Origin of the sequence: Streptomyces aureus (genome assembly GCF_000725495.1) — a bacterium.
GTDB lineage: Bacteria > Actinomycetota > Actinomycetes > Streptomycetales > Streptomycetaceae > Streptomyces > Streptomyces aureus_B.
In genome coordinates this window covers 143,958-255,926 of sequence record NZ_KL647039.1, presented here as the reverse complement: position 1 = coordinate 255,926, position 111,969 = coordinate 143,958, and the positions used below count along the sequence as shown (strand labels likewise).

Genomic DNA, 111,969 nt, shown 5'->3' with positions numbered 1-111,969 from the left:
GCCTCGGTGCCGCTGTGAAGAAGCGCGAGGACACCCACAAGATGGCCGAGTCCAACAAGGCCTTCGCGCACTACCGCTGGTAGTCGCTACCCCCATCGAGACCGAGAGAAGACTGAAGCCTCATGGCTACCACTTCACTTGACCTGGCCAGGGTCCGCAACATCGGGATCATGGCCCACATCGACGCGGGCAAGACGACCACCACCGAGCGGATCCTCTTCTACACCGGCGTCAGCTACAAGATCGGTGAAGTCCACGACGGCGCTGCCACCATGGACTGGATGGAGCAGGAGCAGGAGCGTGGCATCACGATCACCTCTGCTGCCACCACCTGTCACTGGCCCCTCGAGGACAACGACTACACGATCAACATCATCGACACCCCCGGGCACGTCGACTTCACGGTCGAGGTGGAGCGTTCGCTCCGCGTCCTCGACGGTGCCGTCACGGTGTTCGACGGTGTCGCGGGTGTCGAGCCGCAGTCCGAGACGGTGTGGCGTCAGGCCGACCGTTACGGTGTGCCGCGCATCTGCTTCGTGAACAAGCTGGACCGTACCGGCGCCGAGTTCCACCGCTGCGTGGACATGATCGAGAACCGCCTGGGCGCGGTCCCGATCGTCATGCAGCTCCCGATCGGTGCCGAGATGGACTTCCAGGGCGTTGTGGACCTCGTCCGCATGAAGGCGCTCGTGTGGTCCGCCGAGGCGGCCAAGGGCGAGATGTACGACGTCGTCGACATCCCGGCCACGCACACCGAGGCTGCCGAGGAGTACCGCGGCAAGCTGGTCGAGACCGTCGCCGAGCACGACGACGAGATCATGGAGCTGTTCCTGGAGGGCCAGGAGCCCACCGAGGAGCAGCTGTACGCCGCGATCCGTCGCATCACCATCGCGTCCGGCAAGTCCAAGGACGTCACGGTCACCCCCGTGTTCTGTGGCACCGCGTTCAAGAACAAGGGCGTTCAGCCCCTGCTCGACGCGGTCGTGCGCTACCTGCCGACTCCGATCGACGTCGAGGCCATCGAGGGCCACGACGTGAAGGACCCGGAGCTGGTCGTCAAGCGCAAGCCGTCCGACGACGAGCCGCTCTCCGCCCTCGCGTTCAAGATCATGAGCGACCCGCACCTGGGCAAGCTCACCTTCGTCCGGGTCTACTCGGGCCGTCTCGAGGCGGGCAGCGCTGTGCTGAACTCCGTCAAGGGCAAGAAGGAGCGCATCGGCAAGATCTACCGCATGCACGCGAACAAGCGTGAGGAGATCGAGTCGGTGGGCGCCGGCGACATCGTCGCCGTCATGGGCCTGAAGCAGACCACCACCGGTGAGACGCTGTCCGACGACAAGAACCCGGTGATCCTGGAGTCCATGGACTTCCCGGCGCCGGTCATTCAGGTCGCCATCGAGCCCAAGTCCAAGGGTGACCAGGAGAAGCTGGGTGTCGCCATCCAGCGTCTCGCGGAGGAGGACCCCTCCTTCCAGGTCCACTCGGACGAGGAGACCGGCCAGACCATCATCGGTGGTATGGGCGAGCTGCACCTCGAGGTGCTGGTCGACCGTATGCGCCGTGAGTTCAAGGTCGAGGCCAACGTCGGCAAGCCGCAGGTCGCGTACCGCGAGACGATCCGTCAGGCCGTCGAGCGTCTCGACTACACGCACAAGAAGCAGACCGGTGGTACCGGTCAGTTCGCCAAGGTGCAGATCGCGATCGAGCCGATCGAGGGCGGCGACGCCTCGTACGAGTTCGTGAACAAGGTCACCGGTGGCCGCATCCCGAAGGAGTACATCCCTTCGGTCGACGCGGGTGCGCAGGAAGCCATGCAGTTCGGCATCCTGGCCGGCTACGAGATGACGGGCGTCCGCGTCATTCTTCTCGACGGTGGTTACCACGAGGTCGACTCCTCCGAGCTCGCCTTCAAGATCGCCGGTTCGCAGGCCTTCAAGGAGGCCGCGCGCAAGGCCAAGCCCGTGCTCCTCGAGCCGATGATGGCCGTCGAGGTCACCACGCCCGAGGACTACATGGGCGAGGTCATCGGCGACATCAACTCCCGCCGTGGCCAGATCCAGGCCATGGAGGAGCGCATGGGCGCCCGGATCGTCAAGGGTCTGGTCCCGCTCTCGGAGATGTTCGGCTACGTCGGAGACCTCCGCAGCAAGACGTCGGGTCGCGCAAGCTACTCGATGCAGTTCGACTCCTACGCCGAGGTTCCGCGGAACGTCGCCGAGGAGATCATCGCGAAGGCCAAGGGCGAGTAACACAGCTCGTTTACACGCTTTAGGCTTGACACCGACCGCCGGGGTTTCACCGGTAAGGGACAACCCCGGCGGACGGCACCCCAGCAAAGATCACCTGGCGCCGATGAGTAAGGCGTACAGAACCACTCCGTAGGAGGACCCCAGTGGCGAAGGCGAAGTTCGAGCGGACTAAGCCGCACGTCAACATCGGCACCATCGGTCACATCGACCACGGTAAGACGACCCTCACGGCCGCCATTACCAAGGTGCTGCACGACGCGTACCCGGACCTGAACGAGGCCTCGGCCTTCGACCAGATCGACAAGGCTCCTGAGGAGCGCCAGCGCGGTATCACGATCTCGATCGCGCACGTCGAGTACCAGACGGAGGGCCGTCACTACGCCCACGTCGACTGCCCCGGTCACGCGGACTACATCAAGAACATGATCACGGGTGCGGCGCAGATGGACGGCGCCATCCTCGTTGTCGCCGCCACCGACGGCCCGATGCCGCAGACCAAGGAGCACGTGCTCCTGGCCCGCCAGGTCGGCGTTCCGTACATCGTCGTCGCCCTGAACAAGGCCGACATGGTGGACGACGAGGAGATCCTGGAGCTCGTCGAGCTCGAGGTCCGTGAGCTCCTCTCCGAGTACGAGTTCCCGGGCGACGACCTGCCGGTCGTCAAGGTCTCGGCGCTCAAGGCGCTCGAGGGCGACAAGGAGTGGGGCCAGACCGTTCTGGACCTCATGGCCGCCGTCGACGAGTCCATCCCCACCCCGGCTCGTGACGTCGACAAGCCGTTCCTCATGCCCGTCGAGGACGTCTTCACGATCACCGGTCGCGGTACGGTCGTCACCGGCCGTATCGAGCGTGGTGTCCTGAAGGTCAACGAGACCGTTGACATCATCGGCATCAAGCAGGAGAAGACCACGACCACGGTCACGGGCATCGAGATGTTCCGCAAGCTGCTCGACGAGGGCCAGGCCGGTGAGAACGTCGGTCTGCTCCTCCGTGGCATCAAGCGCGAGGACGTCGAGCGCGGCCAGGTCATCATCAAGCCGGGTTCGGTCACCCCGCACACCGAGTTCGAGGCCCAGGCCTACATCCTGTCCAAGGACGAGGGTGGCCGCCACACGCCGTTCTTCAACAACTACCGTCCGCAGTTCTACTTCCGTACGACGGACGTGACGGGCGTTGTGACCCTCCCCGAGGGCACCGAGATGGTCATGCCCGGTGACAACACCGAGATGACCGTCGCGCTGATCCAGCCGGTCGCCATGGAAGAGGGCCTGAAGTTCGCCATCCGTGAGGGTGGCCGGACCGTGGGCGCCGGCCAGGTCACCAAGATCACGAAGTGATTTTGTGCCTGACCCGGTAGCTTCAGCCTGAGCTGAGCTTCCACGAAGGGGCCCGTACGACTTCGGTCGTACGGGCCCCTTTCGCATGCCCGGCCCGTCGGGCGGGTCGGACATGTATACGAAGTTCGAGCACGGGTGTGCCGTGGCGGTAGTTCTCCCAGGTGAAACGAATTCCTGGTGCGTGTCGAAAGAATCACGTAACGCATCCGTAATTCAAGGGGAAGACTGTAGGGACGATCTCCCGCCTCCGGGCGGGGGACCGACTGCTCTGCGCACCGACGCCGCCGGAACCGACCGGTCGAACCGACCCCGGTCGGCCGCCCCGACGGCCCTGCCCGAAGGGACCCCAGGTGACCCGCCCCGACACGAAGAGCCGCATCGCCGCCCTGCTCGCCGACATCGAGCTGCGCAATCCGGCCCAGCCCGAGTTCCTCCAGGCCGCCAACGAGGTGCTCGAAACCCTGGCCCCGGTCCTCACGCAGCGCCCCGAGCTCGCGGACGCGGCCCTCGTCGAGCGGCTGGTGGAACCGGAGCGGCAGATCATCTTCAGGGTGCCGTGGCAGGACGACCACGGCAAGGTCCACGTCAACCGGGGCTACCGCGTGGAGTTCAACAGCGCGCTCGGCCCGTACAAGGGCGGTCTGCGCTTCCACCCGTCGGTGAACCTCGGCATCGTGAAGTTCCTCGGCTTCGAGCAGATCTTCAAGAACGCGCTGACCGGCCTCGGTATCGGTGGTGGCAAGGGCGGCAGCGACTTCGACCCGCGCGGCAGGTCGGACGCCGAGGTCATGCGCTTCTGCCAGTCCTTCATGACCGAGCTGTACCGCCACATCGGTGAGCACACGGACGTGCCCGCGGGCGACATCGGCGTGGGCGGCCGCGAGATCGGCTATCTCTTCGGCCAGTACCGCCGCATCACCAACCGCTGGGAGGCCGGTGTCCTGACCGGCAAGGGCACGCACTGGGGCGGTTCGCTGATCCGTCCCGAGGCGACCGGCTACGGCAACGTCCTGTTCGCCGCCGCCATGCTGCGCGAGCGCGGCGAGGACCTGGAGGGCCAGACCGTGGTCGTCTCCGGCTCCGGGAACGTCGCCACGTACACGATCGAGAAGCTCACCGCCCTCGGCGCCAACCCGGTGACCTGCTCCGACTCGACGGGCTACGTCGTCGACGACAAGGGCATCGACGTCGCCCTGCTCAAGCAGATCAAGGAGGTCGAGCGCGGCCGGGTCTCCGACTACGCGGCCCGGCGCGGCGCGTCGGCGCGGTTCGTCGCGAACGGCAGCGTCTGGGACGTGCCGGCCGATGTCGCGCTGCCCTCGGCCACCCAGAACGAGCTGGACGCGGCCGCTGCGGCCACCCTGATCGGCAACGGCGTCAAGGCGGTCTCCGAGGGCGCCAACATGCCGACCACCCCCGAGGCGGTCCACCTCTTCCAGAAGGCGGGCGTCGCCTTCGGCCCCGGCAAGGCGGCCAACGCGGGCGGTGTCGCGGTCAGTGCGCTGGAGATGAGCCAGAACCACGCCCGTACGTCGTGGCCGCGCGAGCGGGTCGAGAACGAACTGGCCGGGATCATGAACAACATCCACGCCATCTGCCACGAGACCGCCGAGCGCTACGGCGTCCCCGGCGACTACGTCAGCGGCGCGAACATCGCGGGCTTCGAGCGGGTCGCGGGCGCGATGCTGGAGCAGGGCGTGATCTGACCGGGGTCCGATCCGACCGAGGTCCGCGAGGGCGGCCGGACGGTCGGCGTCGGCAAGGGTCCGTGCGGCTTCGGTCGTACGGGCCCTTCGCCGTGTCGGGGGCCGGATGGAATCCGGAGGTCATCCCGCCGGTGCGAACACGCTGCGTTCCACCAGGTCCGGGAGGATGCGGGCGGCGGCTCGGAAGTCCTGGTCGTCGTGCAGGACGGTGAGGCCGTGGTGGGCGGCCGTGGCGCAGACCAGCCAGTAATTGCTACCTCGAACCTGAGGACATCGGAGAAGGCGAGGCGGTCTGACAGCCGCCGCACCTGCCCGGCTCAGGCCCTCGGAAGGCGCGGTCGCAACCTTCGCAGTTCTGGAGTGGGTGCCGGACGTCTCTGACCGTGAGGGGGGAGCGGAAGGGAGGCGGGGGCGGCAGCAGGGCCTCGAGGCGGTGGGCGAGGAGGGCGGCCGGGCGGTGCAGGTCTTCGAGTGGCAGGTCCCTGGTCAGGGCGTGACATACGGCGATGGGGGTGAGGTCGCGCTCCAGCCAGGCGGCGACGCCGGGGGAGAGGTGCTCGGTGTCGGTGGTGGAGAGGAGGAGGCGGGGGTCCTCGCGGCGGAGGCCCGCGAGGAGGTCGGTGGCCGTCCGGAGGAGAGCGGGGGAAGGGCGAGCGGGTTGCGGGACGGCCGGGAGCGCCTTGCGGCGGGGGCGGTCGGCCGGGGCAGGGCGTCGGGTCGGTGGCTTGGGTCCCGTGGTCGCGGCCTGCGTGCCGTGGCGGCCGGGGTGGTTGCAGGACACCGTGCGGGTGACGATCCGGCCGTCGGGTGTGCGTTCGCGGGTGCGGCGCAGATAGCCGTGGGTCTCCAGCTCGCGCAGGGCGGCGGCGATCCGGGTGGCGCCCTCGGGGAAGCGGGCGGCGAGGGTCTTGATGTCGACGGGGGCGCCGGCGGGCAGCGACTGGATGTGGGCGCCGAGCCCGATCGCGAGTCCGGACAGCTCCGGATGCTGGGTGAGGTGGTTGCCGATCACCGTGAAGCGCTCGGTGTGGCGGGTGTTGTCGTGCACCACGCCGGAACGGGGGCGCCTGTGAGGGTGGTTTTTGCCCGGCATGCGGGACTGGAGACGCTCGGGCGCGCTAGGGTTTTCAGTGTCCATCAGGAAGCTCCGAACTTCCTCGGTGGTCAGGCCCTCGCACTGGGATCGCTAGTCCCGGCGGGGGCCGTCACATTTTCTGGCGCAGGTCCGCGGCTGGCTGCGGATACCTGCGGTCGTGATCTGTCGCGCTGAGCGTAGGGCAGGCAACCCCACCCGAATCCAGCCCGGTTGGGCATATTCACTCGGGGGAGTGAGACCGCGCCGCGGGCGGGAGGGGTGGGGCTTGGCGGGGGTTCTTTCTCCCCGGTGGTGCTTGGAAAAGACCGCAGGCCGCACCGGAGCACGGTCCGCCGTGCTCCGGTTCCCGGAGCCTCAGTTCGGCCCAGACGGTCTTGCGCGGGGCGGGGCCGGGTGTCACGCCCCAGCGGTGCGCGAACGCATCCACGAGGAGCAGCCCGCGGCCCGACCCGGCGCCGGGATCCGCCCCGCCGGCCCGGGGGAGACGGTCACCGACGGTGTCCGTCACCTCGATGCGGAGGGTGTCGCCGACGACGTACAGCGTGAGCCGGAAGTCCCTTCCCCGTACGCGGCCGTGCGTCGCCGCGTTGTTCGCGAGCTCCGCGACGACCTGGTCGGCCGGACTCAACGGAAGCTCCCAGGAGCGGAGTTGCTCGGTCGCCAGCAGCCTGGCCAGACGGGCGCCGCGGGGCGTGGGGGACAGCAGCACGCTGAAGTTGCGGACGGGTTCGACGCGTTGGGCCTCCGGCCCGGCGGTTTCCTGATTCACGTCACTCAGCGTGTCCGACGCTGCCTACTCTGAGCAGCGATGACGCCGGTACGTATCGGGACTGTCCGGTCGTTGTCCCGATCTGTCCCGGCTGTCCCGGGTGTCGTCCGGGAACCCTGGGCGTTGGAGGTGGGTGGGTGTGAGCAGCGAGAGCGCGGACGAGCCGGGGTGGGACGTCAGCCCCGAGGACGAGGTCGCCCCGGTCGTCGAGGCGACCGGCCGCCAGATCAGGCTCTGGCGCGAGGCGGCCGGGATGCGGGTGGTCGACTTCGGACGGGCCATCGGCTACGGGGAGGACCTGGTCCGCAAGGTGGAGCGCGGCGCCCGGATCCCCCGGGCGGACTTCCTGGACCGCGCGGACGACGTCCTGAACGCCGAGGGGCGCCTTCGGGCCTTCAAGGAGGACATGGAAAAGGCCCGGTACCCGAAGAAGGTGCGCGAGCTGAAGATGCTGGAGGAGAGGGCGGTCGAGCTGCTGCTGTACAGCAACCACAACATCCATGGGCTGTTGCAGACGGAGGAGTATGCGCGGGCGCTGTTCGGTACGTGGCGGCCCACTCTGTCTCAGGACGGGTTGGAACGCGCGGTGGCCGCACGTATGGCCAGGCGGACGATTTTCAGCCGGTCACCCGTTCCGGAACTCAGCTTCGTGCAGGAGGAGGTGACCCTGCGCCGACCCGTCGGCGGGAATTTGGTGCATCGCCGTCAGCTCGAACACCTGCGGGAGATGGCAGAGTTGACGCAGGTCGAGTTCCAGGTGATGCCCACCGCACGAGCCGATCATCCTGGCGCGGCCGGACGGATCCAGGTGCTGAAGTTCGGAGACGGCACGGCGGTGGGACGTACCGACGACGAGTTCAACGGACGCCCGGTCTCCGACCCGAGACAGCTCCGGATTCTCGAACTGCGGTACGGCATCATCAGGGCTCAAGCTCTCTCACCGGGGGAGTCGCTGGCCTTCATCGAGCAAGTGCTGGGAGAGACATGACCCACGGGACCTCGGCCGGCGAAGCGTCCGAACTGAAGTGGTTGAAGAGCAGCTACAGCGACAGCAGTAACCCCAGTGACTGCGTCGAAGTAGCCCACACCCCCGCCACCATCCACGTCCGTGACTCCAAAGACCCGGACGGTGCCCAACTGATGGTGGCGCCCGGGGCCTGGGTTGTGTTCATTCGCTTCGCGGCTCGGCGTTGACCGAGAGGGCGGAGATCCACCCGCAGAGCTACGCACGTACCGTCTTCGCGGCCCTCGGCGGGGTCGTCGAGATCGGGGCGGTGAACCACACCGGTACCTGGGATCTGGCGGATGTCTCGGTGGGGGACTTCCTGGCCCCCAGGGGCGAGGCCGTCGCCCGGGTCATGGCGGCCGTCCGGACGATCGGCCGGTTCGACGACGCGGGCATGGCCGTCGCGGACGAGCTGGGGTACCTGCGCGAGCACCCCGTCGAGGCGCCGTGGCTGCTGCTCTGGTCGGCGGGGATCACCTGGGATCCGGAGTCGCCGGAGGACCTCGCGTACCTGGAGGACCCGCGGGTGGTGCGTCGGATGTGCCGGATGGGCGCGGACCTCCAACTGGCGAACCTGCTGGACGCCTTGGTGACCGCCGGCATAGCGGCCAGGGTCGACGCCGAGGAGGGTGGGGGCCTGATCGCCGAGGTCGTCCGCGACGCCTGCGAGCTGGTGGACGAGACCGGTCGCAGCACACCGGAGAACGTGTTCCGCATGTGGCGGGTGGCCCGTCTGCCGGACGTCCTGCGCCCGGACTCCGGCGCGCCGGAATGGGGCAAGGCGGGGTACAGGGCGTACGACGCGGAGCTGGAGTGGTTGCAGGCGCCGGGCTGAACCCCGCCGGGGCCGGTCACTGCATGTTCTGCACGTGCGGATGGTCGTACGAGGCGACGCAGACGTAGACCTGCAGGTTGTAGCTCCGGCCGATGGTGAGCCGGGTGGAGCAGGCCGGGCCGAGGAAGTGGAGGCCGTCGTAGCCGGCGTCCTCCAGGGGGCGCCAGCTCCCGGTGCCGCCGTCCCATTCGGTGCCGTCGACGGTGAGCAGCGGGCGCACGTCCGAGCCGCACTCGGGGCAGGCCATGGGGAACGGGTCGCTGAAGCTCCACGGGGCGTGGCCGCCGAGTTTGCAGCCGGGGGCGACGCTGAGGTCGTACTGGTAGTCGACGGTCGCGACGTCGTCCTCGTCGTCGGGGTTCTGCTCGTCCTCCCAGGCCTCGATCCGGTCGGCGAGCTCCTCGGGCAGCTCGTGGGGGGCCGGGTACTCGGTGACCGTCTCCGGGTGGAGCAGGCAGGGCTCGGGCAGGTAGGTGTCGCTGCCGATCACCGAGGGCCCGGGTGGTGCGGCGAGCGGGTCGGTGACGTCGGCGGAGGAGCGCCAGCGCAGTTCCACCGCGGGGAGGTAGTCCTCGTCGTGGTCGAACGGGCACCACAGGACCTGGAGCAGATCGGCGCCGGCGGGGCGGGGCAGCGCGGGGACGTCGGCGGCGTAGACCTGGACCACGGGGATGAGGGGGACCGGTCCGTCCTGCGGGAGGGGCCGGTCGTCGACCGCGCGGTCGACGATCTCCCGCTCGTCGGGGGTGAGCAGGTCCGCGCCCTCAGCGCGGGGCCGGGTCCAGGCGTCGTCGAGGATGCGCCGCCGCTGCCGTACGTCGTCGGGCGCCACACCGCGGTGCGTGGGCGCGTCGTGGTCCGGGCACGTGGGCCACGGCTCACCTGAGGGCCACAGCAGGGGACCGCCGACCGAACTGTCCCGGGCGGTCGGCGCGCCCGGCCGCGGATGCAGCCGGACGGCGCTGCGGGCCAGCGCCGCGAGTTCGGGAAACGGGACGGTGACGTCGAGGGGCCGTGGGGGCGTGGTCCGAGCCATGAAGGGAGGCTACGGGCCCGACGGCGGCTGCCGAACCGCAGAGGTGCTCCCTGTAAGTTCGCTTGCGCGTAAGGGTGTTGTCGAGGTGGGCGTGACGGGGGTCGCGGCATGGCGGGGAATCGGCCGGGGGACCGGCATGTGCTGGAGCACGGCGTGTTCCGAGCCGCGCCGGACACGAGGACCGTGTGGGCGGAATTGCCGGCCGAGGTCCTGGAAGCCGTCGCCCGATGCGACGCGGAGCGTCTTGAGGTGGAGCGGTCCCGGGTCGCACCGGCGCTGCGGGAGAGGATCACGACTCCCGTCTACTCGGTCGCCGATCGGTTCGCTTCCTGGGAGCGTGTGGTGCGCCGGATGGAGCCCGGTCGGTCGAGCGACGACTTCTATCCCGTCAGCGCCTACGAGAACGACCTCGACTCCCGTGACTCGCTGGAGCAGTTGATGCCCGGGCTGCCCGCGGAGGCCCGGGAGGGCGCGCTGGGGCAGCTGCTGGCGCGGTTGGACGAACGCTTCGCGGCCGCGAGCGTTCCGGATCCGGAGCGGTCGCTGCGCGCCTGGGTGCGTCCGACGAAGGAGCGTCCCGAGGCGGAACTCGCGCAGTGGTGGAAGCGCAGGCCACTGCGTGATCCGTGGGATTGATCCGTGACATCGGGTGGGAGCGCTGAAGGATCGGTATGACGTCCGGATACGACTGGGAAACCGGCAGGGGCCTGCTGCGTATCGACGACCCCGCCGAGGTGGACGCGGCGTTCGAGCGCGGGGCGGGGCATCTCGGCACCGCGGTGATCGGGCTGGCCTTCAACTGTCCGCTGGAGGAGGCGTCACCTCGGATCGTCCGGGCCATGCGGTTGCCGGATCTCGATCAGCGCGCGTTCGCCTGCACCGCGGCCGGCACTGCGGCGCGTGTCAACGGCCGGTTGACCCCCGAGCTGTACGCCGCCCTGAGCGCGGAGGGGCCCCGAAGCATCGCCGAGTACGCCGTCAAGGACACCTTGACCTTCGTACCGTTCCGGCGGCTGCCCCCGCGCTTCAAGTGGTGGAAGGTCGTCTCGGGGGTGCGCAACAAGCTGGAGGGCTGGTGGCTGCGGTCGGGGGAGACGATCGAGGACGCCTGGAGCACGCTGCGCCGACGAGGCTGAGCCGGAGCCGAGCCCGATGCCGGGTGGGGCGTAGCCGCCGGCGGGGGCGAGGGGAGAGGCATGCCGTCCGGCAGGGAGAAACGGGGCAATCGGCGGAAAATGCCGGGGTCGTTTCGGTTGTGGTCGAGCCGGGTTTGATCTGCGTCACCTTAGGGGTACGATCCTCGGCTCGATTGGCCAGGGGGGCGTCCGGTATGGCAGACTAACGGGGTTGCTCGGTCGAGTGCCGATGCTGCGCGCCTCCCGTCGGGAGGACTGGAAGCGAGTCCCACAGTACTCGTCGCCCCATCTGTCGTCAGGCAGCGCTGGGGCGGACGTACGGGAATCTTCCGGGAAGTGTCAGCGGGGTGCAGACCAGGCGCCCGGTGGGTGTTCAGCCCCCGGTCCTGCGGTTGCTTTCGGGCGGGCCGCGTCCCTCGTAGGGAAATCCCTTGTGGATATCTGTGCGGCAGGAGCGCGACACACCCGACCGCGTGGGTCGGAGACCAGGACGCGAACCCCCGGGTACCAGAGCGTTTTACCGAGACAAAGGACTACTGAGTAGCCATGGCGGGACAGAAGATCCGCATCCGGCTCAAGGCCTACGACCACGAGGTCATCGACTCCTCGGCGAAGAAGATCGTCGAGACGGTGACCCGCACTGGTGCGTCGGTCGCGGGCCCGGTGCCGCTGCCCACTGAGAAGAACGTGTACTGCGTCATCAAGTCGCCGCACAAGTACAAGGACTCTCGCGAGCACTTCGAGATGCGCACCCACAAGCGCCTCATCGACATCCTCGACCCCACGCCCAAGACCGTTGACTCCCTGATGCGACTCGACCTTCCGGCCGGTGTCGACATCGAGATCAAGCTCTAGGGATCGGTGATCTGAGAATGGCTAAGCAGATCAAGGGCATCCTGGGCGAGAAGCTCGGCATGACGCAGGTGTGGGACGAGAACAACCGTGTTGTTCCGGTCACCGTCGTCAAGGCCGGCCCGAACGTCGTGACCCAGGTCCGTACGAACGACGTCGACGGCTACGAGTCCGTCCAGATCGCGTTCGGCGAGATCGACCCGCGCAAGGTGAACAAGCCCCTCAAGGGCCACTTCGCCAAGGCCGACGTCACTCCCCGCCGCCACCTCGTCGAGATCCGTACCGCTGACGCCAGCGAGTACACCCTCGGCCAGGAGATCACCGCTGAGGTGTTCGAGGCCGGCATCAAGGTGGACGTGACCGGCAAGAGCAAGGGCAAGGGCTTCGCCGGTGTCATGAAGCGTCACAACTTCAAGGGCCTCGGCGCTGGACACGGTGTCCAGCGCAAGCACCGCTCCCCCGGCTCCATCGGTGGCTGTGCCACCCCGGGTCGTGTGTTCAAGGGCGTCCGCATGGCGGGCCGCATGGGCAACGAGCGGGTCACCACCCAGAACCTGACCGTTCACGCCGTTGACGCGGAGAAGGGCCTGCTCCTCATCAAGGGAGCCATCCCGGGTCCGAACGGCGGCCTCGTCCTGGTCCGTACCGCGGCCAAGGGGGCTTGAGGACATGAGCACCATTGACATTCTGTCGCCCTCCGGCGACACCGCCGGGACTGTTGAGCTCCCGGCCGAGATCTTCGACGTAGAGAAGATCAGCATCCCGCTGCTCCACCAGGTTGTCGTCGCGCAGCTGGCCGCGGCCCGTCAGGGCACGCACAAGGTCAAGCGTCGTGGCGAGGTCCGTGGTGGTGGCCGCAAGCCTTACCGCCAGAAGGGCACCGGCCGCGCGCGCCAGGGTTCGACCCGTGCGCCGCAGTTCGCCGGCGGTGGCGTCGTTCACGGCCCCACCCCGCGTGACTACTCGCAGCGGACCCCGAAGAAGATGAAGGCCGCGGCCCTGCGCCACGCCCTCACCGACCGGGCCCGCAACGCTCGCATCCACGTCATCACCGGCGTGATCGAGGGCGAGACCCCCTCCACCAAGGCCGCGAAGAGCTTCCTCGGCAAGGTCAGCGAGCGCAAGAACGTGCTCCTGGTCATCGAGCGCTCCGACGAGGCCGCGCTGCTCTCCGCGCGCAACCTGCCCCAGGTCCACATCCTGGAGCCGGGCCAGCTGAACACGTACGACGTTCTCGTCTCGGACGACGTGGTCTTCACCCAGGCCGCTTTCGAGTCCTTCGTGTCTGGCCCCCAGGCCGCTGACACCGAAGGGAGCGAAGCCTGATGGCTACGCGTCACCCGAGCATTGCCTCGAAGGCCGCCAAGGCCGCCAAGGCCGCGCGCGTCGCCAAGGCGAAGCGCCACGAGGCCGAAGGCAAGAACACCGTCGAGACCCCGCTGAGCAAGAGCTTCACGGACCCCCGTGACGTCCTCCTCAAGCCGGTCGTCTCGGAGAAGAGCTACGCGCTTCTCGACGAGGGCAAGTACACCTTCGTCGTGGACCCGCGGGCCAACAAGACCCAGATCAAGCAGGCCGTCCAGGCGGTCTTCTCGGTCAAGGTCACCGGGGTCAACACGATCAACCGTCAGGGCAAGCGCAAGCGCACCAAGACGGGCTTCGGCAAGCGTGCTGACAGCAAGCGCGCGATCGTGACCCTCGCCGAGGGCGACCGTATCGACATCTTCGGCCAGGCCTCCTAACGGAGCGCCCTGGTCCGAATATCGGACGAGGACTGAGAAATGGGAATCCGCAAGTACAAGCCGACTACGCCGGGCCGTCGCGGCTCCAGCGTCGCCGACTTCGTCGAGGTCACGCGGTCCACGCCGGAGAAGTCGCTGGTCCGCCCGCTGCACAGCAAGGGCGGCCGTAACAACACCGGTCGTGTGACGGTTCGCCACCAGGGTGGCGGACACAAGCGCGCCTACCGCGTGATCGACTTCCGTCGTCACGACAAGGACGGCGTGCCGGCGAAGGTCGCGCACATCGAGTACGACCCCAACCGCACCGCGCGCATCGCGCTGCTGCACTACGCGGACGGCGAGAAGCGCTACATCCTCGCCCCCCGCAACCTGTCGCAGGGTGACCGCGTCGAGAACGGTCCCGGGGCCGACATCAAGCCGGGCAACAACCTGGCGCTCCGCAACATCCCGGTCGGTACCACGATCCACGCGATCGAGATCCGTCCCGGTGGCGGTGCCAAGTTCGCCCGCTCCGCCGGTGCCTCGGTGCAGCTGCTCGCGAAGGAGGGCACCATGGCCCACCTCCGCATGCCCTCCGGTGAGATCCGCCTGGTCGACCAGCGCTGCCGCGCCACGGTCGGCGAGGTCGGCAACGCCGAGCAGAGCAACATCAACTGGGGTAAGGCCGGCCGTAAGCGCTGGCTGGGCGTTCGCCCGTCCGTCCGCGGTGTGGCGATGAACCCGGTTGACCACCCGCACGGTGGTGGTGAGGGTAAGACCTCCGGTGGTCGTCACCCGGTCTCCCCGTGGGGTCAGAAGGAGGGTCGTACTCGTTCGCCGAAGAAGGCTTCGAACAAGTACATCGTCCGCCGCCGCAAGACGAACAAGAAGCGCTAGGAGCGGGTTTAGATGCCGCGCAGTCTCAAGAAGGGACCCTTCGTTGACGGCCACCTCGTAAAGAAGGTGGACGCTCAGAACGAAGCCGGTACCAAGAACGTCATCAAGACCTGGTCCCGTCGCTCGATGATCATCCCGGCCATGCTCGGCCACACGATCGCGGTGCACAACGGCAAGACCCACATCCCGGTGTTTGTCACCGAGTCGATGGTCGGCCACAAGCTCGGCGAGTTCTCGCCGACGCGCACCTTCCGGGGTCACGTCAAGGACGACCGGAAGTCGAAGCGCCGCTAGTAGCGGGGTGGAATCGACCATGACAGACACTGGAAGGACAACCATGGAAGCCAGGGCCCAGGCGCGGTACATCCGCGTTACGCCCATGAAGGCCCGCCGAGTGGTGGACCTTATCCGTGGCATGGATGCCACGGAGGCTCAGGCGGTCCTGCGTTTCGCCCCGCAGGCCGCGAGCGTGCCGGTTGGCAAGGTGCTGGACAGCGCCATCGCCAACGCCGCGCACAACTACGACCACACCGACGCCGACAGCCTCTTCATCTCCGAGGCGTACGTCGACGAGGGTCCGACCCTGAAGCGGTTCCGTCCGCGCGCCCAGGGCCGTGCCTACCGGATCCGCAAGCGGACCAGCCACATCACCGTGGTCGTCAGCAGCAAGGAAGGAACCCGGTAATGGGCCAGAAGGTTAACCCGCATGGGTTCCGGCTCGGCATCACCACGGACTTCAAGTCCCGCTGGTACGCCGACAAGCTGTACAAGGACTACGTCAAGGAAGACGTCGCCATCCGTCGGATGATGACGTCCGGCATGGAGCGCGCCGGCATCTCGAAGGTTGAGATCGAGCGCACCCGTGACCGCGTGCGGGTGGACATCCACACCGCGCGTCCCGGCATCGTCATCGGCCGCCGTGGCGCCGAGGCCGACCGCATCCGCGGTGACCTCGAGAAGCTCACGGGCAAGCAGGTCCAGCTGAACATCCTCGAGGTCAAGAGCCCCGAGACCGACGCTCAGCTGGTTGCCCAGGCCGTTGCCGAGCAGCTGTCCTCCCGCGTCTCCTTCCGTCGCGCCATGCGTAAGAGCATGCAGGGCACGATGAAGGCCGGCGCCAAGGGCATCAAGATCCAGTGTGGTGGCCGTCTCGGCGGCGCCGAGATGTCCCGCTCGGAGTTCTACCGCGAGGGCCGTGTGCCCCTGCACACGCTCCGCGCGAACGTCGACTACGGCTTCTTCGAGGCCAAGACGACCTTCGGCCGTATCGGTGTGAAGGTCTGGATCTACAAGGGCGACGTCAAGAACATCGCCGAGGTTCGCGCCGAGAACGCCGCTGCCCGCGCCGGCAACCGCCCGGCCCGTGGCGGCGCTGACCGCCCGGCCGGCCGTGGTGGCCGCGGTGGCGAGCGTGGCGGTCGCGGTCGTAAGCCGCAGCAGGCTCCCGCTGCCGAGGCCCCCAAGGCCGAGGCTCCGGCTGCCGCCGCTCCGGCTGAGAGCACCGGAACGGAGGCCTGACCGACATGCTGATCCCCCGTAGGGTCAAGCACCGCAAGCAGCACCACCCGAAGCGACGCGGTCAGTCCAAGGGCGGTACGCAGGTTTCGTTCGGCGAGTACGGCATTCAGGCCCTCACGCCGGCGTACGTGACGAACCGCCAGATCGAGGCCGCTCGTATCGCGATGACCCGCCACATCAAGCGTGGCGGCAAGGTCTGGATCAACATCTACCCGGACCGCCCGCTCACCAAGAAGCCTGCCGAGACCCGCATGGGTTCCGGTAAGGGTTCCCCCGAGTGGTGGATCGCGAACGTGCACCCGGGCCGGGTCATGTTCGAACTGTCCTACCCCAACGAGAAGATCGCCCGTGAGGCCCTCACTCGCGCAGCCCACAAGCTGCCGATGAAGTGCCGGATCGTCAAGCGCGAGGCAGGTGAAGCGTGATGTCGGCCGGTACCAAGGCGTCCGAGCTGCGCGAACTGGGTGACGAGGAGCTTCTCGCGAAGCTCCGCGAAGCCAAGGAAGAGCTGTTCAACCTCCGCTTCCAGGCGGCGACCGGTCAGCTCGAGAACCACGGTCGGCTCAAGGCCGTCCGCAAGGACATCGCGCGGATCTACACCCTGATGCGTGAGCGCGAGCTGGGCATCGAGACGGTGGAGAGCGCCTGATGAGCGAGAGCAACGTGACTGAGCAGAAGACCGACCGCGGCTTCCGCAAGACCCGTGAGGGTCTGGTCGTCAGCGACAAGATGGACAAGACCGTCGTCGTCGCCGTCGAGGACCGCGTGAAGCACGCGCTGTACGGCAAGGTCATCCGCCGTACGAGCAAGCTCAAGGCCCACGACGAGCAGAACGCCGCAGGCGTCGGCGACCGCGTCCTCCTCATGGAGACCCGGCCGCTGTCCTCGACGAAGCGCTGGCGCATCGTCGAGATCCTCGAGAAGGCCAAGTAATTACCTGAGGGGTTTCCCTCAGGTTCGTTCCGCCAGGCTCGGGGCGGGTCGTCCTGGACGACCCGCCCCGGGAACCGGCAGACAATCAGGAGATAGACGTGATCCAGCAGGAGTCGCGACTGCGTGTCGCCGACAACACTGGTGCGAAGGAGATCCTTTGCATCCGTGTGCTCGGTGGCTCCGGTCGCCGCTACGCGGGCATCGGTGACGTCATCGTCGCCACCGTCAAGGACGCGATCCCCGGCGGCAACGTGAAGAAGGGTGACGTCGTCAAGGCCGTCATCGTTCGCACCGTCAAGGAGCGCCGCCGTCCGGACGGCTCGTACATCCGCTTCGACGAGAACGCCGCCGTCATTCTGAAGAACGACGGCGACCCTCGTGGCACCCGTATCTTCGGCCCCGTCGGCCGTGAGCTGCGCGAGAAGAAGTTCATGAAGATCATCTCGCTCGCGCCGGAGGTGCTGTAAGCATGAAGATCAAGAAGGGCGACCTGGTCCAGGTCATCACCGGTAAGGACAAGGGCAAGCAGGGCAAGGTCATCGCGGCCTTCCCCCGCGAGGACCGCGTCCTGGTCGAGGGTGTCAACCGGGTCAAGAAGCACACGAAGGCCGGCCCCACCGCCAAGGGTTCGCAGGCCGGCGGCATCGTCACGACCGAGGCGCCCGTCCACGTCTCCAACGTCCAGCTGGTCGTTGAGAAGGACGGCAACAAGGTCGTCACGCGCGTCGGTTACCGCTTCGACGAAGAGGGCAACAAGATCCGCGTTGCCAAGCGGACGGGTGAGGACATCTGATGGCTACCACCACCACTCCGCGTCTCAAGACGAAGTACCGCGAGGAGATCGCGGCGAAGCTGCAGGAAGAGTTCTCCTACGAGAACGTCATGCAGACGCCGGGCCTCGTGAAGATCGTGGTCAACATGGGTGTCGGCGACGCCGCCCGTGACTCGAAGCTCATGGACGGTGCCGTCCGTGACCTCACCACGATCACCGGTCAGAAGCCGGCCATCACCAAGGCCCGCAAGTCCATCGCGCAGTTCAAGCTGCGTGAGGGTCAGCCGATCGGTGCCCACGTCACGCTCCGTGGCGACCGCATGTGGGAGTTCCTGGACCGCACCCTGTCGCTCGCGCTCCCGCGCATCCGCGACTTCCGTGGTCTGTCCCCCAAGCAGTTCGACGGCCGTGGCAACTACACCTTCGGTCTCACGGAGCAGGTCATGTTCCACGAGATCGACCAGGACAAGATCGACCGTACCCGGGGCATGGACATCACCGTGGTGACCACGGCGACCAACGACGCTGAGGGCCGTGCCCTTCTCCGTCACCTCGGCTTCCCCTTCAAGGAGGCGTAAGCGAGATGGCGAAGAAGGCTCTGATTGCCAAGGCTGCTCGTAAGCCCAAGTTCGGTGTGCGTGGTTACACGCGCTGCCAGCGCTGCGGTCGTCCGCACTCCGTGTACCGCAAGTTCGGCCTCTGCCGCGTGTGCCTTCGTGAGATGGCTCACCGTGGCGAGCTGCCGGGCGTGACCAAGAGCTCCTGGTAGTCCCAGTAATTCTGGGGTTCCAGGGCTCTCGGTAAGCAATGGGCTCGGTCGGGTGCCCAGCTCTCCATGGCTTAGGCTAGGAGGGTTGGGCGCCTGACGCCCACACGACTTACTACGCCGTAGGTCCCCGCACCGCACCCGTCCCGCCCATGAGTGGGGAGAGGGATGGCGCATACAGGAAACCCCGGCGAGAGAGGCCGAAGGCCAATTCATGACCATGACTGATCCGATCGCAGACATGCTTACGCGTCTGCGTAACGCGAACTCGGCGTACCACGACACCGTGGGTATGCCGCACAGCAAGATCAAGTCGCACATCGCGGAGATCCTCCAGCAGGAGGGCTTCATCACGGGCTGGAAGGTCGAGGACGCCGAGGTCGGCAAGAACCTCGTTCTCGAGCTGAAGTTCGGCCCGAACCGTGAGCGCTCCATCGCGGGCATCAAGCGGATCTCCAAGCCCGGTCTCCGGGTTTACGCGAAGTCCACCAACCTGCCCAAGGTGCTGGGTGGCCTCGGCGTGGCGATCATCTCCACGTCGCACGGGCTCCTCACCGACAAGCAGGCCGGCAAGAAGGGCGTAGGCGGAGAAGTCCTCGCCTACGTCTGGTAGCGGAAGGGAACGGAGGAAACAGCTATGTCGCGTATTGGCAAGCTCCCCATCACGGTTCCCGCCGGCGTGGACGTCACCATCGACGGCCGTACGGTCGCGGTCAAGGGCCCCAAGGGCACCCTGACCCACACCGTCGTGGCGCCGATCGACATCGCCAAGGGTGAGGACGGCGTCCTGAACGTCACCCGCCCCAACGACGAGCGTCAGAACAAGGCCCTCCACGGCCTGTCCCGCACGCTGGTGGCGAACATGATCACCGGCGTGACCGAGGGTTACGTGAAGAAGCTCGAGATCAGCGGTGTTGGTTACCGCGTCCTGGCGAAGGGCTCCAACCTGGAGTTCTCGCTCGGTTACAGCCACTCGATCACTGTCGAGGCCCCCGAGGGCATCACCTTCAAGGTGGAGACCCCGACCCGTTTCTCGGTCGAGGGCATCGACAAGCAGAAGGTCGGCGAGGTTGCGGCCAACATCCGCAAGCTGCGCAAGCCCGACCCGTACAAGGCCAAGGGCGTCAAGTACGAAGGCGAAGTCATCCGCCGCAAGGTCGGAAAGGCGGGTAAGTAAGCCATGGCATACGGTGTCAAGATTGCTAAGGGCGACGCTTACAAGCGTGCTGCCATCAAGCGTCGTCACATCCGCATCCGTAAGCACATCTCGGGTACGGCTGAGCGTCCTCGCCTGGTCGTGACGCGCTCCAACCGCCACATCGTGGCCCAGGTCATCGACGACGTTAAGGGTCACACCCTCGCGTCGGCGTCGACCCTGGACACCACGATCCGTGGTGGCGAGGGCGACAAGTCCACGCAGGCCAAGTCGGTCGGCGCCCTGGTCGCCGAGCGTGCCAAGGCCGCCGGTGTCGAGGCTGTCGTGTTCGACCGTGGTGGAAACCAGTACGCCGGGCGCATCGCCGCCCTGGCGGACGCCGCCCGCGAAGCCGGGCTCAAGTTCTGAGCCGCTTCCGTAGCTAGCGGAAAGAGAGAGGTAATCCAATGGCTGGACCCCAGCGCCGTGGAAGCGGTGCCGGTGGCGGCGAGCGGCGGGACCGGAAGGGCCGTGACGGCGGCGCTGCTGCCGAGAAGACCGCGTACGTTGAGCGCGTTGTCGCGATCAACCGCGTCGCCAAGGTTGTGAAGGGTGGTCGTCGCTTCAGCTTCACCGCGCTGGTCGTGGTGGGCGATGGTGACGGCACCGTCGGTGTCGGTTACGGCAAGGCCAAGGAGGTGCCGGCCGCGATCGCCAAGGGTGTTGAAGAGGCCAAGAAGCACTTCTTCAAGGTCCCCCGTATCCAGGGCACCATCCCGCACCCGATCACGGGCGAGAAGGCCGCGGGCGTCGTCCTGCTCAAGCCTGCTTCCCCCGGTACCGGTGTTATCGCCGGTGGTCCCGTGCGTGCAGTGCTCGAGTGCGCCGGCGTTCACGACATCCTGTCGAAGTCGCTCGGTTCTTCGAACGCGATCAACATCGTGCACGCGACCGTGGCGGCCCTCAAGGGCCTGCAGCGTCCCGAGGAGATCGCGGCTCGCCGTGGTCTGCCCCTCGAGGACGTCGCCCCCGCGGCTCTGCTTCGTGCGCGTGCCGGGGCTGGTGTCTGATGGCACAGCTCAAGATCACGCAGACGAAGTCGTACATCGGCAGCAAGCAGAACCACCGTGACACCCTGCGCTCCCTTGGTCTCAAGGGCATCAACACGCAGGTCGTCAAGGAGGACCGCCCCGAGTTCCGCGGCATGGTGCACACCGTCCGCCACCTCGTGACGGTCGAGGAGGTCGACTGATCATGGCGGAAAACAACCCGCTCAAGATCCACAACCTCCGTCCCGCCCCGGGCGCCAAGACCGCCAAGACCCGTGTGGGTCGTGGTGAGGCGTCGAAGGGTAAGACGGCCGGTCGTGGTACCAAGGGCACGAAGGCCCGTTACCAGGTTCCGGAGCGCTTCGAGGGTGGCCAGATGCCCCTCCACATGCGCCTCCCGAAGCTGAAGGGCTTCAAGAACCCGTTCAAGACCGAGTTCCAGGTCGTGAACCTCGACAAGCTGGCCGCGCTGTACCCGGAGGGTGGCGAGGTCACCGTCGAGGGTCTCGTCGCCAAGGGTGCCGTTCGCAAGAACAGCCTCGTCAAGGTCCTCGGCCAGGGCGAGATCTCCGTGGCGCTGCAGGTGACGGTCGACGCCGTCTCCGGCTCCGCCAAGGAGAAGATCACCGCCGCCGGCGGTACCGTCACCGAGCTCGTCTGATTTCAGCAGGCGTCTCGATGACCTGAACGATCCCGACCGGGGATGCCCATAAAAGGGGCATCCCCGGTTGGTCGTTCCTAGGGGGGCAGTGTCGCCGGTAAGGTGGCCTGCACTGTTGATTTTCGTCCGGCGTGCCTCACGGGAACTCCGGACGGTCTTTGACTGTTGGTTAGCTGTCAGTCATCCGTCGAACCTCAAGACCGTCACCCTCTGACGCAGTAGCGCGGGGGTCGCAGGAGGCACCGTGCTCACCGCGTTCGCCCGGGCGTTCAGGACGCCCGACCTGCGCAAGAAGCTGCTCTTCACGCTCGGCATCATCGTGGTCTACCGGGTCGGTACCCACATCCCGATCCCCGGTGTGAACTACAAGAACGTCCAGTCGTGCATCGACACCGCCGACTCGAACCGCGGGCTGTTCAGCCTGATCAACATGTTCAGCGGCGGCGCGCTTCTTCAGATCACCGTCTTCGCGCTCGGCATCATGCCGTACATCACCGCGAGCATCATTCTCCAGCTGCTCACCGTGGTGATCCCGCGACTGGAAGCCCTCAAGAAGGAGGGCTCGGCCGGCACGGCGAAGATCACGCAGTACACCCGGTATCTGACGGTCGCGCTCGCGGTCCTGCAGGGCACGGGCCTGGTGGCCACCGCCCGCAGCGGCGCGCTGTTCTCGGGCTGCCCCGTGGCCTCGCAGATCGTGCCGGACCAGTCGATCTTCACCACCATCACGATGGTCATCACGATGGTGGCCGGTACCTGTGTCGTCATGTGGCTGGGTGAGCTCATCACCGACCGCGGCATCGGCAACGGCATGTCGATCCTGATGTTCATCTCGATCGCCGCGACCTTCCCGAGCGCCCTGTGGACCGTCAAGGTCCAGGGCAAGCTGGCCGGCGGCTGGATCGAGTTCGGCACGGTCATCGCGGTGGGTCTGTGCATGGTCGGCCTGGTGGTCTTCGTCGAGCAGGCGCAGCGCCGGATTCCGGTCCAGTACGCGAAGCGCATGATCGGCCGCCGTTCCTACGGCGGCACGTCGACCTACATTCCGCTGAAGGTCAACCAGGCGGGTGTGATTCCTGTCATCTTCGCGTCGTCGCTGCTCTACATTCCGAGCCTGGTCGCCCAGTTCTCGAAGGGCAATTCCGGCTGGAAGACCTGGGTCACACAGAACCTGACCAAGGGTGACCACCCGATTTACATCACTTTGTACTTCCTTCTGATCGTGTTCTTCGCGTTCTTCTACGTGGCGATCTCGTTCAACCCCGAGGAAGTCGCCGACAACATGAAGAAGTATGGTGGCTTCATCCCGGGCATCCGGGCTGGCCGGCCGACCGCTGAGTACCTCAGCTACGTACTCAACCGGATCACCTGGCCGGGTTCGCTGTATCTGGGGCTGATCGCTCTCGTGCCGACGGTGGCGTTGGTTGGTTTCAATGCAAACCAGAACTTCCCGTTCGGTGGCACCAGCATCCTGATCATCGTGGGTGTCGGCCTCGAGACGGTGAAGCAGATCGAGAGCCAGCTTCAGCAGCGCAATTACGAAGGGTTCCTCCGCTGATGCGAATCGTCCTCGTCGGGCCGCCCGGTGCCGGGAAGGGAACGCAGGCCGCGTTCCTCGCCAAGAACCTGGCGATCCCGCACATCTCAACGGGCGACCTGTTCCGCGCCAACATCTCTCAGCAGACGGAGCTCGGCAAGCTGGCGAAGTCCTACATGGACAAGGGCGACCTGGTACCGGACGAGGTCACCATCGCCATGGCCAAGGACCGCATGGAGCAGCCCGACGCGGAGAACGGCTTCCTCCTCGACGGCTTCCCGCGCAACGTCTCGCAGGCCGAGGCGCTGGACGAGATGCTGAGCACCGAGGGCATGAAGCTGGACGCGGTCCTGGACCTGGAGGTCCCCGAGGACGAGGTCGTGAAGCGGATCGCCGGCCGGCGCATCTGCCGCAACGACTCGGCGCACGTCTTCCACGTGTCGTACAAGGCTCCGAAGCAGGAAGGCGTCTGCGACGTCTGCGGCGGCGAGCTGTACCAGCGGGACGACGACTCCGAGGAGACGGTGCGCACGCGGCTGGAGGTCTACCACACGCAGACCGAGCCGATCATCGACTACTACAAGGCCCAGGGCCTGGTCGTCACGATCCCGGCGCTCGGCAAGGTGGAAGAGGTCACGGCGCGCTCGATGGAGGCGCTGGCCCGCGAGGACGCCTAGTCCGTGCGCGGCCCGCTCCGGGGTGCTCAGGCACCGTGGAGGGCGTGAAGCAGTACGTCGCATCGGCCGCGGCACCCGCAACCGGGTGCCGCGGCCGACGTGCGAGCCGGGCGGGGGCCGAGGCCCTGCCCGGGGCGGGGTCCCCCGGACCCCGGGCGGGGTGGGTCGTGTCCCCCGTATCGTTGGAGTAGTCCGTTGTTCCGGTCCAGAAAGGCCGCAGCCACCATGGTGCAGATCAAGACCCCCGAGCAGATCGCCAAGATGCGTGAGGCGGGGCTGGTCGTCGCGGCGATCCATGCGGCCACGCGTGAGGCCGCCGTGCCCGGTGCGACGACCCGGGATCTGGACGAGGTCGCCCGCAAGGTCCTCGAGGAGCACGGCGCCAAGTCGAACTTCCTCGGGTACGGCGGTTTCCCCGCGACGATCTGCACCTCGGCCAACGAGGTCGTCGTCCACGGGATCCCGGACGACAAGACCGTCCTGAAGGACGGCGACATCATCTCCATCGACGCCGGCGCGATCGTGGACGGCTGGCACGGCGACGCCGCGTTCACCGCCTTCGTGGGCTCCGGTCACGCCCCGGAGCTGATCGAGCTCTCCCGGGTGACGGAGGAGTCGATGTGGGCGGGCATCGCGGCCATGAAGGTCGGCAACCGCCTGGTCGACATCTCCCGCGCGATCGAGACGTACATCCGCCGCCAGCCCAAGCCCGGCGGCGGCAAGTACGGCATCGTCGAGGACTACGGCGGCCACGGCATCGGCACCGAGATGCACATGGACCCGCACCTGCTGAACTACGTCGAGCGCAAGCGGGGCAAGGGGCCGAAGCTGGTTCCCGGACTGTGCCTCGCGATCGAGCCGATGGTGTCGCTGGGCACCCCGCGGACCGAGGTGCTGGAGGACGACTGGACCGTGGTCACCACGGACGGGACCTGGTCCTCGCACTGGGAGCACTCCGTCGCGCTGACGGAGGAGGGCCCGCTGGTCCTCACGGCCCCCGACGGAGGCCGCGCCAAGCTCGCCGAGTACGGCGTCACGGCGGCACCGGACCCGCTGGCGGGCTGAGGCCGCGCCCGCCCGGCCGGGTTCCGCGGTCCGCGGTCGCGCGTACGGGAGCCCGCCGGGTACAGCCGTTCGCAGGATCGCTCGATATCGGCCTTGAGTTCGATGTCACACCGCGGATTTCGTCCGCCCCGAATTCCTCGACGGCCCCGCAATCGGCCCGCCCCGCCCCTCGCGCATACCGCGCCGAAGGGTGGGGCATCGTCATGAGTGGCGGGGGAGGACGTCGACGAATTCGTCTTTCCGGGAGCCCTGACGTAGACTGACTCGTCGGCTCTCGTGCACCCGCATGTCTGCATGCGCTAGCGCGGAGTCGATCAAGGTAGTCGATTCGAAGGGCGAAGCGTGGCCAAGAAGCAAGGTGCCATCGAGATCGAGGGCACTGTCGTCGAGTCTCTTCCGAACGCCATGTTCAAGGTCGAGCTCCAGAACGGCCACCAGGTCCTGGCACACATCAGCGGCAAGATGCGTATGCACTACATCCGCATCCTCCCTGACGACCGGGTCGTGGTGGAGTTGTCTCCGTACGACCTGACGCGTGGCCGGATCGTCTACCGCTACAAGTAGATCTTGCCTTGCTCCGTGTTCCCGTTCCGGGGCGCGGGGGGTGGCACTGACCCGGAGAACCTCACCTAATGAAGGTCAAGCCGAGCGTCAAGAAGATCTGCGACAAGTGCAGGGTGATCCGCCGTCACGGTCGGGTCATGGTCATCTGCGAAAACCCGCGCCACAAGCAGCGCCAGGGCTGACGCACGACCGCACCTTCTGCACCCGCAGATATTTCGCGCGACGTAAGCAGTACATGTTCATACGCAGGACCCAGGGCTGAGTCTCCTCAGGTCTGACACCCCCGGTCGGAGGCCGGGGACCCGGTTCGTACCGAATCTCGATCCATCGGATCCGAGGACGACGGCGGGCGGGATCCGGTTCTGCGGAAGACCTCCGAACGACAACTGGAGCCATTGAATGGCACGCGTTTCCGGTGTCGACATCCCGCGCGAAAAGCGTGTGGAGGTCGCCCTCACCTACGTGTTCGGCATCGGCCGGACCCTTTCCCAGCAGACGCTGGCCGAGACTGGCGTGAACCCCAACACGCGCGTTCGTGACCTCTCCGAGGAGGAGCTGGTCAAGATCCGCGAGTACGTGGACGCCAACATCAAGACCGAGGGTGACCTCCGTCGCGAGATCCAGGGCGACATTCGCCGCAAGATCGAGATCGGCTGCTACCAGGGTATTCGCCACCGTCGTGGCCTTCCCGTCCACGGTCAGCGCACCAGCACGAACGCTCGTACCCGCAAGGGCCCGCGTCGTGCCATCGCCGGCAAGAAGAAGCCGGGCAAGAAGTAGTCCTCAGCGGACAACGCTTCATCAGCGGTCTTCGCTGTAGGACCGACCACCTCCCCGTAGGAGAAACAGATGCCCCCCAAGGGTCGTCAGGGCGCCGCCAAGAAGGTGCGCCGCAAGGAAAAGAAGAACGTCGCTCACGGCCACGCGCACATCAAGAGCACGTTCAACAACACGATCGTCTCGATCACGGACCCCTCGGGCAACGTGATCTCCTGGGCCTCCGCCGGCCACGTCGGCTTCAAGGGCTCGCGCAAGTCCACCCCCTTCGCCGCGCAGATGGCCGCCGAGTCGGCCGCCCGTCGCGCGCAGGAGCACGGCATGCGCAAGGTCGACGTCTTCGTCAAGGGTCCCGGCTCCGGCCGTGAGACCGCGATCCGCTCCCTCCAGGCCACCGGCCTCGAGGTCGGCTCGATCCAGGACGTCACCCCCACCCCGCACAACGGCTGCCGTCCGCCGAAGCGCCGCCGCGTCTGACGCACGGCCGCTCGGCCGCCGATCCCGGCGGCCCTGTGCTGGAACAGAGGTTTTCGGGCGGTACGGCTCCGTAAAAGGGCCGTATCGCCCGTACCCTTGCTGTACCCGGCCTCCTCGGAGGCCAGGCTTTGTCGGGCGTCAAATAGCGGGCGTCCACGAATGAAGGATCTGATCACCACATGCTGATCGCTCAGCGTCCCTCGTTGACCGAAGAGGTCGTCGACGAATTCCGCTCCCGGTTCGTGATCGAGCCGCTGGAGCCGGGCTTCGGCTACACCCTCGGCAACTCCCTGCGCCGCACCCTCCTCTCGTCGATCCCCGGCGCTGCTGTCACCAGCATCCGCATCGACGGTGTCCTGCACGAGTTCACCACCGTGCCGGGCGTCAAGGAGGACGTCACCGACCTGATCCTCAACATCAAGCAGCTGGTCGTCTCCTCGGAGCACGACGAGCCGGTCGTGATGTACCTGCGCAAGCAGGGCCCGGGTCTGGTCACCGCCGCCGACATCGCGCCCCCGGCCGGTGTCGAGGTCCACAACCCCGACCTCGTCCTCGCCACGCTCAACGGCAAGGGCAAGCTGGAGATGGAGCTGACCGTCGAGCGCGGTCGCGGCTACGTCTCCGCCGTTCAGAACAAGCAGGTCGGTCAGGAGATCGGGCGCATCCCGGTCGACTCGATCTACTCGCCGGTGCTGAAGGTCACGTACAAGGTCGAGGCGACCCGTGTCGAGCAGCGCACCGACTTCGACAAGCTGATCGTCGACGTCGAGACCAAGCAGGCCATGCGTCCCCGTGACGCCATGGCGTCGGCCGGTAAGACCCTGGTCGAGCTGTTCGGTCTGGCCCGCGAGCTCAACATCGACGCCGAGGGCATCGACATGGGCCCGTCCCCCACGGACGCCGCCCTCGCCGCCGACCTCGCGCTGCCGATCGAGGAGCTGGAGCTCACGGTCCGCTCGTACAACTGCCTCAAGCGTGAGGGCATCCACTCCGTGGGTGAGCTCGTCGCCCGCTCCGAGGCCGACCTCCTGGACATCCGCAACTTCGGTGCGAAGTCCATCGACGAGGTCAAGGCGAAGCTGGCCGGCATGGGCCTGGCCCTCAAGGACAGCCCGCCCGGATTCGACCCGACCGCCGCCGCCGACGCCTTCGGCGCCGACGACGACGCGGACGCGGGCTTCGTCGAGACCGAGCAGTACTGATCGCCTCCGGCGGGGCAGCCGTCCTCGGGCGGTGGTCCCGCCGGACCGATCTCGACTGCCGACCGGCTGTGGCTGATCGCGCAGTTCCCCGCGCCCCTTACGGGGCTCGGTACCTCCGGCGCTGAAAAGTGCCGGATCTTCGACGGGTAATCGCCCGCTCGGACACTGACCTCGGTACCTGATACGGCCGGGGCAGACACCTAGGAGAAACATCATGCCGAAGCCCGCCAAGGGTGCCCGTCTGGGCGGCAGCGCCGCGCACGAGAAGCTGCTCCTCGCGAACCTCGCGAAGTCGCTCTTCGAGCACGGCCGCATCACCACCACCGAGGCCAAGGCCCGCCGCCTGCGTCCCTACGCGGAGCGTCTGGTCACCAAGGCGAAGAAGGGTGACCTTCACAACCGCCGTCAGGTGCTCTCGGTGATCACGGACAAGAGCATCGTGCACACGCTCTTCACCGAGATCGGCCCGCGCTACGAGAACCGCCCGGGTGGTTACACCCGTATCACCAAGATCGGTAACCGCCGTGGCGACAACGCGCCCATGGCCGTCATCGAGCTGGTGGAGGCCCTGACCGTGGCCCAGCAGGCCACCGGTGAGGCCGAGGCCGCCACGAAGCGTGCCGCCAAGGAGACCGAGGCCCCCAAGGTCGAGGACACCAAGGCCGAGGACGCCGTCGAGGCTCCCGCCGAGGAGTCGAAGGACGCCTGAGGCACTGCCTTGCTGTGAGCGGGTCCGTCCCTTTTCGGGGCGGGCCCGCTTTCGCGTTGTCCGGGGAGGAACCCGGGCTTGAGAGGATCTAGGTGTGAGTGACGAAGCGGAGCCCGGGTTCGTCCGGGTGCGGTTGGACCTGTCGTACGACGGGACCGAGTTCTCGGGATGGGCGAAGCAGGCCGGTGGCCGCCGGACCGTGCAGGGCGAGATCGAGGACGCGCTGCGGACGGTGACGCGGACGAAGGACACCACGTACGAGCTGACCGTGGCCGGCCGGACCGACGCCGGGGTGCACGCGCGCGGCCAGGTCGCGCATGTCGACCTGCCCGGGGAACTGTGGGCCGAGCACCGGGAGAAGCTGCTGAAGCGGCTGGCCGGACGGCTGCCCAAGGACGTGCGGGTCTGGTCGCTCACCGAGGCGCCGGCCGGTTTCAACGCGCGGTTCTCGGCGATCTGGCGTCGCTACGCCTACCGCGTCACCGACGAGCCCGGCGGCGTCGACCCACTGCTGCGCAGTCATGTCCTGTGGCACGACTGGCCGTTGGACGTGGACGCCATGAACGAGGCGGCCCGTCACCTGCTGGGGGAGCACGACTTCGCCGCCTACTGCAAGAAGCGCGAGGGCGCGACGACCATCCGCACCCTTCAGCAACTGAGCCTGGTCCGGGGCGAGGACGGCGTCATCACCGCCACCGTCCGGGCCGACGCCTTCTGCCACAACATGGTGCGGTCCCTGATCGGGGCCCTGCTGTTCGTGGGGGACGGGCACCGCGGGCCCGACTGGCCGGGCAAGGTGCTCGCGGCCCGCGTACGGGACTCGGCCGTGCACGTCGTACGGCCCCACGGTCTGACGCTGGAGGAAGTGGGCTACCCGGCCGACGAGTTGCTGGTCGCACGCAACAAAGAGGCCCGGAACAAGCGGACGTTGCCGGGGACGGGTGGCTGCGCGTCCTGCTGACCTCCGGTCAGCCGGTGGGGCGGCGGCCGTCGTTCGACGGTCGCCGCCCGCACCCCGCTAGCGGTTCGCCGCGGCCGAGGCCTGGGCCTGGCCCCGCCGGCTGATCTGACGGAACGCGAACTCGGCGAGGTCGTCGCCGGTGGTGAACACGGCGGTGTCCTTCGTCGTCACGTCCTTGCCGTTCGTGAAACCGGACAGCGTGAAGTAGGCGTAACGGCCGTAGGCGTTGGTGGTCGAACGGCAGACCGCCGAGTCGCAGAACGCCTTGATGCCGTTGCCGGGGAGCGAGGCGATGATGCTCTTCTTGTCCGCGTCGGCCTTGGCCTTGCTCGCCTGGGCCTCGGTGTCGAAGACGCCGACGCCGACCGTCACCGCGATCCCGTCCTTGATGTAGGTGACCCGCATGAAGCGGGTGCAGCCGTCCTTCTTCAGGACCGGGGGCAGCGTGCCCTTCGCGGCCGAGGCGCAGTCCTTCGTATCGGCCGTCGGACCCTTGCGGTACACGCGGTTGCCCATGGTGAGCTGCGTACCGGGGAAGAGGATGTCCGGGCTCAGCGGCGCGGTGTCCTTGTCGGCGCTGGCTATGAACTGCTTCGGATCCAGCGGCGGCGGAGCCGAGGTCGGCTCGAAGGACGGGGCCGGCGTGGTGGCGCCGGGGATGTCCGCGCTGGCGGGCAGTCCTGACGGCTGGTTCCCGGCCTCGTTGTTCCCGCCCGCGCCCGCGACGGCCATGGCCACGGCGGTGCCGACCGCGATGGTGGCCAGCGCCCCGCCCACGATGAACAGCACTTTGCGGCGCTTGTTGCGCGTTTCGGAAGCCTCCGCCATGGCGGCCCAGTCGGGATTCCCGGTGGAACGCTGGTTGTTCCACTGAGGCGTTTGCTGAGACCCCGGCTTCCAGGGGTCCCACGGGGGCTGCCCCTGCCCACCCTGCCCATAACTCATGCGCCGCATCTTAGACGGGGGTTGGGGGGTGCCGGTCAGACCCGTCGGGCACTTGAGCCCCTAGCGTGATCTGAATGCGCAAGGGCAAAAGTGACATCTCAGGGTGGTTGGTGCGTAGGGCTTCCCGGCACGCGTGGGCGGTTTCCTCGACGGTGCTGTGCGCGCACATCGCGGGGGTCGCGCTGCGCACCTCGGACGGCGGGATGGACAACGCGATCGTCGTCCGGGCGGCCCGGACCTGGCTGGACGGCGGATCGCCCTACGCCGACCGGCACTTCCTCTATCTCCCGAGCGCGGTGCTCGCCGCGGTGCCGCAGACCCTGCTCCCGGCGGACGCGCTGCGGGTGCTCGTCCCGCTGACGGTGACCGCCCTGCTGGTGGCGGGCTGGGCCTGCGCGCTGCGGATCCACGGCATCTCCTGGCGCAGCCGCCTCGGCGTGCTCGGACCCGCCGCGCTCGCCCTGGGCTTCGCCCCCTTCGGGCACCTCGTCTCGCTCGGCAACTGGACCGTGACCGCCGCCGCGGCGCTGCCGCTCGCCCTGCTGCTCGCCGTGCGGGAGCGCTGGGGGTGGGCCGGGGTGGTCGTCGGCGCCGCTCTCGCCCTGAAGCCGCTGCTCGCGCCCGTCGCCCTCCTCTTCCTCTTCGCCCGCCGGTGGCGGGGGCTGGCCGCGCTGGTCCTGGTGCCGGCCCTGGCGTCCGGCGGGGCGGCGCTGCTGATGCCCGATCCTGCGGCGTTCGTCACACAGACGCTGCCGTTCCTGCTGCGCGGCCACGACGGTTTCGTCCGGCTCTACGAGGCCTCCCCGGCGGCCGTGCTGCCGCGGCTGGGGGTGCCGTCCGCGGTCGCGGTCCCGTCGGCCTGCGCGGCGGCCGGCGCCGGGGCCTGGTCCGCGTACCGCCGCTGGACGCGCGATGCCCCCGGGCCCCTGCGGCTCACCGAGACCGCGGCGACGCTGATGCTCTCGGCGTTCCTGGTGTCCCGGCCCTCGTACGACCACTATCTGCTCGTCGTGGTGCCGCTGCTGCTCGCGGGGGCGGCGGACCCCGGTGCGGCGGTCCGCGGGCCCTGGTTCTGGGTGGCGCTGGTGCCCCAGGTGCCCGGCGCGGACTGGCCCGGGCTGGAAGCGGTGACCCGGCGTTCCTTCCGTGACTGCTTTACCCTGTGTGTGATGACTGCATCGGTGGCGCTCCCGCGCCGCCGCCTCCTGCCGCTCGCCGGTCCGGACCACCTCGTCGCACAGCGGCGGGGACGACGGGCCGAGAGGGTGTGAGCGCCCGCGTTTTGACCCTCGCGGGCCACCGCGGGTAAGCTTGCAGTTCGTTATGTGTATTGGCTTGCTCATTCTCACGTGAGGGGCCCTTACACCGGTCCACCGGGGCCGATGACCAGCGACCAGCACGCGGTATGCGTCACCGCAGTGCGGTCAGGGCTGTCGTGATCGTCCGTGGTGGCCATGTCAGGACCCACTCACTGAAGAAGCGAAGGCTACGACCGTGCGTACGTACAGCCCCAAGCCCGGCGACATCACTCGCCAGTGGTACGTCATCGACGCCCAGGATGTCGTCCTGGGCCGTCTGGCGACCACTGCTGCGAACATTCTGCGCGGCAAGCACAAGCCGATCTACGCCCCCCACGTCGACGCTGGTGACTTCGTCATCATCATCAACGCGGACAAGGTGCACCTGTCCGGCAACAAGAAGACCCAGAAGCTGGCGTACCGCCACTCCGGCTACCCGGGTGGTCTGCGCTCCGTCCGTTACGACGAGCTGCTGGCGAAGAACCCCGAGAAGGCCGTCGAGAAGGCCATCCGGGGCATGGTTCCCAAGAACACCCTGGGCCGTCAGGTGCTCTCGAAGCTGAAGGTCTACGCGGGCGAGAACCACCCGCACGCTGCGCAGCAGCCGGTCCCGTTCGAGATCACCCAGGTCGCGCAGTAGTTCCGGCCACCCCCTAAGACGAAAAAGAATCTGAGGAGAATCGTGGCCGAGACCACCGTTGAGCAGCCGGTCGAAGAGACTGAGCTCGTCGACATCGAGAACTACACCACCGAGTCCGAGGTCCCCGTCGAGGGCGAGTACACCTCGGAGTCGCTCGCCGGCCGCTTCGGCGACCCGCAGCCGGCCGCCGGCCTGGGCCGTCGCAAGAACGCCATCGCCCGCGTCCGGATCGTCCCGGGCACCGGCAAGTGGAAGATCAACGGTCGCACCCTTGAGGACTACTTCCCCAACAAGGTGCACCAGCAGGAAGTCAACGAGCCCTTCAAGGTGCTCGAGCTCGACAACCGCTACGACGTCATCGCCCGTATCTCGGGTGGCGGTGTCTCCGGTCAGGCCGGTGCCCTGCGCCTCGGCGTGGCCCGTGCGCTGAACGAGGCCGACGTGGACAACAACCGCGGCGCCCTCAAGAAGGCCGGCTTCCTCAAGCGCGACGACCGTGCGGTCGAGCGCAAGAAGGCCGGTCTCAAGAAGGCCCGCAAGGCTCCGCAGTACAGCAAGCGTTAATCTTCGCTGCTTGCTTCTGCGCGTCAGTACGCGTAGCTCCGAACGCCCCGGCGGCACGTCATCGTGCTGCCGGGGCGTTCGTTTATCACAGTGGTTGGGCGTATAACGGCACAAGGTGCTCAAAGGCTCATGTGATCGGATGACTCCGTATCCTGCGGGGGACTTCCGTACTCTGCAGCTTTCTCAGGAGGACAAGTGGGACGACTCTTCGGCACGGACGGCGTGCGTGGTGTCGCCAACGCGGATCTGACGGCCGAGCTCGCGCTCGGGCTCTCCGTTGCGGCGGCGCACGTACTCGCCGAGGCGGGCACGTTCGAAGGCCACCGGCCCGTCGCGGTGGTCGGGCGGGATCCGCGCGCGTCCGGGGAGTTCCTGGAGGCCGCCGTGGTCGCCGGCCTCGCCAGCGCCGGAGTGGACGTCCTTCGGGTCGGCGTGCTGCCCACCCCCGCGGTGGCGTACCTCACCGGGTCGCTCGGCGCCGACCTCGGTGTGATGCTCTCCGCCAGCCACAACGCCATGCCCGACAACGGCATCAAGTTCTTCGCGCGCGGAGGGCACAAGCTCGCCGACGAGCTGGAGGACCGGATCGAGCGCGTCTACGAGGAGCACCGCACCGGCGCTCCCTGGGACCGCCCCACCGGCTCCGGCGTCGGCCGCGTGAACACCTATGACCAGGGCTTCGACCAGTACGTCGCCCACCTCATCGGTGTCCTCCCGAACCGCCTCGACGGTCTGAAGGTCGTCCTCGACGAGGCGCACGGCGCCGCCGCCCACGTCTCGCCCGAGGCCTTCCGGCAGGCCGGTGCCGAGATCGTCACCATCGGCGCGGAGCCCGACGGGCTCAACATCAACGACGGCTGCGGCTCCACCCACCTGGGCCTCCTCAAGGCCGCCGTCGTCGAGCACGGCGCCGACCTCGGCATCGCGCACGACGGCGACGCCGACCGCTGCCTCGCGGTGGACCACACCGGCGAGGAGATCGACGGCGACCAGATCCTGGCCGTCCTCGCGCTCGCGATGCGGGAGCGGTCCGTCCTGCGCTCCGACACCGTTGTCGCCACCGTCATGTCCAACCTGGGCTTCAAGCTCGCCATGGAGCGCGAGGGTCTCGCCCTCGTCCAGACGGCGGTCGGCGACCGCTACGTCCTGGAGGAGATGAAGCGGCACGACTTCGCCCTCGGCGGCGAGCAGTCCGGGCACGTCATCATCCTCGACCACGCCACCACCGGCGACGGCACGCTCACCGGCCTGCTGCTGGCGGCCCGCGTCAGCCAGACCGGCCGGACGCTCCGGGACCTCGCCTCGGTCATGGAGCGGCTGCCGCAGGTCCTCATCAACGTCCCCGACGTGGACCGCACCCGGGTGAACACCTCCTCCGAGCTGGCCGCCGCCGTCGCCGACGCGGAGCAGGAACTCGGCACCACGGGACGGGTGCTGCTGCGCCCCTCCGGCACCGAGCCGCTGGTCCGCGTCATGGTCGAGGCCGCCGACATCGACCACGCCCGCTCGGTGGCCGCCCGCCTCGCCGACGCCGTGAAGTCGGCACTCGGCTAGTACCGCCCGAGCCGTGAGGCCCGGCACCTCCGGGTGCCGGGCCTCACGGCTGTGCGCGTTCCGCGCTCGGGGCGTCTTCTCACCTGGCCGGGTCCGGCACCAGGTCCCGGCGCCCGCGCCGCAGCGCCCAGAACCGCTTCTGGGCCATCAGCGTGAGCGTGCCGGCGACCACGATGCCGAGCAGGTTGAACAGCAGCTGCTTGGTGGAGCCCCAGGTCTGGCCCATGTCGCCGTAGCTCAGGGCCACCGCGGCGTTGGCGGCTGCCGGAACCGTCGTCACGGAGATCGCGACACCGACCAGGGCCCCCGACTTGGCCGATGTCAGCGACAGCATGCCGGCCGCGCCGGCGAGCACCGCGACGACGAAGGAGAACCAGTCCGGGGCGTAGACGAACCCCGTGTTGGGGCGAGCGCCCTCCAACTGCGCCTCGCTGAACAGGCCCACAGCGTCCATGAACAGGCTGAAGAGCACCGTCACGGCCATGGCGATCGCGAAGCCGGCCAGCAGCGCCGTCAGGGAGCGCAGGGCCAGACGCCGCCCCCGCTGCACGATCGCCGTGCACAGTCCGGCCAGCGGGCCGAACTCCGGCCCCACGGCCATGGCGCCCACGATCAGCACCGCGTTGTCGAGCACCACACCGCAGGCCGCGATCATCGTGGCGATGGTGATGAACGCGACGTAGGTGACCGACAGCGTCGACTCCTCGTGCGTGGCCTCCTCCAGGTGCTCCCAGAGCACCGCGTCGACCCCCTCGCCCGGGGCCTCGGCCTCCGCCCGGTCGGCGCGCTCGGACAGGGACAGGTCGATGTCCTCGACCGCGATCGAGCCCCTGCGGTCGATGTCCTTCTCGCGCAGGCCGCGGATGAGTTCGTCCCCCGCCTCGCGGGCGACGTCGCACATGACGACGTCGCCCACCGGGTTGCGGGCGGCGCCGGGAAGCACGACGAGGTGCGTGGTGCCGACCGTCTCCTCGATCAGTCGTACGACGTCGTCGGTCCGGTCGGCCGGGGTGATCAGGCGCAGGTGCAGCATGGCCGCAGACTAGTCGGCGCAGCCGGAGCGCCGTCGGGGTCTACAGCTTGCGCAGGCTCAGGCGCTGGACCTTGTGGTCCGGGCCCTTGCGTACGACGAGGGTCGCGCGACCGCGGGTGGGGGCCACGTTCTCCAGCAGGTTGGGCTTGTTGATGGTGCGCCAGGTCGTCCGGGCGTAGTCCAGGGCCTCCTCCTCGGAGACCTGGGTGTACTTGCGGAAGTACGAGTCGGGCTTCTGGAAGGCCGTCGCCCGCAGCTTGCGGAAGCGGTTCAGGTACCAGCGCTCGATGTCCTCGGGACGGGCGTCGACGTACACGCTGAAGTCGAAGTAGTCCGCGAGGCCGACCCGGGTGCGCCCGTCCTTGCCGGGCAGCGCCGGCTGGAGCACGTTCAGGCCCTCGACGATGAGGATGTCGGGGCGGCGGACGGTGAGCCGCTCGCCGGGCACGATGTCGTAGATCAGGTGCGAGTAGACGGGCGCCGTCACCTCGTCCTTGCCCGCCTTGATGTCGGCGACGAACCGGGTCAGCGCCCGGCGGTCGTACGACTCGGGGAAGCCCTTGCGGGACATCAGCCCGCGCGCCTCCAGTTCCCGGGTGGGGAGCAGGAAGCCGTCCGTGGTGACCAGTTCGACGCGGGGATGCTCGGGCCAGCGGGAGAGCAGTGCCTGGAGCAGTCGGGCGACCGTGGACTTGCCGACGGCCACGGAACCCGCGACGCCTATGACGAACGGGGTGCCGGACTGCGACCCCGTCTCGCCCAGGAAGGTGTTGAGCGCACCCCTGAGCCCGTCCGTGGCGCCGATGTACAGGTTCAGCAGCCGTGACAGCGGCAGATAGATGTCCCGCACCTCGTCGAGGTCGATGACATCGCCCAGACCGCGCAGCTTCTCGACCTCCTCGGCGTTCAGCGGGAGCGGCGTCTTTTCGCGCAGCGCGCTCCACTCGGCACGGGTGAGGTCGACGTAGGGAGTCGCCTCCGGCTTGGACCGGTGGGCGCTCCGCGGCGACGAGGAGACCGGAGAGATCACAGTCCATTGTTAACGGAGTTTGAACGGGGTGGAGGGTGGGGTGCGTCACGCGGGGTGACAGGCGCGGGAACGGCGGAGCCCTCCGGGCGGCGCCGAGGGCGGTCAAAATTTCCGATATCGGGCACGGTGAGCCTGATTCGGGACGGCCGTGGACCGTACGCTGCCGCCATGTGCGGAATCGTGGGTTATGTGGGGTCGCAGTCGGCGCTCGACGTGGTGATGGCCGGACTGAAGCGACTCGAGTACCGGGGATACGACTCGGCGGGTGTCGCCGTCCTGGCGGACGGGGGCCTCGCCGTCGCGAAGAAGGCCGGGAAACTGGTCAACCTGGAGAAGGAGCTGAGCGGCAGGCCGCTGCCGGCCGGGACGACGGGCATCGGACACACCCGCTGGGCCACCCACGGAGGCCCCACGGACACCAACGCCCATCCGCACCTCGACAACGCGGGCCGGGTCGCCGTCGTCCACAACGGCATCATCGAGAACTTCGCCCTGCTGCGCGCCGAACTGGCCGAGCGGGGCCACGACCTGGCCTCCGAGACGGACACCGAGGTGGTCGCTCACCTGCTCGCCGAGGAGTACTCCTCGTGCGCCGACCTCGCCGAGGCCATGCGGCTGGTGTGCCGGCGCCTGGAGGGCGCGTTCACCCTGGTCGCGGTGGACGCCGACGAGCCCGACGTGGTGGTCGGCGCGCGCCGCAACTCACCGCTGGTGGTCGGCGTCGGCGAGGGCGAGGCGTTCCTCGCCTCGGACGTCGCCGCGTTCATCGCCCACACCCGGTCGGCGATCGAACTGGGACAGGACCAGGTGGTCGAACTGCGCCGGGACGGCGTACGGGTCACCGGGTTCGACGGCAGCCCCGCCGACGTCCGCTCGTACCACGTCGACTGGGACGCGTCGGCGGCCGAGAAGGGCGGCTACGACTACTTCATGCTGAAGGAGATCGCCGAACAGCCCAAGGCGGTCGCCGACACCCTGCTGGGACGGATCGACGCGGCCGGCTCGCTGACCCTCGACGAGGTGCGCATCCCGGTACGGGCGCTGCGCGAGGCCGACAAGGTCGTCATCGTCGCCTGCGGGACCGCCTTCCACGCCGGGCTGATCGCCAAGTACGCCATCGAGCACTGGACGCGCATCCCCTGCGAGGTGGAGCTGGCCAGCGAGTTCCGCTACCGGGACCCGATCCTGGACCGGCAGACGCTCGTCATCGCGATCTCGCAGTCAGGCGAGACCATGGACACGCTCATGGCGCTGCGGCACGCCCGGGAGCAGGGCGCCAGGGTGCTGGCGATCTGCAACACCAACGGCTCGACGATCCCTCGCGAGTCCGACGCGGTGCTGTACACGCACGCGGGCCCCGAGGTCGCCGTCGCCTCCACCAAGGCGTTCCTGACCCAGCTGGTGGCCTGCTACCTGGTGGCGCTGTACCTGGGCCAGGTCCGCGGCACGAAGTGGGGCGACGAGATCCAGGCCGTCATCCGGGAGCTGTCCCGCATCTCCCGCGAGGTCGAGCGGGTCCTGGAGACCATGGAGCCCGTACGGGAGCTCGCGCGCTCCCTCGCCGACAAGGACACCGTGCTGTTCCTCGGGCGGCACGTCGGCTATCCGGTCGCCCTGGAGGGCGCCCTGAAGCTCAAGGAACTGGCGTACATGCACGCCGAGGGCTTCGCGGCGGGGGAGCTGAAGCACGGGCCCATCGCGCTGATCGAGGACGACATGCCGGTCGTGGTCGTCGCCCCGTCGCCGCGCGGACGCTCGGTCCTGCACGACAAGATCGTCTCCAACATCCAGGAGATCCGGGCCCGGGGCGCCCGCACGATCGTCATCGCGGAGGAGGGCGACGAGGCGGTCGTCCCGTACGCCGACCACCTGATCCGCATCCCGGCCACCCCCACCCTGCTCCAGCCGCTCGTGTCGACGGTCCCGCTCCAGGTGTTCGCCTGCGAACTGGCGACCGCCCGGGGCAACGAGGTGGACCAGCCGCGCAACCTGGCGAAGTCCGTGACCGTGGAGTGAGCGGCGCGGGCGTGTGAGGCCACGGCGGGGGCCGCCCTCTAGGGTGCCGACATGAGCATCATCGGGGTCGGAATCGACGTGGCCGAGATCGACCGGTTCCGGGCGTCACTGGAGCGGACGCCCGGGCTGGCCGAACGCCTCTTCCTGGAGAGCGAGTTGCTGCTGCCCAGCGGTGAACGCCGGGGCATCGCCTCGCTCGCCGCGCGCTTCGCGGCGAAGGAGGCCCTGGCCAAGGCGCTCGGCGCCCCGGCCGGGCTGTACTGGACGGACGCCGAGGTCTATGTGGAGGACAGCGGCCGGCCACGGCTGCGGGTGAAGGGCACGGTGGCGGCCCGCGCCGCCGAACTGGGCGTGAGCTCCTGGCACGTGTCGCTCAGTCACGACGCGGGGGTGGCCTCGGCGGTGGTGGTGGCGGAGGGGTAGCCGGGCCCCGGGGAGCACGGGCGCCCCGGGGGAGCCGGGGAAGTCACCACGAGGTCGGTTCGCAGGTCAGGGCGCGGCGGGGGTTCCCGGACCGGCTCGGGGCCGCGTGATGCGCCGCCCGTACGGTTCGGAGCCCGCGTGGTGCGGAGCCGTACGGTTCGGAGCTCGCGTGGCGGGGTTTTCGCACGGTTCGGAGCCGCACGGTTCCGAACCGCCTCGTGCGGGGAGCGCGCAGCGCCCGGGCCGGTGCGGGAGACTCGGCGTCATGCGTACTGCGTACTGCGTGGAGACCGTGAGGGCCGCCGAGCGGGAGCTGATGGCACGGCTTCCCGAGGGGGCGTTGATGCAGCGGGCGGCCGCGGGACTCGCCGCCGCCTGCGCGGACCTGCTGGGCCGGGTGTACGGCCGCCGGGTCGTGCTGCTGGTGGGCAGCGGGGACAACGGCGGCGACGCCCTGTACGCCGGGGCACGCCTCGCCCGGCGCGGGGCCGGGGTCACCGCCGTACTGCTCGCCCCCGGGCGGACCCATCCGGGAGGACTGGCGGCCCTGCTGCGCGCCGGAGGCACCTCGGCCGCGCCCGACGCCGCCGAACCGCTCCTGAGGCGGGCCGACCTCGTGGTCGACGGCATCGTCGGGATCGGCGGCAAGGGCGGTCTGCGGCCCGAGGCGGCGCGGCTGGCCGAACTCGCCGACGCCTCCCGGGCGGCCGTCGTCGCCGTCGACCTGCCGAGCGGGGTCGAGGCGGACACCGGGGAGGTGCTCGGCGCGGCCGTCCGCGCGGACCTCACCGTCACCTTCGGCACCCACAAGCCGGGGCTGCTCGTCGATCCGGCGCGCGGGTACGCCGGGTCCGTACGCCTCGTCGACATCGGACTCGACCTGCCGGACCCGGCCGACCTGGAGGCGCTCCAGCACGCCGATGTGGCGGCGCGGCTGCCGTTCCCCGGCGCGGAGAGCGACAAGTACCGGCGCGGGGTCGTCGGGATCGCCGCCGGGTCCGCCCGCTACCCCGGGGCCGCGGTGCTCGCCGTCGCCGGGGCGCTGCGCGGGGGTGCGGGCGCGGTGCGGTACGTCGGGCCCGCCGCGGACGCCGTCATCGCGCGCTTCCCCGAGACGCTGGTGTCCGGCGAGGGTCCGGCCAGGGCGGGCCGGGTGCAGGCCTGGGTGGTGGGGCCCGGCGCCGGGGAGGACGCCACGGCGGTCGCGGAGGTGCTGGACGCGGACGTACCGGTGCTGGTGGACGCGGACGGGCTGCGGCTCGCCGACCGGGGGGCCGTACGGGCCCGCACCGCGCCCACGCTCATGACTCCGCACGCCGGGGAGGCGGCCGCGCTGCTCGGGGTCGCCCGGGAGGCGGTCGAGGAGGCCCGGCTGGCCTCCGTACGGGAGCTGGCGGGGCTGTACGGGGCGACGGTCCTGCTCAAGGGGGCGACGACGCTGGTCGCCGATCCCACGGGCGGCGCGGTACGGGTGAACGCCACCGGGACGGCGTGGCTGGCCACCGCGGGGAGCGGGGACGTGCTGTCGGGCCTGGCGGGGTCGCTGCTCGCCTCCGGCCTCTCCGCCCTCGACGCCGGAAGCGTGGCCGCGTACCTCCACGGCCTGGCCGGCCGCTTCGCCGCGGACGGCGCCCCCGCGGGAGCCCACGACGTGGCCGATGCCATCCCGGAGGCCTGGCGCGACACGCTCGCCTGACCGGCGTGGCGGGGCCCGGCTCACCCCTACGGGCCCAGGGCTCGACCTGGCAGGGCATGTCCCTGGGCCGGCTGCCCAGCTTGGCTCGCCCGTCGCCTCCTCTGCCCCGCGTCCCGGCGTGGCAGGGCCCGGGTTTGGGCGCGGTTGGGCATGTCCCGGGTGCGGCTGCCCGGTTCGGCGCGCCCGTTGCCCGGTCCGCACCCGTGTCCCGGCGTCGCAGGCCCCGGGCTCGGCGCGGTTGGGCGTGTCCCGGCTCGGCTGCCCGGTTCGGCGCGATCGTCGCTGGTCTGCCCCTGCGTCCCGGAGTCGCAGGCCCCGGGCTCGACCTGGCAGGGCATGCCCCCCGGGGCGGCAGCCTTGCTCGGTGAGACCGTCGCCTCGTCTGCCCCGCGTCCCGGCGTGGCGGGGCCTGGGCTCGGCCCGGTTGGGCGTGTCCCGGGTACGGCTGCCCGGTTCGGCGCGATCGTCGCTGGTCTGCCCCTGCGTCCCGGCGTGGCTGGGCCCGGGCTCGACCTGGCAGGGCATGTCCCCGGGGCGGCTGCCTTGCTCGGTGAGACCGTCGCCCGGTCCGCGCCCGTGTCCCGGCGTGGCGGGGCCCGGGTGGGCGCCCGCTGCCCGGTTCACGCCGGTGGGTCCGGGACTCGGGCCGCTGTCGTGTGGGCCCGGGCGGCGGGCTGCTCGGTGCGGCGCCCTCGCCTGACCTGCTTCGACGCGGACGACGGGGGCGTTGCACAGATCGGGGGACCCTGTGCGCGCGGCGCGGGCCGGGGGCGGGCGGGGTTGCGTATGCCTGTTCGCGTGATGAACAGACGAAGTGCCTGCCGGGGGATCGCGTTGCTGCTGGCGGTGGCGGCGGCCATGCCCATGGGAACGGTGGCCGCCTCGGCGACACCGCTGCCGCCCTCCGCCTCCGGGCGCGTCGGCGAGCCGTGGCCAGGCACGGCGGGAGGCTCCCGCCTGTCCTGGCCGGGCGGCACCCCCGGCGGCCGGATACTGCCGACGGCCGAGCGGGCCCCGGTCCTGCCCGGCTCGGGGCGAGACGGGTCCGGAGCCGTGGTCCCCGGGCGGGGTGGCTCCGGAGCGGTGACCCCCGGGTGGGGCGGACATGCTCCCGCCGGGTCCTCGCGGGGCGGTTCCGGGCGCGCCGACTCCGTACCGGCGGCTTCCTGGCGGAGCGGTTCCGGGTCGGTCGCAGCCCGACCGGACGGGTCCTCGCCGGACGGGGCGGTGCCCTCCTGGGCCGGACGGGCCGCGCAAGCCGGGCAGGCCGGGCGGGCCGGGCAGGTCGGGCGGGCCGGGCAGGTCGGGGCCGGGCAGGTCGGGCAGGGCGGATCCGGGCAGGTCGGGCAGGGCGGATTCGGGCAGGTCGGGGCCGGGCACGGCGGGGCCGGGCTCGGTGGTCGGGTGTCGCCGGGGGCCGCGCCCGGTGGGTTCGGGCCGGGCACCTCGGTGCCGGCCGGTAACGGGCGTGTCGGGGCCGGGCCGGGAAGGGCGGGTGCCGGCGGCCGTGGGCATGCGCGGGTGGCGGCGGAGTGCGGGAATGGCGGGGTGTATCAGCGGCGGGTCGAGCGGTGGCTGCGGTTGAAGGCGGACGGCAGGCAGTCCGCGGCCGACTGCCGGGCCATCCGCGCGTTCCAGCGGAAGCACGGCGTAGAGCCCGCCACCGGCGAAGCGGGAGCGGCGACCTGGGCCCGGATGCGGAAGCTCTCCGCCGGCGCCGCCCGGGGCACCCACGGCTGCCCGGCCCGCTCGTACCGGGTCGCCTGCGTGGACCTCGACCACCAGCGCACCTGGGTGCAGCAGCGGGGCCGGGTCGTGTTCGGCCCGGTGCCGATGCGCAGCGGCGGGGTCAGGCACCCCACCCGCACCGGCTGGTTCCGGATCTTCTGGAGACACCGCCACCACTGGTCGACCCTGTACAACAGCCCGATGCCGTACGCCCAGTTCTTCAGCGGCGGCCAGGCCTTCCACGCCGTCCGCGGCAGCATCCGCACGGTCGGCGGCTCGATGGGCTGCGTGAACCTGCGGCTCGCCGACGCCCGCGGGCTCTGGAAGGCGCTCAGGACGGGCGACCACGTCTACGTGTGGGGCCGAAGGCCGCGCCGTTAGCGGCCGGGGCGCCCGCCGGGCCCGGTCCCCGTACCCGTCCCGGGGACCGGCGCCGGAGCGCCGCCGCGCGCCTCTGAGAGACTGGGGCGCGATGACAGAGACAGCACACCCGCGGACCGCGCCCCTGCGCGCCCGCGCCGAGATCGATCTGGCCGCCGTGCGCGCCAACGTACGGGCGCTGCGTGCCCACGCGCCGACCGCGGCCCTGATGGCCGTGGTCAAGTCCGACGCGTACGGCCACGGCGCGGTCCAGTGCGCCCGCGCCGCGCGCGAGGCGGGCGCCACCTGGCTCGGCACGGCCACCCCGGAGGAGGCCCTCGCCCTGCGCGCGGCCGGCCTGCCGGGCCGCGTCATGTGCTGGCTCTGGACCCCGGGCGGCCCCTGGGCCGAGGCGATCGAGGCCGACATCGACGTCTCGGTCAGCGGGATGTGGGCGCTGCGGGAGGCCGTGGCGGCCGCCGAGGCCGTCGGGACGCGGGCCAGGGTGCAGCTCAAGGCCGACACCGGACTCGGCCGCGCCGGCTGCCAGCCCGCCGACTGGGCGGAGCTCGTGGCCGCGGCCCTCGCCGCCGAGGCGCGCGGCCTGATCACCGTCACCGGACTGTGGTCCCACTTCGCCTGCGCCGACGAGCCGGGCCACCCCTCGATCCAGGCCCAGCTCGCGCTCTTCCGCGAGATGGTCGCGTACGCCGAGGAGCAGGGGGTGCGCCCCGAGGTGCGGCACATCGCCAACTCGCCCGCGACGCTGACCCTCCCCGAGAGCCACTTCGACCTCGTACGGACCGGGATCGCGGTCTACGGGATCTCGCCGAGCCCCGAGCTCGGCACCCCCGCCGACTTCGGCCTGCGCCCGGTGATGACGCTCAGCGCCTCGCTCGCGCTGGTCAAGCACGTACCGGCCGGCCACGGCGTGAGCTACGGCCATCACTACGTCACCCCGGGCGAGACCACCCTCGGCCTCGTCCCCGTCGGCTACGCGGACGGTGTCCCCCGGCACGCCTCGGGCACCGGCCCCGTCCTGGTCGGCGGCAAGTGGCGCACCGTCGCGGGCCGGGTCGCCATGGACCAGTTCGTCGTCGACCTCGGCGGCGACGAGCCCGAACCCGGCGCCCCCGCGGTGCTGTTCGGCCCCGGCGACGGCGGCGAGCCCACCGCCGAGGACTGGGCCCGCGCGGCGGGCACGATCGCGTACGAGATCGTGACCCGCATCGGAACCCGCGTTCCGCGCGTCTACGTGAAGGTGAAAGAGGAACAAGGCGGGTAACACCCCTTAGCCGAACAGACGCGCGGGCCCGGCGAGCGAACAGCGGCGGGCGGCACACGGCGGGCGGGAGCCCGGACGGCGCGCGCACAGCCCAGAGCCGACAGCGGACAGCCGAGAGCCGGAGCGAAGAGGAGCGGGACGTGAGCGAGACCAGTGCGGAGGCCGTCGTGAGCGCGGCCTCGGCCGCCGCCTCCTCCGCCGGGAACTGGCGCAAGGCCGGCGTCGCCGGGGCCGCGATAGGCGTGGTCGCGGCGGGCGCCGCGGCCGGCGTCGCGATCGAGCGGCTCACCGTCGGGCGCGGCATGCGCAAGAAGGCGCGCCTGGCCCTCGACTCGACGGGACCGTACGGCACGCTGCGCGGCACGCCCGGCAAGGCGTACGCGGACGACGGCACCGAGCTCTACTACGAGATCGACGAGGCCGAGCCGGAGACCGCGCTCACCCCGCGCCGGCGCCGGCTGTTCGGCCGCAAGGCCCCCGCCCCGGTCACCGTCGTGTTCAGCCACGGCTACTGCCTGAACCAGGACTCCTGGCACTTCCAGCGCGCCGCGCTGCGCGGGGTCGTGCGCACGGTCCACTGGGACCAGCGCAGCCACGGGCGCTCCGGGCGCGGTGCGGCCCAGCTGGAGGACCGCAAGCCGGTCACCATCGACCAGCTCGGCCGCGATCTGCTGGCCGTCATCGAGGCGGCCGTGCCCGAGGGCCCGATCGTGCTGGTCGGCCACTCCATGGGCGGCATGACCGTCATGGCGCTGGCGGAGCAGTTCCCCGAGCTGATCCGCGACCGGGTCGTCGGCGTCGCCCTGGTCGGCACGTCGTCGGGGCGGCTCGGCGAGGTCAACTTCGGGCTGCCCGTCGCGGGCGTCGCCGCCGTGCGGCGCGTGCTCCCCGGGGTGCTCAAGGCGCTCGGGCAGCAGGCGGCCCTGGTGGAGCGGGGACGCCGGGCGACGGCCGACCTGTTCGCCGGGGTCATCAAGCGGTACTCGTTCGCGAGCCGGGACGTCGATCCGGCCGTCGTGCGCTTCGCCGAGCGGATGATCGAGGGCACGCCGATCGACGTGGTCGCCGAGTTCTACCCGGCGTTCACCGAGCACGACAAGACCGCGGCGCTGGCCCGCTTCGCCGAACTGCCCGTCCTCGTCCTCGCCGGGGTCAAGGACCTGGTGACCCCGAGCGAGCACAGCGAGGCCATCGCCGATCTGCTGCCGGACGCCGAACTGGTCCTCGTCCCCGACGCGGGACATCTGGTCATGCTGGAGCACCCCGAGGTCGTCACGGACCGCCTCGCCGACCTCCTGGTGCGCGCGGGAGCCGTGCCGGCAGGGGCTACCGTGGGCGGTTATGGAAGCACCAGCAGCAGCGCACAGCCCGGCTGAGCCCGCCCAGGACGGCGTCGGCGCGCAGATCACCGTCAACTCTCCCGGACAGATGCAGGAATTGGGCCGCAGACTGGCCGAGCTGCTGCGCGCGGGCGACCTCGTGATGCTGAACGGCGAGCTCGGCGCCGGCAAGACCACGCTGACCCGTGGACTCGGCGAGGGGCTGGGCGTCCGCGGCGCCGTCACCTCGCCGACCTTCGTCATCGCGCGCGTCCACCCCTCCCTCGGCGACGGACCGCCGCTGGTGCACGTGGACGCCTACCGCCTCGGCGGCGGGCTCGACGAGATGGAGGACCTCGACCTCGACGTCTCGCTCTCCGACTCCGTGATCGTCGTTGAGTGGGGCGAGGGCAAGGTCGAGGAGCTGACCGACGACCGGCTGCACGTGGTCATCCACCGGGCCGTCGGCGACACCACCGACGAGGTGCGGCACGTGACGGTCACCGGCCTCGGGCGCCGCTGGGCCGCCGCCGATCTGACCGCGCTCGCCGCCTGAGCCGGGCCCGGACCCCGCCCGTACGTCCGGCGCTCGTACATTCGGCCAACGTTCCGACAGGACGTCGGCAAAATATTGCGTTCCGTGTCCCGGCCGTGGTCACATGGACATCAGTACGTAGTTAGGTCTACCTAACCACGCTTGCCCCCGAAGCCCGAGGAGGCGTCCATGTCGGCATCAGAGTCGGCGGCAGTGCCGGCTTCAGCACACGACGTGCCGGCCCTGCCGCGCGCGGTGGCCGGGGTGTCGATGCGGGACCTGCTGGCGGCGTGCGCCGCGGCCGAGGCGGTGTCCAGGCCGCCGCTCGCGCCCGCCGTGGACGCCGGCGGAGCCGAGCGCCCGCGCCGCGCCGCCTGACGCCGGTACGCGGCCGGAAGGGCCCGGGGACTGCGGGACGGGAGGGCCCCGGCCCGGGGGACTACGGGACGACGACGACCTTCGCGCCCACCGTGGCGAACGCCCACATCGCGTTGCCGTCGGCGCGCGAGGCACGGATGCCGCCGAGCTTCTTGTCCGGGTCCGGCGCGTCCGTCGAGCCGTTCACCGCGGCGCTGAAGCCGATGGCGACGCCGTTGACCAGGGTGAACCGGACGACGTGCTCGATCTGCGTACCGTCGGAGCCGGTGACCGCGCCCGCGCGGGTGGTGACCGCGTAGCTGCCGGCGGCCGGGTCGACCGTGCCCGGGGTGACCTCGAAGGTGCGCTTCACCTTGTTGCCCCCGCCGACGAGCCACACCCGGTCGGCGCCCAGCGAGTAGACGACCCGCGCACCGCTGCCGGACGGGAGCGGCAGCGCGTTCGGGTCCTTCTTCTCGGCCTTGTGCGTCTTCGGGGCGGAGGACTTGGCCGTCGCGGTCGGGCTCGGCTTGCCCAGGGTGTCCGGAACGTTCGCGGATGCCTGGAAGGCGAGGAAGCCGACTGCCGCGAGCGCCGCCACGGTGAGCCCGGCCACGATTCCCGAGCTGCTCCTAGCCACCTTGTGTGCCCACCTCTCGACCTTCGTACGTCCTTGCTGTGACGGTAGCAGCCGAGGGACGGGAGTCCCGGGCGGCCTTGCTCCGGGCTCCGGCGCCGTACGCTGTTTGCGTGCTCTTGCTCGCTCTGGATACCGCCACCCCCGCCGTGACCGTCGCCCTGCACGACGGCACGTCCGTCATCGCCTCGTCGAGCCAGGTGGACGCGCGCCGGCACGGAGAGCTGCTGCTGCCCGCCGTCGACCGGGTGCTCACCGAGGCAGGCCTCGGACTGGACGCCGTCACCGGCATCGTCGTGGGCGTCGGCCCCGGCCCGTACACGGGGCTGCGCGTCGGCCTCATGACCGCCGACACGTTCGGCGTCGCGCTCGGCGTGCCCGTGCACGGCGTGTGCACGCTCGACGGGCTCGCGTACGCGGCCGACGTCGACGGGCCGTTCGTCGTCGCCACGGACGCCCGCCGCAAGGAGGTCTACTGGGCCCGCTACGCCGACCGCCGCACACGGCTGTCGGAGCCCGCCGTGGACCGCCCCGCCGAGATCGACCCGTCGGTCGCGGCCCTGCCCGCCGTCGGCGCGGGCGCCCTCCTGTACCCCGACGTCTTCGCGGACGCCCGCGCGCCCGAACACGTCTCGGCCGCGGCCCTGGCCGCGCTCGCCGCCGAACGGCTGGCCGCCGGCGAGGAGCTGGAGCCGCCGAGACCCCTGTACCTGCGCCGCCCGGACGCCCAGGTGCCCAAGAACTACAAGGTGGTCACCCCCAAGTGACCGTCGTGCTGCGCGAGATGCGCTGGTGGGACATCGATCCCGTCCTGGAGCTGGAGAAGGAACTGTTCCCCGTGGACGCCTGGTCCCGGGGCATGTTCTGGTCCGAACTGGCCCACGCCCGGGGGCCCGAGGCGACCCGGCGCTACCTGGTCGCCGCCGAGGGCGACCGGCTCGTCGGATACGCCGGGCTCGCCGCCTCGGGAGACCTGGGCGACGTGCAGACGATCGCGGTGCGGCAGGACCAGTGGGGCACCGGCCTCGGCGGCCGGCTGCTCACCGAACTGCTGCGGGCCGCGACCGACTTCGACTGCGCCGAGGTGATGCTGGAGTGCCGCGTGGACAACGTCCGCGCGCAGAAGCTCTACGAGCGCTTCGGCTTCGAGCCCATCGGCTTCCGGCGCGGCTACTACCAGCCGGGGAACGTGGACGCCCTCGTGATGCGCCTGCAGGACCCTTCGACCTCCGTACAAGGAACAGAGACCCATGGCTGACGAACCGCTCGTCCTCGGCATCGAGACCTCCTGCGACGAGACCGGCGTCGGCATCGTGCGCGGCACCACCCTGCTCGCCGACGCCATCGCGTCGAGCGTCGACGAGCACGCGCGCTTCGGCGGGGTCGTGCCCGAGGTCGCCTCCCGGGCGCACCTGGAGGCGATGGTCCCGACCATCGAGCGGGCGCTGAAGGAGGCGGGGGTGTCGGCCCGCGACCTGGACGGCATCGCGGTCACGGCGGGCCCCGGTCTCGCCGGCGCGCTGCTCGTCGGCGTCTCGGCGGCCAAGGCGTACGCCTACGCGCTCGGCAAGCCGCTGTACGGCGTCAACCACCTCGCCTCCCACATCTGCGTGGACCAGCTCGAGCACGGCGCGCTGCCGGAGCCGACGATGGCCCTGCTGGTGTCCGGCGGGCACTCCTCGCTGCTGCTGTCCACGGACATCACCTCCGACGTGCGGCCGATGGGCGCGACCATCGACGACGCGGCGGGCGAGGCCTTCGACAAGATCGCGCGCGTGCTGAACCTCGGCTTCCCCGGCGGCCCGGTCATCGACCGCTACGCCAAGGAGGGCGACCCGAACGCCATCACGTTCCCGCGCGGTCTCACCGGCCCGCGCGATCCGGCCTACGACTTCTCCTTCTCCGGTCTGAAGACCGCCGTGGCCCGCTGGATCGAGGCGAAGCGGGCGGCGGGGGAGGAGGTGCCGGTGCGCGACGTGGCCGCGTCCTTCCAGGAGGCCGTGGTGGACGTGCTCACCCGCAAGGCCGTCCGCGCGTGCAAGGACGAGGGCGTCGACCACCTCATGATCGGCGGCGGCGTGGCCGCGAACTCCCGGCTGCGGGTGCTCGCCCAGGAGCGCTGCGAGGCCGCCGGCATCCGGCTCCGGGTGCCGCGCCCCAAGCTGTGCACCGACAACGGCGCGATGGTCGCGGCCCTCGGCGCCGAGATGGTCGCCCGCAACCGGGCCGCCTCCGACTGGGACCTGTCGGCGGACTCCTCGCTGCCGGTGACCGACCCGCACGTGCCGGGGCGCGCGCACACGCACGATCACGTGCACGAGGTCGCGAAGGAGAACCTGTACCCGTGACCGTCGCGCTGATGTGGGAGGCACGGGCCGTCGCCGGCCGGGGCGAGGACCTGCTCGCCTGGGTACGGGAGCGCGAGATCCCCGGGGAGCCGCTGCGGCGGGAGATCCTGCGGGCGCCGCAGGACCGCGTCCTCGTCATCACCTGGTGGGACGCCCCGTACGACGCCGAACTTCCCGAACTTCCCGAGCCGGACGAGGACTTGGTCTCCCGGGCGGTGCACCGCTGGCGCTTCGAGCAGGTGGACCGCTGACGACGGCAGTACCTGCGTGCCGGTGACCCGGGCCCGCGCCGGACGCGCGGACCCGGGTCACCGGGGCCCGGCCCACGGGGACCGGGCCCTCCCCCCCCGGGATCAGGACACCGGCTCGACCTCGGTCTCGCAGCGCAGGTGCCGGTCCGTGCCCGGCCGTCGCACCGGCCCCGTCAGGTTCAGCCGGGCCGTGTGGCGCACGTCCGCGCTGGACGCGGCCAGCCGCAGCTCCAGGGCGCCCGGTTCGACGATCCGGGTGCCGGTGCGGTCGGCGAACGCCGCGAGGTCCGCGTGGAAGCGGAAGGTCACCCGGCGGGCCTCGCCCGGCGCCAGCTCGAGCCGCCGGTAGCCGATGAGCCGCACGTCCGGGCGGGTCACCGACGCCACCGGGTCGTGCAGATAGAGCTGGACGACCTCGGCGCCCGCGCGCCCACCGGTGTTGCGGACGGTCACCGCCACGTCGTACGAACCGTCCGTGCCGATCTCGGCCTCCGGAACCTCCGCCGCCTCCCAGGCGAACGTCGTGTACGAGCGGCCGTGGCCGAACGGGTACAGCGGCGTCGGGTCCAGGTTGCTGACCTCGTTCCGCAGGCCGAGCGGCGGCTGGAGATACGTCCACGGCTGGCCCCCCGGGTCCCGCGGCACGCTCACCGGCAGCCTGCCCGACGGGCCGACCCGGCCGGAGAGCACGCCCGCCACCGCGGGGCCGCCCTCCTCGCCCGGGAAGAACGCCTGGACGACTCCGCCGAGACGGTCCCGCCAGCGGCCCAGCGCGTACGGGCGGCCGGTGAGCAGCACCAGGACCACCGGTACCCCCGTCTCGAGCAGGGCGTCGAGGAGCTCGCCCTGGACACCCGGCAGACCGAGGTCGGCCACGTCGCAGCCCTCGCCGGAGGTGCCCCGGCCGAACAGCCCGGCGCGGTCGCCGAGGACCGCCACGCACACGTCGGCCTCGGCGGCCCGCGCCACCGCCTCCGCGAAACCGGACCGGTCCGGCTCCGTGACCCCGCAGCCCCGCGCGAACGTCACCTTGGCGTCCGGCAGTTCGGCGCGCAGCGCGTCGAGCACCGTCGGGATGTCCACGCCGGTGGGCACCTCCGGGTGGTGCGTGAGCACGTGCGAGGGGAACGAGTAGCAGCCGAGCATCGCGAGCGGGTCGTCCGCGCGCGGGCCGATCACCGCGATCCGGGTGTCCGGGGCCAGCGGCAGCACCCCGTCCGCGTTGTCCAGCAGGACCACCGACTCCTCGGCGAGCCGGCGCGCGAGCGCCCGGTTGCCGGGGGAGTCCAGGTCGACGGGGCGGCCGGTCTCCGGCCGCCAGTCCTCGTCCAGCAGGCCGAGTTCGCACTTCTGGAGCAGCACCCGGCGGGCCGCCCGGTCGACCAGCGACTCGGGGACGGTGCCCGCGCGGACGGCGGCCACCAGCGGTTCGCCGTAGCACTTCAGCGTGGGCAGCTCGACATCGACGCCGGCCTCCAGTGCCCGGTGCGCCGCCTCGGCCTCGCTGCCGGCCACGCGGTGCAGCGTCTGGAGGAACCCGACACCGAAGTAGTCCGAGACGACCGTGCCGGTGAAGCCCCACTGATCGCGCAGCAGCTCGGTCAGCAGGTACGGGTCGGCCGACGCCGGGACGCCGTCGGTGTCGTTGTAGGCGGCCATCACCGAACGGGCGCCGCCCTCGCGCAGCGCCATCTCGAACGGCGGCAGCGTGACGTCGGCGAGCTCGCGGGCGCCCGCCCGCACCGGCGCCAGGTTCCGGGCCCCGGCAGAGGCCGCGTACCCGGCGAAGTGCTTGAGCGTGGCCACGACCCCGGCCGACTCCAGGCCGCGCACATAGGCGGTGGCGACGGTGGCGACCAGGTACGGGTCCTCGCCGATCGTCTCCTCCACCCGGCCCCAGCGCAGGTCGCGCACCACGTCCAGGACCGGGGCGAGGCCCTGGTGGACCCCGACCGAGCGCAGGTCGTCGCCGATGCGCCGGCCCAGCTCCTCCACCAGCTCCGGGTCGAAGGCGGCGCCCCAGGCCAGCGGGACCGGGTACGCCGTCGCCTGCCAGGCCGTGAAGCCCGCCAGGCACTCCTCGTGGGCGACCGCCGGGATGCCGAAGCGGCCCGCCTCGGTGATCCGGCGCTGGGCGCGGGCAAGGGCCTGCGCGCCCAGCGCCGGGTCCACGGGGGCGGTGCCGAACGAGCGGGTGAGCTGGCCGAGCCCACGGGTGATCAGCTCGTCCCAGTCGTACGAGGAGGACATCTCGCTCTGGAGCGGGGCGACTCCGTCGCCGTCCGTGGCGGCGCCCACCCACACGCCGTAGAGCTGGGCGGTCTTCTCCTCCAGGGTCATCCTGACGAGCAGGTCGTCGACGCGGGTCGCGGCGGGCAGGGCGGGGTCGCGCCAGGGAGCGGGGGTCATGGAACTCCTGTCGGGGAAAGGGGGGTCCGGCCGCCCCTGGTCGTACACGTTCACTTGCCGCCCACACCCATGAGGCCGCCGACCAGCGCGCGGCGGGCCACCAGGTACACGATGAAGATCGGGACACCGGAGAGGACGACGGAGGCGAGGATCGCGGGAATGTTCACGCCGAACTCGCTCACGTAGTTGAACAGGCCGAGGGTCAGTACCCGCGGTCCGTCGGACTGGGTGAAGATCAGCGGGAAGAGGAAGCCGTTCCAGGCCTGTAGGGCCGAGAAGATGACGACGGTGCTGATGCCACCCTTGGCCATCGGGATGACGAGCTGGAACAGCATCCGGGTGGTGGAGGCGCCGTCCAGTGCCATCGCCTCGTACATCTCCTCCGAGATGTCCCGCAGCGTGCCGGTGAGGATCAGCACCGACACCGGCATGGCGAACGCGGCGGTCGGCAGGACGATCGCGAGCAGGCTGTCGTAGAGGTTCAGCTTGGCGATCATCAGATAGAGCGGCACCACGACGGCCTGCGCGGGGATCGCCACGCCCAGCAGGAAGAGTCGGAACGCGGCCCCCGACCAGATGCCCCGGGTCCGTACGGCCACGTAGGACAGCGGGACGCACAGCACGAGGACGATCAGGACGACACCGGCCGCCGCGAGCACCGTGTTCCACAGCAGGTGGCCGAAGCCGTTGTGCAGGACGGTGTTGTAGTTGTCGAGGGTCGGATGGGACGGCGGCTTCAGGGCGTTGTGGCCCAGCGCCTCGTCCTGGTGGGTGAGCGAGGCCGAGATCATCGCGTAGATCGGGATGATCACGACGGCCAGCCAGAGCAGCGCCCCGGCCCCGGCGAGCGGGTTGGCGCGCCGGGTCCAGTGCGGGCGGCGGCGCGCGGGCCGGCCGGCGGCCGGAGCGGGGTCCGTTTTCACGGGGCGAGGCAGCGTGTCGTGCGACATGGCGTCACATCCCTTCCCGGGTGCTGCGCATCGCGCCGAAGCCGGTCAGCTTCACCATCAGCAGGGACAACGCGGTGGCCGCGAGCACCAGGAAGGAGGCGACGGCGCTCGCGTAGCCGAAGTCGTAGCTCTTGAAGCCCGCCTGGTACATCAGGTACGGCAGGATCGCCGTGTCGGTGCCCGGGCCGCCCTGGGTGAGGATCAGGACCGTCTCGAAGTACGTCAGCGAGCCGACGATCATCAGCACACTCGACGTGGTCGCGGTGTTGCGGAGCTGCGGCAGGGTGATCGAGAAGAACTGGCGGTAGCGGCCGGCGCCGTCGATCGCGGCCGCCTGGTACAGGACTTCGGGGATCTGCCGTGCCCCGCCCTGGTAGATGAGGGTGTGGAACGGGATGAACTGCCAGCCGCCGACGAACACGATCGCGAGGAACGCGCCGCTCGTCGTGCCGAGGGTGTCCTTGTGGATGATGCCGAAGTTCGGGTCGAGGAGTGCGTAGAACAGCAGCGAGATCGCCGTCGACGACAGCAGGAACGGCACGAAGAAGACCGCCGAGAGCACCGCGCGGTTGCGCTGCCGGCCCGCCGCCCACACGCCCAGCAGCAGCGAGATCACCGTCTGGAACGCCCAGCTCACCACGGTCAGCGAGACGGTGACCGTCAGGGACTGGGCCAGCCGGTCGTCGCCCAGCAGCTTGCGCCAGTTGGCCAGACCGGCCGGCTCGGGGTCGCCCAGCCCGTTCCACCGGGTGAACGACAGATAGAAGGCCAGGACCATCGGGGCGAGGGCGAAGAACGCGAAGAACAGGACGCCGGGAACGGCCAGTGCGGCGCTGGGGCGGCCGGCCCTGTTGTGCCCGGTGGGGCGGGGGCGGCCCGCGTCGTCCCGCGGGCCGCCCTTGAGCTGTGTGAGGCTCACTTCAGCTCCTTGAGCGCCGACACGAACTGCGTCGGCGAGGACTTGCCCACGAACAGCTTGTTGACCTCGGTGAGCATCGGCGTCGCCACGTTCGGGTCGACCGCCTGGTCCCAGCTCAGCGTGAACGCCGGTGCCTGCTGCACCATCTGGTACTGGAACTTGGCGAACTCCGGGTTCGGCGAGGCGTCCAGGAGGGTCGCCGCGTTCGAGGTGGCCGGGACGTCACCGTTGGCGATGAGCTCCTTCGTGTAGGCCAGGGAGGCGGAGTCCCGCAGGAACGCGATCGCCGCGTCCTTGTTGGACGTGTGGGCGTTCACCGACCAGTAGTTGGTCGGGTTGCCGACCACGTTGCGGATGTCGCCGGCGCCGCCCTCGATCTGCGGGAAGGCGCACCAGCCCAGGTTTTTCTTCGCGAAGTCGGGGAACTTGCCGAGCTGCGTGGAGTACTCCCACGAACCCATCAGATGCATCGCCGCCTTGCCCTTGGCGAAGACCGCTGGCGCGCCGCCGTTGCCGTAGCCCACCGAGCTGTAGCCCTTGCCGAAGGCGCCGTCGTCGATCAGCTCCTTGACCGTCTGCGCGGCCTTGAGGACGGCCGGGTCGCCCCACGCGGAGGCGTCACCGTTCTTGATCTTCTCGAAGACCTGGGGGCCGCCGATCCGGTCGACCAGGTACTCCAGCCACATCAGCTCGGGCCAGATGTCCGCGCCGCCCAGCGCGAACGGGGTGATGCCCGCCTTCTTCAGCTTGGCGTTGTTGTCCAGCAACTGGTCCCAGGTGGTGGGCGGCTGGAGCTTGTGCTCCTCGAAGACCGTCTTGTTGTAGAAGAGGATCACGGGCTGCATGCCGCGCATCGGCACGCCGTAGTTCTTGCCGTCCAGCCCGCCCGAGGCCAGCACCGAGGGCAGGAAGCCGCTCTTGAGCACCGGGTCGGACGCGATGGTGTCGGTCAGGTCGACCAGCTGGCCGGCCTCCCGGTAGGCCTTGATGGAGCCACCGCCCCAGTTGAAGAACACGTCGGGGGCGTTCGGCGAGCCCATCGCCGTGCGGAGCTTGGCCGGGTAGTCGGTGGCGGGCACCTTCTGCAGCTTGATGCTGCCCTTGGCCTTCTTCGCCGCGGCGGAGGCGTTGAACCGGTTGACGGACTTGACCTGGATCTTCGCCGCGTCGTCGCCGTAGACGAACGCGGTGAGCGTCCCATTGGCGCCCGAACCGCCGCCGGAGCCGCAGGCGGTGAGCCCGCCGGCAGTGGCCAGGGCAGCCGTGCCCGCGCCGAGGAACCAACGTCTGCTGTAGGACTCCATGGACGGCACCTCTCGGTCAGCGCGAGGGATCGCCGATGATCCGTCGCGAATGTTTCGAGTTATTTTTCGAATGTTCCGGGAAGGTAAGGCGATCCGAGGGGTCCGTCAAGGGGTCGCGCAGAGATACGATCGCCGCCATGAAGCCTGGGAAGTCCGCAGAAGCACAGACGGCGACGCTGGCCGAGATCGCTCGGGAGGCCGGTGTCTCGGCTCCGACTGTTTCGAAAGTCCTCAACGGCCGTGCCGACGTCGCCCCCGCGACCCGCTCCCGCGTCGAGGAGCTGCTGCACGCCTACGGCTACCGGCGCCGCCGGGCCGAGGCTTCCCGCTCGCCGCTGATCGACCTGGTCTTCCACGAGCTGGAGAGCGCCTGGGCGATGGAGGTCATCCGGGGCGTGGAGAACGTCGCCCGCGACGCCGGCCTCAGCGTGGTGCTCTCCGAGTCGGCCGGGCGGCTCACCCCCGGGCGCACCTGGGCCGACCAGGTCGCCGCCCGGCGCCCGCACGGGGTGATCCTCGTCCTCTCGGGCCTCGACGACTCCCAGCGCGCCCTGCTGAACAGCAGGTCCATCCCCTTCGTGGTGATGGACCCGGCCGGCGACCCGGGCGTCGACGTGCCCTCCATCGGCGCCACCAACTGGCAGGGGGGCCTCGCCGCCACCCGCCACCTCGTCGAACTCGGGCACACCCGGATCGGGGCCATCAGCGGGCCGTCCCGGATGATGTGCAGCCGGGCGCGGGTCGACGGCTACCGTGCGGCGCTGGAGACGGCGGGGCTGCCCGTCGACCCCTCGCTGATCGTCGCCGGGGACTTCCATCACGAGGCCGGCCACCGGCTCGGGCTCGACCTGCTGCGCCGGCCCGACCGGCCCACGGCCGTCTTCGCCGGCAACGACCTCCAGGCGCTCGGGCTCTACGAGGCGGCTCGTGAGCTGGGGCTGCGCGTTCCCGAGGACCTGAGCGTGGTCGGCTTCGACGATCTGCCGGTGGCCCGCTGGGTGGGGCCGCCGCTGACGACCGTGCGGCAGCCGTTGACGGAGATGGCCGAGGCGGCGGCGAAGCTGGTGCTCGAGCTGAGCCGTCAGGAGAGGCCGTCCGCGGGGACGCGGATGGAGCTCGCGACCAGTCTGGTGGTCCGGAGCAGCACGGCGCCTCCGGCGTAATACCGGTCCGGTGGGTGGGCCGGGGACGTGCCGGTGCATCAGGCCGTCGCCGTCGGACAAAGATGTGGACGTTAGTGGCGACGGCCATCGATGTACCGGCACGTCCCCTCACGCCGGATCCCGGGTGCGGGTGGATCGTGGCCGAGTTTCAGCCCCTCCGGCGTTTGAGGAGCGGGGTCTGGGGCGGAGCCCCAGGTACGGGAAGGGTAGGGGCGGAGGGGGCGAAAGAAGGCTTGGGTCGGGGGCCACCTTCGGGCTGGGGGGAGTGGGGTCCGTGTGGCCGGATCAGGGCGAAGTTGGCCGAGGGGTCGTATTGACGGGTGGGGCGTTCGCCTCCACACTCCTGCGAAGTCAATCGGTTGTACGGCCGAAACTTTCGGAGGCACCCGCCATGAGAACCTCCCGAACCCGTTCCACCAGAACCCGTCCCTTACGCGGCTCCTTACGCCGCCGTGTCGCCGCCCTGTTCGCCGGGGCCGTGACGGTGGCCGCCCTGCTCGCGGCCGGCACGACGGCGCACGCCGCCGACGCCCCGCTGCGCGACCTCGCCGCCGCCAAGGGCAAGGTCATCGGCACCGCCGTCACCGGCTCCAAGCTGACCGGGACCTACGGCACCATCGCCGGGGGCCAGTTCAACTCGCTGACCCCGGGCAACGCGATGAAGTGGGGCACCGTCGAGCCCACCCGGGGCAGCTTCAACTGGGCCGAGGCCGACCAGATCGTCGCGTTCGCGCAGGCCCACAACCAGCAGGTGCGCGGACACACGCTGGTCTGGCACAGCCAGAACCCGAGCTGGCTGACGAACGGCACCTGGACCACCGCCGAGCTGAGCGCCCTGCTCCAGGACCACATCACCACCGAGGTCACCCGCTACAAGGGGAAACTGGCCGCCTGGGACGTGGTCAACGAGCCCTTCAACGAGGACGGCACCTACCGCTCGACCCTCTGGTACAACGGCCTCGGCGCCGACTACATCGCCCAGGCGCTGACCTGGGCGCACGCCGCCGACCCGAGCGCCAAGCTCTACATCAACGACTACAACGTCGAGGGCGTCAACGCCAAGAGCACCGCCCTGTACAACCTGGTCAAGTCCCTGAAGGCGCGCGGCGTCCCGATCGACGGCGTCGGCCTGCAGGCCCACCTCATCCTCGGCCAGGTCCCCGGCACCCTCCAGCAGAACATCCAGCGCTTCGCCGACCTCGGCGTCGACGTCGCGGTCACGGAGCTGGACATCCGGATGCAGCTCCCCTCCGACAGCACCAAACTGGCCCAGCAGGCCGCCGACTACAAGGCGGTCTTCGACGCCTGCGTCGCCGTGACCCGCTGCTACGGCGTGACCGTCTGGGGCTTCACCGACTCCGACTCCTGGATCCCGGACGTCTTCTCGGGCTACGGCGCGGCGACCCCGTACGACGAGAACTACGCGCCGAAACCGGCCTACGGCGCCATCGCGGCCTCGCTCGGCGGGACCACCACCCCGCCGCCCACCGGCGCGTGCACGGTGACCTACAGCGTGCAGACACAGTGGAACACCGGGTTCACCGGGCAGGTGCGCATCGCGTGCTCCGGAGCCGCGCTCTCCTCGTGGAAGGTGAACTGGACGTACGGCGCCGGCCAGCAGATCACCCAGGCCTGGAACGCCACCTGCACCCAGAGCGGCGCGGCCGTCAGCTGCGCCAACGCCTCCTACAACGGGAGTGTTCCGGACGGCGGTTCGGTGACCTTCGGGTTCAACGCCTCGTGGAGCGGTAGTAATCCGGTGCCCACGGTGACGCTGGGCTGAGCCCCCGCTGAGAACCATGAGATTCTCCGAAGAAATACCTCGCGCGTCCCTTTCCCTAACAGTCCCCTAATAAAGCGGACCTACGTTCCTGTCCGTGACGGGACATGACGAGAACGGCGACGGGCGCGGACGGCGGGGCCGGCGGTCGAAGGTGCTGAGGGCCGCCGGCCTCACCCTCGCGGGACTGCTGGTGGTGGGTGCCGGCACCGCGGGCTGGGCGTACTGGCATCTGAACCGGAACATCCGCAGCGTCGACATCAACAGCGCGCTCGGCGACGACCGTCCGGCGCGGGCGGTGGTGACCCCTTCGGCACCGGCGTCCGCCTCGGCCTCCCCTTCCCCGCTGCCCAGCGGTGCCCTCAACATCCTGGTCCTCGGCTCCGATTCGCGCAGCGGTGCCGCCAACGCGAAGCTCGGCGGGGGAGACAGTTCCGGGGCCCGCTCCGACACCGCGATGGTCGTGCACATCGACGCCGGGCGCACCCGGGCCACGGTCGTCAGCATCCCGCGGGACACGCTCGTCACCCGCCCCTCCTGCCCGCTGGCGTCCGGCGGTTCGACGGCGGTGGCCTACGGCGCCATGTTCAACAGCGCCTACTCGGTGGGCGGACCGGTGTGCGCGGTGAAGACGGCCGAGTCCCTCACGGGCGTCCGGATGGACCACTACCTCGAGATCGACTTCGCGGGCTTCGCGAAGCTGGTGAACGCCCTCGGCGGGGTCACCGTCACCACCGGCCAGGACATCGACGACGACAAGAGCCATCTCCATCTGGCGGCGGGCACCCACCGGCTGAACGGCAAGCAGGCCCTCGCCCTGGCCCGCACCCGGCACGGCATAGGCGACGGAAGCGACCTCGGCCGCATAGGACTGCAGCAGAAGCTCGTGAAGGCCCTGCTGCGGCAGATCTCCTCGGCCGGCCTGCTCTCCGACCCGGTGAAGCTCTACGACGTCGCGAACGCGGTGACCGGCAGCCTGACCACGGACACGGGGCTGGACTCGCTCGGCGAACTGACGCGCCTGGGACAGAGCTTGAAGTCCCTGTCCTCCGACGCGGTCAAGACCGTGATGATGCCGGTGGCGACGGCCCCCTCCGACCCCAACCGGGTGGTGCCGCGCGAACCGGCGGCGGACGACTTGTGGAAGTCTTTGCGCTGACCGGCCGGGCGCCGGGACAACCATCGGGGCGCAGGGCGAGTCGTGTGCGGTGACCCCGTCACCGTAACGAAGGAGCCCCCGGTGTTCTCCGCACGTTCGCACGCCCGTTGGGCGGTCCCGCTGACCCTGGGGCTCGCGGCACTGGGCGTCGCCGTTCCTCCCGCGTCCGCGTCGCGGACGGCCGCCTCCGTCCGCGACGACTTCAACGGCGACGGGTACGCCGACCTGGTCGTCGGCGCCCCGGACGCGACCGTCGGCGGCCGGACCAGGGCGGGCTACGCGGCCGTCCTGTACGGCGGCCCGCACGGGCTCGCCGGCATCCGGCGCACGATCGTCAGCCGCGCCACGTCAGGCGTCCCCGGAGACCCCACCTCCTACGAGACGTTCGGCCTCCAGCTGGCCAAGGGCGACCTGGACGGCGACGGTTACACGGACCTCGTCGTCGGCACCCGCGCTGCGGGCGCCGACGCGGTCGTGCTCTGGGGCGGTCCGCGGGGCCTGTCCGGCGGCACCCCGGTGCCCGGCAACAACACGCAGACCGGTGATTTCGACGGCGACGGGCACCTCGACCTCGCCGTCTTCCGGGCCAGTTACACGGGCGGCGACGATCCGCGGGGCACCACCGCCACGGTCTGGACGGGCCCCGTCACCCGCTCCGGCACCCCGGCAGCCGCCGCCCCGCTCGACCCCGACCACCTCCAGTACATCGACGTCCACGACGGCACGGCCGGTGACATCAACGGAGACGGCCGTGCCGACCTGGCGCTCACCGCCTACTGCGGGGAGGGCGGCGACTGCGGGCGGGTCTACCTGGGCGGCCCCTCCGGCCTCACCCGGCTCACCGGCTACTACCTGACCGGCGACGGTGTCCTCACGCTCGGCGACGTCAACGGCGACGGCTACGACGACCTGATCGGCGGCTACGGCTACAACGACTCCATCGCCGTGGTCCCCGGCTCGGCCGGCGGGCCGAGCCAGGACCAGAGCAGCTGGAAGGAGTACACGCAGGACACGCCCGGCGTCCCAGGCGCCAGGGAGGCCGGCGACATGTTCGGCGCGTCGATCGCCGTCGGTGACGTCGACGGCGACGGCATCGACGACGTGGCGGTCGGCGCCCCCGGAGAGAACGGCTCCACCGGTGTCGTCGACGTGCTGCGGGGCAGCCGCTCCGGACTGACCGGCGCGCACGCCCGGGCGTTCACCCAGGACACCCAGGGGGTCCCCGGGGTGTCCGAGCCGGGCGACGGCTTCGGCCACACCGTGCGCCTGCTCGACGTCGACCGCGACGGGCACGCCGACCTGGCCGCCTCCGCGGCGAACGAGGACGCGGGCAACGGCGCCGTCTGGCTGCTGCGCGGCTCCGCGGCCGGCGTCGTCGCGGACGGGTCCCTCGTCCTGGGAGGCAGGACGCTCGGGGCTCCCTACGCCAAGGCCGGGTTCGGCTCCGTACTCCGGTAGCCGCCGTCCGACCTGCGCGAACACCGGATGAGCGGGCCCCGGGAAAAAACTTCCGGAGAATTCCGGGGTGGGTGTCGATCCGGGCTCTCCCCGATCGACGCACTGGTGAGAGGCGGGAAGAAGCCCCGCCTCCGAGGCACCACCGACATGAGGAGTCACCATGCCCCGCTACCTCTCCCTGGTCCAGATCGACGAGCGCACCGCTCCCGCCGAGGGCCCGAGCCCCGAGCTGATGCAGCGCATGGGCGAGCTCATCGAGGAGATCACCAAGGCCGGCGTCATGCTCCAGACCGAGGGCCTGACACCCAGCGCGCAGGGCAAGCGCGTCCACTACTCGGGCGGCGAGCTGTCCGTCACCGACGGGCCCTTCACCGAGTCCAAGGAGGTCGTCGGCGGTTACGCGATCATGCAGTGCAAGGACATGGCCGAGGCGCTGGAGTGGACCAAGCGGTTCCTGAAGGTGCACGAGGAGCACTGGACGGTCACCTGCGAGGTGCGGGAGATCGCCGAGGGCTGAGCTCCTTGGCCGGACGCCGCCGTGGGTGTCTCATGGGGGGTTGTGGAACAGCAGCCCGCACCGGCACCCGCCGGCGGTGTCGACACCGCCGTCGAGACCATCTTCCGTATCGAGTCCCCCCGCATCATCGCGGGGGTGGCCCGGATCGTCCGTGACGTCGGCATCGCCGAGGAACTCGCCCAGGACGCCCTGGTCGCGGCGCTGGAGCAGTGGCCGCGCGACGGCGTGCCGGACAACCCGGGCGCCTGGCTGACGGCCACGGCCAAGCACCGGGCGATCGACCTCGTACGCCGCCGGGAGCGGTACGCGCGCAAGCTGGAGGAGGTCGGGCGGGACCTCTCGCTGTCCGCGCCGCACCACCTCGACGAGCCCTCCGACCCGGACGACATCGACGACGACCTGCTCCGCCTGGTCTTCACGGCCTGTCACCCCGTCCTGTCCGCCGAGGCCCGCATCGCGCTCACGCTGCGGCTCCTCGGCGGGCTGACGACGTCCGAGATCGCCCGCGCCTTCCTCGTCCCGGAGGCGACGGTCGCCCAGCGCATCGTGCGGGCCAAGCGGACACTGGCGGCGAAGGGGGTCGCCTTCGAGGTTCCCTACGGACCCGAGCGCGAGGCCCGGCTCGGGTCCGTGCTCGAGGTCATCTACCTCGTCTTCAACGAGGGCTACGCGGCGACGGCGGGCGACGACCTGCTCCGCCCCGCGCTGTGCGAGGACGCGCTGCGGCTGGCCCGGGTGCTCGCCGAGCTGATGCCCAAGGAGAGCGAGGTGCACGCGCTGGCCGCGCTGCTGGAACTCCAGGAGTCCCGGTCGGCCGCCCGCACCGGGCCCGGCGGCGAACCCGTCCTTCTCAAGGACCAGCAGCGGCGCCGCTGGAACCGCATGCTGATCGGCCGGGGCTTCGCGGCACTGGGCCGGGCGAACGCCGTCTCCACCGGCAGCCCGGGGCCCTACGCCCTCCAGGCCGCCATCGCCGCCTGTCACGCGCGGGCCTTCGCCTACGAGGACACCGACTGGCGGCAGATCGTGACCCTGTACGGCCTGCTGGCGGCCCGCTCCCCGTCCCCCGTGGTCGAGCTCAACCGCGCCGTGGCCGTCTCGATGGCCGAGGGCCCGGAGCAGGCGCTCGCCCTCGTCGACACGCTCGCGGACGAACCGGCCCTGCGCGACTACCACTTGCTGCCCAGCGTCCGGGGGGACCTGCTCGCCCGGCTCGGACGCACCCGCGAGGCGCGCACGGAGTTCGAGCGGGCGGCGTCGCTGGCACGCAACGGACGGGAGCGGGAGCTGCTGGAGGCGCGGGCCGGTGAGCTGCGGGAACCCTGAGATTCCCGTGGAGGATTTCCATTTCCAAGGTGATCGGAAAGGGCTTACAGTTGCGCCGCCGCCGTACACGCGGATGACGCTCTGAGTTCATCCCGTAGGCCCCTGTGAGGTGGTCCGGCGGCTCATCGCACCTACCCGTGGGGGGTACACCCTTGAGAATCTCCACGCGCCACAGACTCGTGGCGCTCACCGCGGCGACGGCCCTGGCCGCCGGCACGGCGATCGCCCTGGCACCGGGGGCGTCGGCCGACGTCGCCGGATGGCCGGCCACCGACGGCAAGATCGCTATGGAGATCGACGGCATCATGTCCGTGGACGCCGGCGGCAACGCCATGAAGCGTGTCTCGAACAGCTCCGACGACACATCGCCCGCGTGGTCGCCCGACGGCAGCCGTGTGGTCATGGAGGACGCCGGCGAGCTGAAGACCGTGGGCCTGACCAGCCTCACCGGGACGTACGTCTACACGGGCGCGAACGGCTCGGCGTCCCACCCCACGTACTGGACCTACGGCCGCCGGATCGTCTTCTCCGCGTCCAAGAAACTCTACTCCGTGTCGGCCGACGGCGGCACCGCCTCCCGGCTGCTGGCCACCGGAGGCTGCGACCTCGTGCCGAGCGGCGACGCGACCGGCAAGCTGCTGGCCTTCCAGCGCAACGGCACCGGCTGCACCACGACCACGCCGTCGGTCGTGCTCTACAACTCCGCCACCAAGACGGAGACCAAGATCGCCGCGGGCCGCTCGCCCGCCCTCTCGCCCGACGGTACCAAGGTCGCCTTCATCCGCACCGTCGACGGTCGCGGCCAGGTGTTCTCGGTCAACACCGACGGCACCGGCGAGCGCCGCCTCACCGACGACACGAGCGACTACACGACCCCCTCCTGGGCGCCCGCGAGCGACCGGCTGGTCGTCGCCGTCGGCGACCACGTCTCCGAGGACGCCATCAAGGTCCTGACGGTCACTGCCGACGCCGTGACCGTGGGCAGTCCGTTCCCGTACGGCGGTCGTTCGCCCGCCTGGCAGCCGCTGCGCAAGAACTATGTCTCCCGGGTCTCCGGCGCCGACGTCTACGGCAGCAACATCGCCGCGTCCCGCTGGACCTGGAACACGGTCGGCAAGAGCGAGCCGGGGCTGATGAACGCCTCGTCCGCCGTGCTGGTCTCCCAGGACAGCCAGTCGTACGCGCTGACCGCCCCCGCCCTCGCGGGCAAGAAGCACGGGCCGGTCCTGCTGACCCCGGGCACCTCGATCTCGACGGCCGTGCAGAAAGAGCTCAAGCGGACCCTCAAGCCGGGCGCGAGCGTCTACCTCGTCGGCGGCACCTCGATCCTGAGCAGCGCCGTCTCGTCGAAGGTCACCGCGCTCGGGTTCGTCCCGAAGCGGCTGGCGGGCACCTCCCGCTACTCGACCTCGGTCGCCGTCGCCAAGTCGATCACCAGCGCCCCGAAGTACGTCTTCATCGCGACCGGCACCGACTATCACTCGGCCCTCGCCGCCGCGTCGGCCGCGGGTGCGGAGGGGACGAGCAGCAAGGCGGTCGTCGTGCTCAACGACGGCAACAAGCTGACCTCGTCCGTGCAGGCGTACCTCAACGGCCTCGACCCGCGCGACACCTACATGATCCCGGTCGGCGCCTCGGCGAAGTACGCGCTCACGCACACGCCGTTCTCGCACTGGCCGTCGACCTTCACGTACTACCCGGTCACGGCGAGCACCAACGCCGGCACCGCGGCCGCTCTCGCGCGGTTCTGGTGGAGCGCGCCGGGCAGCGTGGCCCTGGCCTCCACCGACAGCTGGCGCGGCGGCACCTCGGCCGCCGCGGCGATGAACGTGTTCGGTCCGCTGCTGTGGACGGACGTCGCCACCCTGACCGCCGACACCAAGTCCTACCTGCTCAAGGGCGCCGCGAACGTCAACGGCATCGCCGTCTTCGGCGGCACCGGCTCCGTGTCGACGGCCGCCCTGAACTCCGCAGGCACGGCGATCAGCGCGAGCAGCAGCCAGTGGACGTACACGCCGTACTACAACGGCGTTGCTCCGATGGCGAGTTCGTCGGTCGCCGGGCCGTCCGCGGGCGCCTCGGCGGTGCGGACGGGCGCGGCACAGCTCCCCGTCACCGGGCCGGACCTCGGTCCTCTCAGCACCCGCCACCGGCAGTAGGCGGTGTGGCGGGCGCCCCCACCAGCATGGTCGGGGCGCCCGCCACCCGGGTGAGGAACACGGTGGCGGAGTTCGGTCCCTGGGGTTTCACCTTGCGCCGCAGTTCCTCCGGTTCGACGGCCGACCCGCGCTTCTTCACGGTCAGGACGCCGACCTCCCGCTCCCGCAGCAGCGCCTTCAGCTTCTTCACGTTGAAGGGGAGCCGGTCGGTGATCTCGTACGCGGCGGCGTACGGCGTCGGGCGCAGCTCGTCCGCGGTGACGTAGGCGATCGTCTCGTCGACCAGTCCGCCGTCCAGGTCCTCGGCCACCTCGGCGACCAGGTGCGCGCGGATGACGGCGCCGTCGGGCTCGTACAGATAGCGCCCGACCGCCCGGACCTGCGGATCCGGCAGGCCGCGGCCGCGCAGCTCGCGCGGTCCCGGCAGCAGGGTGGCGCGGACCAGGCCCGGCTCCGTGCCGAACCAGAGCACGGCCTCCTTCACGTCGCCGCCGTCCGAGATCCACTCGGCCTCCGCCTCGGCGGGGACCGCCTCGTGCGGGACGCCGGGGGCGATCTTCAGGGCGGCGATCCGGGCCGTGCGGGCGGCGCCGACCGCCCAGGACAGGGGCGGCGAGTAGGCCTCCGGGTCGAAGATCCGGCCCCGGCCGCCCCGGCGCGCGGGGTCCACGAACACCGCGTCGTACGGGGTGGTGTCCACCTCGGTCACATCCGTCTCGCGCACCTCGATCAGGTCCGCGAGCCCCAGCGCGTCGGCGTTCGCGCGGGCGGCTGCGGCCGTCAGCGGGTCGCGGTCGACGGCCAGGACGCGGATCCCGGCGCGGGCCAGCGCGATGGCGTCGCCGCCGATCCCGCAGCAGAGGTCGGCGACGGAACGCACCCCGAGGGCGCGCAGCCGCTCGGCGCGGTGCACGGCCACGCTCGTGCGGGTCGACTGCTCGACCCCGTTCGGGGTGAAGAACATCCGTCCGGCGTCCTCGTCGCCGAACTTCGCCACCGCCCGCTGCCGCAGCCGGGCCTGTCCGAGGGCCGCCGAGACCAGTTCGGCGGGGTGCTCGCGGCGGAGCCGGGTGGCGACGGCCAGTTCCTGCGCCGGTTCGGTGGCGCGGACCTCGTCGAGCAGGGCGCGGCCCTCGGCGGTGAGCAGGGGGGCGAAGGAGAGGTCGTTCACCCGGCCATTGTGGGCCAGTCGGTGGACGGTCTGCTTCCGGCGGCGGTGTCGGGGCCGTCGTGAGGGCGGTGGGCTGGGAGGATCCGGCTCCATGCGACCCGTACGACAAAATGATAAAACCGGCGCAAAAGGGGCTGGTGCGCGCTGGGCCGTCGGCGTGCTCGCCCTCGCCCTCCTCGCCTCCGGCTGCGCCGGGACCGGCTCCGCCGCCTCCGGGGCCGACGGCGCCAAACCGGCCCATGCCTCGCGGGCCGCGCTCCCCGCGGGTCCCGCCGGCGCCCTCGCCGCGTACGCCGCCCGGCTCGGCAGGGCCGAGGCCCGCCGCGCCGCCGTCGCCCGGCGCTGGGGCCTCGCGAAGACGCCGCTGACGCCCCCGGCGCCGCCCGCCAGGAAGCCGGTCATCGGGGCCCGCAAGGGGTTCGAGGTGGACGACCAGCGGGAACTGCGGCTGCCGCCCGTCTTCACCACCGTCCCCACCAAGGACAAGGTCGTCTTCCTCACCGTCGACGACGGCGCCGAGAAGGACCCGGTGTTCGCGCGGATGATGAGCGACCTCAAGATCCCGTACACCGCCTTCCTCAGCGACTTCCTCGTCGACGACGACTACGGGTACTTCCGGAAGCTGCGCGACCACGGCGTCACCCTGAACAACCACACGCTGCACCACCCCTACCTGCCCGCCCTGTCCTACGCGCGACAGAAGCGCGAGATCTGCGGCATGCAGGACGTCATGGAGAAGCAGTTCGGCCGGCGCCCGACCGTCTTCCGCCCGCCGTACGGCAATTACGACGAGGACACCCTGCGCGCCGCCAAGTCCTGCGGCATCGGATACGCGCCCATCTGGAACGAGGAGGTCTTCCCCGACCACTGGGAGTACCGCGAGGAGGACCAGGACCTGCACCCCGGCGACATCGTCCTCACCCACTTCCAGGGCCCCAGGGAATGGAAGGGCACCATGGCCGACATGGTCCGCCGCTTCCTGAGGACCGTCACGGCCAAGGGATACGCCGTCGCACGCCTGGAGGACTACCTGTGAGGATGCGGGTGCCGGCCGCCGGGCTGCTCGTGGCGGTACTGCTCAGCGGCTGCGCGCAGTCCGTCGATCCCATCGAACGCCTCGGCAAGAAGGCGGCCCAGCGCGTCCACCCGACCGAGTCGGCCTATCGCCGCTGGGGCCTGTCCACCCCGCTCCCCCCCGCGCCGGCCGTGTCCGTCCGGACCAGGGCGCGCGCCGCGGACACCGGGCTGCCGCCCGTCGTCAACCAGGTCCGCACCCGCGACAAGGTGGTCTTCCTGACGTACGACGACGGCGCCGAGCGAGATCCCCGGTTCGCCGACATGGTCCGCGAACTGCGCCTGCCCGTCAGCATGTTCCTCACCGACCGGGTCGCCGGGCCCGGCTACGGACACCTGGCCCGGCTGCGCTCGGTCGGCGCCGGCATCCAGAACCACACCCTCGACCACACGGTCCTGCGCGGCCTGCCCTACTCCGGGCAGCGCGCCGAGATCTGCGGACAGCAGGACAAGCTCGCGCGCCGCTTCGGCGTCCGCCCCCGGCTGCTGCGGCCCCCGTACGGCCGGTACGACGACACCACCCTGCGCGCCGCCGCCGACTGCGGGGTCGCCGCGATCGTCCTCGGCAGGACGGCCGACGAACACCCGCTCCGGCCGGGCGACATCCTCTCCGGCCCCGGCGAACCCGGACTCACGGACGCCACGCTCCGGCTGCTCCGGCGCATCCAGCGGGAGGGCTTCACCCTGGCGCGGCTGGAGAACTACCTCTAGGGGGCGAGGCGGGGCGAGGCGGGGTGGGGCGAGGCGAGGCGGGGCGTCGGCCGGGGAGCGCGGCGGGCAGGTGAAGGGCCGGTCCCGGAGGCGCCCATTCGGCGTGATCCGCCACCTTCCCGCCCACGCCACGCCGACGCCTTTGGCACTCCGCTTGACCGAGTGCTAATCGCAGTCATAGTCTCAGGTCTGGCACTCCCCCCTGGAGAGTGCCAACAGCGACGGGCAGGTCCGGCACCCGCGACGACGGATCGACCTGGTCGCCACCTCAGACAGTTAACCCCGTGAGATCTCCGAAGGGGGAGGTCGGATCGTGACGACCGCCAGCTCCAAGGTTGCCATCAAGCCGCTCGAGGACCGCATTGTGGTCCAGCCGCTCGACGCCGAGCAGACCACGGCCTCCGGCCTGGTCATTCCCGACACGGCGAAGGAGAAGCCCCAGGAGGGCGTCGTCCTGGCCGTGGGCCCGGGCCGCATCGAGGACGGCAAGCGTGTCGAGCTCGACGTCGCCGTCGGCGACATCGTTCTCTACAGCAAGTACGGCGGCACCGAGGTGAAGTACAACGGCGAGGAGTACCTCGTCCTCTCGGCTCGCGACGTGCTCGCGATCATCGAGAAGTAATTCACCTGGTAAGGGAGTTCGGGGCCTCGCCCCGGACGACCCCGCACCAAGCATTGCAGTGAACCACGCCCCTGGCACCCGCGATCATTCCAGCCGGGCGCCGGGGGCGCGGTTCGTTCTCCACATTTTCCGAGAGGGCTGAACCGCTTCCATGGCGAAGATCCTGAAGTTCGACGAGGACGCCCGTCGCGCCCTTGAGCGCGGCGTCAACAAGCTTGCCGACACGGTGAAGGTGACGATCGGCCCCAAGGGCCGCAACGTCGTCATCGACAAGAAGTTCGGCGCTCCCACCATCACCAACGACGGTGTGACCATCGCCCGTGAGGTCGAGGTCGAGGACCCGTTCGAGAACCTCGGTGCCCAGCTGGTGAAGGAGGTGGCGACCAAGACCAACGACATCGCGGGTGACGGTACGACCACCGCCACCGTGCTCGCCCAGGCGCTCGTGCGCGAGGGCCTGCGCAACGTCGCCGCCGGTGCCTCCCCGGCGCTGCTGAAGAAGGGCATCGACGCGGCCGTCAAGGCGGTCTCCGACGAGCTCCTCGCCACCGCGCGCCCGATCGACGAGAAGTCCGACATCGCCGCCGTCGCCGGTCTGTCCGCCCAGGACCCGCAGGTCGGCGAGCTCATCGCCGAGGCGATGGACAAGGTCGGCAAGGACGGTGTCATCACCGTCGAGGAGTCCAACACCTTCGGTCTGGAGCTCGACTTCACCGAGGGCATGGCCTTCGACAAGGGCTACCTGTCCCCGTACATGGTGTCCGACCAGGAGCGTATGGAGGCCGTCCTCGACGACCCGTACATCCTCATCCACCAGGGCAAGATCAGCTCCATCCAGGACCTGCTGCCGCTGCTGGAGAAGGTCATCCAGTCGAACGCCTCCAAGCCGCTGCTGATCATCGCCGAGGACGTCGAGGGCGAGGCCCTGTCGACCCTGGTCGTGAACAAGATCCGCGGCACGTTCAACGCCGTCGCCGTGAAGGCCCCCGGCTTCGGTGACCGCCGCAAGGCCATGCTCGGCGACGTCGCCACCCTCACCGGTGGTCAGGTCATCGCCGAGGAGGTCGGCCTCAAGCTCGACCAGGTCGGCCTGGACGTGCTCGGCAGCGCCCGCCGCGTGACCGTCACCAAGGACGACACCACGATCGTCGACGGTGCCGGCAGCAGCGACGAGGTCGCCGGCCGCGTCAACCAGATCAAGGCCGAGATCGAGAACACCGACTCCGACTGGGACCGCGAGAAGCTCCAGGAGCGCCTCGCGAAGCTGGCCGGCGGCGTGTGCGTGATCAAGGTCGGCGCCGCCACCGAGGTGGAGCTGAAGGAGAAGAAGCACCGTCTGGAGGACGCCATCTCCGCGACCCGCGCCGCGGTCGAGGAGGGCATCGTCTCCGGTGGTGGCTCCGCGCTCGTCCACGCTGTCAAGGTCCTCGAGGGCAACCTCGACAAGACCGGTGACGAGGCCACCGGTGTCGCGGTCGTCCGCCGCGCCGCCGTCGAGCCGCTGCGCTGGATCGCCGAGAACTCGGGCCTCGAGGGCTACGTCATCACCTCCAAGGTCGCCGAGCTCGACAAGGGCCAGGGCTTCAACGCCGCCACCGGCGAGTACGGCGACCTGGTGAAGGCCGGCGTCATCGACCCGGTCAAGGTCACCCGCTCCGCCCTGGAGAACGCCGCCTCCATCGCCTCCCTGCTCCTGACGACCGAGACCCTCGTCGTCGAGAAGCCGGCCGAGGAAGAGGCCGACGCCGGCCACGGTCACGGCCACTCCCACTGACGCACCCCGGACCCGGCGCCGAGCCCCCACCCGGGGACCCGGCGCCACCCCGGCCCGCGTGACTTCGCCCCGCCGTTCCCACGGCGGGGCGAAGTGCTGTCCGGCGTCCCGGCCGGGCATGAGTGTTCCTTGGACTGGTACCAGACCCTTGTACCGGTCGAGTGGTACCGTGATGTGGTACCACTTCCCGGGAGGACGAGTCCATGGCCATCACCGCCAGCGAGGCCCGAGCCAAGCTGTTCCCGCTCATCCAGCAGGTCAACGACGATCACGAGCCGGTCGAGATCACCTCCAAGGGCGGCGACGCCATACTGATGTCGGCCGACGACTTCCGCTCCTGGCAGGAGACCGTCTACCTGCTCCGCAGCCCTGCCAACGCCGCTCGCCTCATGGCCGCCGTCGCGGAGGACAAGGCCGCCGAAACACCCTTGGTCACCAGGTCCATGGACGAGCTGACGGCCATGGCGGAGGACGGGGAGTGAGGGACGTACGATTCCGTCCCACCGGCTGGGAAGACCTCCTCTACTGGCAGTCCGCCGACAAAAAGCTGTTCGGCAAGCTGGTCCGTCTGATCGGGGAGATCCAGCGCGATCCCTTCACGGGGATCGGCAAGCCCGAACCGCTGAAGGGCGACCTGTCGGGTTACTGGTCACGCCGGATCGACGACGAGCACCGGCTGATCTACCGGGCCACCGAGAAGGAAGTCGTGATCATCAAGGCCCGGTACCACTACTGAGGGACCGCCGCCCGCATGGCCGTACGGGGCGACTGCGCCGAAGTCCTGACGGGAGAACCATCGGGCCGTCGCCTAAGAGCCAAGTCGGCCTTGTCGTTTCGCTCGAGTGCGGCGACAGCCGAGGCAGAGGAGCGACAGTGCCTTCCTGGCCCGGGGTCATGGCGCGGGCAGTCTGACGTGGACGTCCAGACCGCCTGCATCGCGCGGTGCCGCTGTCACGGTTCCACCGTGGGCGCGCGCCACGGAGCGGACGATGGACAGACCGAGGCCCACACCCTTGTCGCTGCCGGTGCGCTCGGTGCGCAGTCGCCGGAAGGGCTCGAAGAGGTTGTCGATCTCGTACCCGGGCACCACCGGGCCGGTGTTGGAGACGACCAGAGCCGCCTGGCCGTGCCGCGCCTCGGTGGTCACCTCGACCCAGCCGCCTTCCGGGACGTTGTACCGGATGGCGTTCTGCACGAGGTTCAGGGCGATGCGTTCCAGAAGGACGCCATTGCCCTGAACGACCGCTTCCTTGCGCTCGCCGCGGAACTCCACACCTTTCGCCTCGGCCTCGGCCCTGGCCTGGTCGATCGCCTGTGAGGCGACCTCCGCCAGGCCCACCGGCTTGCGCTCGACGATCTGGTTGTCACTGCGGGCGAGGAGCAACAGGCCCTCGACGAGCTGCTCGCTCCGCTCGTTCGTGGCCAGCAGCGTCTTGCCGAGCTGTTGCAGCTCCATGGGCGCTCCGGGGTCGGACAGGTGCACCTCCAAGAGCGTCCGGTTGATGGCGAGCGGGGTACGCAACTCGTGCGAGGCGTTGCCGACGAACCGCTGCTGGGCGGTGAACGCCCGCTCCAGTCGCTCCAGCATGTCGTCGAAGGTGTCCGCCAGCTCCTTCAGCTCGTCGTCCGGGCCATCCAGCTCGATACGGCGGGACAGGTCCGAGCCGGCCACGGCGCGAGCGGTGCGAGTGATCCGGCCGAGAGGCGAAAGCACACGGCCGGCCATCGCGTAGCCGAACGCGAAGGCCACCACCGCCAGGATCATCAGGGCCAGCAACGACCGATGCAGCAGGGAATCGAGCGCGACAGCCCGTTGGTGGTCCAGGCAGGACCCCAGAATGCTGTTGAACTGGCTTCCGCTCTGGGCCTGTTCGACGGCTGGGCAGACATCGCTCGCGAACCTGAGGTTGTACCCCTCCGTGATCCGAAGACCCGCACCGCTGTTGCGCAGTGCCTGGGCGGCCAGTAGATAGATGATCAAGAGCAGTAAGACACCGGCGATGAGGAACATTCCGCCGTACAGCAGTGTCAGCCTCATCCGGATGGTCGGGCGCAGCTGCGAGTAGGCCCTCGAGAACTCGCTTTGTTGCCACGGGCGCTCCGAACCCGCACCACCTCGTACGTGGGGAGAGCGTAGGGGTCGCGGAGGCACAGTCGGCTGCTGCTCTCTCCGAGAGGTGTCGGTCATGATGTCACCCCTGACCGCGGGAGGGCGGGACCTGGACGGCCAGGCCCGGCAGCGAGCAGGAACGAGTCCACGTCGTCCTGACGCCGCTCGGCCGTTCAGCGCCCGTCACGAGCCGATGCCTGCCGGGGTTCTTGGTCACGCGCACTTCGGTGCGTATCCCTTCGTCTGGAGCGAGTTTGCTCCCCAGCGTGCCGTGAGAACACATAAGTTGGCGGTTAGGCCCCTGCCAGGTATCAGCGCACACCCCGTCTGTCGCCGTTCTGGTCCGAGGCCCTCCGCCCTGAGGTTGTCCGGCGTGGTTCCGGCGGGGTGCGGCGGGCCGTGCAGGCCGGACACAGGGACTCCTCGCCGATCGGCCTGAAGAGCCGTGGCTGGGTGTGGTGGCCTTCGCACTCCCGGGTGCCGGTGAGGCGGCGCGAGAGGCGGGGCCGGCGACGGCGGCGAGAGGGGCGTGCCCGGGGGCGGGTGCGGGGGCGTCGGGCGGGGGCGGTACGTCCCGGAGGAGGTGGCGGAGCAAGCCACCGGGGCGGTGTACGGGGGTGCCGTCGTCGGGGAGGCCGCGGAGGACGTGCATGCGGACGGCGGTGGGTGGGTGCCCCGCCTCCAGCCAGCGGGCGGTGAGATCCGTCAACTCCGCGTGCATGGCGCGCGGGATGTGCCGGAGCTCGGGGGAGAGCAGGGGGTAGGCGGCGGTGAGGGCGCGGGCCGCTTCGAGGATCTCGGGGGTGCGGGGTGTCCGAGGTGTCTCCGGCTCGGGGGTCCGGGCCGTCCCCGGCTTGGGCGGAGCCGGCCGCCCGGGGGGTTCGGGGGGTTGGTGGGAGGTGTTCCTTTCAGGGTCATTATCGGGATAGCCGTCGGTGAGCGGGGTGGTCGGGTCACCGACGGCCGGAATCCGGGGACTCGGTACGACCTGCGACGACACCCGCTCGGGGGTGGTGCCGACGCCCACGGGAATCCGGGCGAGCAGCTTGGCCGCCTCGGCGGGGCTCAACGGAACGCTGGAGACGAGCTGTTGGGTGACCCACTGGCCGCCGGGACCCTGGACGCGCCGCTCGTGCACGAAACCCTCGTCCTTCAACTGGCGCTTGGCACGAGTGAAGGCGGTCGCTCCGATGCGGGCGCGTTCGGCAGTGCGTGAGAGGGACTCGCGCGCCCCCTCGGGAAGGGAGAGCTGCCAGGTCAGGAGGCGAACCGCGTCGGAGGACAGTCGAGGGTGCCGGATGAGCTCGTGGGAGAGCTGGGTGAAGGCGCGCGGGGGCGCGATATGGTGCCTGTAAATCACGGTGGGAGCCCTAACTTCCACTGGTGGTTCAGGCCCTCGCGATCGGTTGCAGCCGTAGCGGGGGCCGTATTTGTGCTGACCGTACCGCACGGAATGTGGTCAGACAGGCGCATTGGGTGAAGAAAGGTTTTGTGGAGGCTTTCACTCACACGAATCAACTTGCCTGGTCATCTGCTTGGTTGACGCACGGGCGTCCTAGCCTGCGATCACGGAGCGTGGAGTCGGCGAGGGTGAGGCGGCATGGACGGCGGTGCGGACTCGGGTGCGGGTGGTGGAGAGTCGGAATCGGGCGTGGACTTCCTGCGCTGCTTCGGCGCCGTTCAGTGGGCCGCGTTCGTGCGGATGGCCGCGCGCGGTTGATGTGAGGGCGGGGCGGTCGGTCGCCCGCCTTCACGGGCAGTCGGCCGCCGCCTCTCCCGGTGCGGGCGGGACGTCACTCCGGGCCCTCCACATGCGGCCGGGCCAGTCGGCGCAGTGGCGACGTCCTGTCCCACACGTGCCAGCGCGCACCGCACACCGGGTCGGTCGCGTACGTCACCTCGGCCGGGAAGCCATCGGCCCTGACCCGCTCGGCCGGTGGGTCGGAGAGGCGCCTGCCGCAGCGCGGACAGTGGTCCGGGGTACGCATCGGGTACATGCCCATGGCTCTGCTCCCGCCTGCCTCAATGCCCGCCCGGACCTGTGGACCGGCCCCTCTCGGACGCCACCCACCCGCTCACCGAGGCGGCGTCGTCGTCGCAGGCCAGGACACGCCACGCGTCGGAGGTCCAGGCGAAGACCGCGTCCTGTCCGAACCGGCGGCCGAGCTCGCGGGCGGCCGTGTCGCCCAGGCCGACGACGGCGACGCTCTCCTCGTGGTGCGTGCCCCGCACGTCGCCGCCTTCCGCGAGCCACGAGGTGAGACCACGGTGGCGGACCTCGACGAGCAGCAGGCGGTGGGCGCGCGCGTTGGCGTCGGGGGAGGCCGTGCGGCCACGGGGATTCCATGCGGTGATCACGTGGACGGTGGCTCCCTCGGCCGGTTCCGGAAAGGGACCCTCGGCCGTACCCGGAGAACGCGGTTCGACGTGAACGGTCCGGTCCTGGAACCGGATGTCCACGACCGCGGCCCGGTACAGGTCCCAGTTGAGGGGCGTGACGGATGCGTCGATGGCGTGCACAAGGGCCTCCTCGGAACGAAGACCCCCTTACGGCTCGTGCAGGGAGATCGTGCTGTCTCCGAACCCCGCCGTGTCCGGCCGGGTCGGTCAGCCGCAACATTTCATGATCGCGGCCTCGGGGCAAGAGCTTGTGAAGATCTTGCGGAAGGTCGGTGCTGGTGTTAACTTCGCGCTCGGTCGTGTGATCCGGCGTCAAACCTTGGCTCAGGGGAGCGCATTGCGTCCGGGTGCGAGACGCCCGGACGGCGACCGGCCCGCGCGAGGTGCGCGGGAACGTGCAGATCACCGGGGTGCGGCAGTGCGCTACCGGGGTCCCTTGACTCCGGAGGCTGCTTGGCATGCCCGTACCTTCCAACACCGAGCCGGACCGCACGGACCTCCCGGTCGTCGATCGCGACGCCGTGTGGGACGAGGACGTCGTCGCGGTCCACGGCGAAGCCGACGACACGGACACCTGCACCTGCGACGGCATGCCCGGCCTCTGCCTGAGCTGTGAGCCGCCCGAGCCGCGCTACGCGAAGCTCGATCGCCGTCACTGCCTGATGGACGAGGAGGGCGGCGAGGGCGAGGGCGACGAGGACATCGACCCGCGCGTCCTCAGACTCGTGAACGCCTGTGCCGGAGGAATGGCGGAGGACCCTTCCTTCGACCTGAGCCGCGAACTCCTGCCGGACTTCGACCCTCACACGGTCGAGGAACTCACCTCCCTCACCGAAGTCGCGCAGAGGAAGCTGGACGCGGAGCGGTGGGACACCGACGGATCCTGGAATCTGGTCTGGTTCTCCTGCGAGAGCGACGTCACCGACCCCGCCCGGGAAGGCGAGGACTTCGGCCCCTCCGACGGTGGCCCCGACGAGGAGACGGACGCGATCCGCTGCCAGGCGTCGATCGTGAACGACGACGGTGCCCCGAGCCTCCGGATAACCGGTACGCGCCGTGGAGAGCAGCACGTCATGCACTACGCGCCCGTGTTCCGCCCTCGCGACGAGATCCCGGACGTCAGCACTCTGGAAGGGCTGCGGGACTGCTTGCGGCGGGCGACCGAGCAGCTGACCGAGGCCGGTTGCGAGATGGCCTGCGAGTGGTCGGTGGACTGGTGGCGCTGCCACGTCCGCCTGGCCGACCTGGACTACTGACAACGGGGCACGACGCCCCGTGCCGCATAGAGGTGTGATGGACAACGGGACGGTCCGACGGCCGGGAAAACCGACCGCCAAGGGCGGTACCAAGTCGAGAGCGGCTGCTGAGCGTGTCTCCAAGCGGGAGGCCGAGCTCCGGCGTCGACGTGCTCTGCTGAACGCGGAGTTCGCCCGCGACGCCGAGCGGCGACGCAACGGACTGGGGGCCGCTCCGGTCAGGGCTGAGAAGCCGGCGAGCCCGGCTGCGCCCGGAAAATCGGGCCGGACCGGCAAGCGGGCGAAGAAGCCTCCGACCCGCGGCCTCTCGGCGACTCCCGCTGTCCGGGCCGCCCCCGTCGCGGACAGGGGTGTGGACCGACAGCAGAGACTCCCCAGGATCGCGCCCGCGTACATGGTGTTGACCGCAGCGGACCTGCAACGGGAGCGGCGGAGGGAGCAGGCCCGGAAGAAGAAGCAGGCGGAACGGCTGCAGGCGAAGCAGAAGGCGCGGACCGCCGGGAGTTCCGGGACACCCGGCACGGGCACCCGTCGGGCGAAGGCGAGCGGAACGGGCTCGCGGGCGACCGAGCCCCGTCCCGCGTAGGAGATCGTACGTGCTGCCGCACGTCGGGCGTACGGCACGTCCCGCCTTCGGGAAGATCCCCCGAACCCCTGTCCAGGGGAAGGGCGGCGACCTAGCCTGATCAGGGAGTTCCGTCGTGATCGCCGGAGACGGGGAACACGACGGGAGGGGGGAACAGCAGGTCGGGGAGGGGACGCCCGTACGTCGCCGGGGGAGCGTGCCCATGCCACGCCCCCTCACCGCGTGCCGGGCCGTGCCACCCCGCCGAGGGAGGGTCATGAACCACTGGGTCGGCATCGTGTCACTGCGGGAGACCGCACCGCCCACGCCCGTGCACCGCATCGCCCTCGCGATCGAGGCCGCACGGGGCCGGACGGCGTACACCCTGGGCGGACGACAGGTGCCGTACGCCCGTATGCGGTCGGTGCTCCGCGGGCTCGCCCAGCGGTACGCGAGCCGTTCCGAGTGGGAGAGATGGCAGTACTGCGTCGACCTGGCCGGTGACTTCTTCAACGGTGGAGAACCCCGGAGAGGCCTGCCCACCTGGCTCCTCGCCGACCTCCGGGACGTCCTCGACCGGGGCGGTGCCGTGGCGAAGAAGCACCGTCCCAGCTCCGGCCCGGCCGGCCCGCGCGGACCGCCGTGCGCCGGCCGGACCCGTCCGCGGGGTCCCCCGCGCCGAGCGGCAGCTCGCTTCCCGCGACGTCACGTATCCGCCGCTGATCACCCCGCCCACGGAACTGGTGGCCGGCGCCGGGGAGAAGGTGCGCACGTCCGTACGGGAAACCGCCGGAACGTGGGACGCCACTCCGGAGGCCGTCGCGTGGCTCGGGCTGGCCGCCGAACACCGCAGCCACCTCTACGAGAGCTACGAGGCCGATGCCGTCAGCCCGTACGTGCTCGGTCTGCTCGACCGGCTCGGTGCCACCGCGCTCGACGTGATCCTCCTGGACGCCTATGCGCAGTGGGCCCGGCCGCACAAGTCCGGTGAGCAGTCTGCCGATCACGTCCGGCGGCGGCGTGCCGCGGAACTGGCCCTGGGCAGGTGGGCCACCGGCGGCGGTCTGCCCCGTATGGGCACGGGGGAGGCGCAGAAGCCGGCGCCGTCCGTGGGCGAGGGCGTCGCCCGGCAGATCCTCGGCGTACTCAGCCTGACCGGCGCGTACGACACCGCACGGCGGCTGGTCGCCGCCGTGTGGCCCGATCTCCACCGCCCGTCGGCGGAGACCGGGCCCGACCCGGTCTCCAAAGCGCAGTCCGTCTTCGGGAAGGAAGGGCTGACCTACGAAGACGACGGACAAGAGGGGCCGGACCACCAGAGGATCTTCCGGATCGTCGCCCGTACCGGCGCGGGACGGAGCGCCCTCGGTGTCGGACGTTCGAAGAAGGGGGCTCGCGCGGCCGCGGCCCAGGCCCTGCTGGACAGGTACCCGCAGATGGCGAAGGCCGCCGCTCCGGCAGCCCCGTCGGCCGGCACCCCGGCGGCCGTACCCGCCCGGCCGTACCGCCTCCCGGACCTCGGGCACCGCGACGCCGTCGTCGACCTGGCAGCCATGTTCGAACTCGGGCACCGGGCGGACGGACTGCTCGCCCAAGCCCTCACTCACGCGTCCTGGGCCTACGAGAACCAGGCCGCGGTCGGCGCGGCGCACCAGCGGGCCAATGACCTCCTCGCCCATCAGGGGTCGTTCGTCATCGACCACATGGTGGCCCACACCAGAGCCCGTACCGCGCTCGCCCGTGATCTCCGGCTCGACGAGGACGACGCCCGTCTCCTCACCTCGACCGACGAGGACACCTCTCGGCTCGGTGGCATATTCGCCGTGGGCGACGGGCTGCTCACCGGTCACGGCGAGAGCGGGGAGGGACGGGGCGCGGTCTCCGACGCGGCCCAGGCGGTGGTCGCCGCGGCCTGGCGGGTACGCGGCCCGGAGCTCCTGCGGCGGCGCCCCGTCGTCCTGGACACCTGGCTCACCGGGCTCGACCACCGGCACGATCCGGTGACCGTGCTCGACGCACTGGCGGCCGTGTACGGCATGACGTGCGATTTCGAGGAGCAGACCTCGGGACCGGACCACTGCAGGAGCTTCACCGCCACCGCCGTCCTGAGGGACGCCACGGGTCAGGTCCACCGGTGGACCGCCCGTCCCGAGGGGCAGACCGGGAAACAGGAGGCGAAGAAGGCGACCGCCCAGGAAATCCTCGACATCCTGGCCGCGCCCGCTTCCCCCAACGCCTTCGACACCCTCGCCCTCCGCCGCCGTGACCTGCTGACCGGCCTCCTGCGTGCCCAGTTCGGCGGTCTCGGCGCCACCACCGAGCGTCAGCGCACCCGCATCCTCGCTCGCGGAGACCTCGGTGCCGACCTCCTCGCCACCGGGGACACGGAGGCGTTCCGGGGCTGGGCCGAACGCGTCGACGCCCTGCTCGGCCGGAACGGTACGACAGTGCCCGATCCGCTGCGTGAGCTGTACCAGCAGGCCGTCCACGACACCCGCCGGGGCCCCCGTTCCCTGCTGCGGCGCATGGCCGCCGAACATGGAACCGACAGCGCGGGCGTCGTCCGGCGGCTCGCCGCCGATGCGGTACGACGCGCCGCGGACACCGGGCCGTGGGAGAAGACCGTCCGCGACATCGTCCAGGACTGGTGGCGCGACCAGGCGCCCGACACCGGTGTCACGGTCCGCGACGACATGCGCCGGGACGCCTTCGAGCCCCTGCGCGTCCAACTTGGCGCGCTGCACGAGACGCTGAAGTGGTGCGGTGAGGCCGCCGACGCGGCCGGGACCCCGGTCGACGTCGAACTGACCGTCCAGGACGGCACGTTGCACGTCTGGATCGGTCTGCACAGCATCGACGTCAGGGCTGCCTGCGGCGACTTCGCCCAACTCCTGTCCCGCACCCTGCCGTACACCGACTGCCTGGTCGACGACGACCACGTACTCCTGCGCCTGCACGGCCGCCCCGACCCGAGCTCCCTCTCCTCGCTCGCGGCGGCCGGAATGGACGCCTACCTCGGGGAGAACGGTGTGCGACGACCCACCGAGACCGTCTGATCCCGGGTCCGTCCTGCCGGAAAAGCCCCCTGTCCCGGTGTTCCGGGACAGGGGGCTCCGCCCCTCGCGGGTCCACGGGAGCCGATGGCTCAGCCGCCCATCGCGTCCAGTGCGCCGAGTTCCGCCATCAGGCCCAGGCGGTCGTACTGCCACCAGCCCTCGGCCATCTTTCCGTTCTCCCCGCACCGGAAGACGGTCGTGCCGGTCATGGAGACCTTCTTCCCGGACGCCGGGATCCCCATGAAGTCGCCCTTGTGCGTGCCGTTCCAGGTCCACCGGGTGCAGACCCGGTCGCCCTCGGTGATCTGGTCCTCGATCGTGAAGGCCATGTCGAAGCCGCCGCGCCACATCTCGATCACGCGCCGCACCGCGTCGAGCCCGATGGCGTCCTGCTCGCGGCTGGGATCGTGGTCGTGATAGCTCTCCGCCATCAGCCCGTCGAGCGGCGGCAGCTCACCCGGGGCGGCCACCGTCTCGAAGAACCCGCGGACGGTCGCCGCGTGGAGCTGGTCGTCGCGCACCACGTCCAGGTCCGTGAAGGTCGGCATCTCGTCGCAGAGCGCCACCATCTCCTGGAAGATCTTGTCCGTCTCGGGCAGGTTCGAGTTCCGCATCGCGTCCTCGTACGACGGGAACTCGACGATCTCGATGAAGTGCGAGGAGTCGGACCGGTCCTTGGCGACGATGCTGTGCGTCGCGGTCCGCTTCCCCTTGGTCTGCTCGACCCATGTGTCCATCAGCTGGTCCATGCGGTCGAACCGGCTGGTCTTGCAGTCGATGAGCTGTACGAACGTCATGTCGCCGCCTCCGATCCCCCGGGTCCGGCTCTGTCACGCCCATTTTCCCACCGCGGGGGCGCGATGCCCTGCGCTCAGGCGGTCCGCCCCCAGATCCTGTCCGGTCGGTGCGTGCGGCCCGCGCGGGCCCAGGCGGCCGGCCGGACGACATCGGCGGGCAGGTCACCCACCCGCTGGTGCGCCAGGGAGTGCAGGACGGCCAGGACGGCGGCGAGTTCCTCGGGCGTCGGTTCGCCGGACACGACGCGGATGCCGTCGGCCCCGCTCATGCCGGCTGGTTCCCGTGCTTGCGGTGCGGCAGCGGCGCGCTCTTCGTGCCCAGCATCCGCAGCCCCGAGGCGAGGACGGCGCGCGTGGACTGCGGGGCGATCACGTCGTCCACGAGACCGCGCTCGGCTGCGTAGTAGGGGTGCATCAGCGCCTCGCGGTACTCGGCCACACGCCGGCCCCGGGCCGCCTCCGGATCGTCGGCCGCGGCGATCTCGCGGCGGAAGATGACGTTCGCGGCGCCCTCCGCACCCATCACGGCGATCTCGTTGGCGGGCCACGCGTACGACAGGTCCGCGCCGATGGAGCGCGAGTCCATGACGATGTACGCGCCGCCGTACGCCTTGCGCACGATCATCTGGATCCGGGGGACGGTCGCGTTGCAGTAGGCGTACAGAAGCTTGGCGCCGTGCCGGATGATGCCGCCGTGCTCCTGGTCCACGCCGGGCAGGAAGCCGGGCACGTCGACCAGCGACACCACCGGGATGTTGAAGGCGTCGCACAGCTGCACGAACCGCGCGGCCTTTTCACTGGCGTGGATGTCGAGGACCCCGGCGAGCACCAGCGGCTGGTTGGCCACGATGCCGACGGGACGGCCCTCGATACGGCCGAGCGCGCAGATGACGTTGGCCGCCCAGCGCTCCTGGACCTCCAGGAACTCCCCGTCGTCCAGGACCTCCTCGACCACCCGGCGCATGTCGTACGGCTGGGACGGATCCGCGGGGACGATGTCCAGCAGCTCGGTGCAGGGCCGGTCGGCCGGGTCGTCGCAGGGCGCCTCGGGCGGTGTCTCGGTGCTGTTCTGCGGCAGCAGGGAGAGCAGATAGCGGACCTCTTCGAGGCAGGCCGGCTCGTCGTCGTGGGCGAAGTGCGCGACCCCCGACGTCTCGGCGTGCACGTCGGCGCCGCCGAGCCCGTTCTGGGTGACCCGCTCGCCCGTGACGGCCTGGATGACGTCGGGGCCGGTGATGAACATCTGGGACGTCTCGCGGACCATGAACACGAAGTCGGTCAGGGCGGGCGAGTAGGCGGCGCCGCCCGCGCACGGGCCGAGCATCACGCTGATCTGCGGGATGACCCCGCTGGCCCTGGTGTTGCGCTGGAAGATGCCGCCGTAGCCCGCGAGCGCGGTGACGCCCTCCTGGATACGGGCGCCCGCGCCGTCGTTGAGGGACACCAGGGGCGCGCCCGCCGCGAGGGCCAGGTCCATGATCTTGTGGATCTTCTGCGCGTGGGCCTCGCCCAGCGCGCCGCCGAAGATACGGAAGTCGTGCGCGTACACGAAGACCGTGCGGCCGTGGACCGTGCCCCAGCCGCCGATCACGCCGTCCGTGTGCGGGCGCCTGTCCTCCATCCCGAAGCCGGTCGCCCGGTGTCGGCGCAACGGCTCCAGTTCGCTGAACGAGCCGGGATCCAGCAGGAGTTCGATGCGCTCCCGGGCCGTCAGCTTGCCCTTGGCGTGCTGCCGGCCGGTGGCGGCGGCGTCCCCCGCGACCACGCCCGCGCGCAGTCCCTCCAGTTCGGCGGTGCGGGCCCGCAGCGACGGCGGGGCGGCCGGTGCCGCGAACTCCTCCTCCAGTTCGGCCAGTTGGCTGCTGTTCACGGTCTGCACCGTCATGGTCGTCTCCTTTCGGTACGGGTCTTCGGTGGTACCGGGTCAAAGGCGCAGGCCGCGGTAGCGGCGGGGCCAGATGCCGTGGGCGCCGGGGGCCAGTACGCCCGCCGGGTCGAGCGCGTCCTTGACCCGTTCGCCGAGCCGCCGGAGCGCGTGCCCGTGGAAGGCGTACGTCTCCGCGACCCGGTCCATCAGGGCCGGATGCGCGTGCCGTACGCCGAGCCCGGCCGCCGCCGCGTCCGTGACCAGGCGTTCGCCCAGGGCCAGGGTGCGGGCCCGGTCGTCCGGGTCGCGGATGTCGAACACGAGGGGCACATGGTGGTGCAGCACCCGCCGGCCCACCACGAACGAGCCCAGATAGTCCTTGCCGGCCGCCCGCGCGAGCCCGCGCACCCGGGTGTACTGCGCCAGCGCGTCCGCGCCGGTGGCCGGCAGCACGGGCGTCACGGAGAGGTGTCCGCCGTGCTCCAGCCAGCCGTCGGCCGCGTCGCCCCACAGACCGGGGGTGTCACGGCCGTCGTCCGGTTCGCCGAGCCGGCAGCGCACCCCGGGGATCGGCGCCAGGGCCGTGCGGACGGCGTCCCACCGGGCGTGCACGAGGGGGCGGCTGCCCGCCACGGCACCGTAGGCGTTCCAGCGGCCGAGTCCCAGGTCGGCCATGACGGGAGAGTGGTCGCCGTCGGGCACCGGGCCCGGAGCGCCGGGGAGGGTGTCGCGGCGGCGTCCCGCGGCGGCCGCGTCCAGGAGCAGGCTGCGTACGGTGGGCGACTCGGTGAGCGTCCCGTCGGCGCGCAGCGTCCGCAGGGCGTCGACGAGCGGGCCGAGGTCCTCGGACCGGGGGACGGAGACCGTGAAGGTACGGCGGTGCGGGGGCGCGGGGCGGAGCGGGACGCCGAGTTTGGTGACGACCCCCAGGTTCGGCGGCGCGAACATCGCGTCGAAGGAGGGGCCGAAGCCGTAGGGCCACAGATGGGCGCAGCGCGAGGAACGCAGGCCGCCCATCCCGGTGCGCACGAGGTCGCCGTCCGGCAGCACGACCTCCATCCCGCACCACAGCGCGGGCTCGTCCTCGTAGGGGGCGAGGCCGCCGGTGGCCAGGGCGTGGCCGACGACGCTGTCCCAGCCCAGGCCCACGGGGTCGACCCGGTAGGGCAGTTCGCGTGCGGAGAGGTGGGCGGCGAGGTCGACGAACGTGACGCCGGGCTCGAGGACGGCGTACCCGAAGGTCTCGTCGACCTCCAGCACCCGGTTCATCCGGCCGAGGTCGAGGACGACGGCACCGGGCAGCCGGGGTGCCGCGCCGCCGAGCCCGGTGTTGCGTCCGGGCAGGGCGGGCGCGAGCGGCACCCCGTAGGTCCTGGCGACGTCCAGCACGCGCCGTACGTCGTCGACCGAGCCGGCCAGCAGCGCCGCGCTGGGGACGAAGTGCCCGGGGCCGAGCACCGGTTGCGGGTCGTCGTAGCCGAGGAGGGCGATGTCCTCGTCGGTCAGGACCCGGGAGTCGCCGAGCACCGCGCTGAACGCGGCGAGCGCCTCGGCGAACTCCCAGGGACCCACTCCGTGCGGGAGCCGGCGACGGCCGCCCACGGCGGTCACGGCCGTCCTTCCGGGACCTGTGCGGCCTCCTCCGTGAGCCGCACAGGGGAGCGCTGCGAAGGAGTGAACGCCTGGATGTCGATGCGTGCCCAGACACCCGACACGGCGAACGGGTCGGCGAGGGCGTAGTCCTCCACCTGCTTCCGGTTCGCGGCCTCGACCACGATCAGGCTGCCGACCGCGGTGGTGCCGTCGGCGTCGACCAGGGGTCCGTAGAGCACCGGCCGTACGTCCGCGGCGCGGAGCCGGGCCGAGTGCGCGGGCCTCAGGGCCGCCCGCAGGCCGGCGGTGCCCGGCGCGTCGAGGCAGTGGATCGCCCACAGCATCTGTCTCTCCTCGGTTCGTGGGGGCAGGGAGTCGAAGGGGCAGGGATCGAAGGAACAGGGGTCGCAGAGGCAGGGGTCGCAGGGACAGGGGTCGCAGGGACAGGGACGGTGGGGGGACAGGGACGGTGCGGACAGGGACGACGGTGGGGGGAGGGGGACGGGGGTGCGGGGAGCCCGGCGGTGGCACGCGGCCGACCGGGTCTCAGGCCACCCGGTCGCCGCTCATCGCCGGTGCGGACTGCTCACGCAGCCGGGTCAGCTCCGCGGACACGGCCTGGCGGGCCGCGATCTTCTCCTGCTTGACGCTGAACGGCTCCGGGATCACCCGGTACTCGGCGTCGATCACACTGGCGAGCGTGTCCCCGTGGTGGATCGAGATCCGGCACTTGAAGACCGGCCCCACCGGGGTCCGGGTCAGCTCCAGCAGTTCGTACTGAAGCGTCGCGGCGAGCGGGAAGACGAAGCTGTGGAAGGTGGAGCCGACCGAGCCGATGACGAACCGGGTGCGGTCCGGCCCGGTGACGTAGAACTGCTCGGTGACCACCGTCCAGAACTGCCGGGCGGCCTCCAGGAGCGTGATGGCCGGGATGTGCTGGCCCGTGAGGTGGTCCTCCAGGACCTCCACCTGCTGGTCGAGGACCAGGTCGGCGGCGAAACGGTGCTCGCCGGTCTGGCCGACCGGCCCGATCAGGACGTTCTTGGCGTCGTGCTTGTGGGTGAGCCGCTGCCGGGCCCGCTCGGGAACCCCGGGCTTGGCGACCGTGACCGCCGGCGCGAGCCGGTCGGCCAGGGCGCGTATCTCCTCCAGCTCCCCGTCGCTCAGGCCCTGCCCGATGCCGACCGTCAGGCCGTCCGGTATGTCGCCGGAGCGCAGCCGGGCCAGCAGGTCGGAGACGGGGACGGTGCCGCGGTTGACGAGGAAGTCCTCGAAACGGTCGCCGACCGCGATGACGGCGTCGGGCGACACGGACTGTGCCGTGGATCGTGACATGGTCGGTCCTCCGGAAGTGGTGGTGGACGGGACGGGCTCAGGCGGCGGCCGCGGCCAGGTTCGCCAGCGTCTCGACGTAGGCGTCGGCCAGCGCGCCCACCGTCCGCACGTCGGAGATCACGTAGTCCTCCTCGAACGGGTCGGCGCCGAACTCCGCCTCCAGCTCGATGATCAGCCGGGCCAGCAGCAGCGAGCTGAGCCCGATCCGGGCCAGGGGCTCGTCCCCGGTGAGCAGACGCACGGGCTTGCCGTCCTCCTTCAGCAGGGCGTTGATCCGCTCGTGGACGGTCGCGGTGATGTCGGTCGTGGTCAGCATGTGATTCCTCCGTCGACGACGATGGTCTGCCCCGTGATGAACGAGGCGTCGGGTGAGATGAGGTAGAGGACGGCGTCGGCGATCTCGTGGATGTCGCCGAGCCGACCGAGCGGCGTACGCCGCTGGATGCGCTCCCGGTTCCGGTCCGTGACGTCGGACGTCATGTCGCTGTCGAAGAAGCCGGGGACGATCGAGTTGACCCGGATGCCGAACGCGCCGAGCTCCCGGGCGAGGCTCCGGCTGAATCCGTCGAGCCCCGCCTTGGTGGCGGAGTAGACGGCGACACCGCGGTAGCCGCGGATGGCGTTGATGGACGAGACGTTGAGGATCTGGCCGCCGCCCTGCCGCGTCATCGAGCGGGCGCAGGCGTGCGCGAGCGTGATCGGGGCCACCAGGTTGGCGGCGATCAGCGTCGCGGTCTGCTTCGCGGACGTGGTCAGGAACAGCTCCTGGTGCAGCACCGCCGCGTTGTTGATCAGCAGGTCCACCCGGCCGAAGCGGCGCCGTACCGTGCGGACGAACTCCCGCAGCGAGTCGGGGTCGGTGAGGTCGGCGGCCTCCCACAGGAAGCGGTCCTCCGCGGTGACCTGGAGCTCCTTGACGAACTCGTTGGCCGAGCGGCTGAACGTCGCCACCCGCCAGCCGTCCGTGAGCAGCCGTTCGACGAGGAGCCGGCCGAGTCCCTTGCTGCCGCCGCTGATCACGGCGACGCGGTCGCCGTCACCGGCCGCCTTCACGGTTCCGGCTTCCGTCCCTGCCGCCGCCGCTGCTCCGGTCGCGGCCGCCTGCGCGGCTCCGGGCGGAGCCTCCGTCGCTGCTCCGCTCGCGGCCGAGGGCTCGCGGGCGCTCACGCCAGGCTCCGGATCTTCTTGTAGCGGTCGGAGTGCAGGGGCGCGGCGGCGATCTCGACGAGCGCCGGCACCTTGTACGGCTCCAGGCGCTGAGCGCAGAACTCCCGTACCCGGCGCGTGACATCACGCCGGTCCTCGTCCTCGACCAGCTGCACGGTGGCCTTGACCACCATGCCGGTCACCGGGCTGGGCCGGCCGCTGACGGTGGCCTCGGCGATGTTGTCCAGCTGGAGCAGGACGCTCTCGACCTCGCTCGGGTAGACCTTCTCGCCGCCCACGTTGATGATCTCCGAGTTGCGGCCCAGGATCCGCACCCAGTCCCCGTCCACCTCGACGACGTCCTGCGTGTTGAAGTAGCCCTCCTCGTCGAAGGGGGCCGGGGCGTTGAGGTAGCCCAGCATGGCCATCTCCGAGCGGATCCACAGGACGTTGTCGACGATCCTGTGGTCGAACCCGGAGTCGCCGAGCTTCACCCACAGCGTGTCGTCGCCCCGGGAGCGGGTGGGCAGGATGCCCAGTTCGGAGAGGCCGTACGTCTGCTTCAGCCGGACCCCCGGGAGCGCCTTGGCCAGACGCTGCAGCGTCTGCAGCGGCATCGGCTCGGTGCCGTACGTGACGAGCCGGAGGGAGTCGGTGGCGTGCCGCTCGTGGGCTCCGGAGATCAGCACCATGTTCAGGAAGGTCGGCGTGGTGGGCAGGATCTCCACCCGGTGCTCGTCGACCGCCCGGAAGACGGAGTCCGGCGTGCGCTCGGCCACCGTGATCACGGTGCCGCCCTGACTGAGCGTGTGCAGCAGGGTGTTGACGCCGCCGATGTGGTCCAGGCTGAGGAAGGAGAGGATGCGGCCCGGCCGGGTCGGCGCGCCGTAACGGCCGAGGACCTTCTCGAAGTCCAGCACCGACGCCTTGCTGCGGCCCGTGGTGCCGGAGCTGAACAGGACCAGGCCCGGATGCCCGGTGGCGCACAGTTGCCCGTACAGCTCGTGCGTCGCCTCGCGTCCGGTGCGCTCGGCCCGGTGACCGCCGCCGTTCGCGTCGACCTCGATCACCACCTCCACCTGGGCGACGTCCAGGAACTCCGCGCGCTTGGCGCCCGGGATCGCACTGAGCGGGACGACGACCGCGCCGCGCTCGATCAGCGCGAGCAGGCCGGCGCAGGCCTGCGGGGAGTAGGCGCCCTCGAGCGTGACGACCTCACCCGCGGCCACCTGGTGGCGGTCCAGGAAGCCGCGCCAGTCGTCGACGAGGCGCAGCAGCTCGTCGTAGCCGTGGGAACGGCCCTCGAAGACGACGGCCTCGGTGTCGCCGAAGGTTTTCAGCCGGTCCAGGAAAGGATGGGACATCGAATTCTCCCGTTATTCGTCCGCATTGTTCGGTGGCGTTTATCGGTCGCGTTGTTCGGGCCGCGAATTCCCTTGCTCTCTTTCGATGGGAAAACTCTAGGCCGGTGTTGTTCCGGGTTTCAATCTGCCTTTTCCGGGACCTCGTACGGAGTGGCCGAACCGGTGTAGCCGTACGGCCGGAATGCTTGGGCATACCCGGACGGCCATGTAGCGGAAGAGGTATCGGGCAGGGCACCATCGGGGCAGCGATGTGCTGCCATGACCTTGTCCTGGGATGGCAGTGGCCCGCCGTGCGCGGCGGGCCCCGGTGCGCCTTTTTCACGGCGCCGTTCCCAGGAGAAGAAAATGATTCGGCAGATACTTCCGCCCGCCGTCGCCGTGGCCGACACCACGGCCGATCTGATCGACTCCCCGGTGTTCCCGGAGGAGCAGCCGTATGTGGCGGACTCGGTGGAGCACCGCAGGCGCGAATTCGTGACCACCCGGGGGTGCGCCCGTACGGCGATGACCGCGCTCGGAGTGCCGCCGGCGGCGGTCGGCTCGGGTCCCAAAGGGGAGCCGGAATGGCCGGCCGGGGTGACGGGCAGCATGACCCACTGCGACGGCTACCGGGCGGCGGCCCTTTCGCACAGCCGCGAATTCCACTCCATCGGGATCGACGCCGAGCGCCACGAGCCGCTTCCCGAGAAGCTCGCCGACTACGTCACCGGCCCGGACGAACGGGCCCACCTGCGTGAACTGGGGCGCAGCCACCCCGCGGTGCACTGGGCGACCGTGCTGTTCAGCGCGAAGGAGACGGTCTACAAGGCCTGGTATCCGCTGGCCCGGCGCTGGCTCGGCTTCCGCGACGCCCGGCTCACCTTCGACCCGGACGCGGGAACGTACACGGCCCGTCTGCTGGTGCCCGGGCCGGTGGTGGACGGTGTCCGCGTCGCCTGGTTCACCGGCCACTGGGCGGTGCGCGACGGAGTCGTCCTCACCGCGATCGCGGTGCGACGCGCCCGGTGAGCCGGCGGTGAGGGAGCCGCGGCGGCCACGACGGCGCCCCGCGCAGGGCCGACAGCGCGTCGTGGCTCGTCCGGCTGGGTGTTCAGCGCCGTTCGGCGGCGGTCAGCAGCCGCGCGGGGGAGGCGTCCGGGGACGGCAGGTGCCCGGGGGTCGCGGGCAGGACCGGCCAGTCGAGACGCTGGGCGTGCTCCAGCAGCACCCGGTCGCCGCCGACGACCACCGGGTTGCCCACCGCGCCGAGCATGTCGAGGTCGCTGGAGTGGTCGCCGTAGCAGCTGCAGTCCGCGGCGGTCAGGCCGAGCTCCGCGACGGTCTCGCGCACGGCGTCGGCCTTGACCGAGCCGATCATCGGCCGTACGACCTCGCCGGTCAGCCGGCCGTCGGTGTCCACCAGGGGCTCGGAGCACAGGATGCGGTGCGCGCCGAGATCCTGGGCGAGCGGTTCGAGGCAGCCCCGGAACGACCCGGAGACGAGGACCACCAGATGGCCCGCCTTGCGGTGCCGGGTGGCCGCGGCCCAGGCCGGGACGACGACCGCGTCGGATCCCCGGCGGTACTCCTGCCACCAGTCCCGTCCGGCCTCCAGCAGGGCCGCGTACGGCACGCCGGCGAAGCGCCGGTAGTAGGCCCGGTTGATCTCCGAGCGGTGCACGCCCGAGGCCGCGGCCCGCCGCACACCGGCCATGACGGCCTCGTGGCCGCTGCCGTCGTCGCCCTGCCGGGCCATCCAGAAGCGCAGGAAGTGGAACATGCTCTTCGTGTTGACCAGGGTCTCGTCGACGTCGAAGAAGGCGGCGGGGGCGATGGAGGCGTTCATGGGGAGGGTCACCAGCCGTTCGTGAGGGAGGAGGCGACCGCCTGCCCGGCGGCCGACGGGACGGGGCGGACGTCCCCGTCCGGGGCGGAGCGGTGCGCGGTGAGGGCGCCGCCGTCCGGGGCGGAGCGGTGCGCGGTGAGGGCGCCGCCGTCCGGGGAGGGGCGCTGTGCGGGGAGGGCGTCGCCGTCCGCGGGGGAGCGCTGTGCCGGGCGGCCGACGGGGTGCGGGGACACCGGGGCGCACAGGCCCTCGCGCAGGGCGCGGACCGTCGCCAGCGTGCGGTTGGGGCAGTTGAGCTTGGCGAGGATGCTGGCGACGAGGCGCTTCACACCGTGCTCGGAGATGTGCAGCCGACGGGCGATCTGCTTGTTGCTGAGGCCCTCGACGAGATGCCCGAGGGCCTCCCGCTCCCGCGGTGTCAGCCGGGGCGGCGCCTGGACGGCCTGCCGGTCGCCGTGTCCGCGCCCCGCGAGCTGGAGCAGGTCGCGGGTGAGCTCGGCCGGTATGTGCACCTCGCCTCCGGCCATCGCGACGAGCACCTTGTGCAGGTTCTCGGTCCGCAGACCCTCCGAGCAGAGCAGCGAGGCGCCGGACAGGGACGCCACCCGGTGCAGGTCCACGGAGTCCAGGTCGGGCAGGAGCAGCAGGACGCGTACGCCGTAGGCGGCCACGCGGTGCAGTACGGAGTCGGGGTCCAGGTCCGTGCCCCCGGGGGCCACGATCAGCAGGTCGGTCGCCGGGGCGCGCACGGCGTCCACGGCGGACGTGAGGTCGGCGAAGGCATGGCAGGCGGCGACCTCGCGGAGGGACCTCAGCATGCCTTCGAGTCCGTAGCGCTGCAGGTCGTCGCGGATGGAGAGAACGACGTTCAGGGACTGGGCGGCGACTGGGTCGAGAGCGGCGCGGTGCGGTGACATGGTGGCCTTACCTCCATGGGTCCTCTGGGTCCTCGGCGGTGCCCCCGTGGGCCTTCCATGCCGAAGACGCTAGAGCCGCCGGGGCCCGCGCAGGGGCCCAGTGCCTCCAAGACGGGGGGTGCGCGGACCGAAAGTGGCAGGGGGATGCCCCGGTCGCCGGACACCCCGCGCCCGTCACGCGATACACCGCCGACCGGGGGCGAAGCGCCGGCTCCGAACCCCGGCCCCTTGGAACTCCCGGCCCCTTGGAACTCCCGGCCCCTTGGAACTCCCAGCCCCTTGGAACTCCCGGCCCCTCCCTCAGACCTCGACCCGCGCCGCGACAGCCCGCCTCGCGAACTCCACCACGTGCTCGCGCAGGTCCGTCTCCGGCTTGGACGGGTCCAGGATCAGCCGTGCCATCTGCGGCACCGCGTGCGGCCACACGGCCAGGCCGATCAGGCTCAGCAGGACGGGAGCGACCTCCGCGGACACCGCGTCGCCCAGGGCCGGGGAGAACCCGAGGCTCCCCGCGAGTGCGGTGATCTTGTCCTCGTAGTGACCGCGCCGGCCGTCCTCGCCCGGCAGCACCTCGTTGCGGTAGTGGAGGCCCTCCCACAGCAGGAGCCGCACGAGCACCGGGTTGTCGCGGTGGAAGTCGTAGACCCGCCCGACGTACTCGGCCGGGTCGTCCCCGCTGTGGAGCGGCACCGCTTCGGCGACCTCGTCGAGGGCCCGGCCCACGACCGCGTCGAAGAGCTTCTGCTTGTTGCCGAAGTAGCCGTAGATGCGCTCCTTGTTGACTCCCGCGCTCGCGGCGATGCGGTCGACGCGCGCGCCGGCAATCCCGTGAGCTGCGAATTCTTCCGTCGCGGCGGTGAGCAGCCGCTCCTTGGTGAGGCCCGGATCCCGTGTCATGACTCCAGGCTAGGGCGCGCGCCCCCGATTGCCAACCAACTGGATGGTTGACATCCAACTGGTTGGTTGCTTTAGTTGGGTTGTCGCCGGGACGAGGCACCACGGTCCCGGCCCCAGGACTCCGCACCGCCCCGCATCACCCCGCACCGTCCGGCCCCCGCGGCCGGCGGAGCGGTCCAGCGATCCAGATGTTCAGCAGCGCAGACGCCGACCGGATTGGAATCCGCCATGACCACCGTCGCTCCCGGCACCACCGAGGCCATCGCCGCCACCACGACCGCCGCTCCCCGGCCCGCGGCGCAGGCCCAGGCAGCGCCCCCGGTGGCGCTGCCCTCGATCCACACCCGGTTCCTGTTCACCTGGCTGTCGGTCTTCTCGGCCCTGACCCTCGCGCAGCTCCTGATCGGCCCCTACGTCATGGGCCTCCCGGTGCTGCTGCGCAACCTGATCGTCACCGGCGTGGTCGTCCCGGCCGTGGTCTACGCCCTGCTCCCCACGCTCCTGAAGGTGCGCGCCTCGGTGCTCCGCCGCCGCTCGTAGGTTCCGGCACGCGGACGACCGTTCGTGGGCACCGACAGGCCCGGCAGCCCCCCGCTGCCGGGCCTGTTTTCGTCCGCCGTCCTCGTCCGCCGTCCCGCCGGCATTCGGTTGCTTTTTCAAATGAATTCCAAAGGGCGCTTTTGCGCCACCTTCTGACAGAACTCTGTTGAATATGCTTACTCTGCACCCGGATCAGACGCTGTGGGGGTGGCTCTGCGCCACGGGGGAGGAGGGCGTTTTGAGCGAGTTAACGGGCAGCCGGAGCGGCAGCAGCGCCGACCGTATCGGCGCCGGAAGTATTTCCGTGAACCACTTCAGGTCCTACGAGGACGCGGCCGTCGCCGCCTATGCGGCACGCCTGCGGGCCATCAGCAGCCCACTCGTCGGCGAGCCCCGCGCGTGGCAGCAGTGCGAGCTCCAAGCCCGTCGAATTTTCGCCGATTGTGCCGAGAGCATCGCCCTCGGACGGACCACGGTCACCGACAGCCAGATCGCCGAGGTGGTCGACCTGGGCGCGATCCGCGTCCGGCAGAGCATCCACCTCACCCACTCGGTGCGCGCCGGCGTCATCCTCTTCGACACCGTGCTCGAATACCTGCTCAAGAGCATCGAGGACGCCGGGGAGGACGATTCCGAGCGCGTCGACGGGTACACCGTCGCCGTCCGCGCCCTTCAGCAGGGCATCGGCCGCCGTCTCGAGGTCGGCTCGATCGCGTACGACTCCTTCATGCTCGGCCGGGTCCGTGAGGTGCACGAACAGGGTCACCGCAAGCTGGCCCGCGAGATCCACGACCAGGTCGGCAACTCGCTGAGCCTGGCCATGCGCCAACTCGAGCTGTACGAGGTCGAGCTGGGCCGGCAGGGGGGCGACGTGCCCCCGACCGTACGGGCCGCCCAGGCGGCGATCCTGGAGACGCTCGCGCGGACCAGGGAACTCGTCACCGAACTGCGCCGCCCGTCCGTCTCCGGCTGTCTCGAGGAGGCGATCAACCAGTTCGTGGCCTCGATGGGCGACTCGGTGGCCCCGGTGCGGGTCTGGGTGCGCGGCCTGGACGAGTGGATCCCGCAGCCCGTGTCCGAGGAACTGTTCATCATGGTCCGCGAATGCCTGCGGAACGCCTTCCGGCACGCGGAGGCGGGCAACATCGTGGTCCACATCGACATCGCGCCGCACGAGATCCAGACCGAGATCATCGACGACGGCCTAGGTTTCGACACCGCCAGGACCCGCGCGGGCGACCGCGCCAACGGTCTGACCGGGCTTCAGGAGCGGGCCGACCTGGTCGACGGCACCCTCCACATCGACTCGGCGCGCGGTCGCGGGACCCACGTCACCATCTGGATACCCATCAAGGAAGGCCACGGCGTCCGGTGAACGAGCACGACAAGTCCTCGGCGGGCGGCGAGCACTCCGGCATCGTCCGCATCCTCGTCGCCGACGATCACACCCTGCTGCGCGAGGCCCTGTGCGACCTGCTGCGCACCGAGCCCGGATTCCAGGTGGTGGCCCAGGCGGGCAACGGAGAGGACGCCGTCCGGCTCGCCGCCGAACACCGTCCCGACGTCGTCCTGCTCGACATCGAGATGCCCCGCAACGACCCGCCGCTGACCGTCCGCAGGCTCCTGGAGCGAGACCCCGGCCTGCGCATCATCGTGCTCAGCATGTACGACGGCCAGCAGCTGGTGCAGGAGCTGCTGCGGCTCGGGGTCAGCGGCTATCTGCACAAGAGCGCCGGCCGCGAGACGCTGGTCTCCGCCGTGCGCGACGGCGACGGCGGCAGCGGGCGCACGGTCACCGTCTCCGTGTCCCCCGCGAGCCTGCGCCCCGAACCGGCCGCACCCGAGGGCACCCTCTCCGAACGCGAGGTCGAGGTTCTCGGCCTGGTCGCCGAAGCCATGAGCAACCGTCAGATCGCCGTACGGCTCGGGATCGCCGAGGGCACCATCAAGCGCCACATGCGCAACATCTTCGCCAAGCTCGACGCCGTCTCCCGTATCGACGCCGTCAACAAGGCGGTCGAACGCCGGCTGATCCCCGCTCCGGGCCGCGCCCCCGCCGAACCCCGCTTCGGAGCGGGCCCGCGCCACGGGGCCTGAGGGCAGAAGGGGCGGCCCGGAGTGTCCGTGTCCCCCGGGAACTCCGGGGAGACACGCGCACACCGGGCCGCGCGGCGGTCGGTCCGCAGGAGGATCGGTCCGCAGAACGGTCGGGTAGCGGGACGGTCGGTCCGCAGCACGGTCGGGCAGTGGCACGGCCGGTCCGCAAGGTGGACGGCCCTGACGGCGGGCCGGCCGGCACGGTCCTACGGCGTCGGCCGGACGAGCGCCGCGAAGACCGCCAGATGCACCAGATACTGCGTCACCATGAAGGCGCGGTAGGGAGTGCGCGCCCGCGCCGCGTCCCCCCGGGTCGTCCGGCACAGGACCGCCACCGTGACAGCGCCGCACAGCAGCGCTGCGGCCGCCGGTCCCAGGGGCGCGGGACGGAGCGCGGCCACGGTCGCGAAGCCCCCGGCGACCACGAGCGCCCCGACTGCGGCGACGAACCGGGCCGTCGTGTCGCCCCAGGCCGTGACCGAGCTGCGCCGCCCGGCCGCCGCGTCGCCGGCGACGTGCGAGAAGTCCTTGGTGACCGCGCCCACCGCGGCCATCCACAGCGACATCGCGGAGGCGACCGCGAGATCCGTACCGGTGGGCAGCGTCCGGCCGGCGGCCGTCCATCCGGCGGCGTAGGTCAGCAGCCCCATCAGGAGCACCGAGCCGGAGGCTCCCGCGGCGGTCCGCTTCAGCTGGAACGGCGCCGCGGAGTAGGCGTACCCGAGCAGCAGGAACAGCAGGTCGTACGTGGTGAGCAGCGCGCTGCCGGTCGACAGCATCGCGGCCACGGAGCCGACCGCGCACAGCCACGTCCACGCGGCCGCGGTCCCGGGCGCCAGCTCGCCCCGCGCGATGGGGCGGCCCGTCCTGTTGACCAGGTCCTCGTGCACGTCGCACACCCCGTTGATCCCGTACGTGAACAGCGTCGCGAGCGTCCAGCCGGCACCCGGCACCACCACGGACGCTCCGAGACCGGAGAACCCTCCGCCGGCCGCGAGGACCGCGCCGGTCAGGAAACGCATCAGGAAGATGAGCTGGACGCTGGGGCGGGCCTCCTCGAGGAACAGACGGAGGCCGAGGCTCTTTCGTGGGGCGGCCGCGGCCCCGACGAGGTCCGTGCGGCCGGTGCCGCCCGTCCCGCGGGCCGGGTGCCGGGCGGTGTCGAAGGCACGGGGAGGAGGAGCGGTCCCCGTGCGGGTCTGCGTTGTCCGAGCGCTGAGTCGTGCGGTGTGTACCCCCATGGCCGAGGACGCTAATGAACCCCGGACCACGCACACATCCCCCATCGGCGGTCCTACCGGTACTCCCTTTGGGGAAGGTGGAGTATCGGAAGGACCGCCGACGGGGGTGCCGGTCACCGGCTGGTTCACCGCTCCTGCTGCGCCCCGGTCACCGAGGGGAGATTGACCAGGAGCGCGGCCAGCAGACCGATGATCAGGCCGGTGAAGTGGACCTGCTGCGCGGCGCCGATGTAGATCCAGTAGCCGAACCACATGCCGCCGGTCAGGAAGAGCAGGAAGAGACCGACGAACGCGCCCAGCGCCAGGTTGGTGTGCCGTGTGGTGGCGAGACCGGCCTCGAGGCCGCGCGCCCGGCGCACCTGCAGGACCGCGGCCCGGGCGAGCAGGGCGACCGTGAGGATCTCGTACAGGATGACGCCGATCAGGGTGGGGGACGCCATCGAGTCCGGCAGCGCCCGCCACTGCAGGCCGTTGCCGCGCACCGGGTCGTGGATCAGGTCCGTCATGGTCAGCATGCGGCTGATCAGCGCCCGGTTGGTCCCGAAGTCGTTCAGGTTGTTCAGTGTCACGAGGCCGAGCCACAGGGTCAGCCCGCTGAGCAGGAAGGCGTTGAACGCGGCGAGTCGCGAGCGCACCGCGAGGTCGGAGCGGCCGGCGGACGGGGTGGACGCGCCGCTGTGGGCCGTCCGGGCGGCAGTGAGCGCCATGGGAGTCTCCTCGGTGATGGGGCGGAGCGTGGGGAGCCGTGACATCCCGGGCGCCTCACCATGGGGCCGCCCGGTGCTTTCGACCCCTTCAGCCTGCCGCCGGCCGCCCGGCCCGGACAGATCCCTCTTCGACCTGCCCGTCCGGCCTCACCGTCCGGCCCCCGCACACCACGGGGCCCGCTGCCGGAGACCCCCCGAGGCCTACTGGGGGCCGTACTTGCGGCCCGTCTTCGAGGAGATCCCGCCGAGCAGCGCCCGCGGGGTCACCTTCACCAGTCCCATCAGCGCCTTGTAGCGCGGATCCGGAACGGACAGCGACTTCCCGCGCGCCAGGTCCGCCAGCGCCGCCGCGACCAGCTTGTCGGCGTCCAGCCACATCCAGTTGGGGATGTTGTCCGTGCCCATGCCGGCCCGCTCGTGGAACTCGGTGCGCACGAAGCCCGGGGCCAGCGCCATCAGCCGCACCCCGCTGCCCGCGAGGTCCTTCGCCGCGCCCTGCGTGAACTGCACGACCCACGCCTTCGACGCCCCGTAGGTGCCGCGCGGCACGAACGCGGCCACGGACGCCACGTTGACGACACCGCCCCGGCCGCGCTCCCGCATCGCCTCGGCCGCCGCCGACGTCAGCCGGAGCACCGCCTCGCAGTGCACCTTGAGCATTTTCAGCTCGTCCGCCATCGACACGTCCAGATAGCGGCCTTTGTTGCCGAAGCCGGCGTTGTTGACCAGCAGGTCGACCGGGTTGCGGCGGTCCGACAGACGGGCGGCGACCTCCTCGATGCCCTCGTCCGTCGCCAGGTCCGCCGTGAGCACCTCCGCCTCGATGCCGTGCTTGTCGTGCAGCTCGGTCGCCTGCTCGTGCAGCCGCTTCGTGTCACGCGCGACCAGCACGAGGTCGTGCCCGTCCGCCGCCAGCCGCCGCGCGAAGGCGGCACCGATCCCCGCGGTCGATCCCGTAATCAGAGCCGTTGTCATGGCGCAAGGGTAGTGACCGGCCGGACCCCCCGCCCGCCGTCGACGGGTTCCCCGGCGACGGCCGCCGACGCCCCTGTCAGCCGTGCTTGGCCACGTACTCACGGGCCGTGGCCAGGGCCTCCGGATGCAGTGCCTCGCCCGCGGCCAACACCCGCGGCAGCAGCTTCCGTTCGATGGTCGCGGCGCGGAACTGGAGGGCGACCGTCACGTCGTGGTCCGGCCGGTGAAGGATCTCCACCGGGTCCCCGGAACGGATCTCGCCGGGCTCGATCACCCGCAGGTACGCGCCCGGCGCGCCCTGGAGCGTGAACCGCTTCACCCAGCGCTTCTCGCCGAGGTGCTCCTGGAAGGTGCGGCACGGGATGCGACCGCAGGTGACCTCCAGGACGACACCGGACCCGATCCGCCAGCGTTCACCGATCAGCGCGCCGGACACGTCGAGGCCCAGGGTCGTGAGGTTCTCGCCGAACATGCCGTTCGGCAGCGTCCGGCCGAGCTCACCCTCCCAGGCGTCGAGGTCCTCGCGCGCGACCGCGTACACCGCCTGGTCGTCGCCGCCGTGGTGCCGCAGGTCGCACACCGCGTCCCCGGCGAGGCCGCTGCCGCCCGTCCCCTTGGGGCCCGGCGCCGCCACCCGGACCGGCCCGTCGACCGGCAGCTTGCCGATGCCGGTCAGGCCCTCGGGCTGGTCGGTGTACGCGACGGCCTGTGCCCGGCCCAGGTTCAGTGACAGAAGCCTCATGGCATCAAGCTAGGTCATACATGCCAAAGCGTCGACGCGATATTGGGCACAGAACCCAAGGCGCGCTTATGCTCGAAAGGTGATCGAGGCCCGTCATCTCCGTGTCCTGCGCGCCGTCGCCACCACCGGATCCTTCTCGGCGGCGGGCCGCGAGCTGGGCTGCACCCAGCCCGCCGTCAGCCAGCAGATGAAGGCCCTGGAGTCGTCCGTGGGCACCCCCCTGCTCGTCAGGACGGGCCGCGAGATGCGTCTGACGCAGGCGGGCGAGGCCCTGGTCAAGCACGCGGCCAGCATCCTCGCCGGGCTCACGGCCGCCGAGGAGGAGGTCGCCGCGATCGCCGGTCTGCGCGCGGGCCGGGTCCGTCTGGTCTCCTTCCCCAGCGGCAGCTCCACCCTCGTGCCCACCGCCCTGGCCGCGCTGCGCGCCGCCCACCCCGGCACCCGTGTCTCCCTGGAGGAGGCCGAACCGCCCGAGTCCGTGGAGAAGCTCCGGGCCGGCGACTGCGACATCGCGCTCGCCTTCCGCTACGAGAACGCCCCGGGGGCGGAGGAGTGGGACGACCTCGTCGTACGGCCCCTGCTGACGGACCGTCTGGTCGGCCTGGTGCCCGAGGGGCACCCGCTCGCCCGCTCGGAGTCCGTCGCGATCGGCGAGTTCGCCGGTGAGTCCTGGATCGCCGGCTGCCCGCGCTGCCGCGGCCAGCTCGTCGAGGTCTGCCGCGACGCCGGCTTCGAGCCCCGCATCGACTTCGCCACCGACGACTATCCGGCGGTGGTCGGACTCGTGGGCGCGGGCCTCGGCGTGGCCGTCCTGCCGGAGCTCGCGATCGAGTCCGTACGCCCGAAGGGGGCGCGGACCGTGACGGTGGAGCCCGCGGTGAGCCGGGAGATCGTCGCCCTCACCCTTCCGGACCTCGCCGGGGTGCCGGCGGTGGCCGCGACGCTGGACCGCCTGGCCCGGGCGGCGGCCCGCTAGCGCTCCGCCCGCGAGGTACCGGACCGTCAAAGCCGGTACACCCACTTGGCAGAAACGTTCCTTCAGTTGTTCGAGGCGGATGTGTTTCCGGTGGCCGCCGCCGACACCAGCCGGTTGCGTGCCCGTCCCATGAGCTCTTCGCGCTCGTCCTCGGTCAGCCCGCCCCATACGCCGTACGGTTCGCGCACCGCCAGCGCGTGCGCCGCGCATTCCGCGCGCACCGGGCATCTCATGCAGACCTCTTTGGCCGAGTTCTCACGAGCGCTCCGTGCCGCACCACGCTCGCCCTCCGGGTGGAAGAAGAGCGAGCTGTCGACCCCTCGGCAGGCCGCGAGGAGCTGCCAGTCCCAGAGGTCCGCGTTCGGACCGGGAAGGCGGGAGAAATCTGCCATTGCGTGTCCCCTTGTTGCCGTTCTGGGCTGCTCTGTGCCCACCGACCGTACATCTACGATCTAAGGAGATGAAAATATGACTCATTGCGAATCTAGCCTCAGACACCAGCGAATGGGAAGAAAACCGGCTAAATGGGGCATGGGTTGTGATGAAACGTTGAGGGTCGGCGCGCATGTCTGCACCGTGTTTGTGTCCTCACGTACAGTGCCGATGACGGCCGACTGCCCCGTAACTCTTTCGAGTGACCATCGTTGAGATGGCTGAGGCGGTTGAAGGTACAAGCGCTCGGGTAGGTGGCCATATCCGCCTGCGAGTGTCGACCGCACAGGTGACGATTCGTAACAGCCTGGAGGCTCAAGGTGACGCGCATCAGCTGCGGAGGACGGTCATGACATCCGTCCTCGTCTGCGACGACTCCCCGCTTGCCCGAGAGGCGCTCCGCCGCGCGGTCGCGACCGTGCCCGGTGTCGAGCGCGTGACGACGGCGGCCAACGGCGAGGAAGTCCTCCGCCGCTGGGGAGCCGACCGTTCGGATTTGATTCTGATGGACGTACGCATGCCCGGTCTGGGCGGCGTCGAGACGGTCCGGCGGCTGCTGTCCGCCGACCCCGGTGCGCGCATCATCATGCTCACCGTCGCCGAGGACCTGGACGGGGTGGCGCTCGCCGTCGCCGCCGGCGCCCGCGGCTATCTCCACAAGGACGCCTCACGGGCCGAGCTGCGCGCCACCGTGACCCAGGCGCTCGCCGACCCGACCTGGCGGCTCGCCCCGCGCAGACTGCGCTCGGCCGAGATGGGCGCCGCGCCCACGCTCACCGCGCGTGAGATCCAGGTCCTCGAGGGAATGAGCCACGGGCGCTCGAACGCGGAGATCGGCCGTGAGCTGTTCCTCTCCGAGGACACGGTCAAGACCCACGCCCGGCGTCTTTTCAAGAAGCTCGGCGCCTCGGACCGGGCGCACGCGGTCGCGCTCGGATTCCGGTGGGGCCTGGTCCGCTAGGTGAGCCACCTCGCGGGTATGGGTATGACGGCAGCAGTCCCTGCCCGCCGAACGGCGGGCGGGGCCGGGCCCTCGGTGGGGGCCTCCTCGGTGTCCGATCCCCGTTTCCCGGCGGATGCCGCATCCTTGAGGTGTGGAGTTCCTTGGGGACAAGTCGGTCGAGCGGAAGGGGAGGGCGCAGGAGATGAGTTCCGGCGCACCTGCTCATAACGCTTCGGTGCACAACTACGGACGCGGTGCCGCGGACAGGACGACGCCAAGGCACCATGGACCGATGCGTGAAGACGAGACGACGGGGATCGGTGCGCTCGTCCTTCGCGCGGTCGACGGCGACGAACAGGCCACGCACGACCTGCTCGCCCACGTACACCCCCTCGCGCTGCGGTACTGCCGCGCGAGGCTGTCCCGGCTCCCGGGGGACGCGCGGCACTTCGTCGAGGATCTGGCGCAGGAGGTCTGCGTCGCGGTGCTCCTCGCGCTGCCGCGGTACAAGGACACCGGCCGTCCGTTCGAGGCGTTTGTCTTCGCGATCGCCGCGCACAAGGTCGCCGACCTCCAACGTGCCGCGATGCGTCATCCGGGATCCACGGCCGTCCCGTCCGACGAGATGCCGGAACGGCCCGACGACTCCCTCGGCCCCGAGGAGCGGGCGCTGCTCAGCAGCGACGCCGAATGGGCCAAGAAGCTCATGGCCAACCTCCCCGAGAACCAGCGCGAGCTGCTCCTGCTGCGGATCGCGGTCGGTCTCACGGCCGAGGAGACGGGGCAGATGCTGGGCATGTCGCCAGGCGCCGTCCGGGTGGCCCAGCACCGTGCGCTGAGCCGGCTGCGGGCGCTCGCGGAGCAGTAGTCGCGAGCCCTCGCGGAGCAGTGGGGGAACCGCTTTGGTCAAGTCCGGCTTCACCCTTTCCGGTGATGCCGGTCACCCCGGGAGAGCACATGCCTCCGCGTCCGGGGCCCTCCCGCACCCTTCCCCTCCGCAAATTGCAGGCAAAAGGTGACCGGTCCCGGCGGTGCGGACCGGGCCCGCCGCCACGGCCCCGTGCCGCCCCGGGCTCCAGGGAGCGGGGCGGTTCCGGCCCTCCGCCCGACCCCTGCCGGGCGGCCAGGACGGGCACTTCGGAGCTTCCGCCGGACCCGGTCTGAACGGGAACGACCGTCGTCCCGTACGAACATACGAGGCCGAAGCCCACCCTCAACCGTGGAATGAGAGAGCCATGCTTCCCGTTAGCATGGACATCCGCACCGATCAAGGCCATTTGGGGAAGGTGTCATGACTGCCAACGTCGACGGAGTGCCCGCCAAATTCGCGACACTCGGGCTGACCTACGACGACGTGCTGCTGCTGCCGGGCGCGTCGGACATGGCGCCCGACCAGATCGACACCGCCTCGCACATCTCGAAGAACGTCCGGGTCAACATCCCGCTGCTCTCCGCCGCCATGGACAAGGTCACCGAATCGCGCATGGCGATCGCGATGGCCCGTCAGGGCGGCGTCGGTGTTCTGCACCGCAACCTGTCCATCGAGGACCAGGCCAACCAGGTCGACCTGGTGAAGCGCTCCGAGTCCGGCATGGTCACCGACCCGATCACCGTGCGCCCGGACGCCACGCTCGTCGAGGCCGACGCGATCTGCGCCAAGTTCCGCATCTCCGGTGTGCCGGTCACCGACGGCGGAGGCAAGCTGCTCGGCATCGTCACCAACCGCGACATGGCCTTCGAGACCGACCGCTCGCAGCAGGTGCGCGACGTCATGACGCCGATGCCGCTGGTCACGGGCAAGGTCGGCATCTCCGGCCACGACGCGATGCAGCTCCTGCGCCGCCACAAGATCGAGAAGCTTCCGCTGGTCGACGACACGGGCGTCCTCAAGGGCCTCATCACGGTCAAGGACTTCGTCAAGGCCGAGAAGTACCCGAACGCCGCCAAGGACGCCGAGGGCCGCCTGCTGGTCGGCGCGGCCGTCGGTGTTGCGGGCGACGCGTTCGAGCGCGCCCAGGCGCTGATCGAGGCGGGCGTCGACTTCATCGTCGTCGACACCGCGCACGGCCACTCCCGGCTGGTCGGCGACATGGTCGCCAAGATCAAGTCGAACTCCTCGGGCGTCGACGTCATCGGCGGCAACATCGCCACCCGTGACGGCGCGCAGGCGCTCATCGACGCCGGCGTCGACGGCATCAAGGTCGGTGTCGGCCCCGGCTCCATCTGCACCACCCGCGTCGTCGCCGGCATCGGCGTCCCGCAGGTCACCGCGATCTACGAGGCGTCGCTCGCCGCCAAGGCGGCCGGTGTCCCGGTCATCGGCGACGGTGGCCTCCAGTACTCCGGAGACATCGCCAAGGCCCTGGTCGCGGGCGCCGACACGGTGATGCTCGGCTCGCTGCTCGCGGGCTGCGAGGAGTCCCCGGGCGAGCTGCTCTTCATCAACGGCAAGCAGTTCAAGTCGTACCGCGGCATGGGCTCCCTGGGCGCCATGCAGTCCCGTGGCGAGCAGCGCTCCTTCTCCAAGGACCGTTACTTCCAGGAGGGCGTCGCCTCCGACGAGAAGCTCGTCCCCGAGGGCATCGAGGGCCAGGTGCCCTACCGCGGCCCGCTCTCCGCGGTCGTCCACCAGCTGGTCGGCGGTCTGCGCCAGTCGATGTTCTACGTCGGCGGCCGCACCGTGCCCGAGCTGCAGGAGAACGGCCGGTTCGTGCGGATCACCTCGGCGGGCCTCAAGGAGAGCCACCCGCACGACATCCAGATGACGGTAGAGGCGCCGAACTACAGCCGCCTGAAGTAGTCACCCGTACACCTGACCGGGCTTGCACGCACGCGTGGAAGCCCGCCACGAGGGCGGTCCCGGAGGTTCCGGGGCCGCCCTTGTCGTGGGCGTCGGGGATACTGGGAGGCGCAGAAGCGAAGAGGGAAAGAGGCCACAACGTGACTGAGATCGAGATCGGGCGCGGCAAGCGCGGCCGCCGGGCGTACGCCTTCGACGACATCGCCGTCGTCCCGAGCCGCCGTACGCGGGACCCGAAGGAGGTCTCGATCGCCTGGCAGATCGACGCGTACCGCTTCGAGCTGCCGTTCCTGGCCGCTCCCATGGACTCGGTCGTCTCCCCGGCCACCGCGATCCGCATCGGCGAGCTGGGCGGCCTCGGCGTCCTGAACCTGGAAGGCCTCTGGACGCGGTACGACGACCCGCAGCCGCTGCTCGACGAGATCGCCGGGCTGGACGCGGAGCGCGCGACCCGCCGGCTCCAGGAGATCTACGCGGCTCCCATCAAGGAGGAGCTGATCGGGCAGCGCATCAAGGAGGTGCGCGACTCCGGTGTCGTCACCGCCGCCGCCCTCTCCCCGCAGCGCACGGCGCAGTTCTCCAAGGCCGTCGTCGACGCGGGCGTGGACATCTTCGTCATCCGCGGTACGACGGTCTCGGCCGAGCACGTCTCCGGTGCCGCCGAGCCGCTGAACCTGAAGCAGTTCATCTACGAGCTCGACGTCCCGGTGATCGTCGGCGGCTGCGCCACGTACACCGCGGCGCTGCACCTGATGCGCACCGGCGCGGCCGGTGTCCTCGTCGGTTTCGGCGGCGGCGCCGCGCACACCACGCGCAACGTGCTGGGCATCCAGGTCCCGATGGCCACCGCCGTCGCGGACGTCGCCGCGGCCCGCCGCGACTACATGGACGAGTCCGGCGGCCGGTACGTGCACGTCATCGCCGACGGCGGCGTGGGCTGGTCCGGCGACCTCCCCAAGGCCATCGCCTGCGGCGCCGACTCCGTGATGATGGGCTCCCCGCTCGCGCGCGCCACCGACGCGCCGGGCCGCGGCCACCACTGGGGCATGGAGGCGGTGAACGAGGAGCTGCCGCGCGGCAAGAAGGTGGACCTCGGCACCGTCGGCACCATCGAGGAGATCCTCACCGGCCCGTCGCACATCCCGGACGGCTCGATGAACATCTTCGGCGCCCTGCGCCGCGCGATGGCCACCACCGGCTACAGCGAGCTCAAGGAGTTCCAGCGCGTCGAGGTGACGGTCGCGGACTCCCAGCACAAGCGCTAGCCGCCCGGCTCACGCCGGTCCGGCACGTGGAAGGGCCCCCGCCGATTCGGCGGGGGCCCTTCTCGCATGTCCGGAGCGACGGGTCAGTGACCGTGTCCGGCCTTGCGGGTGCTCTGGAACGCCACGTAGGCCGCGATGGCGAAGAAGACGAAGGTCAGCGGGTCGGCGTCGGCCTTCCAGGCTTCCTGGGCCACGCTGAAGTGGTCGAAGAAGACCTTGCTGAAGCCGACGTCGAAGTGATCGGCGATGATCATGGCCTCGCCGATCAGCTGGCCGAGGTAGATCGCGGCGACGGAGACGATCACGCTGGCGACCGGGAGCGTCTGGCTGCGGCCGCCGACGCGGCCCGCGGCGATGCCCACCAGGAAGCCGACACCGACGGCTGCGTAACCGATCTCGTGCTTGGTGAGGCCGGTGACGAGGCCGTACAGGATCGCGGAGACGACGCCGGCGCCGATGGCGGCGACGAGGCCGAGCGGGAAGTTGTTGCGCACCGGGCCGGCGGGGGCGGCGGGCGCGACCGGGAAGCCCGGCTGGGCCGCGAACTGCGGGGCGCCCTGCGGCACGGCGGTCCCCGGCGGTACGGGCGGCTGGTCGGCGGGCGCCGCGGGCGCGGTCGCGTAAGGGTTGGCGTCGACCGGTGGACCGGACGGCGGCGTCGACTCACTCATGTGGTTCCCCCCAGGGATGCGGGCGCACCGTGGGGTGCGCGTGGATCTCGCCGCACACCTGACGGCGCCCGGGGCATGGGCGTACGTGTGTGCGAGAGCTGCCGCAGGTTAGCAGGGGGCGGTGACAATCGGTGAGGGGATTTCGCGAGGGATCAGAGCCGGTGCGCCGCCCCGGTCGGGGTCGCACCCCGAGTGTCGAGCAGGAGCTGGGCCTTCACGGACAGTCCTTGCAGGTCGTAGGTGCGGTGCTGCTGGAGCAGGATCGTCAGGTCGGCGTCGGCCGCGGCCTCGTAGAGGGAGTCGGCGCGCGGGACGGGCCGCCCGAGGACGCTCCAGGCCGGCACGTGCGGGTCGTGGTAGCTGACGGAGGCGCCGAGCTCCATCAGCCGTACGGCGATCTCGTGGGCCGGGGTGCCCTGCCGGTCGGCGATGTCCGCCTTGTAGGTGACGCCGAGGAGGAGCACGCGCGCGGCACGGGCGGACTTCCCGTGTTCGTTGAGGAGCGCGGCGGCGCGCTGGACGACGTACCGGGGCATGTGGTCGTTGACCTGGCGGGCCAGTTCGACCATGCGCAGCGGGCGCCCGGAGGGGCCGCCGAGGTCCTGCGCGATCCCGTGTCCGCCGACGCCGGGGCCGGGCCGGAACGCCTGGAACCCGAACGGCTTGGTCTCCGCGCAGCGGATCACGTCCCACAGATCGACGCCCAGGTCGTGGCAGAGCACGGCCATCTCGTTGACGAGCGCGATGTTGACGTGCCGGAAATTGGTCTCCAGGACCTGCACGGTCTCCGCCTCGCGGGGTCCCCGCGCACGGACGACCTTGTCGGTCAGCCGTCCGTAGAAGGCGGCGGCCGACTCGGTGCACGCCGGGGTGAGGCCGCCGATGACCTTCGGTGTGCCGGCGGGGGTGATGTCGCGGTTGCCGGGGTCGACCCGGCTGGGCGAGTAGGCGAGGTGGAAGTCGCGTCCCGCGCGCAGTCCGGAGCCCTCCTCCAGGAGCGGGCGCAGGAAACCCTCGGTGGTGCCGGGGTGCACGGACGACTCCAGGATCACGGTGGTGTGCGGACGCAGCCGCGCCGCCAGCGTGCGGGCCGCCGACTCCACGTGGCCGAGGTCGGGGGTGCCGTCCGCGCCCTGCGGGGTCGGGGCGCAGATGACGGCGGTGCGTACGCGGCCCAGCTCGGCCGGGTTGGTGGTGGGCCGGAAGCCCCCCGAGAGCATCCGGCGCAGTTCCGCGGGAGTGAGGGAGCCCCCTTCGGGTCCGGTTCCGTAGCCGAGGGTGGGGATGCCGGCGGCGACGGCGGCCTGGGCCAGGGGCAGGCCGAGGTGACCGAGTCCGATGACGGCGAGGTCTGCGGGCATGGATGGGCCGTCCTTCCCAGTAACCGATGCGGGACAGGTGCGCAAGCCCGGTGGACAGGACGGACGAGCGCAATGTCAGACTAGGAGTAAATATGACCGATTTGCGGGATTGATCGATCAAGATTCCGTGCGCGTCGCCGAGAGTTGTCCACAGGCTGCGGACGGACGGTGGCCGATGAGGGGAGAGACGGTCAGACTTTGGGCAGGGGGGATGTGAGCCGGGCGTCGCCGGACAGGTGCGGCCAGCGCGACCTACAGCGGGAGGCAGCGGTGAGGACAGCGACACTGGGGCCGGCCGAGCGGGCCGAGTCTCTGGCGGGAATGGCCGAGCGTGAGCTGGACGTGCTGGTCGTGGGCGCGGGCGTGGTCGGCGCCGGCACCGCGCTGGACGCCGTGACACGCGGTCTGTCCACCGGACTGGTCGAGGCGCGCGACTGGGCGTCGGGCACCTCGAGCAGATCCAGCAAACTGATCCACGGCGGTCTGCGGTATCTGGAGATGCTCGACTTCGCGCTCGTCCGCGAGGCGCTCAAGGAACGCGGGCTGCTCCTCGAACGGCTCGCGCCGCACCTGGTCAAGCCCGTCCCGTTCCTCTACCCCCTCCAGCACAAGGGCTGGGAGCGGCTGTACGCGGGATCGGGCGTCGCGCTGTACGACGCCATGTCGATGGCCCGCGGCCACGGCAGAGGGCTGCCCGCCCACCGCCATCTGACCCGCCGCCACGCCCTGCGCGTCGCACCGGCCTTGAAGAAGGACGCGCTGATCGGCGCCCTTCAGTACTACGACGCCCAGATGGACGACGCCCGCTATGTGGCGACCCTGGTGCGCACGGCCGCCTCGTACGGGGCCAAGGTCGCCAACCGTGCCCGGGTCACCGGGTTCCTGCGCGAGGGCGAGCGGGTGGTCGGGGCCCGGGTGCGCGACATCGAGGGCGGCGGCGAGTACGACGTCCGCGCCCGCCAGATCGTCAACGCCACCGGCGTGTGGACCGACGACACCCAGGCCATGGTCGGGGAGCGGGGCCAGTTCCACGTCCGCGCGTCCAAGGGCATCCATCTGGTCGTGCCGAAGGACCGGATCAACTCCTCGACCGGGCTCATCCTGCGCACCGAGAAGTCCGTGCTGTTCGTGATCCCGTGGGGCCGCCACTGGATCATCGGCACCACCGACACCGACTGGGACCTGGACAAGGCCCACCCGGCGGCCTCCAGCGCCGACATCGACTATCTGCTGGAACACGTGAACTCGGTGCTCTCCGTCCCGCTCTCCCGCGACGACGTCGAGGGGGTGTACGCGGGGCTGCGCCCGCTGCTGGCGGGCGAGTCGGACGCCACCAGCAAGCTCTCGCGCGAGCACACCGTGGCCCATCCGGTGCCCGGACTCGTGGTGGTCGCGGGCGGCAAGTACACGACCTACCGGGTCATGGCCAAGGACGCGGTGGACGAGGCGGTGCACGGTCTCGACCAGCGCGTCGCCGAGTGCGTCACCGAGGACGTCCCGCTGCTCGGCGCCGAGGGGTACCGCGCGCTGTGGAACGCCCGGGCGCGGATCGCCGCGCGCACCGGCATCCACGTGGTGCGCGTGGAGCACCTGTTGAACCGGTACGGCTCCCTCGCCGAGGAACTCCTCGACCTCATCGCGGGTGACCCGTCCCTCGGTGAGCCGCTGCCGGCCGCCGAGGACTACCTCCGCGCCGAGATCGTCTACGCCGCCTCGCACGAGGGTGCCCGTCACCTGGACGACGTGCTGACCCGGCGCACCCGCATCTCCATCGAGACCTTCGACCGGGGCACCCGCAGCGCCCGCGAGGCCGCGGAGCTGATGGCGCCGGTGCTCGGCTGGGACAAGGGCCAGATCGAACGCGAGGTCGAGCACTACGAGAAGCGGGTCGAGGCCGAGCGGGAGTCCCAGCGCCAGCCGGACGACCTGACCGCGGACGCGGCCCGGCTGGGGGCTCCGGACATCGTGCAGTTCTGACCTCGTCCCTCCCGGGATATCACTCGAACGGGTGTACCGATCCGGGATCTCGGCCCGGGGCCCGGCCGTTCTACGGGGTGCGGGGACAGAACTCGGCGGCGAGCAGGGCCGGTTCGAGCGCCGGGTCCGTGACCCCGCCCGTGTTCACCCGGAAGGTGAGGACGTGACGACCGTCGACGGTGGCCGCGCTGCGCACGTAGCTGCCGGAGATCCGGCCGTTGTGTCCCCACACCGTGGTCCCGCACGGCAGCTTCAAGGGGAACAGGCCCATGCCGTACGCGCCGTGTGCGGCACGGGTGTCGAGCATCTCGCGCAGCCAGTGCGAGGGCAGCAGCCGGCCGCCGAGCAGGGCCGCGTAGAAGCGGTTCAGGTCGGCCAGGGTGCTCACCAGCTCGCCCGCCGCGCCGGCCACGCGGGGGTCGAGCTCGGTGACGTCCGAGCCGTCGGCGGCGTAGGCGCGGCCGTGCGGAGAGGGAAGCGAGGTGCGGCCGCCCGGGAACGAAGTACCGGTCAGACGAAGGGGGGTGATGATGCGCCGCTCGGCCTCGGTGGCGTACGAGTGGCCGGTGACCTGCTCGACGATCATGCCGAGCACCACGTAGTCGGTGTTCGAGTAGGCGTAGCGGCCACGGCCGGTGGAGGGATGGGTGAGGGCGATGCGCAGGGCCTGAGGCGGGGTCACGGGGACGGCACCCCTGGTCGTACGGGTGAAGTCGTAGAGGCCGCTGGTGTGCTGGAGCAGGGCGCGCAGGGTGATGCGGCGGCCGTCGTTGCCCGCGCCGTGCACCAGGCCGGGCAGATGGTCCTCGACGGAGTCGGACAGGGACAGCCGGTGTTCGGCGGCGAGTTGCAGGACGACCGTCGCGATGAACGACTTGGTGACGCTCCCGGCGCGGAAATGATCGGAACGAGCCATTCCGGTGCCGGTGCTCATGAAGCGCGAACCGGACGCGTCGTCGGCGAGCAGGGCGGCGGCGGGAGCGCCGCCCCGGGTCACCAGGCGGGTGAGCGCGGTGCGCACGCTCCGGCCGGCGGCCGTCCGCGCGGCGACCGGGGAGTGCTCCGGAAGGCCCGTCCGCACCAGGGTGAGCAGCGCCAGGCACAGGGGTATGGCCAGGAGTGTCCGAGGTGTCCGGGGCGCTCGCATCGCCGGCTCCTTCCTTGCCGCGGCCCATCATGGGGTACGTGGCTGTGTCTTTCGATCACGGCGGGGAGACGGTTTTCGGACCGGGTGCCGCGGTCCCGCCGACCGGGTCCGGGGGTGGCCGGAGGGTGCCTGCCGTGTGCCGTGGGCGAGCCGCCGGCCGGGTCCGTTCGTCCCGCTGGCCGAGCTGTTGCGGTTCCAGGGGCCCCCAGGGCGCTGGGCACTTGTCGGGTGAGGGACAATGGAGGCTCTGTCAGGGCGGGTTGCATGAGGGGACGCATGTCGGAGGCGGAGCGGGCGGGAGCATCCCGTCAGGACAAGAGCGAACGTCTCCTCGCCGGGCGGTACCGGCTGGGGGACGTTCTCGGCCGCGGCGGCATGGGCACGGTGTGGCGCGCCGAGGACGAGACCCTCGGCCGCACCGTCGCCGTGAAGGAGCTGCGGTTCCCGTCGGCCATCGACGAGGACGAGAAGCGCCGGCTGATCACGCGCACGCTGCGGGAGGCCAAGGCCATCGCGCGGATCCGCAACAGCGGCGCGGTGACGGTCTTCGACGTGGTCGACGAGGACAACCGGCCCTGGATCGTCATGGAACTCATCGAGGGCAAGTCCCTCGCCGAGGCCATCCGTGAGGACGGGCTGCTCACGCCGAGGCGTGCCGCCGAGGTGGGGCTCGCGATCCTCGACGTGCTCCAGGCGGCGCACCGCGAGGGCATCCTGCACCGCGACGTGAAGCCGTCGAACGTGCTGATCTCCGGCGACGACGGCCGGGTCGTGCTCACCGACTTCGGCATCGCCCAGGTGGAGGGCGACCCGTCCATCACCTCGACCGGCATGCTCGTCGGCGCGCCCTCCTACATCTCGCCGGAGCGGGCTCGCGGTCACAAGCCCGGACCCGCCGCCGACCTGTGGTCGCTGGGCGGACTGCTGTACGCGGCGGTCGAGGGCGTGCCGCCGTACGACAAGGGCTCCGCGATCGCGACGCTGACCGCGGTGATGACCGAGCCGGTCGAACAGCCCAAGAACGCGGGCCCGCTGGAGAAGGTGATCTACGGCCTGCTGGCCAAGGACCCCGAGCAGAGGCTCGACGACGCGGGCGCCCGGACCCTGCTCAACGACGTGCTGAACGCGACGGCACCCGGGAAGGGCGAGCCGGAGCCGCAGGACGCGACGAAGGTCGTGGCCATGCCCCCGCTGCCGGAGGAGCCCTCCCGGCGCGGCGGTGCGGCCTCCGGCGCGAAGAAGGGCGAGGAGCCCGCGGAGCGGCTGCGCGGGGCCCTGCGGTCGGTGCGCAAGGCCGCGACCGCGGCCGGTGCCGCCACCGCGGCGGCCACGTCGGCGGCGACGGCCCGCGCCAAGACGGCCGGCTCCCCGGCCTCCACCACCGGGGACGGAGCCGTCAAGGCGGCCTCCCCGCAGACGGCTTCGGGCACCGGCGGGGAGTCCGGCACGGCCGGTGACACCTCCGCGCCCGCGACCGCGGTGAACGCGTCCGTGCCGGCGCAGAAGGCCGGCCCCGACGGCAGGCCGGGCACCTCCGGTGCGGGCGCCGGCGGCCGGCGTGGCGGTTCCGGGTCCGGATGGCCGGTGGCTCCCGAGCGCCCGGCGCGCCCGGCGCCCAAGGCCTCGATCACCGACGTCGTGCCGCGGCGCACCCTCGTGATCCTCGCGGTCGTCGTTGCGCTGGCCGTGGTCGGCACCGTGCTGGCCATCACCTTCGGCGGCGGCGGGGACGACAACGGCGCCAAGAGCGGCTCCGGCGGCGGCGCCAAGAGCACCGCGTCCAGCACGCCGGGCTCCGGCGGCGGCAAGAGCGGCGGTGACGGCAAGAGCGACGGCAAGAGCAAGAGCGACGCCGCGCACACCGACAGCGGCGACAAGTCGGGTTCCGGCTCCGACGACACCTCCGGCTCCGGTTCGGACGACAGTGCGAACACGTCCTCGGACACGGACGACGACGCGAGCGGGGCGGACGGCACGAGCACCGGCGGCAAGGAGCCGGGCTCGGGTTCCACCGCCGTGAGGACCTACAAGAGCGGCCAGGGCTTCTCGATCGGGCTGCCCAAGGGGTGGAAGTACCAGTCCCAGGACTCCGCGGGAGTCCGCTTCACCGGCCCCGACGGGCAGAAGCTCCTGGTGGGCTGGACGTCGACGCCCAAGGACGACCCGGTCGCGGACTGGAAGAACCAGGAGCGCTACATGACGCGCTCCCAGTACCGGCGGATCAGCATAGAGAAGGTGGACTACCGGGGCTGGAACACCGCCGACTGGGAGTTCACGTCGGTGGACGGCGGCACCACGTTCCACACGATCGACCGTGGTTTCGTCGTGAACTCGCACCAGGGGTACGGGCTGATGTACACGGCGAAGGACTCCGGCTGGGACAGCGCGCTGCGCAAGAGCACCTGGGCGACGCTGACCGGGACGTTCCAGCCCAAGTCGTGACGCACGGGGTACCCGGGGGTGCCGTCGGGGTCCGGACCGGTCCTGACGGCACCCCCGGGTGACGTTCCGCGACGAACAGGGCCCGAGATCCGGCATCACCGCTCTGCGGGTTGCCCCGGGCACGTATCGTGAGTGGTTGCGGACCGAACGAAGCCACAACGGAACGCACGGCGAACGGAATTGACCAACCGGTCGGCTGGGGGAGCATCGTGGACGACTACGCGGGACGGGTACTGGCCGACCGCTACCGCCTGCCCCTGCCGCCGTCCGACGAGTACGAACTCGCCGAGAGCCGGGCCTTCGACACCTACAGCGGGCAGGAAGTCCTGGTCCGTCAGGTGCCGTTGCCCGAGGTCGTCGAGGCCGAGGTGCTCGACGCGGACGGACTGCCCGACGGGTTCGTGGCCCGCGACGGCGGGGTGCGGCGGGCATCGGCGCGCACGAACCGGCGTCCCACCGAACCGGCGGTGCTGCGCGCGATCGACGCGGCGCAGGCGGCAGCGCGGATCCCCGACCACCCCCGGCTCGACCAGGTCTTCGATGTGTTCGCCGAGGGCGGTTCGCTGT

The 111,969-nt window shown here is 70.8% G+C and carries 119 protein-coding genes and 1 pseudogene (2 of these 120 running past the window's edge); 84 read left to right on the top strand and 36 right to left on the bottom strand.

Features of this window, described 5'->3' with window-relative positions; all coding sequences use genetic code 11:
- From rpsG to gdhA, 4 genes are all read left to right on the top strand, one after another.
- Positions 1-83, top strand: the end of a protein-coding gene (gene rpsG / locus IO36_RS37425) for a 30S ribosomal protein S7 (protein WP_003992340.1). Its footprint begins 388 nt before the window's first position; the window shows 83 of its 471 coding nt (coding positions 389-471); its start codon lies off the left edge, out of view; it ends in the stop codon at positions 81-83.
- A 39-nt stretch (positions 84-122) separates the two neighbouring features.
- Entirely contained in the window at positions 123-2,249 is a 2,127-nt protein-coding gene (fusA, locus tag IO36_RS37420) for an elongation factor G (RefSeq protein WP_037627021.1), read from the top strand.
- A 143-nt stretch (positions 2,250-2,392) separates the two neighbouring features.
- Positions 2,393-3,586, top strand: a complete 1,194-nt coding sequence (gene tuf / locus IO36_RS37415) for an elongation factor Tu (RefSeq protein ID WP_037627019.1) — start codon at positions 2,393-2,395, stop codon at positions 3,584-3,586.
- 350 nt (positions 3,587-3,936) lie between these two features.
- The gene (gene gdhA / locus IO36_RS37410; RefSeq protein WP_037627017.1) at positions 3,937-5,292 is read left to right on the top strand and encodes an NADP-specific glutamate dehydrogenase; all 1,356 of its coding nucleotides are present in this window, start codon (positions 3,937-3,939) and stop codon (positions 5,290-5,292) included.
- 120 nt (positions 5,293-5,412) lie between these two features.
- On the opposite strand, the pseudogene IO36_RS48735 reads toward gdhA, so the two are convergent.
- The 3 genes and pseudogenes from IO36_RS48735 to IO36_RS37400 all read right to left on the bottom strand — a co-directional run.
- Positions 5,413-5,535: pseudogene (locus IO36_RS48735) on the bottom strand (PIN domain-containing protein); the annotation flags it as partial.
- A gap of 10 nt (positions 5,536-5,545) precedes the next feature.
- A complete protein-coding gene (locus IO36_RS37405; RefSeq protein ID WP_051901229.1) occupies positions 5,546-6,430 on the bottom strand; it encodes a helix-turn-helix domain-containing protein in 885 nt (294 codons plus the stop codon).
- Between the two features lie 178 nt (positions 6,431-6,608).
- Positions 6,609-7,157, bottom strand: coding sequence for an ATP-binding protein (locus IO36_RS37400; RefSeq protein WP_037627013.1), 549 nt, complete (start codon positions 7,155-7,157; stop codon positions 6,609-6,611).
- A 133-nt stretch (positions 7,158-7,290) separates the two neighbouring features.
- Here IO36_RS37400 and IO36_RS37395 point away from each other — a divergent pair, with 133 nt between their 5' ends.
- Genes IO36_RS37395 through IO36_RS37385 form a run of 3 tightly spaced genes read left to right on the top strand, consistent with a single transcriptional unit; the run spans position 7,291 to position 8,998 of the window.
- Positions 7,291-8,145 carry a helix-turn-helix domain-containing protein gene (locus IO36_RS37395; protein ID WP_037627011.1) on the top strand — a complete coding sequence of 285 codons (855 nt, stop codon included), beginning with the start codon at positions 7,291-7,293 and terminating at the stop codon, positions 8,143-8,145.
- Positions 8,142-8,351, top strand: a complete 210-nt coding sequence (locus tag IO36_RS37390; protein WP_037627008.1) for a DUF397 domain-containing protein — start codon at positions 8,142-8,144, stop codon at positions 8,349-8,351. The genes IO36_RS37395 and IO36_RS37390 overlap by 4 nt, the downstream gene beginning before the upstream one ends.
- Entirely contained in the window at positions 8,348-8,998 is a 651-nt protein-coding gene (locus IO36_RS37385; RefSeq protein ID WP_037627007.1) for a hypothetical protein, read from the top strand. The genes IO36_RS37390 and IO36_RS37385 overlap by 4 nt, the downstream gene beginning before the upstream one ends.
- Positions 8,999-9,014: 16 nt before the next feature.
- Here IO36_RS37385 and IO36_RS37380 read toward each other — a convergent pair whose 3' ends face one another.
- A complete protein-coding gene (locus IO36_RS37380) occupies positions 9,015-10,034 on the bottom strand; it encodes a hypothetical protein (RefSeq protein WP_037627006.1) in 1,020 nt (339 codons plus the stop codon).
- A 153-nt stretch (positions 10,035-10,187) separates the two neighbouring features.
- Here IO36_RS37380 and IO36_RS37375 point away from each other — a divergent pair, with 153 nt between their 5' ends.
- From IO36_RS37375 to truA, 33 genes are all read left to right on the top strand, one after another.
- A complete protein-coding gene (locus IO36_RS37375) occupies positions 10,188-10,670 on the top strand; it encodes a hypothetical protein (RefSeq protein ID WP_158997726.1) in 483 nt (160 codons plus the stop codon).
- A 35-nt stretch (positions 10,671-10,705) separates the two neighbouring features.
- Positions 10,706-11,170 carry a hypothetical protein gene (locus IO36_RS37370; RefSeq protein WP_037627003.1) on the top strand — a complete coding sequence of 155 codons (465 nt, stop codon included), beginning with the start codon at positions 10,706-10,708 and terminating at the stop codon, positions 11,168-11,170.
- A gap of 546 nt (positions 11,171-11,716) precedes the next feature.
- Positions 11,717-12,025 carry a 30S ribosomal protein S10 gene (gene rpsJ / locus IO36_RS37365; protein WP_003948644.1) on the top strand — a complete coding sequence of 103 codons (309 nt, stop codon included), beginning with the start codon at positions 11,717-11,719 and terminating at the stop codon, positions 12,023-12,025.
- Between the two features lie 17 nt (positions 12,026-12,042).
- A complete protein-coding gene (gene rplC, locus IO36_RS37360; RefSeq protein WP_037627001.1) occupies positions 12,043-12,687 on the top strand; it encodes a 50S ribosomal protein L3 in 645 nt (214 codons plus the stop codon).
- 4 nt (positions 12,688-12,691) lie between these two features.
- A complete protein-coding gene (rplD, locus tag IO36_RS37355) occupies positions 12,692-13,348 on the top strand; it encodes a 50S ribosomal protein L4 (protein ID WP_037627000.1) in 657 nt (218 codons plus the stop codon).
- A complete protein-coding gene (gene rplW, locus IO36_RS37350; RefSeq protein WP_037626998.1) occupies positions 13,348-13,764 on the top strand; it encodes a 50S ribosomal protein L23 in 417 nt (138 codons plus the stop codon). Before rplD ends, rplW begins: the two co-directional genes overlap by 1 nt.
- 39 nt (positions 13,765-13,803) lie before the next feature.
- On the top strand, positions 13,804-14,640 hold the full coding sequence (rplB, locus tag IO36_RS37345) for a 50S ribosomal protein L2 (protein ID WP_037626996.1): 837 nt from the start codon (positions 13,804-13,806) through the stop codon (positions 14,638-14,640).
- 12 nt (positions 14,641-14,652) lie between these two features.
- Entirely contained in the window at positions 14,653-14,934 is a 282-nt protein-coding gene (gene rpsS, locus IO36_RS37340; protein WP_015035577.1) for a 30S ribosomal protein S19, read from the top strand.
- Between the two features lie 43 nt (positions 14,935-14,977).
- On the top strand, positions 14,978-15,325 hold the full coding sequence (gene rplV, locus IO36_RS37335) for a 50S ribosomal protein L22 (RefSeq protein WP_003974262.1): 348 nt from the start codon (positions 14,978-14,980) through the stop codon (positions 15,323-15,325).
- Positions 15,325-16,158: a 30S ribosomal protein S3 gene (gene rpsC, locus IO36_RS37330; RefSeq protein WP_037626993.1), complete on the top strand. Its 834-nt coding sequence runs from the start codon at positions 15,325-15,327 to the stop codon at positions 16,156-16,158. The genes rplV and rpsC overlap by 1 nt, the downstream gene beginning before the upstream one ends.
- Positions 16,159-16,163: 5 nt before the next feature.
- The gene (rplP, locus tag IO36_RS37325) at positions 16,164-16,583 is read left to right on the top strand and encodes a 50S ribosomal protein L16 (RefSeq protein ID WP_037626991.1); all 420 of its coding nucleotides are present in this window, start codon (positions 16,164-16,166) and stop codon (positions 16,581-16,583) included.
- Positions 16,583-16,807, top strand: a complete 225-nt coding sequence (rpmC, locus tag IO36_RS37320; protein ID WP_003998824.1) for a 50S ribosomal protein L29 — start codon at positions 16,583-16,585, stop codon at positions 16,805-16,807. Before rplP ends, rpmC begins: the two co-directional genes overlap by 1 nt.
- A complete protein-coding gene (gene rpsQ, locus IO36_RS37315) occupies positions 16,807-17,091 on the top strand; it encodes a 30S ribosomal protein S17 (RefSeq protein ID WP_037626988.1) in 285 nt (94 codons plus the stop codon). Before rpmC ends, rpsQ begins: the two co-directional genes overlap by 1 nt.
- A gap of 98 nt (positions 17,092-17,189) precedes the next feature.
- The gene (gene rplN, locus IO36_RS37310) at positions 17,190-17,558 is read left to right on the top strand and encodes a 50S ribosomal protein L14 (protein ID WP_003998823.1); all 369 of its coding nucleotides are present in this window, start codon (positions 17,190-17,192) and stop codon (positions 17,556-17,558) included.
- A 2-nt stretch (positions 17,559-17,560) separates the two neighbouring features.
- Entirely contained in the window at positions 17,561-17,884 is a 324-nt protein-coding gene (rplX, locus tag IO36_RS37305) for a 50S ribosomal protein L24 (RefSeq protein ID WP_037626986.1), read from the top strand.
- Positions 17,884-18,441, top strand: a complete 558-nt coding sequence (gene rplE / locus IO36_RS37300) for a 50S ribosomal protein L5 (RefSeq protein WP_037626984.1) — start codon at positions 17,884-17,886, stop codon at positions 18,439-18,441. The genes rplX and rplE overlap by 1 nt, the downstream gene beginning before the upstream one ends.
- A gap of 5 nt (positions 18,442-18,446) precedes the next feature.
- Positions 18,447-18,632 (top strand): type Z 30S ribosomal protein S14, encoded by a 186-nt coding sequence (locus tag IO36_RS45410; protein WP_003948630.1) that lies wholly within the window; start codon positions 18,447-18,449, stop codon positions 18,630-18,632.
- A 211-nt stretch (positions 18,633-18,843) separates the two neighbouring features.
- Positions 18,844-19,242 (top strand): 30S ribosomal protein S8, encoded by a 399-nt coding sequence (gene rpsH / locus IO36_RS37295; protein ID WP_010986352.1) that lies wholly within the window; start codon positions 18,844-18,846, stop codon positions 19,240-19,242.
- 24 nt (positions 19,243-19,266) lie between these two features.
- Positions 19,267-19,806, top strand: coding sequence for a 50S ribosomal protein L6 (gene rplF, locus IO36_RS37290; protein ID WP_037626980.1), 540 nt, complete (start codon positions 19,267-19,269; stop codon positions 19,804-19,806).
- 3 nt (positions 19,807-19,809) lie between these two features.
- Positions 19,810-20,193, top strand: coding sequence for a 50S ribosomal protein L18 (gene rplR, locus IO36_RS37285; protein WP_037626978.1), 384 nt, complete (start codon positions 19,810-19,812; stop codon positions 20,191-20,193).
- Between the two features lie 38 nt (positions 20,194-20,231).
- A complete protein-coding gene (gene rpsE / locus IO36_RS37280) occupies positions 20,232-20,834 on the top strand; it encodes a 30S ribosomal protein S5 (protein ID WP_037626974.1) in 603 nt (200 codons plus the stop codon).
- On the top strand, positions 20,834-21,016 hold the full coding sequence (rpmD, locus tag IO36_RS37275) for a 50S ribosomal protein L30 (protein WP_005481207.1): 183 nt from the start codon (positions 20,834-20,836) through the stop codon (positions 21,014-21,016). The genes rpsE and rpmD overlap by 1 nt, the downstream gene beginning before the upstream one ends.
- A 2-nt stretch (positions 21,017-21,018) precedes the next feature.
- A complete protein-coding gene (rplO, locus tag IO36_RS37270; RefSeq protein WP_003974249.1) occupies positions 21,019-21,474 on the top strand; it encodes a 50S ribosomal protein L15 in 456 nt (151 codons plus the stop codon).
- A gap of 244 nt (positions 21,475-21,718) precedes the next feature.
- On the top strand, positions 21,719-23,032 hold the full coding sequence (gene secY, locus IO36_RS37265) for a preprotein translocase subunit SecY (protein ID WP_037626969.1): 1,314 nt from the start codon (positions 21,719-21,721) through the stop codon (positions 23,030-23,032).
- Positions 23,032-23,688: an adenylate kinase gene (locus IO36_RS37260; protein ID WP_037626967.1), complete on the top strand. Its 657-nt coding sequence runs from the start codon at positions 23,032-23,034 to the stop codon at positions 23,686-23,688. Before secY ends, IO36_RS37260 begins: the two co-directional genes overlap by 1 nt.
- 225 nt (positions 23,689-23,913) lie before the next feature.
- Entirely contained in the window at positions 23,914-24,753 is an 840-nt protein-coding gene (gene map, locus IO36_RS37255) for a type I methionyl aminopeptidase (RefSeq protein WP_037626965.1), read from the top strand.
- A 342-nt stretch (positions 24,754-25,095) separates the two neighbouring features.
- Positions 25,096-25,317, top strand: a complete 222-nt coding sequence (gene infA, locus IO36_RS37250; RefSeq protein WP_003948620.1) for a translation initiation factor IF-1 — start codon at positions 25,096-25,098, stop codon at positions 25,315-25,317.
- Positions 25,318-25,385: 68 nt separating this feature from the next.
- Complete coding sequence (gene rpmJ, locus IO36_RS37245; protein WP_003998809.1) at positions 25,386-25,499, top strand: 50S ribosomal protein L36; 114 nt, start codon at positions 25,386-25,388, stop codon at positions 25,497-25,499.
- Between the two features lie 217 nt (positions 25,500-25,716).
- Complete coding sequence (rpsM, locus tag IO36_RS37240; RefSeq protein ID WP_037626962.1) at positions 25,717-26,097, top strand: 30S ribosomal protein S13; 381 nt, start codon at positions 25,717-25,719, stop codon at positions 26,095-26,097.
- Between the two features lie 69 nt (positions 26,098-26,166).
- Positions 26,167-26,571, top strand: coding sequence for a 30S ribosomal protein S11 (gene rpsK, locus IO36_RS37235; RefSeq protein WP_003956432.1), 405 nt, complete (start codon positions 26,167-26,169; stop codon positions 26,569-26,571).
- Positions 26,572-26,750: 179 nt separating this feature from the next.
- Positions 26,751-27,773 (top strand): DNA-directed RNA polymerase subunit alpha, encoded by a 1,023-nt coding sequence (locus IO36_RS37230; RefSeq protein WP_003966937.1) that lies wholly within the window; start codon positions 26,751-26,753, stop codon positions 27,771-27,773.
- Between the two features lie 214 nt (positions 27,774-27,987).
- On the top strand, positions 27,988-28,482 hold the full coding sequence (rplQ, locus tag IO36_RS37225) for a 50S ribosomal protein L17 (RefSeq protein WP_037626960.1): 495 nt from the start codon (positions 27,988-27,990) through the stop codon (positions 28,480-28,482).
- 94 nt (positions 28,483-28,576) lie between these two features.
- On the top strand, positions 28,577-29,443 hold the full coding sequence (truA, locus tag IO36_RS37220; protein ID WP_037626957.1) for a tRNA pseudouridine(38-40) synthase TruA: 867 nt from the start codon (positions 28,577-28,579) through the stop codon (positions 29,441-29,443).
- A 57-nt stretch (positions 29,444-29,500) separates the two neighbouring features.
- On the opposite strand, the gene IO36_RS37215 is transcribed toward truA, so the two are convergent.
- Positions 29,501-30,388, bottom strand: a complete 888-nt coding sequence (locus IO36_RS37215; RefSeq protein WP_037626955.1) for a hypothetical protein — start codon at positions 30,386-30,388, stop codon at positions 29,501-29,503.
- A 110-nt stretch (positions 30,389-30,498) separates the two neighbouring features.
- On the opposite strand from IO36_RS37215, the gene IO36_RS37210 reads away from it, so the two are divergent.
- The 4 genes from IO36_RS37210 to glmM all read left to right on the top strand — a co-directional run bounded on the left by IO36_RS37210 (position 30,499) and on the right by glmM (position 34,444).
- On the top strand, positions 30,499-31,659 hold the full coding sequence (locus IO36_RS37210; RefSeq protein ID WP_245173624.1) for a glycosyltransferase family 87 protein: 1,161 nt from the start codon (positions 30,499-30,501) through the stop codon (positions 31,657-31,659).
- A gap of 223 nt (positions 31,660-31,882) precedes the next feature.
- A complete protein-coding gene (rplM, locus tag IO36_RS37205; RefSeq protein ID WP_037626954.1) occupies positions 31,883-32,326 on the top strand; it encodes a 50S ribosomal protein L13 in 444 nt (147 codons plus the stop codon).
- A gap of 42 nt (positions 32,327-32,368) precedes the next feature.
- Complete coding sequence (rpsI, locus tag IO36_RS37200; protein WP_037626952.1) at positions 32,369-32,890, top strand: 30S ribosomal protein S9; 522 nt, start codon at positions 32,369-32,371, stop codon at positions 32,888-32,890.
- Positions 32,891-33,085: 195 nt separating this feature from the next.
- Positions 33,086-34,444, top strand: coding sequence for a phosphoglucosamine mutase (gene glmM / locus IO36_RS37195; protein WP_037626950.1), 1,359 nt, complete (start codon positions 33,086-33,088; stop codon positions 34,442-34,444).
- A gap of 79 nt (positions 34,445-34,523) precedes the next feature.
- Here the strand turns inward: glmM and IO36_RS37190 are convergent, their stop codons facing one another.
- Together IO36_RS37190 and coaA are read right to left on the bottom strand one after the other, a co-directional pair.
- Complete coding sequence (locus IO36_RS37190; RefSeq protein WP_037626947.1) at positions 34,524-35,477, bottom strand: DUF389 domain-containing protein; 954 nt, start codon at positions 35,475-35,477, stop codon at positions 34,524-34,526.
- 40 nt (positions 35,478-35,517) lie between these two features.
- Positions 35,518-36,507, bottom strand: a complete 990-nt coding sequence (coaA, locus tag IO36_RS37185; RefSeq protein ID WP_037626945.1) for a type I pantothenate kinase — start codon at positions 36,505-36,507, stop codon at positions 35,518-35,520.
- Positions 36,508-36,675: 168 nt separating this feature from the next.
- Here coaA and glmS point away from each other — a divergent pair, with 168 nt between their 5' ends.
- The 8 genes from glmS to IO36_RS37145 all read left to right on the top strand — a co-directional run bounded on the left by glmS (position 36,676) and on the right by IO36_RS37145 (position 46,247).
- Entirely contained in the window at positions 36,676-38,523 is a 1,848-nt protein-coding gene (gene glmS / locus IO36_RS37180) for a glutamine--fructose-6-phosphate transaminase (isomerizing) (RefSeq protein ID WP_037626943.1), read from the top strand.
- Positions 38,524-38,574: 51 nt separating this feature from the next.
- The gene (locus tag IO36_RS37175) at positions 38,575-38,946 is read left to right on the top strand and encodes a holo-ACP synthase (RefSeq protein ID WP_037626940.1); all 372 of its coding nucleotides are present in this window, start codon (positions 38,575-38,577) and stop codon (positions 38,944-38,946) included.
- 265 nt (positions 38,947-39,211) lie between these two features.
- Positions 39,212-40,642, top strand: coding sequence for an NAD(P)H-hydrate dehydratase (locus IO36_RS37170; protein ID WP_107065894.1), 1,431 nt, complete (start codon positions 39,212-39,214; stop codon positions 40,640-40,642).
- Between the two features lie 1,548 nt (positions 40,643-42,190).
- Positions 42,191-42,751 (top strand): L,D-transpeptidase family protein, encoded by a 561-nt coding sequence (locus IO36_RS46505; RefSeq protein WP_051901227.1) that lies wholly within the window; start codon positions 42,191-42,193, stop codon positions 42,749-42,751.
- A 91-nt stretch (positions 42,752-42,842) separates the two neighbouring features.
- Positions 42,843-44,015 carry an alanine racemase gene (gene alr, locus IO36_RS37160; RefSeq protein ID WP_037626937.1) on the top strand — a complete coding sequence of 391 codons (1,173 nt, stop codon included), beginning with the start codon at positions 42,843-42,845 and terminating at the stop codon, positions 44,013-44,015.
- Positions 44,016-44,155: 140 nt separating this feature from the next.
- On the top strand, positions 44,156-45,391 hold the full coding sequence (locus tag IO36_RS37155) for an alpha/beta fold hydrolase (RefSeq protein WP_037626935.1): 1,236 nt from the start codon (positions 44,156-44,158) through the stop codon (positions 45,389-45,391).
- Positions 45,357-45,890: a tRNA (adenosine(37)-N6)-threonylcarbamoyltransferase complex ATPase subunit type 1 TsaE gene (tsaE, locus tag IO36_RS37150; protein WP_037626934.1), complete on the top strand. Its 534-nt coding sequence runs from the start codon at positions 45,357-45,359 to the stop codon at positions 45,888-45,890. The genes IO36_RS37155 and tsaE overlap by 35 nt, the downstream gene beginning before the upstream one ends.
- Positions 45,891-46,058: 168 nt before the next feature.
- Entirely contained in the window at positions 46,059-46,247 is a 189-nt protein-coding gene (locus tag IO36_RS37145) for a hypothetical protein (protein WP_037626932.1), read from the top strand.
- A 61-nt stretch (positions 46,248-46,308) separates the two neighbouring features.
- Here IO36_RS37145 and IO36_RS37140 read toward each other — a convergent pair whose 3' ends face one another.
- Positions 46,309-46,866: a hypothetical protein gene (locus tag IO36_RS37140; protein ID WP_078943681.1), complete on the bottom strand. Its 558-nt coding sequence runs from the start codon at positions 46,864-46,866 to the stop codon at positions 46,309-46,311.
- 110 nt (positions 46,867-46,976) lie between these two features.
- On the opposite strand from IO36_RS37140, the gene tsaB reads away from it, so the two are divergent.
- From tsaB to IO36_RS37120, 4 genes are read left to right on the top strand one after another with little or no spacing between them, the layout of a single operon-like run.
- Positions 46,977-47,630, top strand: a complete 654-nt coding sequence (gene tsaB / locus IO36_RS37135; RefSeq protein WP_037626927.1) for a tRNA (adenosine(37)-N6)-threonylcarbamoyltransferase complex dimerization subunit type 1 TsaB — start codon at positions 46,977-46,979, stop codon at positions 47,628-47,630.
- A gap of 17 nt (positions 47,631-47,647) precedes the next feature.
- The gene (gene rimI / locus IO36_RS37130) at positions 47,648-48,121 is read left to right on the top strand and encodes a ribosomal protein S18-alanine N-acetyltransferase (RefSeq protein ID WP_051901262.1); all 474 of its coding nucleotides are present in this window, start codon (positions 47,648-47,650) and stop codon (positions 48,119-48,121) included.
- Entirely contained in the window at positions 48,114-49,211 is a 1,098-nt protein-coding gene (gene tsaD, locus IO36_RS37125) for a tRNA (adenosine(37)-N6)-threonylcarbamoyltransferase complex transferase subunit TsaD (RefSeq protein WP_037626922.1), read from the top strand. The genes rimI and tsaD overlap by 8 nt, the downstream gene beginning before the upstream one ends.
- Entirely contained in the window at positions 49,208-49,462 is a 255-nt protein-coding gene (locus IO36_RS37120) for a hypothetical protein (RefSeq protein ID WP_037626920.1), read from the top strand. Before tsaD ends, IO36_RS37120 begins: the two co-directional genes overlap by 4 nt.
- 102 nt (positions 49,463-49,564) lie before the next feature.
- Here the strand turns inward: IO36_RS37120 and IO36_RS37115 are convergent, their stop codons facing one another.
- From IO36_RS37115 to IO36_RS37100, 4 genes are read right to left on the bottom strand one after another with little or no spacing between them, the layout of a single operon-like run.
- Positions 49,565-51,871 carry a beta-xylosidase/alpha-l-arabinosidase gene (locus tag IO36_RS37115; RefSeq protein WP_037626919.1) on the bottom strand — a complete coding sequence of 769 codons (2,307 nt, stop codon included), beginning with the start codon at positions 51,869-51,871 and terminating at the stop codon, positions 49,565-49,567.
- Positions 51,872-51,921: 50 nt separating this feature from the next.
- Positions 51,922-52,821 (bottom strand): carbohydrate ABC transporter permease, encoded by a 900-nt coding sequence (locus IO36_RS37110; RefSeq protein WP_037626917.1) that lies wholly within the window; start codon positions 52,819-52,821, stop codon positions 51,922-51,924.
- A 4-nt stretch (positions 52,822-52,825) separates the two neighbouring features.
- A complete protein-coding gene (locus tag IO36_RS37105; protein WP_037626915.1) occupies positions 52,826-53,740 on the bottom strand; it encodes a carbohydrate ABC transporter permease in 915 nt (304 codons plus the stop codon).
- On the bottom strand, positions 53,737-55,044 hold the full coding sequence (locus tag IO36_RS37100; RefSeq protein WP_037626912.1) for an ABC transporter substrate-binding protein: 1,308 nt from the start codon (positions 55,042-55,044) through the stop codon (positions 53,737-53,739). The genes IO36_RS37105 and IO36_RS37100 overlap by 4 nt, the downstream gene beginning before the upstream one ends.
- A 137-nt stretch (positions 55,045-55,181) precedes the next feature.
- On the opposite strand from IO36_RS37100, the gene IO36_RS37095 reads away from it, so the two are divergent.
- The 7 genes from IO36_RS37095 (at position 55,182) to IO36_RS43550 (ending at position 64,606) form a co-directional block, all read left to right on the top strand.
- Positions 55,182-56,207, top strand: a complete 1,026-nt coding sequence (locus IO36_RS37095) for a LacI family DNA-binding transcriptional regulator (protein ID WP_037626910.1) — start codon at positions 55,182-55,184, stop codon at positions 56,205-56,207.
- Positions 56,208-56,598: 391 nt separating this feature from the next.
- Positions 56,599-57,990 carry a glycoside hydrolase family 10 protein gene (locus IO36_RS37090; RefSeq protein ID WP_078943680.1) on the top strand — a complete coding sequence of 464 codons (1,392 nt, stop codon included), beginning with the start codon at positions 56,599-56,601 and terminating at the stop codon, positions 57,988-57,990.
- A 94-nt stretch (positions 57,991-58,084) separates the two neighbouring features.
- Entirely contained in the window at positions 58,085-59,146 is a 1,062-nt protein-coding gene (locus IO36_RS37085; RefSeq protein ID WP_209441324.1) for an LCP family protein, read from the top strand.
- 81 nt (positions 59,147-59,227) lie between these two features.
- On the top strand, positions 59,228-60,604 hold the full coding sequence (locus tag IO36_RS49070) for an FG-GAP repeat domain-containing protein (RefSeq protein WP_037626908.1): 1,377 nt from the start codon (positions 59,228-59,230) through the stop codon (positions 60,602-60,604).
- A 160-nt stretch (positions 60,605-60,764) separates the two neighbouring features.
- A complete protein-coding gene (locus IO36_RS37075; RefSeq protein ID WP_037626905.1) occupies positions 60,765-61,121 on the top strand; it encodes a YciI family protein in 357 nt (118 codons plus the stop codon).
- Positions 61,122-61,163: 42 nt separating this feature from the next.
- Entirely contained in the window at positions 61,164-62,447 is a 1,284-nt protein-coding gene (locus IO36_RS37070) for an RNA polymerase sigma factor (RefSeq protein WP_037626903.1), read from the top strand.
- A 152-nt stretch (positions 62,448-62,599) separates the two neighbouring features.
- Positions 62,600-64,606, top strand: a complete 2,007-nt coding sequence (locus tag IO36_RS43550) for a cell wall-binding repeat-containing protein (protein WP_245173623.1) — start codon at positions 62,600-62,602, stop codon at positions 64,604-64,606.
- Here IO36_RS43550 and IO36_RS37060 read toward each other — a convergent pair.
- Positions 64,584-65,777 (bottom strand): class I SAM-dependent methyltransferase, encoded by a 1,194-nt coding sequence (locus IO36_RS37060; RefSeq protein ID WP_037626900.1) that lies wholly within the window; start codon positions 65,775-65,777, stop codon positions 64,584-64,586. The two genes, IO36_RS43550 and IO36_RS37060, sit on opposite strands and share 23 nt — an antisense overlap.
- 91 nt (positions 65,778-65,868) lie before the next feature.
- Here IO36_RS37060 and IO36_RS37055 point away from each other — a divergent pair, with 91 nt between their 5' ends.
- From IO36_RS37055 to IO36_RS37030, 6 genes are all read left to right on the top strand, one after another.
- Positions 65,869-66,813 carry a polysaccharide deacetylase family protein gene (locus IO36_RS37055; RefSeq protein WP_051901225.1) on the top strand — a complete coding sequence of 315 codons (945 nt, stop codon included), beginning with the start codon at positions 65,869-65,871 and terminating at the stop codon, positions 66,811-66,813.
- 2 nt (positions 66,814-66,815) lie between these two features.
- Positions 66,816-67,562 (top strand): polysaccharide deacetylase family protein, encoded by a 747-nt coding sequence (locus IO36_RS37050; protein ID WP_037626896.1) that lies wholly within the window; start codon positions 66,816-66,818, stop codon positions 67,560-67,562.
- Positions 67,563-67,875: 313 nt separating this feature from the next.
- Positions 67,876-68,184, top strand: a complete 309-nt coding sequence (gene groES / locus IO36_RS37045; protein WP_037626893.1) for a co-chaperone GroES — start codon at positions 67,876-67,878, stop codon at positions 68,182-68,184.
- Positions 68,185-68,335: 151 nt separating this feature from the next.
- Positions 68,336-69,958: a chaperonin GroEL gene (gene groL / locus IO36_RS37040; protein WP_037626891.1), complete on the top strand. Its 1,623-nt coding sequence runs from the start codon at positions 68,336-68,338 to the stop codon at positions 69,956-69,958.
- A 203-nt stretch (positions 69,959-70,161) separates the two neighbouring features.
- On the top strand, positions 70,162-70,440 hold the full coding sequence (locus IO36_RS37035) for a type II toxin-antitoxin system Phd/YefM family antitoxin (protein WP_037626888.1): 279 nt from the start codon (positions 70,162-70,164) through the stop codon (positions 70,438-70,440).
- Positions 70,437-70,694: a Txe/YoeB family addiction module toxin gene (locus IO36_RS37030; RefSeq protein WP_037626886.1), complete on the top strand. Its 258-nt coding sequence runs from the start codon at positions 70,437-70,439 to the stop codon at positions 70,692-70,694. The genes IO36_RS37035 and IO36_RS37030 overlap by 4 nt, the downstream gene beginning before the upstream one ends.
- A 156-nt stretch (positions 70,695-70,850) precedes the next feature.
- Here IO36_RS37030 and IO36_RS37025 read toward each other — a convergent pair whose 3' ends face one another.
- From IO36_RS37025 to IO36_RS37010, 3 genes are all read right to left on the bottom strand, one after another.
- Positions 70,851-72,146: a sensor histidine kinase gene (locus IO36_RS37025; protein ID WP_078943679.1), complete on the bottom strand. Its 1,296-nt coding sequence runs from the start codon at positions 72,144-72,146 to the stop codon at positions 70,851-70,853.
- A gap of 1,715 nt (positions 72,147-73,861) precedes the next feature.
- Positions 73,862-74,071: a hypothetical protein gene (locus IO36_RS37015; RefSeq protein WP_037626881.1), complete on the bottom strand. Its 210-nt coding sequence runs from the start codon at positions 74,069-74,071 to the stop codon at positions 73,862-73,864.
- A gap of 19 nt (positions 74,072-74,090) precedes the next feature.
- Positions 74,091-74,588, bottom strand: a complete 498-nt coding sequence (locus IO36_RS37010) for a DUF3293 domain-containing protein (protein ID WP_037626879.1) — start codon at positions 74,586-74,588, stop codon at positions 74,091-74,093.
- Between the two features lie 338 nt (positions 74,589-74,926).
- Here IO36_RS37010 and IO36_RS37005 point away from each other — a divergent pair, with 338 nt between their 5' ends.
- From IO36_RS37005 to IO36_RS48710, 3 genes are all read left to right on the top strand, one after another.
- Entirely contained in the window at positions 74,927-75,724 is a 798-nt protein-coding gene (locus tag IO36_RS37005; RefSeq protein WP_037626876.1) for a hypothetical protein, read from the top strand.
- Between the two features lie 394 nt (positions 75,725-76,118).
- Positions 76,119-76,310, top strand: coding sequence for a hypothetical protein (locus IO36_RS37000; RefSeq protein ID WP_037626874.1), 192 nt, complete (start codon positions 76,119-76,121; stop codon positions 76,308-76,310).
- Between the two features lie 563 nt (positions 76,311-76,873).
- The gene (locus IO36_RS48710) at positions 76,874-79,345 is read left to right on the top strand and encodes a hypothetical protein (RefSeq protein ID WP_245173622.1); all 2,472 of its coding nucleotides are present in this window, start codon (positions 76,874-76,876) and stop codon (positions 79,343-79,345) included.
- Between the two features lie 89 nt (positions 79,346-79,434).
- Here IO36_RS48710 and IO36_RS36985 read toward each other — a convergent pair whose 3' ends face one another.
- From IO36_RS36985 to IO36_RS36945, 9 genes are all read right to left on the bottom strand, one after another.
- Positions 79,435-80,142 carry an ester cyclase gene (locus IO36_RS36985; RefSeq protein ID WP_037626871.1) on the bottom strand — a complete coding sequence of 236 codons (708 nt, stop codon included), beginning with the start codon at positions 80,140-80,142 and terminating at the stop codon, positions 79,435-79,437.
- 74 nt (positions 80,143-80,216) lie between these two features.
- Positions 80,217-80,411 (bottom strand): acyl-CoA carboxylase subunit epsilon, encoded by a 195-nt coding sequence (locus tag IO36_RS36980; protein ID WP_037626868.1) that lies wholly within the window; start codon positions 80,409-80,411, stop codon positions 80,217-80,219.
- Positions 80,408-82,027 carry an acyl-CoA carboxylase subunit beta gene (locus IO36_RS36975; RefSeq protein WP_107065893.1) on the bottom strand — a complete coding sequence of 540 codons (1,620 nt, stop codon included), beginning with the start codon at positions 82,025-82,027 and terminating at the stop codon, positions 80,408-80,410. The genes IO36_RS36980 and IO36_RS36975 overlap by 4 nt, the downstream gene beginning before the upstream one ends.
- A 39-nt stretch (positions 82,028-82,066) precedes the next feature.
- Entirely contained in the window at positions 82,067-83,620 is a 1,554-nt protein-coding gene (locus IO36_RS36970; protein WP_245173621.1) for an FAD-binding oxidoreductase, read from the bottom strand.
- Complete coding sequence (locus IO36_RS36965; RefSeq protein ID WP_051901224.1) at positions 83,617-83,946, bottom strand: YciI family protein; 330 nt, start codon at positions 83,944-83,946, stop codon at positions 83,617-83,619. Before IO36_RS36965 ends, IO36_RS36970 begins: the two co-directional genes overlap by 4 nt.
- A gap of 202 nt (positions 83,947-84,148) precedes the next feature.
- Entirely contained in the window at positions 84,149-84,937 is a 789-nt protein-coding gene (locus IO36_RS36960; protein WP_245173620.1) for an AfsA-related hotdog domain-containing protein, read from the bottom strand.
- 37 nt (positions 84,938-84,974) lie between these two features.
- On the bottom strand, positions 84,975-85,253 hold the full coding sequence (locus tag IO36_RS36955; RefSeq protein ID WP_037626864.1) for a phosphopantetheine-binding protein: 279 nt from the start codon (positions 85,251-85,253) through the stop codon (positions 84,975-84,977).
- Positions 85,247-86,104, bottom strand: a complete 858-nt coding sequence (locus tag IO36_RS36950; protein WP_245173619.1) for an SDR family NAD(P)-dependent oxidoreductase — start codon at positions 86,102-86,104, stop codon at positions 85,247-85,249. The genes IO36_RS36955 and IO36_RS36950 overlap by 7 nt, the downstream gene beginning before the upstream one ends.
- Positions 86,101-87,447 carry a class I adenylate-forming enzyme family protein gene (locus IO36_RS36945; protein ID WP_037626861.1) on the bottom strand — a complete coding sequence of 449 codons (1,347 nt, stop codon included), beginning with the start codon at positions 87,445-87,447 and terminating at the stop codon, positions 86,101-86,103. The genes IO36_RS36950 and IO36_RS36945 overlap by 4 nt, the downstream gene beginning before the upstream one ends.
- Positions 87,448-87,792: 345 nt before the next feature.
- On the opposite strand from IO36_RS36945, the gene IO36_RS36940 reads away from it, so the two are divergent.
- Positions 87,793-88,455, top strand: coding sequence for a 4'-phosphopantetheinyl transferase family protein (locus IO36_RS36940; RefSeq protein ID WP_037626860.1), 663 nt, complete (start codon positions 87,793-87,795; stop codon positions 88,453-88,455).
- 82 nt (positions 88,456-88,537) lie between these two features.
- On the opposite strand, the gene IO36_RS36935 is transcribed toward IO36_RS36940, so the two are convergent.
- The 3 genes from IO36_RS36935 to IO36_RS36925 all read right to left on the bottom strand — a co-directional run bounded on the left by IO36_RS36935 (position 88,538) and on the right by IO36_RS36925 (position 91,086).
- A complete protein-coding gene (locus IO36_RS36935; RefSeq protein ID WP_245173618.1) occupies positions 88,538-89,284 on the bottom strand; it encodes an HAD family hydrolase in 747 nt (248 codons plus the stop codon).
- Positions 89,281-90,189 (bottom strand): helix-turn-helix transcriptional regulator, encoded by a 909-nt coding sequence (locus IO36_RS36930; RefSeq protein WP_063764943.1) that lies wholly within the window; start codon positions 90,187-90,189, stop codon positions 89,281-89,283. The genes IO36_RS36935 and IO36_RS36930 overlap by 4 nt, the downstream gene beginning before the upstream one ends.
- A 300-nt stretch (positions 90,190-90,489) precedes the next feature.
- Positions 90,490-91,086 (bottom strand): TetR/AcrR family transcriptional regulator, encoded by a 597-nt coding sequence (locus tag IO36_RS36925; protein ID WP_037626859.1) that lies wholly within the window; start codon positions 91,084-91,086, stop codon positions 90,490-90,492.
- Positions 91,087-91,314: 228 nt separating this feature from the next.
- Between IO36_RS36925 and IO36_RS36920 the strand changes: the two genes are divergently transcribed.
- The 3 genes from IO36_RS36920 (at position 91,315) to IO36_RS36910 (ending at position 93,723) form a co-directional block, all read left to right on the top strand.
- A complete protein-coding gene (locus tag IO36_RS36920; RefSeq protein WP_037626857.1) occupies positions 91,315-91,626 on the top strand; it encodes a putative antibiotic biosynthesis monooxygenase in 312 nt (103 codons plus the stop codon).
- A gap of 238 nt (positions 91,627-91,864) precedes the next feature.
- The gene (locus IO36_RS36915) at positions 91,865-93,001 is read left to right on the top strand and encodes a sensor histidine kinase (RefSeq protein ID WP_245173617.1); all 1,137 of its coding nucleotides are present in this window, start codon (positions 91,865-91,867) and stop codon (positions 92,999-93,001) included.
- Positions 92,998-93,723, top strand: a complete 726-nt coding sequence (locus IO36_RS36910; protein WP_245173616.1) for a response regulator — start codon at positions 92,998-93,000, stop codon at positions 93,721-93,723. Before IO36_RS36915 ends, IO36_RS36910 begins: the two co-directional genes overlap by 4 nt.
- A gap of 206 nt (positions 93,724-93,929) precedes the next feature.
- On the opposite strand, the gene IO36_RS36905 is transcribed toward IO36_RS36910, so the two are convergent.
- The 4 genes from IO36_RS36905 to IO36_RS36890 all read right to left on the bottom strand — a co-directional run bounded on the left by IO36_RS36905 (position 93,930) and on the right by IO36_RS36890 (position 97,388).
- Positions 93,930-94,964 (bottom strand): UbiA family prenyltransferase, encoded by a 1,035-nt coding sequence (locus IO36_RS36905; protein ID WP_078943677.1) that lies wholly within the window; start codon positions 94,962-94,964, stop codon positions 93,930-93,932.
- 125 nt (positions 94,965-95,089) lie between these two features.
- Positions 95,090-95,671: a DUF2165 family protein gene (locus IO36_RS36900; protein WP_037626854.1), complete on the bottom strand. Its 582-nt coding sequence runs from the start codon at positions 95,669-95,671 to the stop codon at positions 95,090-95,092.
- 201 nt (positions 95,672-95,872) lie between these two features.
- A complete protein-coding gene (locus IO36_RS36895) occupies positions 95,873-96,646 on the bottom strand; it encodes an SDR family NAD(P)-dependent oxidoreductase (RefSeq protein WP_037626852.1) in 774 nt (257 codons plus the stop codon).
- Positions 96,647-96,722: 76 nt separating this feature from the next.
- On the bottom strand, positions 96,723-97,388 hold the full coding sequence (locus IO36_RS36890; RefSeq protein WP_037626851.1) for an MOSC domain-containing protein: 666 nt from the start codon (positions 97,386-97,388) through the stop codon (positions 96,723-96,725).
- Positions 97,389-97,467: 79 nt separating this feature from the next.
- Here IO36_RS36890 and IO36_RS36885 point away from each other — a divergent pair, with 79 nt between their 5' ends.
- A complete protein-coding gene (locus IO36_RS36885; protein ID WP_037626850.1) occupies positions 97,468-98,364 on the top strand; it encodes a LysR family transcriptional regulator in 897 nt (298 codons plus the stop codon).
- A gap of 62 nt (positions 98,365-98,426) precedes the next feature.
- On the opposite strand, the gene IO36_RS36880 is transcribed toward IO36_RS36885, so the two are convergent.
- On the bottom strand, positions 98,427-98,756 hold the full coding sequence (locus IO36_RS36880; protein ID WP_037626848.1) for a WhiB family transcriptional regulator: 330 nt from the start codon (positions 98,754-98,756) through the stop codon (positions 98,427-98,429).
- Between the two features lie 389 nt (positions 98,757-99,145).
- On the opposite strand from IO36_RS36880, the gene IO36_RS36875 reads away from it, so the two are divergent.
- The 4 genes from IO36_RS36875 (at position 99,146) to IO36_RS36860 (ending at position 103,804) form a co-directional block, all read left to right on the top strand.
- The gene (locus tag IO36_RS36875) at positions 99,146-99,757 is read left to right on the top strand and encodes a response regulator transcription factor (RefSeq protein ID WP_003948568.1); all 612 of its coding nucleotides are present in this window, start codon (positions 99,146-99,148) and stop codon (positions 99,755-99,757) included.
- Positions 99,758-100,031: 274 nt separating this feature from the next.
- Positions 100,032-100,607, top strand: a complete 576-nt coding sequence (locus IO36_RS36870; protein WP_037626847.1) for a sigma-70 family RNA polymerase sigma factor — start codon at positions 100,032-100,034, stop codon at positions 100,605-100,607.
- A gap of 423 nt (positions 100,608-101,030) precedes the next feature.
- Positions 101,031-102,539 carry an IMP dehydrogenase gene (gene guaB, locus IO36_RS36865; RefSeq protein ID WP_037626845.1) on the top strand — a complete coding sequence of 503 codons (1,509 nt, stop codon included), beginning with the start codon at positions 101,031-101,033 and terminating at the stop codon, positions 102,537-102,539.
- 140 nt (positions 102,540-102,679) lie between these two features.
- Positions 102,680-103,804, top strand: a complete 1,125-nt coding sequence (locus tag IO36_RS36860; protein ID WP_037626843.1) for a GuaB3 family IMP dehydrogenase-related protein — start codon at positions 102,680-102,682, stop codon at positions 103,802-103,804.
- Between the two features lie 83 nt (positions 103,805-103,887).
- On the opposite strand, the gene IO36_RS36855 is transcribed toward IO36_RS36860, so the two are convergent.
- Positions 103,888-104,475, bottom strand: coding sequence for a hypothetical protein (locus tag IO36_RS36855; RefSeq protein ID WP_037626840.1), 588 nt, complete (start codon positions 104,473-104,475; stop codon positions 103,888-103,890).
- Positions 104,476-104,627: 152 nt separating this feature from the next.
- On the bottom strand, positions 104,628-105,836 hold the full coding sequence (locus tag IO36_RS36850) for a nucleotide sugar dehydrogenase (RefSeq protein WP_037626838.1): 1,209 nt from the start codon (positions 105,834-105,836) through the stop codon (positions 104,628-104,630).
- A 270-nt stretch (positions 105,837-106,106) separates the two neighbouring features.
- On the opposite strand from IO36_RS36850, the gene IO36_RS36845 reads away from it, so the two are divergent.
- Positions 106,107-107,813 carry a glycerol-3-phosphate dehydrogenase/oxidase gene (locus tag IO36_RS36845; protein ID WP_037626837.1) on the top strand — a complete coding sequence of 569 codons (1,707 nt, stop codon included), beginning with the start codon at positions 106,107-106,109 and terminating at the stop codon, positions 107,811-107,813.
- Positions 107,814-107,883: 70 nt separating this feature from the next.
- Here IO36_RS36845 and IO36_RS36840 read toward each other — a convergent pair whose 3' ends face one another.
- Entirely contained in the window at positions 107,884-108,960 is a 1,077-nt protein-coding gene (locus IO36_RS36840; protein ID WP_037626836.1) for a serine hydrolase domain-containing protein, read from the bottom strand.
- Between the two features lie 276 nt (positions 108,961-109,236).
- Between IO36_RS36840 and IO36_RS36835 the strand changes: the two genes are divergently transcribed.
- A complete protein-coding gene (locus tag IO36_RS36835) occupies positions 109,237-111,402 on the top strand; it encodes a serine/threonine-protein kinase (protein ID WP_037626833.1) in 2,166 nt (721 codons plus the stop codon).
- A 209-nt stretch (positions 111,403-111,611) separates the two neighbouring features.
- On the top strand, positions 111,612-111,969 hold the beginning of the coding sequence (locus tag IO36_RS36830) for a protein kinase (protein ID WP_037626831.1). It continues 2,642 nt past the right edge of the window; 358 of the gene's 3,000 nt are visible here — the first part of the coding sequence; its start codon is at positions 111,612-111,614; its stop codon lies beyond the right edge, outside the window.

Coding starts and splice junctions, on each gene's coding strand:
- fusA (WP_037627021.1), top strand. CDS start 123: ATGGCTACCACTTCACTTGACCTGGCCAGGGTCCGCAACATCGGGATC.
- IO36_RS37405 (WP_051901229.1), bottom strand. CDS start 6,430: ATGGACACTGAAAACCCTAGCGCGCCCGAGCGTCTCCAGTCCCGCATG.
- IO36_RS37390 (WP_037627008.1), top strand. CDS start 8,142: ATGACCCACGGGACCTCGGCCGGCGAAGCGTCCGAACTGAAGTGGTTG.
- IO36_RS37380 (WP_037627006.1), bottom strand. CDS start 10,034: ATGGCTCGGACCACGCCCCCACGGCCCCTCGACGTCACCGTCCCGTTT.
- IO36_RS37370 (WP_037627003.1), top strand. CDS start 10,706: ATGACGTCCGGATACGACTGGGAAACCGGCAGGGGCCTGCTGCGTATC.
- rpsJ (WP_003948644.1), top strand. CDS start 11,717: ATGGCGGGACAGAAGATCCGCATCCGGCTCAAGGCCTACGACCACGAG.
- rplC (WP_037627001.1), top strand. CDS start 12,043: ATGGCTAAGCAGATCAAGGGCATCCTGGGCGAGAAGCTCGGCATGACG.
- rplD (WP_037627000.1), top strand. CDS start 12,692: ATGAGCACCATTGACATTCTGTCGCCCTCCGGCGACACCGCCGGGACT.
- rplW (WP_037626998.1), top strand. CDS start 13,348: ATGGCTACGCGTCACCCGAGCATTGCCTCGAAGGCCGCCAAGGCCGCC.
- rplB (WP_037626996.1), top strand. CDS start 13,804: ATGGGAATCCGCAAGTACAAGCCGACTACGCCGGGCCGTCGCGGCTCC.
- rpsS (WP_015035577.1), top strand. CDS start 14,653: ATGCCGCGCAGTCTCAAGAAGGGACCCTTCGTTGACGGCCACCTCGTA.
- rplV (WP_003974262.1), top strand. CDS start 14,978: ATGGAAGCCAGGGCCCAGGCGCGGTACATCCGCGTTACGCCCATGAAG.
- rpsC (WP_037626993.1), top strand. CDS start 15,325: ATGGGCCAGAAGGTTAACCCGCATGGGTTCCGGCTCGGCATCACCACG.
- rplP (WP_037626991.1), top strand. CDS start 16,164: ATGCTGATCCCCCGTAGGGTCAAGCACCGCAAGCAGCACCACCCGAAG.
- rpmC (WP_003998824.1), top strand. CDS start 16,583: ATGTCGGCCGGTACCAAGGCGTCCGAGCTGCGCGAACTGGGTGACGAG.
- rpsQ (WP_037626988.1), top strand. CDS start 16,807: ATGAGCGAGAGCAACGTGACTGAGCAGAAGACCGACCGCGGCTTCCGC.
- rplX (WP_037626986.1), top strand. CDS start 17,561: ATGAAGATCAAGAAGGGCGACCTGGTCCAGGTCATCACCGGTAAGGAC.
- rplE (WP_037626984.1), top strand. CDS start 17,884: ATGGCTACCACCACCACTCCGCGTCTCAAGACGAAGTACCGCGAGGAG.
- IO36_RS45410 (WP_003948630.1), top strand. CDS start 18,447: ATGGCGAAGAAGGCTCTGATTGCCAAGGCTGCTCGTAAGCCCAAGTTC.
- rpsH (WP_010986352.1), top strand. CDS start 18,844: ATGACCATGACTGATCCGATCGCAGACATGCTTACGCGTCTGCGTAAC.
- rplF (WP_037626980.1), top strand. CDS start 19,267: ATGTCGCGTATTGGCAAGCTCCCCATCACGGTTCCCGCCGGCGTGGAC.
- rplR (WP_037626978.1), top strand. CDS start 19,810: ATGGCATACGGTGTCAAGATTGCTAAGGGCGACGCTTACAAGCGTGCT.
- rpsE (WP_037626974.1), top strand. CDS start 20,232: ATGGCTGGACCCCAGCGCCGTGGAAGCGGTGCCGGTGGCGGCGAGCGG.
- rpmD (WP_005481207.1), top strand. CDS start 20,834: ATGGCACAGCTCAAGATCACGCAGACGAAGTCGTACATCGGCAGCAAG.
- rplO (WP_003974249.1), top strand. CDS start 21,019: ATGGCGGAAAACAACCCGCTCAAGATCCACAACCTCCGTCCCGCCCCG.
- IO36_RS37260 (WP_037626967.1), top strand. CDS start 23,032: ATGCGAATCGTCCTCGTCGGGCCGCCCGGTGCCGGGAAGGGAACGCAG.
- map (WP_037626965.1), top strand. CDS start 23,914: ATGGTGCAGATCAAGACCCCCGAGCAGATCGCCAAGATGCGTGAGGCG.
- rpmJ (WP_003998809.1), top strand. CDS start 25,386: ATGAAGGTCAAGCCGAGCGTCAAGAAGATCTGCGACAAGTGCAGGGTG.
- rpsM (WP_037626962.1), top strand. CDS start 25,717: ATGGCACGCGTTTCCGGTGTCGACATCCCGCGCGAAAAGCGTGTGGAG.
- rpsK (WP_003956432.1), top strand. CDS start 26,167: ATGCCCCCCAAGGGTCGTCAGGGCGCCGCCAAGAAGGTGCGCCGCAAG.
- IO36_RS37230 (WP_003966937.1), top strand. CDS start 26,751: ATGCTGATCGCTCAGCGTCCCTCGTTGACCGAAGAGGTCGTCGACGAA.
- rplQ (WP_037626960.1), top strand. CDS start 27,988: ATGCCGAAGCCCGCCAAGGGTGCCCGTCTGGGCGGCAGCGCCGCGCAC.
- IO36_RS37215 (WP_037626955.1), bottom strand. CDS start 30,388: ATGAGTTATGGGCAGGGTGGGCAGGGGCAGCCCCCGTGGGACCCCTGG.
- IO36_RS37190 (WP_037626947.1), bottom strand. CDS start 35,477: ATGCTGCACCTGCGCCTGATCACCCCGGCCGACCGGACCGACGACGTC.
- glmS (WP_037626943.1), top strand. CDS start 36,676: ATGTGCGGAATCGTGGGTTATGTGGGGTCGCAGTCGGCGCTCGACGTG.
- IO36_RS37175 (WP_037626940.1), top strand. CDS start 38,575: ATGAGCATCATCGGGGTCGGAATCGACGTGGCCGAGATCGACCGGTTC.
- IO36_RS37170 (WP_107065894.1), top strand. CDS start 39,212: ATGCGTACTGCGTACTGCGTGGAGACCGTGAGGGCCGCCGAGCGGGAG.
- alr (WP_037626937.1), top strand. CDS start 42,843: ATGACAGAGACAGCACACCCGCGGACCGCGCCCCTGCGCGCCCGCGCC.
- tsaE (WP_037626934.1), top strand. CDS start 45,357: ATGGAAGCACCAGCAGCAGCGCACAGCCCGGCTGAGCCCGCCCAGGAC.
- IO36_RS37145 (WP_037626932.1), top strand. CDS start 46,059: ATGTCGGCATCAGAGTCGGCGGCAGTGCCGGCTTCAGCACACGACGTG.
- rimI (WP_051901262.1), top strand. CDS start 47,648: ATGCGCTGGTGGGACATCGATCCCGTCCTGGAGCTGGAGAAGGAACTG.
- tsaD (WP_037626922.1), top strand. CDS start 48,114: ATGGCTGACGAACCGCTCGTCCTCGGCATCGAGACCTCCTGCGACGAG.
- IO36_RS37115 (WP_037626919.1), bottom strand. CDS start 51,871: ATGACCCCCGCTCCCTGGCGCGACCCCGCCCTGCCCGCCGCGACCCGC.
- IO36_RS37110 (WP_037626917.1), bottom strand. CDS start 52,821: ATGTCGCACGACACGCTGCCTCGCCCCGTGAAAACGGACCCCGCTCCG.
- IO36_RS37100 (WP_037626912.1), bottom strand. CDS start 55,044: ATGGAGTCCTACAGCAGACGTTGGTTCCTCGGCGCGGGCACGGCTGCC.
- IO36_RS37095 (WP_037626910.1), top strand. CDS start 55,182: ATGAAGCCTGGGAAGTCCGCAGAAGCACAGACGGCGACGCTGGCCGAG.
- IO36_RS37090 (WP_078943680.1), top strand. CDS start 56,599: ATGAGAACCTCCCGAACCCGTTCCACCAGAACCCGTCCCTTACGCGGC.
- IO36_RS37075 (WP_037626905.1), top strand. CDS start 60,765: ATGCCCCGCTACCTCTCCCTGGTCCAGATCGACGAGCGCACCGCTCCC.
- IO36_RS37055 (WP_051901225.1), top strand. CDS start 65,869: ATGCGACCCGTACGACAAAATGATAAAACCGGCGCAAAAGGGGCTGGT.
- IO36_RS37050 (WP_037626896.1), top strand. CDS start 66,816: ATGCGGGTGCCGGCCGCCGGGCTGCTCGTGGCGGTACTGCTCAGCGGC.
- groL (WP_037626891.1), top strand. CDS start 68,336: ATGGCGAAGATCCTGAAGTTCGACGAGGACGCCCGTCGCGCCCTTGAG.
- IO36_RS37035 (WP_037626888.1), top strand. CDS start 70,162: ATGGCCATCACCGCCAGCGAGGCCCGAGCCAAGCTGTTCCCGCTCATC.
- IO36_RS37025 (WP_078943679.1), bottom strand. CDS start 72,146: ATGACCGACACCTCTCGGAGAGAGCAGCAGCCGACTGTGCCTCCGCGA.
- IO36_RS37015 (WP_037626881.1), bottom strand. CDS start 74,071: ATGGGCATGTACCCGATGCGTACCCCGGACCACTGTCCGCGCTGCGGC.
- IO36_RS37005 (WP_037626876.1), top strand. CDS start 74,927: ATGCCCGTACCTTCCAACACCGAGCCGGACCGCACGGACCTCCCGGTC.
- IO36_RS37000 (WP_037626874.1), top strand. CDS start 76,119: ATGGTGTTGACCGCAGCGGACCTGCAACGGGAGCGGCGGAGGGAGCAG.
- IO36_RS36985 (WP_037626871.1), bottom strand. CDS start 80,142: ATGACGTTCGTACAGCTCATCGACTGCAAGACCAGCCGGTTCGACCGC.
- IO36_RS36980 (WP_037626868.1), bottom strand. CDS start 80,411: ATGAGCGGGGCCGACGGCATCCGCGTCGTGTCCGGCGAACCGACGCCC.
- IO36_RS36975 (WP_107065893.1), bottom strand. CDS start 82,027: ATGACGGTGCAGACCGTGAACAGCAGCCAACTGGCCGAACTGGAGGAG.
- IO36_RS36965 (WP_051901224.1), bottom strand. CDS start 83,946: ATGCTGTGGGCGATCCACTGCCTCGACGCGCCGGGCACCGCCGGCCTG.
- IO36_RS36960 (WP_245173620.1), bottom strand. CDS start 84,937: ATGTCACGATCCACGGCACAGTCCGTGTCGCCCGACGCCGTCATCGCG.
- IO36_RS36955 (WP_037626864.1), bottom strand. CDS start 85,253: ATGCTGACCACGACCGACATCACCGCGACCGTCCACGAGCGGATCAAC.
- IO36_RS36945 (WP_037626861.1), bottom strand. CDS start 87,447: ATGTCCCATCCTTTCCTGGACCGGCTGAAAACCTTCGGCGACACCGAG.
- IO36_RS36940 (WP_037626860.1), top strand. CDS start 87,793: ATGATTCGGCAGATACTTCCGCCCGCCGTCGCCGTGGCCGACACCACG.
- IO36_RS36930 (WP_063764943.1), bottom strand. CDS start 90,189: ATGTCACCGCACCGCGCCGCTCTCGACCCAGTCGCCGCCCAGTCCCTG.
- IO36_RS36925 (WP_037626859.1), bottom strand. CDS start 91,086: ATGACACGGGATCCGGGCCTCACCAAGGAGCGGCTGCTCACCGCCGCG.
- IO36_RS36920 (WP_037626857.1), top strand. CDS start 91,315: ATGACCACCGTCGCTCCCGGCACCACCGAGGCCATCGCCGCCACCACG.
- IO36_RS36905 (WP_078943677.1), bottom strand. CDS start 94,964: ATGGGGGTACACACCGCACGACTCAGCGCTCGGACAACGCAGACCCGC.
- IO36_RS36900 (WP_037626854.1), bottom strand. CDS start 95,671: ATGGCGCTCACTGCCGCCCGGACGGCCCACAGCGGCGCGTCCACCCCG.
- IO36_RS36895 (WP_037626852.1), bottom strand. CDS start 96,646: ATGACAACGGCTCTGATTACGGGATCGACCGCGGGGATCGGTGCCGCC.
- IO36_RS36890 (WP_037626851.1), bottom strand. CDS start 97,388: ATGAGGCTTCTGTCACTGAACCTGGGCCGGGCACAGGCCGTCGCGTAC.
- IO36_RS36880 (WP_037626848.1), bottom strand. CDS start 98,756: ATGGCAGATTTCTCCCGCCTTCCCGGTCCGAACGCGGACCTCTGGGAC.
- IO36_RS36875 (WP_003948568.1), top strand. CDS start 99,146: ATGACATCCGTCCTCGTCTGCGACGACTCCCCGCTTGCCCGAGAGGCG.
- IO36_RS36870 (WP_037626847.1), top strand. CDS start 100,032: ATGCGTGAAGACGAGACGACGGGGATCGGTGCGCTCGTCCTTCGCGCG.
- guaB (WP_037626845.1), top strand. CDS start 101,031: ATGACTGCCAACGTCGACGGAGTGCCCGCCAAATTCGCGACACTCGGG.
- IO36_RS36855 (WP_037626840.1), bottom strand. CDS start 104,475: ATGAGTGAGTCGACGCCGCCGTCCGGTCCACCGGTCGACGCCAACCCT.
- IO36_RS36850 (WP_037626838.1), bottom strand. CDS start 105,836: ATGCCCGCAGACCTCGCCGTCATCGGACTCGGTCACCTCGGCCTGCCC.
- IO36_RS36840 (WP_037626836.1), bottom strand. CDS start 108,960: ATGCGAGCGCCCCGGACACCTCGGACACTCCTGGCCATACCCCTGTGC.
- IO36_RS36835 (WP_037626833.1), top strand. CDS start 109,237: ATGTCGGAGGCGGAGCGGGCGGGAGCATCCCGTCAGGACAAGAGCGAA.